We start from the raw sequence: 113,972 nt of genomic DNA, 5'->3' as shown, positions 1-113,972 counted from the left end.
GACGACGACGCCGGCAATGCCCTTGAGGCGCGCGGCGCCCCCGAGCAGATCGCCGATCATCGCCGCATCACGCCGCCCGCCTGCCGCGACCACGACGACATCGCCGGGGCCGGCCATCGCGATCGCATGATGCACCGGCCCGTAATCGGCGGGTTCGCACCAGGCCGTCACGGCCGAGCCAGTCAGCCGCGTGCCCGGCGCAAAAGGCCGGATCGGCCGGATGCGCGGATCGGCATGGCCGACACCGCCGAGCTGGTCGGCAATGACCGAGCTCGGGACCGCGCGCCAGGCGTCGATCAGGCCATCGGGAAGGCGGGAATTGCGCGGATTGTCGAGGCGGGTCGGCATGGTGATGGCCTTTTTTGGTAGCGGTTCAGAAACTCGGTTCACGCCCCGCCCTCCCGGGCGACCGGAGGAAGGTTTGGTGCTGGACCAGGCAGGAGGGGTTGAAGGCAGAGAACCCGGATCGTCGCTTTGCTCCGTCCGGGCGGGCATTCAATGAGCGCGAGCTCAGGCCGCCCGTCCCGAACGCCTGCCAAGATAGCGCTGAACAGCCCGCTCCAGCCGGCGCACGCCCTCGGCAAGAACCTCTGGCGAGGAGCGCGTGAAGTTGACACGCATCGCGCTGTTGAGCGCCCCATCGGGATCGAACACGCTGCTCGGCACGAAGGCGACCTTTTCCTCGAGCGCGCAACTGTAGAGTTCGTTGGTGTCGATCTCGTTGGACTTCGCCCGCATCCAAACGAACATGCCGCCGGGCGGGATATCCCACTCGAACCATTCGCCGAGATGGCGCGAAGCGGCGGCACAAAGAGCATCGCGCCGCTCGCGATAGGCTGCGACGATGCGCGGAATATGGGTGGCCTCAAAGCCGCTTTCGAGCAGTTCGAGCGCAACCGCCTGGGTGAACATGCTGCTGCTGATGTCGGTCGACTGCTTGGCGAGCGCCAATGTCGCGATCATCCCGGCTTCGGCCACGATCCAGCCGACGCGCAGGCCGGGCACGAGGCTTTTGGACAGCGTTCCCAGATAGATCACCGGGCCATCATAGGCCCCATCCGGATAGCGCGCGGCATGGGCGGCGAGAATGCTGGGCCCGGCCTCGCCATCGAGCTGCAGCGGCAGATAGGGATCGTCCTCGACCAGCCAGGTGCCGGCCTCGAGAACCTTGTCGAGCAAGGCCGCACGCTCGGCCTGGCTGACGAGCACCCCAGTCGGGTTGGAATAGTTCGGCACGGTATAGACGAACTTGGCCTGGCGCAGTGCCAGGTCGAAGCCGGGCCGTTGCAGGCTCCAGTCCAGCCCCTCATAGCGCGGGTGGCGCGGTCGCCAGGCATCGAGCGCGCCGAGATAGGTCGGGAATTGATTGACGATCAGGTCGCCCGGATCGATCAGCGCCTTGCCGATCAGGTCGAGCCCCTGCATCGCCCCTGTCGTCAGCAGCACATTCTCCGGTCCGAACCGCCTTCCCGTGCTGGCCGTGACGCGCTCGGCGATGGCCTGGCGCAACGCCGGCAACCCCTCGACCGAGCCGTATTCGAGCGCGACGGCGCCCCAGCGTTTCAGCGCCCGCTCGCTTGCGGCAGCGATCGCATCCACGGGGTAGAGCTCGGCCGCTGGCAGTCCGCCGGCAAGGCTGATGATATCGGCCCGCCCGCCGATCGCCATGAACTGCTGGGTGATGCTATTGCCGGATTTGAACCACTGCGAGAGCGCAGGACGTGCTGCCGGCAGCTGGGCATTCGATATCGCCATGACGCTTGAACCACCTTCGTTTCAGCCGGGCACGATGTCCTTTGAGCGACTATAACAGTCGCGAAGTGAGAGAATCCGTGCGATGTTCCGGCCTGCTGCGTTTCCTTTGCGGATAATCGCCATTAACCCGCAATTCCGGAGTGAAAATCACTCATGATCGAATTGGACCGGATCGACCGAAGGATCCTGGCCGCACTTCAGGATAACGGTCGGATTTCAACTCTCGAACTCGCCGAGAGAGTCGGCCTTTCGCCGACGCCATGCAGCCGCCGGATCAAGCGGCTCGAAGACGCCGGCGTCATCGAGGGGTACTCGGCGCAGATCAGTCCGACTGCGCTCGGTTTCGGCATCTGCGTGATGGTGAGCGTGAAACTGGCCAAGCAAAGCCCGGATGCGGCAAGCCAGTTCATGACCGCGATCCAGGGCCAGCCCGAGATTACGGAATGCCTGCTGGTCACCGGCAATGTCGACTATCTCTTGCGCGTCTGGGTCAGGGATATCGAGGCGCTCCGCACCTTCATCAGCGCTGCATTGCAGGCGATTCCCTGCGTCGCGGAGACCTCGACCATGGTGATCCTCGACACGCAGAAATCCAACCAGCTCCTGGAGGTAGCCAGCCACGCACCAGGCAGGAAACCACGGTTCAGCCAGCCCAGGCATGCGCCCGGCAGCGTGTAGCGCCGACTCATCCGAAGGTCGGAGACGACTTGCGCGGCCCTCTGGCGTTATCTTCGCCGCAGTGCAACATTGAGATTGCATTGGGTCCAGGGTGGAACGGCAAGGGAGCGGCGATGAACGCGATCGGCCCAATCGGCGACAAGCCGGCGCAGCGTGAGAAACCCTGGATTTTCCGCACCTATGCGGGCCATTCGGACGCGGCCGAGTCGAACAAGCTCTATCGCACCAATCTCGCCAAGGGACAGACCGGCCTGTCCGTCGCTTTCGATCTGCCGACCCAGACCGGCTACGATCCCGACCATGTGCTGTCGCGCGGCGAGGTCGGCAAGGTCGGTGTGCCGATCAGCCATCTCGGCGACATGCGGGCTCTGTTCGACCAGATCCCGCTGGCGCAGATGAACACCTCGATGACGATCAACGCGACCGCCGCCTGGCTGCTCTCGCTTTACGTCGCGGTTGCCGATGAGCAGGGCGCGCCGCGCGCGACGCTGCAAGGCACGACCCAGAACGATCTCGTCAAGGAATACCTGTCGCGCGGCACCTATGTGTTCCCCCCGCGCCCCTCGATGCAGCTGACCACCGATATCGTCGTGTTCACGGCGCGTGAGCTGCCGAAATGGAACCCGACGAACGTCTGCTCCTATCATTTGCAGGAAGCGGGCGCCTCGCCGGTGCAGGAACTCTCCTATGCGCTCGCGACCGCGATCGCGCTGCTCGACTCGATTCGGGCCCAGCCGGAGGTCAGCGAAGCGGAATTTCCGGGAATCGTCGGGCGCATTTCGTTCTTCGTCAACGCCGGCATGCGCTTCATCACCGAACTCTGCAAGATGCGGGCTTTCGTCGATCTCTGGGACGAGATCACGCTGAAGCGCTATGGCGTGCAGGAGGAGGCGATGCGCCGCTTCCGCTACGGCGTGCAGGTCAATTCTCTTGGCCTGACCGAGCCGCAGGCCGAGAACAATGTCTACCGCATCCTGATCGAGATGCTGGCAGTGACGCTCTCGAAGAAGGCACGCGCGCGGGCCGTTCAGCTTCCGGCCTGGAACGAGGCCCTGGGGCTGCCCCGCCCCTTCGACCAGCAATGGTCCCTGCGCATGCAACAGGTCCTGGCCTACGAGACCGACCTGCTCGAATTCGGCGACATCTTCGACGGTTCGGCGGCAATCGACGCCAAGGTCGAGGAGTTGAAGGCCGCAGCCCTCGACGAACTCGCGAAGATCGATGCCATGGGCGGCGCGCTGGCCGCAGTCGAGTCCGGCTACATGAAACAGGCGCTGGTCGAGAACGGCGCACGCCGCATCGAGGCGATCGAGCGCGGTGAGCAGATCGTCGTCGGCGTCAACAAGTTCACCACCAGCGAGCCCTCACCGCTCTCGGCCGGAGAGGGCAATGTCGTCACCGTGCCGGATTCCGTCGAGATGGAAGCCATCGGCCGGCTCAAGGCCTGGCGTTCGGCCCGCGACGACAAGGCAGCACAGGCTGCGCTCGCGGAGCTCTCGGCAGCCGCCAAGGAAGTCCGAAACGTCATGCCGGCCTCGATCGCCTGCGCCAAGGCCGGCGTCACTACCGGCGAATGGGCCCAGGCCCTGCGCGAGATCTTTGGCGAGTATCGCGCCCCGACCGGCGTCGACACCGGCAAGCGGGGCGACGATCCCGGCCTTGCGACCGTCAAGGCCGCGGTCGCGCGCGCGACCGAAAAACTCGGACGCCCACCGCGCTTCCTCGTCGGCAAGCCTGGCCTCGACGGTCACTCCAACGGCGCCGAGCAGATCGCCGTCCGCGCCCGCGATGCCGGCATGGCGGTGAACTATGGCGGCATTCGCCAGACCCCTGAGGAGATCGTCACGCAGGCGCAGGAGACCAAGGCCGACATCATCGGCCTCTCGATCCTTTCCGGTTCGCATCTGCCATTGGTGCGCGATGTCACGGCCCGGCTGCGCGTCGCCGGCATGACGATCCCGGTCGTGGTCGGCGGCATCATCCCGCCCGATGACGAGAATGCCCTGCGCAACATGGGCGTGGCCGCGGTCTATACGCCGAAGGATTTCGCCTTGGACGGGATCATCGCGGATGTCGCCGGGCTCGCGGCGAAAACGCAGAAATAGGGCACTCGGCGCGCCATCGGCAAACCCGCCGGGGGTAGATGGGCGAGCCGGCGCACCGGCAGCGCAGCAGGTTACGTCACATGATCATCCCGGAGGGCCCGATAGGTCGTCTCAGACCAGCCCCGTGGTCTTCAGCTGCTGATACGCCTTGAGGATCTCCTGCAGCGTGCCTTCGCGCGAGCGGTCGCCGCCATTGGCGTCGGGGTGGAAGCGCTTCACCAGTTCCTTGTAGCGCGCCTTGATCGCGACGGAATCGGCCGTGTCGTCCAGCCCAAGCGCATCGAGCGCCTTGCGCGCCACGGCGCCGACGCGGGGCTCCGGCTTTGCAGCCTGCTGCTCCCTGCGCGTGCCAAAGATGTTGAAACCGTCCTGCACCTCGGGCCCGGCATCGCCGGCAGCCGCCGCGCGTCCGCGCTGCGACATGCGTGCCGCCTTGGAATTGACGCCGAGTTTCCAGGTTGGCCGGTGGCCGATCTCTTCCTGCTTCTGATAGGCGGCGAGCGCCTCGTCATTCATGCCGGAGAAGTAGTTATAGGTCGCGTTATAGGCCTTCACATGTTCGAGGCAGAACTGGAAGAACTGGCCTTCCCGCCCCCTGCCCTTCGGCGCGCGGAACTCACCGGCGCGCTGGCACCCGGAATGGTCGCAGCGCACAGCCACAGTCTCGACCACCTCTTCCGCCTCGGAAGGGCCGATCCTGATCCGGTCGAAAAGGCGAGAATTGAAATTCATGGTCTCTCGGTTATGCGGGCGGAAAGCCAAACGGACAAGCTCTGCACGACAGGCGCTGTCAGGCGCCTGCGGCGGACACATTCGAAACGCTGCAGAGATCGGCCCCGATCGCGTCAGAATCCCAGCAATCCGGGTGGCCGTCAATGCGTCCTAGATAATGACGCGCTGCGCCAGTCTCAACGGCTGCATGCGGGATCACCGCCCGAAGCCAATATCGGCCTGGCCCCACGCGGCACGCGGTAGATCGGAGCCTCGCCCGAATCCGCCGCGACCTCGACCAAGCCGACGCCGACATGAGAGCCCGGAGAATCCGGCTCGAATGAGGCGGCGATGACATTCGCCCCCGATTGCGTCATCGGCACGAAGACTGCGGTCGCCGGAACGTCCAGCCGGCGCGGCCTGAGCTCGACCTTCACCGCCTGGTCCGGATTGATGTTCTCGCGATCGGCCTTCTTCACCGTCCCCTTCTGCTCGACGACGAAGGCCTCGACATCGAGCGAAGCCGGCCCGCCCAATGCGCAGACGGCGATGCCCTTCAGCTTCAGGGCTTCAACCGCAGGCTGGCCCGAGGCCAGCACGATATAGCCTTCCGGCCGCACCCGGCGCCCGGTGATCGTCACCTGGCGCGAGTCGCGGAAATCGACTTCCGTCGGCATGTCGGAAGCGGTGTCGGGATTGACCAGCGGGATCGCCATCTTGACGGTGGCAATGCGGTGGCCGACGACCAGCTCGCCTTCGTTCTTCGCCAGTTCGCCGCGCGCAGCCGCGACCGCCTGCAGCACCGCCTTGTCATTGGCGGCGACCGTATCGAGAACCGACCGGGAAATGACGTAATGCGTCGCGATGCGCCGCTCCAGGTTCTCGAGTTTGAGGCCGACGCCGCGCGTCTCGATCAGAAAGGAGACCGCGCCCGAAAGTCCGAACAGGTTGCGCGCGATGCCGGGCGCATTGCCGCCCATCGAGACGACCTTGTCGTCCTTGTTGTAGCCCGTCGTGAAATACCAGAAGGAGGAGAGCCCCTTCTCGGCCATTGCCTTGTCCATCGCAGGCTTGACCAGCTCGGACGCGAGCTTCGTCGTCTGCTGTGGCACGGCCGGATTGGTCGCGTAGAGGATCATAGCATCGGCGGCATTGAGCCCGCCGAACTTCTCGAGCCAGCGATTGGCGACTGAGAACTCATGCACGTCGACGATGACGTCGGGCGGCAGCTCGGCGAGCTTGGCATGCAGCGCCTTCGTCTCCGGCAAGGTCAGCAGCAGGTGATCACGGTTGAGATCAAAGCCGTTGGCACCGGTGCGCTTGTCGGCCGCTGCCCCGTCAGGGTTGGTGCGCGGCACGATCACCACTACCAGCTTGTCGAGCACGGCCTTGAGGTCGGTCGTGGCCAGATCATTGGCGAGTGCGAGCATCGCTTCACCACCGGCCGGCTCGTTGCCGTGCTGCTGGCCGACGAACCAGACGATAGGCCGCCCCAACGCCCTGAGCGCCGCCGCATCCTTGGCGCCTTCCTTGGAGAAGATCAGATAGGGCAGATCACGTCCCTGCTGCGACGTGCCAAGCGAGCCGAGCACGACCTGGGCCGGCGCCTTGGCGGCGAGATCGGCAACGAAGGCGTCGAGCTCGGCCTGCGTGGTCAGCCCGGGCGTGCCGCGTGTCAGCGACGGCGTCGCCAGCGGGATCGGCACGGATTTGTAGCGGGCAAGCACGGCCTCGCTCTGCTTGTAGTCGGCGACCTTGCCCTCCTCCTGCGCCAGAGCGGGAGCGGCTCCGAGCAGCGTCAACAGCCCAAGAGCGAACGCCGTTCTCGTCTTCATCCCAACCTCCAGCGAAATGCCGCATTCACCTGACACCAGGCGGCGACTATGAAACGGCGACGGAGACCGGACAAGCAATCCGCGATTGCTGACGGCCCAGCGGAACGAGGCGACAGATGACCAGCATGGCGGAACGCATCACCAGCAAGCTCGATTCGGCACTGGCGCCGGAGCATCTGCGTGTCATCGATGAATCGCATCAGCACCAGGGCCATGGTGGCTGGCGCGAGGGCGGCGAGACGCATTTTCGCGTCGAGCTCGTTTCCTCCGCCTTTGCCGGCAAGAGCCGGCTGGAGCGTCATCGCCTCGTCAACGCGGCGTTGGCCCAGGAACTGGCCGACCGGGTGCATGCGCTGGCGATTGTCGCCAAGGCACCGGGAGAGGCCTGAGCCGATCAGCTCTTGGCCGATCAGCTCTTGCCCGGCCGCTCCGGCATGAAGGCGTAGATCGCGCTCGGGACGAGCAGCAGCGCCGCAAAGCCCCAATGGAGATGGGCAAAGGTGGTCGCGGCGTCGAGTCCGGCCTGGCGCTGCTCGGCGATGAACCAGCCCGAGCCGGACTGGATCGCCGCTGCGCCTGCAATGAACAGGAAATTGATGCAGGTCATGCCACGCCCGATCAGGTGCTCGGGAAAGAACAGCCGTGCATGCGCCATCAACACCGCATAGGTGAACCCCGTCGCGCCGATGAGCGCGAACAGGCCGATGGCCAGCGCCGAATGCGCATCCCCCCAGAGTGCCAGGGCGATGAAACAGAACGCGGTCAGCACCGTCCCCCACAGGACCAGCGGCTTGCTGCGGCCGAGCCGCTGTTCGAGCCCACCATAGAGGAAGGCGCCCGCGATCATGGTCATCGCCATCGCCGTTGCGACATGGCCGCTGGCGATCGCATCGAAACCGTGCACGCCGCTCATGAAGGGCGCAATCCAGAGACCGCGGATCGTCGCGATGATCGCGTAGCCGGTGAGGGTGATCGGCGCGAGCAGCCAGAGCGGACGGAGCGCGAGAATGCTCCGCAGCCCCTTGAGCAGGCCTTCGTCACCGCCTGAGGCCGCCTTGGCCCTGGGCGGATCACGAACCAGCGCGGCGGCGACCACGGTCGCGGCCAGGAAGCAGGCGGCCACGACCAGCATCGACGGCCGCCAGCCGAAGCGGGCAGCCGCGACCGCCAGCGGGCCCGCGCCGACGAGATTGCCGATCGAGCCGAGGCCGATAAAGGCCGAGGTCAGGAAACCGAAGCGCTTGGGATCTTGCGTGCGTGCGAACAGGAACAGCGCAGACATGAAGATCGGCGAGCAGCCAAGCCCGAGCATCGCCATGCCGAGCGTGCCGGTGACAGCGTGGGTCGCCGTCGCGAAGAGGAAGGCGCCGGCCGAGCCGATTGCCATCGTCACGGCGACGGTCCGGCGCGGCCCCAGCCGGTCGAGCGCCCAGCCGACCGGGAACTGCGCCAGGGCGAAGGTTATGAACCAGGCCGCGCCCAGAAATCCCAGCTCGCGCGGCCCGATCCCCAGATCCGTCATCACCGGGCTGGCGATGACGCTCAGGAAGGATCGGTAGAAGATCGAGAGGATATAGGCCGGCAGCAGCGCCAGGAAGATCGTCACGTCAGACGGTCACTTGATCCGCTCGAGCACCGAGACATAGTTGGCCACCGCAGCCCCACCCATGTTGAAGATACCGCCCAGGCGTGCGTCCTGGACCTGCATGCCTTCGGGCGCCTCGCCAGTGAGCTGCATAGCGCTGAGCACATGCATCGAGACGCCGGTCGCGCCGATCGGATGGCCCTTGGCCTTCAGGCCGCCGGAGACATTGACCGGCAGCTTGCCGCCCTTCTGCGTCCAGCCTTCCTTGATGGCGCGGGCGCCCTCGCCTTCTTTCGTCAGGCCCATCGCCTCGTATTCGATCAGCTCGGCGACGGTGAAGCAGTCATGCGTCTCGACGAAGGAGAGATCATCCAGCGTGACGCCGGCATCGGCGAGCGCCTTCTTCCAGGCTTCGGCACAGCCGTCGAATTTGAGGATGTCGCGCTTCGACATCGGCAGGAAGTCCTGGACATGGGCCATGCCACGGAAGCCGACGGCCCGGCGCATTTCCATCGCCGTCGCCTGATCGGCCAGTACCAGCGCGGCAGCGCCGTCCGAGACCAGCGAACAATCGGTGCGCTTCAGCGGCCCGGCGACATAGGGGTTCTTCTCGCTCTCCTCGCGGCAGAAGGCGAAGCCGAGATCCTTGCGCATCTGCGCATAGGGGTTCTCGACGCCATTCTTGTGGTTCTTGGCCGCGATCATGGCGAGTGCATCCGACTGATCGCCATGGCGCTGGAAATAGGCGGCGGCAATCTTGCCGAACACACCGGCGAAGCCACCGGGGGTCTCGCCATCTTCCGGCAGATAGGAGGCCTTGAGCAGGAATTTGCCGATATCGGCCGAAGGTGTCTTGGTCATCTGCTCGACGCCGACGACGAGCACGATCTTGGCATCGCCGGCCTTGATGGCGCGCACGCCCTGGTGCACGGCGGCCGAGCCGGTCGCACAGGCATTTTCGACCCGCGTCGTCGGCTTGAAGCGCAGCGCCGGGTCCGCCTGCAGCACGAGCGAGGCCGTGAAATCCTGGGCGGAGAAGCCTGCATTGTAGTGGCCGAGAACGATCTCATCGACCTGTTCGGCGGTAATGCCGGCATCGACCAACGCGTCCGTCGCCACGCGGACGATCAGGCTCTCGATGGTTTCGGCATCCTGCTTGCCGAACGGCGTGTGGGCCCAGCCGACGATTGCAGCGCTCATGACGACCTCTCAGAGTAATGTGCAGTTACACTTATCTGCGCCCGACCACGGTATCGTTCAAGCCGGAAACAGCGCAATCCGGCCGTGCGCAGAAAGGGGGACTGCCCGCGAAGCCCCGCTCGTAACGATATAGCGCGTTGCCGCCCATGAGGGGAGAGGATGAGCCTGTTCGCGCATTCTGCGCCGGCTCTCTGCATGACGCTGGAGACTGTGCTGGGCTTGCCTGGTCGAGCTTTCCGCGTCCACCTGTGCCCGCGGCACGTCCAACTGACGGCCTACATTTTCTCGCCGGGCAGCTGACTGGCTTGTTTCACCCAAGCGGCGAACTGCGCCTCGTCGAGTTCGCCCTCATGGATATCGAGATAGCGCACGTCCTTCTGCTTGGACGCACCGAGCGGAACAGGGCTCAGCGATGCGCCGCGGAAGAACGCAACTTTCACGTATGTCGTGAGGCAATGAAAGCCGAGGAACCAGCCTTGGTCCTGACCCTCCACTCCGTAGAAGGGCGAATTCCATTTGACCGCCTTGCGCGCCCCGGGAACGGTGCGCTCGATGATGGCATCGAGGCGGCGTCCGACGTCGCTTTTCCAGCCCGGCATGGCCGCGATATAGGCCTGCACGGGGGCGTCACCATAGCCCTTGGCAATCTGGGGATTGCCACCCGAAAGCAGGACGACTTCGCCCGGCTGCGCCTTCAGCGCCGATCTGCGCGGTCTGGCCCGCTTCTCGAGAACCGGCTCGGCGGCCTCGTTCTCCGTGGCCTGCTCCGGCTTTCTGGACATCCCAGTCATCATCTTCACTGCTGTCTGGCGGTGCGTCGGCCGCCGCCCGATTTGGCGGCATAGGGCAGCGCGAACATGTAGAGACCGGTGGGCAGAAGCACGAAGAGCGGGAACAGCGGCAGGAAATACACCCACTCGGCAGGCTGCTTCCCAAGGCCCAAGGCGATGAAGATCGCGATGACGACCACCGTAAAGATAATCGACATCCAGCGGTGGATCTGCCGAATCCAGTCGTTCCAGTTCATTGGGACCTCCTCTGAGGGCAAGGTGCAGCGGATCGGGCGACGCAGACGTCAATCCGTCCGCGCCATGACCTCTTCCAGATTTCCAAAGAACCGCGGCCAGCCAGCCATTGCTCCCCGGTAATAGGGCTGCTGGTCCGGCCTGAACCCCGTCTGCTCCATGCGCAGAAAGGTCCCGGTGCTCGTAGGGATGAGCGTCCAGGTGACGACGCTCTCGAGATCCTTGGTGTTCCACGTGTAGGTCAGCGTCTTGTGCGGCTCGATCGCCTGAATTTGACACTCGACGACGCCCCAGTCCGCGCTGAGATTGAACCGGTGGCCCAGATCTGGCTTGAAGTTGTTCTTCATCAGCCACTCCTCGATGAGATGCGGTTGCGTGAGAGCGCGCCAGAGCTTTTCCGACGGATGGGCTATCTCACGCTCGACAACGACCGAGAGCGTTTCGGTCGACGTTTCGTTCATTGGTCCATCCTCTTCAGCAGGTCTTCGAGGTCGTCGAATTTACTGTGCCAGAACCCGGCCATTTGGTTCGTCCAGTCGATCAGCGGGCCCAGGGCGCCGATTTGCGCGCTATAATGCGTCTGACGCCCTTCATGGCGATCCCGCACCAGCCCGGCCTGCTTCAGAATGCCGAGATGCTTTGAAACGGCCGGCTGCGAGATCCCGGCTTGGGCTGTGAGTGCCCCGACCGTCTGCTCACCTTCGCGACACAGCCGTTCGAAAATGCCCCGCCGCGTCGGATCGGCGAGCGTCCTGAAGAGCGCGTCGTGAGCGTTCAGCATCGGAACCCATAACTCATTGGCTATTGATTTGACTCATAACCGCCGAGATATGCGTAGGTCAAGCGCGGTGCTATCGCAGCACCATGATCGGTCACAGGAACCACCGGACATGTCGTACGGAGAGGCAGCCTCGCCACCCGTTGCGGCGCGGCTGTTCATCGGTCAGCCGGCACATATCGGCGCTGGGTCGAACCTGTCAGGCACCCAAGATCGGCCGTGTCCGCAAGATAGTCGCCCAAGCGGTTCCGTGGAGCGGCGGCCGGCTAAATCGCCAGCATCAGGAGCAGGCCGACACCGAAGACGATCATTGCCATGCCCAGCAGTTCGCGCCGCGTCGTACCTTCCGAGAACATCTTGCGCGAGGCGATCTGCGCCAGTGGCACTTCGATCAAAGCCAGGGTCCGGACATTGGCCGCCGTCGTCAGCGAGAAGCCGATGAACCAGAACTGCGAAGCCGCCGCGCCAAGGAAACCCGCCGTCAGCGAACGGCGCCAGTTCTTCAGGCTCAGGACCAGCGCCTTGCGGTTGGCGATCAGCATGTAGAGCGTCAGGATCAGTGTCTGCAGGCCCAGCCCCAGAGCAAGGGTCGTCGTCGCCCGGATCAGGAAGTCGCCATCCGGCAGAGACTGGATCGCGCCGCGATAGCCGATGGCCGACAGCGCGAAGCAGGCGCCTGAGCCGATGCCGAGCAGCGCGGGACGCAGGCCCGCCCGGCTCAGCTTTTCGCCCGGCTTCCAGGAAACCAGGACGACACCGGCCGTTGCGATCACGATCGCTGCGAATTTCGCCGGGCTCAGCGCATCCCCGAGCAGCAGCGCTCCGAAGACCGCCACCTGGACTGGCTCCGTCTTGGTATAGGCGGTGGTCACGGCGAAGGAGCGCTCTCTCATCGCCGCCAGCATCAGGGCCGTCGCCGCGATCTGGGTCAGCGCGCCCCAGCTCGTGATGCCGAGCGTCGCAAGGCTGATCTGCGGCGGCAGGCGCCCCAGGCCAAGGCAGACGAGGAGCAGGAACAGCAGCGCGAAGGGCAGACCGAACAGGAAGCGCACCTGCGTCGCGCCGACGACGCCGATCACCTCCGTCAGCGAGCGCTGGGTGAGGTTGCGCGCCGTCTGCAGCAGCGAGGCGACGATCGTTGCCGGGATCCAGAAGAGGGTAAAGCTCACGCGGGCATCCGGGGCTGGAACTGTGACCAAGGCTTTACGGCCGCCCGACATGACTAGGCAAATCGCTCCGCTGGGGGTAGGTATGCGTCCATGGGCGGGCCGATCGGTCGCGCCGTCTCGAAAATGCCGCACGCGTCGCGTTGAACCCTGCGCCTTCAACCCTCGTCCAGACAGGCTCAAGACCCGCCCGATGAACGCTCCCCGTCTCGCTGTCCTCGCCCTTGCCCTGTCCGTCAGCGCTCCGGCCCTCGCCGGCACGAGTCTGGTGGTCGATGCGTCCAGTGGCGCCGTTCTCTCCAGCGAGAATGCCAGCCAGGCCTGGCACCCGGCCTCGACCACGAAGATGATGACGGCCTATCTGGCGCTCAAGGCAGTGCGGGCCGGCAAGCTCGGGCTTGAAACGGCGATCCCCGCCTCGAAGCGGGCCGCGAGCCAGCCGCGCGTCAAGGTCTATATCCGCGCCGGGCAGGAGATCACGCTCGACAACGCCCTGCGCATCATGATGGTGAAATCGGCCAACGACATCGCCTATGTCATCGCCGAGGGCGTCGGCGGCGATGTCGAGACCTTCGTCGGGATGATGAATGCCGAAGCCCAGCGCCTCGGCATGAATGACACGGTCTTCACCAATCCGAATGGCTGGCATGATCCGAACCAGCAGGTCAGCGCCCGCGACCTCGCGGTTCTCGCCATGGCGCTGATGCGCGAATTCCCGGACTATTCCGATTACTGGAACACCGGCTCGGTTCAGCTCGGCAAGCAGGTTCTCCAGAACACGAACGGCCTCGTCGGACGCTATTCCGGCATCTCCGGCATGAAGACCGGTTTCGTCTGTGCCTCGGGTTTCAACGTCGTGGCGACGGCGACGCGTGGCGGCCGCACGCTCGTCGCGGTCGTGCTGGGTGCGCTGTCCGCCTCCGAACGCACCGTCAAGGCGGCGCAGTTGCTCGATGACGGCTTCTCGAAATGGGGAGGCTCCGGCTACACCCTCGCCAGCCTGCCCTCCGGCAATGGTGGACGCGCCAACAATATCTGCGACGAGGTTCGCCGCAGAGGCGGCGGCGTGGCTTTGGCCGACGATTCCGACGTGTCCGGCCCCATCGCCGCCAATGCCGCATCCGGCAGCGGCAATGACAACGCCATGAGCGAGCGCTTCGGCGGACCGCAGCCGCAGGCTCGCGCCACAGGCGCCCTGCTGATGCGCACGCCCTCCGGCCGGATCACGCTCGGGCCGCGCGCGCCCATGACACCGGTACAGGTCTCCTTCGGCCGCTCACCGAGCTCTGCTTCGGCCCCGCTCGCCGCCAATGTCACAGCGCGGCCCGACACGCAGTTCGCCCGCGATCGCGCGCCGGTCATTACGCCAGGAGCCCCGGTGTCCGCCGGAGTAGCATCCGGCCCATCGACACGCACCGCCTCGAGCAATGGCGCCATTCCGCGCGGGACGACGGCCTTCGCTCCGAGCAGCGAGGATGTCCAGCCTCCGTCGAATGCCTTCCAGAGCGGCCCCATGAAGCTGCAGGGCGCGATCCGGCCCGGCGCGGCGGCGGCGTCCAGCCTGCGCCCTGGCTCGGCCGCAGGCATCAAACAGGCCGCCCGCCCGCCAGTAAGGCCGGCCCCCGCCAAGCCCGACGCGGCGGCGAAGGCCAAGCCGGAAGCGGCGGCAAAGGCCAAGACCAAGCCGGGGCAGAGCGAACCCAAGCCTCAGCCGGCCCGCACAGGCGCCGTGAAGCCCCCCGTCAAGCCGAAAGCCAAGGTGAACGACGACGCCTGAGTCCTGGAGGGTGCGCGCCGAGACAGCCCGCACCGCCAGTCGACACGGCATCGCCCTGGCGTTTGCCTCGGCTGCCGCCTATGGCAGCAACATCGTCTCGGCCCAGCTCGCGGGCCAGGCCGGCCTGAGCGGGCCGCTGCTGGTTTTCTACCGGGTTTTCATCATGCTCGCGCTGGTGGCCGGAGCCGCCTGGCTTCTGCGGGCAAACTTCAGGGTTCCGCGGCACCAATACCGGGCGCTGCTGGCCTTCGGCCTGACCAGCGCTCTCGTCGGCTCGGCTTACCTGTCCTCGGTCGCCTTCCTGCCCGTGACCGTCGCCGCCGTCATTTTCTACACCTACCCGGTTATCATCGTCCTGGCCGAGCCGCTGCTGACGCCTGCGCGCTTCAGCCTCGACCGACTTGCGGTGGCGCTGACCGCCTTTCTCGGTGTCGGCATGGTCGTCGGGCCCGATCTGCATGGGCTCGATCCGCGCGGGCTTGCGCTCGCGCTCGCAGCCAGCCTCGCGGCCGCGGCACAGTTTTTCGCGGGCTCCGCCTGCGCCGCGACGCCGCTCGCGCCAAAACTGTTCTGGTCGCATCTGCTCATCCTGCCGGTGACAGCGGGCATTCTCGCTTTCGTTGGCGGCTTTGCCCTTCCGAGCGCGCTGGCCTTGGCACCGATGGCCGTCGCGATCACCATTGGCGGCTATCTCGTCGGCTTCCTGTTCCAGGTGATGGCATTGGCCCGTGTCGCGCCAGGCCCCGCTGCCCTCACCTTTTGTGCCGAGCCGGTCTTTGCCGTCGGGATAGCCGCCGTGATGCTCGGCGAGCGGGTCGGCGCGCTGCAATATGCGGGCGGCGCCCTTGTCGTCGTCGCGATCATGGCTAATGTAATATTGGAACAAAATCGGGCGCGACGCGTGCCTGCCCTTAGCCTTGATCGATGATGCCCGACATGACCGGTAGCGACCAGAGACCCATCCCGATCCCGTTGACCTTGCTCACGGGCTTCCTTGGAGCCGGCAAGACGACCCTGCTCAACCGGCTGCTCAAGGACCCCGCGCTTGCCGATACCCTCGTGATCGTCAACGAGTTCGGCGAGATCGGGCTCGACCATCTGATGATCGAGGGTGTCGAGGAGAACATGGTTCTGCTCGCCTCCGGCTGCCTCTGCTGCACCATCCGCGATGACCTCATCGTCACGCTGGAAGACCTCTTGCGCCGCCGCGACAACCATCGCATCGCGCCATTCAAACGCGTGGTGATCGAGACCACCGGCCTTGCCGACCCGGCACCGATCCTCAATGTGCTGATCAACCACCCCTATCTCGCCATGCGCTTCAGGCTCGACGGCGTCGTCACGCTGGTCGATGCCGTCAACGGCATGGCGACGCTCGACGCCCATGAGGAGGCGCGCAAGCAGGTGGTCGCGGCCGACAGGATCGTGCTGACCAAGGCGGACCTGGTCGCGGATGGTCAGGCGGTCGAGGTGCTACGCCAGCGACTCCTGGCGCTCAATCCCGGGATCAACCTTCTCGCGCCGGATGCTCCGGCTGCGGACTTGATCAGCGCCGGCCTCTACGACCTTGCCGACAGGCCCCAGGCCCTGCGGAACTGGCTTGCCGTCGAGGCTCTGGCGACCGGCTCGGGCGGCCATCACCATCACAATCACGATCACGATCATCACGCCGATGGACACGGGCACGGGCATGACAATCATCATCATGATGTGAACAGGCATGACGAGAGCATCCGCGCCTTCTCGCTCTCGGCTGATGCTCCGATCAATCTGGCGACCTTCGAGCTGTTCTGGACCTTGCTGCGCTCGACCCACGGGGCGAAGCTCCTGCGGCTGAAGGGGCTCGTCGCCATAGCCGAACACGCCGGCCAGCCGCTGCTGGTCCATGCGGTCCAGCAGATCCTGCATCCCCCGATCCTGCTCGACAGCTGGCCTGATGCAGACCAACGCTCGCGCCTGGTCCTCATCGTCAAGGACCTCGACGAGGCGATGGTGCAGCGCCTCTGGGCCGCCTTCCTTGGTCAGGCTTCGGCGGCGCTCACGCCTCCGCGCGCAACAGCCGCCGGATGATCTTGCCCGTCGTCGTCAGCGGCAGTTCCTCGCGAAAGGCGATCTCGCGCGGATATTCGTGCGCCGAGAGCCGCTCGCGCACGAAGCGTTGAAGTTCACCGGCCAGATCCTGCGAAGGCGCGAAGCCGGCATTCGGCACGACGAAGGCCTTGACGATCTCGGTCCGGAGTTCGTCCGGCTTGCCGACGACCGCCGCCAGCGAAACCGCCGGATGCTTCAGCAGGCAGTCCTCGATCTCCCCCGGCCCGATCCGATACCCCGATGAGGTGATGACATCGTCGTCGCGGCCGACGAAGTGGACATAGCCATCGGCATCCCGCACGGCCTGATCGCCAGTGGTCATCCAGTCGCCGATGAATTTGTCGACCGTCGCCTCCGGCCGGAGCCAATAGCCGAGGAACATCACCGGGTTCGGCCGCCGGATGGCAATCTGCCCTTCCTCGTCCGGCGCGCATTCCGAGCCATCGGGCCGGATGATCGCGACCTCATGGCCGGGAGTCGGCTTGCCGATGAAGCCGGGCCGGCTGACGCCGATCATCGCGCAGGACGACAGCACGAGATTGCACTCGGTCTGGCCATAAGCCTCGTTGATCGTCAGCCCCAGCGCCTCGCGGCCCCAGCTCAGCGTCTCGGCTCCAAGCGCTTCGCCGGCTGCCGCGACCGTGCGCAGTTTCAGGTCAAAGCGGTCGCGCGGCTTGCCCACACTGCGCAGCATCCGGAGCGCTGTCGGCGGGATGAAGGCATTGCGGATGCCGAGATCGGCCATCAGCCGAAAGGCGTCTTCGGGGTCGAAACGGGTATGGGCGCGCGCCACGACCGGAACGCCGAAATGCAGCGCCGGCAGCAGCATATTGAGCAGACCGCCGGCCCAGGCCCAGTCGGCCGGCGTCCAGGCGAGGTCGCCGGGCATCGGCAGGAACTCGTGCACCATCTGCACACCGGGCAGATGCCCCGGCAGAACCCTGTGGCCATGCAGCGCGCCCTTCGGGTTGCCCGTGGTGCCGGAGGTATAGATCATCAGAGCCGGATCGTCGGGCCCGGTGTCCGCAACTGAGAAATCCTCGCTCGCATCCGCCAGCAACTGCCCCCAGTCCTCAGCACCCGCCCCGGCGCCATCCGTGGACACCATCAGGTCGAGATCGGGCAGCGGCTCGGCAATCTGCCGAACCTTCATCAAGCCCGCTGCATTGGAGATGAGCGCGCTCGCGCCGGAATCGCGCAGGCGATAGGCCAGCGCATCGACCCCGAAGAGCGCGGCCAGCGGCACCGCGATGGCGCCCAACTTATAGGCGGCGAGATGTGCGGTGAGCACGGCCTCTCCCTGCGGCAGCAGGATCGCGACCCGATCTCCGACGCCGACGCCGCGCATCGACAGCGCCGTCGCCAGTCGGTTCGATTGCGCTCGCAACCGGCCGAAGCTGACCGGCGTTACCGTCCAGTCAGGGGCGACGTCGAGAATGGCCGGCCGGTCGGGCTCCAGCGCGGCCCAGCGATCGCAGACATCGACAGCAATGTTGTAGCGCTCTGGAATCCGCCACTGGAAGGTCTCGCGCAGGCGGCCGTAATCGCGCAAATCGGGAAGCATGAAAGATTGAGGGTCCGGCGTTGATGGCGCGGCACGATAGGCAGCCCTCGCCGCGCTGTCACCTTGGCGCTAGGTCAGATCCGCTCTGCACCTTGCTCAGCCATTCGCCATCTGCGAACGCCGGGCCCAGCCCGTCATGCGGCTCTCGACAAGGTCGACGATGGCGACGAGAAGCACGCCGAGGACCGCAAGCACGATCAGCGCCGCAAAGATCAGCGGCACGTTGAAATCAGCCGAAGCGCGGGTGATCAGGTTGCCGATGCCGAGATTGGAGGCATTCTGCTCGCCGATCACCGAGCCGACATAGGCGAGCGTGATCGAAACCTTCAGCGCCCCGAAGAAATAGGGCAGCGCGCGCGGAATCCCGACCTTGGTCATGATGTCGTAGCGGCTGGCACCCAGTGCCTTCAGCACATCCTCGGTCTCGGGCTCGATCGTGGCCAGCCCGGTCGCGACATTGACGACGATCGGGAAGAACGAAATCACGAACGCGGTCAGCACCGGCGGCTGCCAGCCGACCCCGAACCAGATCACCAGGATCGGCACGACAGCGACCTTGGGAATCGAGTTGAAGCCGACAAGCAGCGGGTTCAGGCCCGCATAGATCAACCGGGACGAGCCGACGAGCAGGCCGAGCGCCAGACCGAACACGATCGAGAGCACAAAGCCGGCCGTGGTCATCCAGAGCGTGTGAAAGGCGTTCGTGTAGAGCGGCTTTTGATACTGCACCAACGCAGCCCAGATCGCGGAGGGCGGCGGCAGGATGAAGGAGGAGATCGCGAAGGCGCGGCAGGCGATCTCCCAGATCGCGAAGAAGCTAAGCGTGAACAGATAGGGCGCGAGCCTCAGCCAGAGCGAGCGCTTCATGCCGCCTCCCGCGCCGTACGGATATGGCCGCGCAACTCATGCACGACCGACGCGAATTCAGGCGTATAGGTGATGTCGAGATCACGCGGGCGCGGAAAATCGATCTCGCGCTCGGCGATGATCCGCCCCGGCCGCGCCGACATGCAGAACACCCGGTCGGCCAAGAAAACGGCCTCGCGCAGATCATGGGTCACCAGGATCACGGTGATGCCGCGCTCGGCATGAAGATCGCGGATCACGCACCAGAGTTCTTCGCGCGTAAAGGCATCGAGCGCACCGAAGGGCTCATCCAGCATCAGGAGCTTCGGCTCATGGATCAGCGAGCGGCACAGCGAGGCGCGTTGCTGCATGCCGCCGGACAGCTGCCAGGGGAATTTCTGGCCCATGCCCTCGAGTCCGACCTTGGCGAGCAGAGCCTCGGCCCGCGCGACATAATCCGACTTGTTGGCACGCAAGCGCGAACGATGCGGCTCGACGATCTCCAGCGGCAGCAACAGGTTCCGCAATGTCGTGCGCCAGGGCAGCATCACCGGATTCTGGAAGGCCATGCCGGTGATCTTGATCGGCTGCGTCACCCCCTGCCCGGCGACGATCACCGTGCCGCGCCGGGGCCGCTGCAGGCCGGTCGCGAGCTTCATCATCGTGGACTTGCCGCAGCCGGAGGGGCCGACGATCGCCGCGAACTCGCCCTCCCGGATCTTCAGCGAAAGCCCGTCCACGGCGGGGGTGCTTTCGCCTCCGCCGTAGACATGGGTAACTTCGTGGAGTTCGACGAAGGCGCTCAAGCGCGAGCCCGCAAGGTCGAGCGCATCAGAACTTCCGCTCGGCCACAGGCGGCAGGTAGCTGTCGTCGAAAGCCGCCCCGGCCTTCGCCTTGTCCTTGAACGTGAAGGTCAGCCCAATCTGGTCCAGCGCCCGTTCCCAGCGCGCCTTGTCGATACCGCCAAAGCCATCGGCCTTGACTGCTGGCGTCATGACGTTCTGGGCGATCGTCATCTTGAGGCGCTCGACCTCGACCTCGAGCTTGGCGACATCGTTGCGCTGGATCACGAGCTTGCCGCCGAGTTCCGGGTCGGCCACCGTGTCGCGAACGCCTTTGGTGATCGCCCGAAGCAGGCCACGCACGGCCTCGGGCTTTTCGGCCGCGAATTTCGGCGAGACCATCACGACATTGCCGTAGAGCTCGACGCCGTAATCCGACATCAGCAGAGTGACGATGTCGTCGACGGGAACGCCGCGTGATTTCAGGTTGATATAGGAGGAGTTCGCGAAGCCGAACACCGCGTCGACCTCGCCTGAGGCCAACATCGGCTCACGCACGGGGAAGCCGACATTCTCCATCCGCATCTTGCTGTCGTCGAGCTTGTTGACGGTCTTGAAGATCGGCCATTGCGCAAAGGCCGCGTCAGCCGCCGGCGCGCCGAACTTCTTGCCCTCGAGGCTCTTCACGTCTGCGCTGATGCCCCGGCTCTTGCGGCCGACGATCGAGAAGGGCGGCCGGTCATAGACCATCATCACCGCCTTCAGATCGACGCTGGGATTCTCGTCGCGGAACCGGATCAGCGAATTCACGTCGCCGAAGCCGGCATCGTAGGTGCCGGACGCCACCCGCGGGATCGCCTCGCGCGAGCCGTTGCCCGTGTCGATCGTGACGTCGAGGCCCTCGGCTTTGAAATAACCCTTCTCCTGCGCCATCAGGAACAGCGCAGCCGGGCCCTCGAAGCGCCAGTCGAGCGTGAAGCGAACGGCGGTCTGAGCGAAGGAGGGACCCGCGCCGGTCAGGCAGGCTGCGGCGAGCCCCAGGGCGCCCAGCGCACGGCTCATCCCACGCCGGGAGAGCATCGTGGGGCGGAACGGGTTCGTCGACATCGGCAGCTCCGGATCATCACATGCAGGCGGGTCGGCAGGACCCGTTCGAACGGAACGCGACCAGCAAATCCCATGCCGTGGCGTCCTATGCTCAAACTGGCCGAATACAAAACAAGGTCAAGCGCATAGCGCCGAAAATGCATGCACTGCGCCTAAAATATAACGCGACGTCACCAGGCCCGATCGCGATCGGCTAAAGCGGCAGCGCTCCGTCGGTCTTGACCTCCTCCATCACGGCATAGGTCCGCGTCTCACGCACCGCCGGCAGCGCCAGCAGCACTTCGCCGAGGAAACGACGATAGGCGTTCATATCGGCCACCCGCGTCTTCACGAGATAGTCGAAACCGCCGGCCACCATGTGGCATTCCAGCACTTCGGGCGCCCGTTTCACCGCGGTTGCGAAACGCTCGAAGGCGTCGGGCGTCGTCTTGTCGAGATAGACCTCGACGAAGACCAGCAGATGCAGCCCCAGCTTCAGCGGATCGAGCGTCGCGCGATAGCCCGTGATGTAGCCGTCTCGCGAGAGCCGCTTCAGTCGCTCACCGGTCGCGGTTGGCGACAGGCCAACCTTTTCAGCCAGTTCGACGCCGGCGATGCGCCCGTCGGATTGCAGCATGGCGAGGATACGCCGGTCGGTTCGATCGAGCACGGGATTATTCTCTAAAAGCTCCGGAATATTCGAAGATAGATAAAGGCTATCACGGAAAATGGCCATTGATATCCGGCCACGCAAGCGCGATCCTTGAAATCATCCCGTCATTCATTCGGAATCGCACCATGGCCGCTCCTGCCCCCCGTCCGGTCGCCCCGTCCGCTCGCCACGCCTTCCGCGCGCCCTATGCCGAAGACGATACGACGATTGCGGCACGGCTGCTTGCCGGCGCCAGGCGCGAACCCGCAGCCAAGGCGAGGATCGACCAGCGCGCGACCGGGCTGATCGAGGCCATCCGGACCCGCAAGGTCGGCCTGGGTGGCATCGAGGAACTCCTGCGCGAGTACTCGCTCTCGACCAAGGAGGGACTTGCGCTGATGGTTCTGGCCGAAGCGCTGCTGCGCGTGCCGGATTCCACGACCGCCGACCAGTTGATCGAGGACAAGCTCGGCCAGGGCGATTTCGCCCATCACGAATCCAAATCGGATGCCTTCCTGATCTCGGCTTCGTCCTGGGCGCTTGGCATCACCGCCCGCATCATCCAGCCGGGCGAGACGCCGACCAGCATCATCGGCAATCTGTCGAAGCGCCTTGGCCTGCCGGCCGTCCGCACCGCCACCCGCCAGGCGATGCGTGTCATGGGCAATCATTTCGTGCTCGGCCAGACCATCGAGGAGGCTCTGAAGCGCGCTCGCTCGGGCACCGGCAAGCTCTATCGCTATTCCTTCGACATGCTCGGCGAAGGCGCACGCACCCAGGCCGATGCCGACCGCTATTTCGCCTCTTACGCCGCGGCCATCGACGCAATCGGCCGCTCGGCCGGCAATGACCCTCTGCCGAACAGGCCGGGCATCTCGGTCAAGCTGTCGGCCCTGCATCCGCGCTATGAGGCCACCAGCCACGAGCGCGTGCTGAGCGAACTCGTGCCCAAGGTCATCACGCTGGCCCAGCAGGCCAAGGGCTACGACCTGAACTTCACGATCGACGCCGAGGAAGCCGACAGGCTGGAACTCTCGCTCGACGTCATCGATGCGGTGACGGCAGATCCGACGCTCGCCGGCTGGGACGGCTTCGGCCTCGCGATCCAGGCCTACCAGAAGCGCGCCTCGGCGGTGATCGACCATATCGCGGCCCTGGCCGAGCGCCACAACCGCCGCATGATGGTGCGCCTGGTCAAGGGCGCCTACTGGGATACCGAGCTGAAGCGCGCCCAGGAGCGCGGCCTCTCCGACTACCCCGTGTTCAGCCGCAAGGCGATGACCGACCTCAACTACGAGGCCTGCGCCGCGCAGCTGCTGGCCTTGCGTCCACGCATCATTCCGCAATTCGCCACCCACAACGCATTGACGGTCGCAGCGGTCGCCGAGATGGCGGGCGGCTCCCAGGGCTTCGAGTTCCAGCGCCTGCACGGCATGGGCGAGGCGCTCTATGAGAGGTTGCTCCAGGAGGATTCCGGCTTCGCCTGCCGCACCTACGCCCCGGTTGGCGGCCATCAGGATCTGCTTGCCTATCTCGTGCGCCGTCTGCTCGAGAACGGCGCGAACTCCTCCTTCGTCAGCGTGTCCGGCGACCCTGACGTACCGGTCGCACAGCTGCTCGTACCCCCTGCCGACATCATCGGCACCTCGGCAGCGGCTCGCCATCGCCGAATTCCGCTTCCCGCCGACATGTTTGGCGCCTCGCGCAAGAACTCGGCCGGCGTCGAGCTTGGGCATGAGGCCAGCCTCGTCGCGCTTCAGTCGGAGATCGGCCAGGCAGCAGCCAAGCCGTTCCCCGAGGCGACGGTGATCATCGACGGCAAGCCGGCCGGTGGCGTCTCCCGCCCCGTCCTGTCCCCGATCGATGCCCGGCAGGTCGGGACCGTCCTGGAAGCCGATGATGCCCTGGCCGATCGCGCCATCCAGGCGGCCCAGGCCGGCTTCACCAGCTGGAACCGCACCCCCGCCCGGACGCGCGCTGCCGCCCTGCGCAAGGCTGCGGACCTGATGGAGGACCGACGCGGCCTGCTGCTCGCACTGCTCCAGGCCGAAGCCGGCAAGACGCTTGACGATGCCATTTCGGAGGTGCGCGAGGCCGTCGATTTCTGCCGTTACTATGCGGCCGAAGCCGAAGCGCATTTCGCCACGCCGCAGGTACTTCCCGGCCCGACCGGCGAGGAGAACCGCCTGATCTTGCGTGGGCGCGGGCCGTTCGTCTGCATCGCGCCCTGGAATTTCCCGCTGGCGATCTTCTCGGGCCAGGTCGTTGCCGCGCTCGTCGCCGGCAATAGCGTCGTCGCCAAGCCAGCCCCGCAGACGCCGCTGATCGCCGCCGCTACGGTCCGCCTGCTCCACGATGCCGGCATTCCAGCTTCCGCCCTCCATCTCGTGCCGGGAGACGGCAAGGTCGGCGCCCGGCTCGTCGCTCATCCAGCCGTGGCCGGCGTCGCCTTCACCGGCTCGACCGCAACGGCGCGCGCCATCAACCGGACGCTCGCGGCCAAGGATGGGCCGATCGTTCCGCTGATCGCAGAGACAGGCGGCCTCAACGCCATGATCGTCGATGCGACCGCCCTGCCTGAGCAGGTCGCCGACGACGTCGTGATGTCGGCCTTCCGCTCGGCCGGGCAGCGCTGCTCGGCGCTGCGCCTCCTGGTGGTGCAGGAGGATGTCGCCGACAAGATCCTCGAGATGATCGTCGGTGCCGGGAAGGAGTTGAAGCTCGGCGATCCGCGCGCCATCGACGTTCATGTCGGTCCGGTGATCGATGCCGCCGCCAAGAGCCGGCTCGACAATCATGTCGCGGCGATGCGCGCCGAGGGCCGGGTCGAATGGGCCGGCAGCACGCCGGCGCTCGGCGGCACCTTCGTCGCACCGCATATCGTCAAGCTCGACGACATCTCCGACCTCACCCAGGAGCATTTCGGCCCCATCCTGCATGTCGTGCGCTGGAAGGCCGGGGAACTCGACAAGGTCATCAACCAGATCGAGGCCACCGGGTATGGGCTGACGCTCGGTGTGCATTCGCGCATCGAGACGACGGTCGAGCGGGTTGCCGAGCGGCTCTCCACCGGCAATGTCTACGTCAACCGCAACATCATCGGTGCCGTCGTCGGTGTGCAGCCCTTTGGCGGTCACGGCCTGTCCGGCACTGGCCCCAAGGCTGGCGGACCGCACTATCTCGCCCGTTTCGCGACGGAGCAGACGGTCACGGTCAACACGGCGGCAGCCGGCGGCAATGCCAGCCTGATCGCGATGGGCGAATGAGCAAGGCAGGGCGAGTGAACAAGCCCTATCGGCCCAATGTCGGCATTGCGCTCTTCAATGCCCGGGGGCTCGTCTTTGCCGGACGCTCATGGAGCGACGGCCCGGAGATCGTCCACCCCGGACATGACTGGCAGATGCCGCAGGGCGGCATCGCTCCGGCCGAGGAGATCGTCGCAGCAGCGCGACGCGAGCTGGCCGAGGAAACCGGCATCAGCGAGGCCGCGCTCTTGGGCGTCACCGCGGAGTGGTGGCGCTACGACTTCCCGCCCTATGACGGGCCGCCGCACCGGCTCGATCGTTTCGCGGGGCAGGAACAGCGCTGGGTCGCATTCCACTTCACGGGCAGCGAGGCGGCGATCGACATCGGCCGCCCGAACGGGGACGCCCCACCGGAGTTCACCGAATGGGCCTGGCTGCCGCTGGCCGAAATGCCGGCCCGTGTGACGCCGTTCAAGCGCGAGACCTATGAGCGCGTGGCCGAGGCCTTCGGGCATTTCGCCAGACCGGCCTGATCTCGGGACGCAACGTGCAACAAAAAAGGGCCGCTCGCGCGGCCCTTATGTCATCTCGATGCCGGAAGGCAGGTACGCGATCTCACGCAGCCTTGCGCTGCTGGAAGACGCCCTTGAACTCATGAAGCTGGATCAGCAGCTCCTGCAGGCGACGCTGTTCGTCTTCGGTCGGCGCAGCCGCCAGGCGGGTTTCGACCCGGAGGATTTCGGCGTCGAGCACGTCATTGTCGACGTCCTCGATGAAGCCGGCCTTCTCGGTCAGGATCGTCAGGGCCGTGGGATTGGCTTCGACGATACCGCCGCCAACCACGAATTCCTTGCCGTTGCCCGGCCCCGTCTGGGCGAGCACGATACCCGGCTTCAGCGCGGCGACGATCGGCACGTGGCCGGCGAGAATGGTCATCTCGCCTTCGACCGACGGCACGATGACGCTGACGACTTCGCCCGAGAACAGGATGCTCTCCGGCGAGACGAGTTCGAACTTGAAGGTGGCCATCAAGGGCTCTCCCGCTGCTTCAGTCATCCCGGCTGGAGCGCAGCGTGGAGCCGGGATCCAGGCCAAGGCCTGTGTCGTCGATGCTGGGGCGCGGCTCCCGGGCTGGCTTGCGCCATCCCAGATAGCCGTTGCCCCAGCGGATTACGCCGCTTCGGCAGCCAGGCGCTGGGCCTTCTCGACTGCTTCGTCGATCGAGCCGACCATGTAGAAGGCCGCCTCCGGGAGGTGGTCGTACTTGCCCTCGACCAGTCCCTTGAAGCCCTTGATGGTGTCCTCGAGCGCAACGAGCTTGCCGGGCGAGCCGGTGAAGACTTCGGCGACGAAGAAGGGCTGCGACAGGAAGCGCTCGATCTTGCGGGCGCGGGCGACCGAGATCTTGTCCTCTTCCGAGAGCTCGTCCATGCCCAGGATCGCGATGATGTCCTGCAGCGCCTTGTAGCGCTGGAGGATCTGCTGGACCTGGCGGGCGATGTTGTAGTGCTCTTCACCGACGATCGCCGCGGACAGCATGCGCGAAGTCGAGTCGAGCGGGTCCACCGCCGGGTAGATGCCCTTTTCCGCGATCGAGCGCGAGAGCACGGTCGTGGCGTCCAAGTGGGCGAAGGAGGTGGCCGGCGCCGGGTCGGTCAGATCGTCCGCCGGCACGTAGATCGCCTGCACCGAGGTGATCGAGCCCTTGTTGGTGGTGGTGATGCGCTCCTGCAGGTTGCCCATGTCGGTCGCCAGCGTCGGCTGATAGCCCACCGCCGACGGAATACGGCCGAGCAGCGCGGACACTTCCGAGCCGGCCTGCGTGAAGCGGAAGATGTTGTCGACGAAGAACAGCACGTCCTGGCCGCGGTCGCGGAAATCCTCGGCGACGGTCAGGCCCGAGAGAGCGACGCGCATGCGGGCGCCCGGGGGCTCGTTCATCTGGCCATAGACGAGGGCGCATTTCGAGCCTTCGCCGCCGCCCTTCTTGTTCACGCCCGACTCGATCATCTCGTGATAGAGGTCGTTACCCTCGCGGGTGCGCTCACCGACGCCGGCGAACACCGAGTAGCCGCCATGGGCCTTGGCGACGTTGTTGATCAGCTCCATGATCAGAACGGTCTTGCCGACGCCGGCGCCGCCGAACAGGCCGATCTTGCCGCCCTTCGCGTAGGGAGCCAGCAGGTCGACGACCTTGATGCCGGTGACCAGGATCTGCGCTTCCGTGGCCTGCTCGGCATAGCTCGGCGCAGGCTGGTGGATGCCGCGAGTGGTGGAGGTCTTGATCGGGCCAGCCTCGTCGACCGGCTCGCCGATGACGTTCATGATGCGGCCGAGGCACTCGTCGCCAACCGGAACCGCGATCGGCGCGCCGGTGTCGCTCACTTCCTGGCCACGGACCAGACCTTCGCTCGAATCCATCGCGATGCAGCGCACGGTGTTCTCGCCGAGGTGCTGCGCAACCTCGAGAACCAGGCGGTTGCCCAGGTTCGTGGTCTCGAGCGCGTTCAGGATCGCCGGCAGCTCGCCATCGAACTGCACGTCGACGACGGCGCCGATGACCTGAGCGACGCGGCCCGTACCGGTATTGGCGGACTTCTCGGTCTTGGTCTTGGTGGTCTTGGTTGCGGCTTTGGCCATGGTCGAACCTCGATGAGCGTTCAGCTTTACGGACAAGCCTGCGGGCTTAAGCGCCGCGCAGGCCCTTCAGGCGTTAGAGCGCTTCCGCTCCGGAGATGATTTCGATGAGTTCCTTGGTGATCATTGCCTGACGCGAGCGGTTGTAGAGCTGCGTCTGCTTCTTGATCATCTCACCGGCGTTACGCGTGGCGGAATCCATCGCCGACATGCGCGCGCCCTGCTCGGAAGCGGCATTCTCGAGAAGCGCCCGCAGCACCTGGACAGTCAGGTTGCGTGGCAGCAGAACGTCGAGAATTTCGCCCTCGTCGGGCTCGTACTCATAGACGGCGTCGGTCGTCTTGGTCCCCGCCGGGATTTCGGCCGGAATGATGCGCTGGGCCGTCGGGATCTGCGAGATCACCGACCTGAACTTCGAGAAGAACAGCGTCGCGACATCGAACTCGCCGGCGTCGAAGCGTGCCAGGACGTTCTGCGCGATTGTCTCGGCATTGACGAAGCCGACTTGCTTGAAGCCGCGCAGGTCGACCAACTCGATGATGTCCTGCTCGAACTGCCGGCGCAGGATGTCATAGCCCTTCTTGCCGACGCAGATGATCTTGACCGTCTTGCCCTCGGCCTTCAGCGCCTGCGCCTTGTCACGCGCCAGACGCGCGATCGAAGAGTTGAAGGCGCCGCACAGGCCGCGCTCGGCCGTGCAGACGACGAGCAGATGGACCTTGTCCGAGCCCGTGCCGCCAATCAGCCTTGGAGCGCCGTCACCGGCGACACCAGCAGCCAGACTGGCAAGCACCGTCTCCATGCGCTCGGCATAGGGACGCGCCGCTTCCGCCGCGCTCTGGGCGCGGCGCAGCTTGGCAGCCGCGACCATCTGCATGGCCTTGGTGATCTTCTGCGTCGCCTTCACTGAGGCGATACGATTTCGCAGATCCTTCAATGAAGGCATCGACGATCCTCATATTGCCGGGGTGATGAAACCCCGGTCGACCTCAAGCGAACGACTTGGCGTAATCAGCGACGATCTCTTTCAGCTTCGCGGCATTCGCGTCCGAAAGATCCTTGGTGTCGCGGATTTCGTTGAGTAGGGCGATATGCTTGCCGCGCACCAGCGCGAGCAGGCCGTCCTCGAAAGCGCGAACCTTGTTGACCGGCAGCGGGTCGAGATAGCCGTTCACGCCGGCATAGATCACGACCGTCTGCTCTTCCATCTTCAGCGGCGAGAACTGCCCCTGCTTCAGGAGCTCGGTCAGGCGGGCGCCGCGGTTGAGCAGGCGCTGCGTGACCGCGTCGAGATCCGAACCGAACTGCGCGAAGGCAGCCATCTCGCGATACTGCGCGAGCTCGCCCTTGATCTTGCCGGCAACCTTCTTGGTCGCCTTGGTCTGCGCGGCCGAACCGACGCGCGACACCGAGAGGCCGACGTTCACGGCCGGGCGGATGCCCTGGTAGAACAGGTCGGTCTCGAGGAAGATCTGGCCGTCGGTGATCGAGATCACGTTGGTCGGGATGTAGGCCGACACGTCGTTGGCCTGGGTTTCGATGACCGGCAGCGCCGTCAGCGAGCCCTTGCCGGCCTCGTCGCCCATCTTGGCGGCGCGCTCGAGCAGGCGGGAGTGGAGATAGAACACGTCGCCCGGATAGGCTTCGCGGCCCGGCGGGCGGCGCAGCAGGAGCGACATCTGGCGGTAGGCGACGGCCTGCTTCGACAGGTCGTCATAGATGATGACGGCGTGCATGCCGTTGTCGCGGAAATACTCGCCCATGGCGCAGCCGGCGAACGGAGCCAGGAACTGCATCGGGGCCGGATCGGAGGCCGTGGCCGCCACGACGATCGAGTATTCGAGCGCACCGCGCTCCTCGAGCACCTTCACGAACTGCGCGACGGTGGAACGCTTCTGACCGATGGCGACATAGACGCAGTAGAGCTTCTGGCTCTCGTCCGTGCCTTCGTTCAGGGCCTTCTGGTTGAGGATCGTGTCGAGCGCCACGGCGGTCTTGCCGGTCTGGCGGTCGCCGATGATCAGCTCGCGCTGGCCACGGCCGATCGGGATCAGGGCGTCGATCGCCTTGAGGCCAGTCGCCATCGGCTCATGCACGGACTTGCGCGGAATGATGCCGGGCGCCTTCACGTCGACGCGCGAACGGATCTTTGCCTTGATCGGGCCCTTGCCGTCGATCGGGTTGCCGAGCGCGTCGACGACGCGGCCGAGCAGCTCCTTGCCGACCGGCACGTCAACGATCGCGCCGGTGCGCTTGACGGTCTGGCCTTCCTTGATCTCTCGGTCGGAGCCGAAGATGACGACGCCGACATTGTCGCTCTCGAGGTTGAGCGCCATGCCGCGCACGCCACTCTCGAACTCGACCATCTCACCGGCCTGGACCTTGTCGAGGCCGTAGACGCGGGCGATGCCGTCGCCGACGGAGAGAACCTGACCGACTTCGGTGACGGAGGCTTCCGACCCGAAATTGCTGATCTGAGCCTTCAGGATCGCGGAGATTTCAGCGGGGCGGATTTCCATCAGCCGACCTCTTTCATGGCAAGACGAATTGAATTGAGTTTGGTTTTCAGCGAGGCGTCGACCATCCGCGAACCCATCTTGACGACGAGACCGCCAATGATGGCCGGATCGACCTTGATAGCGACGGCAACATCCTTGCCCGCCACATCCTTGAGCGTCGCGCGGATCTCGTCGAGGCGCTTGGCCGACGGCTCCTCGGCGACCGTGACTTCGGCACTGACGATGCCCTTGGCTTCGGCGACGAGCGCACGATAACCGCGGATCATGCCCGACAGCGCGAACAGGCGGCGCTTGCTGGCGACGAAACCGATGAAATTGCCGGCGATACCGCCGATGCCCGCCTTGGCCAGCAGGGCGGTGATTGCAGAGACCTGCTCCTCGGCCGTGAAGACCGGGCTGCTGATCAGCCGCTTCAGATCGTCGCTCTCGGCGATCATCGCGCTGAATGCGTCGAGATCGGCCGAAACGGCGTCGATCGCACTGGCCTCCGAAGCCAGTTCGAATAGCGCCGTGGCATAGCGCCCGGCTACGCCCGACACCAATGTCTGATCCTGCGATCCGCCTTCAGCCACGCTCACATCTCTCGTTCAATGGACTGCACCGGCGACCTTCTTGATGAAGGTGGAGTGCATCGTCCTGGCGCTGCGATGTTTCAGACAGACGAAAGCCGCGCGAGTGCGCACCTTGCGTCCGAAATGTGGCGGTGCACTAACATGAGGCTTTGGGGGGCGCAATCCGTAGATCGCGATCAACAGGGCCGTTTTCCGCAGCCGGGCCCTGCACTCACAGGAAGCTTTGCGGGTCGACATCGACCTGAACCCGGACGGAACCCTTCGCTCGCGGAGCGCTCTTCAGCCAGGCACGCAGGTAATCCTGCAGATTGACCTCACGTGCCGTTTTCACGATCAAACGCATGCGATGCCGCCCCCGTAGCACGGCAAGAGGGGCTTCTGCGGGCCCCAGAACGACGACTCCGTCCGGCGGTGCCGCGCAGCGCGCCAGTGCACGGGCATGATTTTCGGCCTCCGCCTGGCTGTTGGCGGAGACGATCAGTCCGGCCAGACGCCCAAAGGGCGGCAGGCCGGCAGCCTCACGAGACGCCGCCTCTGCGGCATAAAACCGCTCCGGGTCGCCCGAGACCAGCGCCTTGAGCACGGGATGGCTGGGATCATGGGTCTGGAGCAGAGCTCGGCCCGGCTTCTCGCCCCGGCCTGCCCTCCCCGTCACCTGACGCAGGACCTGGAAGGTTCGCTCGGCCGCGCGGGGATCGCCCGAGGTCAGGCCGAGATCGGCATCGACGACGCCGACCAGTGTCATCCCCGGAAAATTATGCCCCTTGGCGACGAGCTGGGTACCGATGACGATATCGAACTCCCCCTCCGCCACTGCCATCAGTTCCTGCTTCAGCCGTTCGGTACCACCGGGGAAATCGCTGGAGAGCACGATCGAACGCGCATCGGGGAACAGCGTCGCGACCTCTTCCGCAAGCCGTTCGACACCGGGTCCACAGGCCGCGAGGCTTTCCGGCGCATGACAGGCCGGGCACTCGTGCGGCCGGCGTTCGACATGGCCGCAATGATGGCAGACCAGCGCCCGCCGAAAGCGATGATCGACCAGCCAGGTCGAACAGTTCGGGCACTGGAACCGGTGACCGCAATCACGGCAGAGCGTCAGCGGTGCGTAGCCGCGGCGGTTGAGGAACAGCAGCGACTGCTCCTTCGCCTCCAGATTGGTCGTGATGGCCTTGACGAGCGCGCCCGAAATCCAGCGCCCGCGTTCAGGCTTGTCGCGCTTGAGATCCACGAGATCGAGCGTCGGCAGTTCCCGCCCGCCAAAACGTTCCGGCAGTTTCAGATAGGCATAGCGCCCGCGCTCGGCATTGACGCGCGTTTCCAGCGATGGCGTCGCAGAGGTGAGGATGACCGGCGCCTTCTCGATCATGCCGCGCACCACCGCCATGTCGCGGGCGTGATAGCTGACGCCGTCCTCCTGCTTGTAGGCGGCCTCGTGCTCTTCATCGACCACGATCAGCCCGAGATCACGGTAGGGCAAGAACAGGGCCGAGCGCGCGCCCGCCACCACTCTCGCCTCGCCGCTTGCGATCGCCGCCTGCAGCCGCTCCCGCCGCCGCCCCGAGACTGCCGAGTGCCAAAGCCCGGGCCGCACGCCAAACCGGGCCTCGAAGCGGTCGATAAACTGCGCCGTCAGCGCGATTTCCGGCATCAGGATCAGGCTCTGGCGACCGAGCCGGATCGCCTCCGCCACAGCTTCGAAATAGACCTCCGTCTTGCCCGACCCCGTGACGCCCTCGAGCAGGGTCACGCCGGAGGCCGCCGCCTTGACGGACGCAACCAGTGCCGTCGCCGCCGCGGCCTGTCCCGCCGACAGGGCCGGTCGCGCGTGATCCGGGTCGGGAATGTCGACGACCTCACCGCGCGGCAGCGCCTCGATGGCAAAAGTCCCCGCATCGACGAGCGAATCGATCACCGCCCCACTCACCGAGGCCGTCTCGGCCAGCGCCGATTTCGCGATCAGCAGGCCGCCCTCCGCCGCCGCGATGGCTCGCGCCCGGGCCGGCGTCATGCGCTGGGGCGGCGGCCCGACGAGTCGGACGCCCATCTTCGGTCGTTCCGGCGTATCATCGGGCGGGCGCCGCAGCGCAAGCGCCAGCACCGAACCCTTGGCCGCAAGCGTGTACCAAGCGACCCAGTCGACCAGCTTCATCAGGGCCGGATCGAGCGGCGGCATGTCCATTTTGGCGCTGACGCGCTTCAGGTTGCCACCACGCCCCGAGCCCAGGCTCCAGACGACGCCCACAGTCTCGCGCGGGCCCAGCGGCACCTGCACGATATCGCCGGGTTTGAGCGCGAGCCCGTCTGGAACCGCATAACTATACGCCTGATCGAGCGCGAGCGGGATCAGCACGTCGACCGTGCCGCCTGTTTCGATGCCTGTCTCAACCTCGCTCATGCGCCCGTGTCTAGCATCGATTCGGTCCCTGTTAAGGCAGGGGCGTCATGCTCGGCTCAGACCACAGGGGACGCCGATGACCGATTTCGAGACCCTGCGCCAAAACTGGCTCGTCCATCTCGCCAGCGAGCGCCGTCTTTCACCCAAGACGCTCGAGGCCTATGGCCGCGACCTTGCGCAGTTCTCCACCTTTCTCGACGGCCATTTCGGCGGCAAGCCGACCCTCGAGAATCTGGCAGCGCTGAAGCCGCTCGACTTGCGAGCCTTTCTCGGCCAGCGTCGGCGTGACGGCGTCGGCAACCGCACACTGATGCGCCAGCTTGCCTCGCTGCGCTCCTTTGCCCGCTTCGGAGAACGCACCGGCAAGCTCACGGCCTCGGCCTTTGCCGCGACGCGCGGGCCGCGCATTGGAAAATCGCTGCCGCGCCCGCTTGATGCCAAGGCCGCAAAGGCCGTGATGCAGGCCGATATCCGCGCCGGCGAGGACCGCGAAACCTGGATCCTGGCACGAGACGCAGCCGTGCTCGCCCTGCTCTATGGCTGCGGCCTGCGCATCTCCGAGGCGCTTGGGTTGTCGCGCGCGCAGGCACCAAGGAGCGCATCGGATACGCTGACCGTGATCGGCAAGGGCCAGAAGACCCGCATGGTGCCTGTTCTGCCGGTCGTGGTCACCGCGATCGAGGAGTATCTCTCGCTCTGCCCCTGGCGATTGCCGCCGGAGGGCCCGCTCTTCCTCGGCGCCAAGGGTGGACCGCTCTCGCCCCGCATCATCCAGCTCGCGGTCGAGGGCCTGCGCGGCGCGCTCGGCCTGCCCTCGTCTGCGACCCCGCATAGCCTGCGCCATTCCTTCGCGACCCATCTGCTCGGGCGTGGCGGCGATTTAAGGGCCATCCAGGAGCTACTCGGGCACGCGTCCCTCTCGACGACGCAAATCTATACCCGCATCGATTCGGCCCGTTTGATGGCGGCTTATGATGCGGCCCATCCCCGCGCCCAACGATGAGAGCCCAAGGCGAGCGAGCCCCCTTGATTCCGCCGCGGAACCCGGCCATTGCCCGCCGTCTCCGGGGGGAACCAGAATCGCATGTCTTCGCCAGCAGCCGACGTCACCGAAACCGCCACCAGCGGCAGCAACAAGCGCATCGCCCTGCTCATCGCGATGCTCGCCCTGATGCTGGCCTTCTCAGAAATCGGCGGCAAGAACGCCGAGCAGGAATCGATCGCCAAGAACATCGAGGCTTCGAATCTCTGGTCATTCTTCCAGGCCAAGACGATCCGCGGCACCACACTGCGCACGGCCGCGGAGGCGATGGAGATCGATCTCGCAGCCGCGACGGACCCCGCCACCCGCGAGCGCATGCAGAAGCGCATCGACGGCTGGAAGCAGACGATTGCGCGCTATGATTCGGAGCCCGAGACCAATGAAGGCCGCAAGGAACTGGTCGCGCGCGCCAAGACGGCCGAGGCCGTGCGTGACATCGCAGCGGCCCGCGACGACAAATACGACATCGTCTCAGGCCTGCTTCAGATCGCGATCGTGATTTCCTCGGCCGCGATCATCACCGGCGTGACGATGCTGGCCCTCACCGGCGCCGGCCTTGGCGTGATCAGTTTCGCCCTGATGCTGGTGGCGCAGTTCGCGCCGACCGCGCTGTTCTGAACCCTCACACGGTCTGTGGCGGCGCAGGCCATGGCACCTCGCTGCCGCGTAGAATTTCCCAGGCCCGCGCCATTCTCAACACGCCGAGATCGTCGAACCGCCGCCCGGTGATCTGCAAGCCGATCGGCAACCCCTCGGGAGTAAGCCCGGCATGGACCGAGACCGCCGGCTGATCCGACATGTTCGCTGAGACCGTGAACGCGATGTGCTCGAAGGGCCGCTCAGGGTCGTGGATGGGCGAGGCCAGCTCAGCCGCATAGGCCGGCACAGGGGAAACCGGCGACAGCACGAAATCGAACGGTGCACAGGCTTTCAGCGCCGCATCGCGCATCGCCAGCATCTGGCTCATCCCGCGATAGACTCTTTCGCCACTCAGATTCCGGCCGCCCTCGGCCCAGGCGTAGATATAGGGCAGAACCCGTCCCTGCCTGGCATCCGACAGGCCGCCAATGTCGACCCAGGCGCGCTGCCGCCAGAAATCATCAAGCCCGTCCAGCATTTCGCGGGTCAGGAAGGGCGCAACCGGCTCGACAATCGCGCCAGCCGCCACAAAGGCCCTGGCCGCCGCCTCGATCGCAGCCCGGGTATGCGGCTCGACGGCAAGCCCGACTCCGGCATCGACCTGGAGCCCCAGCCGCAAGCCCTTGACGTCAAACTCCAGCGCCAGCCAGTCGATCTCCTGTGGCGGCAGGCTCATGCCATCGCGCCTGTCCGGCCGGGACAGTTCCCGCATCATCAGCGCCGCATCCGCGACCGAGCGGGTCATCGGCCCGGCGACGCGGCCGTAATAGGTCGGGTCGATCGGCACGCGGCCAAAGCTCGGCTTGAGGCCGACCAAGCCGCACCAGCCGGCCGGCAGGCGGATCGAGCCACCGATATCGGTGCCGACATGAAGCGGCCCATAGCCCGCAGCTCCCGCCGCACCCGCCCCAGCCGAGGAGCCGCCAGGATTCTTGGTCAGGTCCCAGGGGTTGCAGGCGAGTTCGTGAAAGCTCGACAAACCCGAGGAGAGCATGCCGTAATCCGGCATCGTCGTCTTGGCGAGGATGACGCAGCCGGCCTCCCTCAACCGCGCCGCCGGCGGTGCGTCCGCCGATGCCGGCTCGAGATCGCGCGCGGCCGTGCCGAGCGGCACCGGCACGCCCTTGGTCGCGATGTTCTCCTTGATCGTGCCGGGCACCCCGTCGAGAGCCAGCGCCTCCCCCTTCAGCCAGCGCATCTCGGAGGCCTTCGCCATCGCTCGCGCCGCGGCGGGATCATAGGCATAGAGCGCCTTGAGCTGCGGCTCCCATGCGGTAATCCGTGCGATCACCGCCTCGGTCGCCTCGACCGGCGAGAATGTCCGTGCGGCATAGCCGGCGAGAAGCTCCGTCGCGCTCAGATCGGCAAGATCGGTCATCGTCTCATCCTCATCGTCACTCAGCGGCTTCGGCGCAGGCGCGGGTCGATGGCATCGCGCAGGCCGTCGCCGAGCAGATTGAAGCCGAGCACCGCGATGGCAATCGCCGCGCCGGGAAAGATAGCGAGCCATGGCTGCACCGCCATGAAGGTCTGCGCCTCGTTCAGCATGCGTCCCCAGGACGGATTCGGCGGCTGCGTGCCGAGCCCGAGATAGGACAGCCCCGCCTCCGCCAGGATCGCCAGTGCGAACTGGATCGTCGCCTGTACGACGATGACGCCAGCAACATTCGGCAGGACATGGCGGACGCTGATCTGCACATTGTCGAGCCCGGCCGCCCGCGCCGCCTGGATATAATCCCGCGTCCAGACCTGAATCGCCACCCCGCGCGCCAGGCGCGCGAAATAAGGCAGGTTCAGGATGCCGATCGCGACGATGGCGTTGAGCATGCCCGGCCCGGCGATCGCCGTGATCATGATCGCCGTCAGCACCGCCGGGAAGGCATGGGTGAAGTCGGCCGTGCGCATGATCAGGTTGTCGAGGAAGCCGTCGCGCCGGATCGCCGCCAGCAGACCGAGCGTTGTGCCGAGCACCAGACCGAACCCGACCGCGCCGAGCCCGACCGCCAGCGAGTTGCGGGCGCCCACCATGATCATCGAGAAGACGTCGCGACCGAATTGGTCGGTCCCGAACCAGTTCGTCGCCGAAGGGGGCTTCAGGCGATTCAGGATCATCATCTGCGTCGGCGGATAGGGCGTCCAGACATAGGACAGCAGCGCCCCCGCAACGATGATCCCGGTCAGCGCGAAACCGATCAGGAAGGAGGGGCCCGTCCACCAGCGTTTCGCCGAGACCGGGGCCGACGCACCGGCCGGTGTCACGACGCCTCCCTCAGGCGCGGGTCGATGAGCCCATAGACGAGCTCGACCGCAAAATTCACCAGGATGGCGAGGCCGGCAAACAGCATCACCAGATCCTTCACGACGATCAGGTCATGCTGGGTGATCGATTGGAAGACGAGGCGCCCGAGCCCCGGCAGCGCAAAGACATTCTCGATGATGATCGCGCCGGCGATCAGCACCGAGAATTGCAGCCCCATGATGGTAACGACCGGAATCAAGGCGTTGCGCAGTGCATGCCTGACCACCGTGACCGGTTCTGCCAGTCCCTTGGCGCGAGCGGTACGGACGAAATCCTCCTGCAGCGTGTCGAGCATCGAGGAGCGCGTCACCCTGGCCAGGATCGCCGCCTGCGGCAGGGCGAGCGCGAGGGCCGGCAGCAGCAGCGCCTTCACGGCAGCAGCCGGCCCGGCCTGCCAGCCCGGGAAACCGCCGGCCGGAAACCAGCCGAGCCCGATCGCGAAAAGCAGCACGAGCAAGAGGCCGAACCAGAAATTCGGAACAGCCAGCCCGAGCTGCGCGAAGACCATCACGGCCGCATCGGTCGGCCGATTATGATTGGCTGCGGCGAGCAAGCCAAGTGGAACGCCAATCGATGTAGCCAGCATGATCGCCCCCAGCGCCAATGGCAGGGTGACAGCCATCCGCTCGCCGATCAGCTGGGCCACCGGCACACGATAGGTGTAGCTCAGGCCGAGATCGCCGGTCAGGAGGCCCGAAATCCAGGCGAGAAAACGGACCAGTGCCGGCTTGTCGAGCCCCATCTCCAGGCGCAGGGCCGCCAGCGCCTCGGGAGCCGCATTGAGCCCAAGCGTCACGGCAGCCGGATCGCCCGGCAGCACCTCGAGCGCGATGAAGATCACCAGCGCCGCACCAAGCAGAGTGGCGACAAGCGCCACGCACCGGCGCGCCAGGAACGACAGCACGACCTAGCGCCAGCGCACCTCGGCGAGCGGCGTGATCGGGAGCGGCCAATCCGTCCACATCCCGTCCAGCCCGGCCGCCGTCACCGTGATCTTCGGCAGGATGAAGAGGAAGCCGTTGACCGCATCGCGCGCCAGGATGCGCTGGGCTTGCCTGTACATCTCATTGCGTTGGCCCTCGTCGAGGGTGACGTCGATCTTCGCCATCAGTGCCTTGAACTCGGGGTTCTTGTACTGGAAGTAGTAGTCGTCGCGGGCATAGATATTGATGTCGAGCGGTTCGGTATGGGCGATCACGCTCAGGTCGAAATCCTTGCCGCGGAAGACGCGCTCCAGCCATTGCGGGAATTCGAGCGGCTCGATCGAGGCGTTGATGCCGATCTGCGCAAGCAGCGCCGCAATGATCTCGCCCGAACGCCGGGCATAGGTCGGCGGCGGCAGTTTCAGCGTGCAGGAGAAGCCGTTCGGGAAGCCGGCCGCGGCCAGCAGCGCCTTGGCCTTGGGGATATCGACCGGATAGGTGCCGGTCAGGTCTATATAGGCCGGATGCAATGGTGAGAAATGACTGCCGATCAGGTCGACATCGAAGCCGTAGACCCCGAGCGCGATCGTCTTGCGGTCGAGCACATGAGCGATCGCCTGACGCACGCGCAGATCGTTGAACGGCGCCTTGGCATTGTTGATGGCGAGGATGACCTCGCCCTCCGTCTTGCCGAAACTGACCTTGAGCTTGGGATCAGCCTTGAGCTGCGGCACGGCTTCAGGGGCCGCCAGATTGGTTTGCGCGTGGACATCCCCGGCCCGCAACGCGGCGACCTGCGCCTGCGGATCGGCGATAAAGCGGAAGGTCGCCTTGGCGAGTGTCGGCTTCTCCCCCCAATAGCCGTCGAAGCGTTCGAGCTCGAGCCTGTCGCCACGATTCCAGCGCACGAACTTGAACGGGCCGGTGCCAACCGGATTGGTCTTGTTGTTGGCGGCGCTCGCTGGCGCCACGATCACCGCATCGCCCCAGGCGAGACCGTAGAGGAAATTCGCCGTCGGCTGTTTCAGCCTGATGACCACGGACGCCGGATCAGGCGTCGCGATCTCCGCGATCGGCGTGAACAGCTGGCGCTGGGCGTTGGTCGATTCCGGAGCCACGGCCCGCTCGAACGAGAACCTGACCTGTTCGGAGCTGAACGGGGTGCCGTCATGGAACGTCGCGCCCCGCCGCAGCTTGAAGCTGTAGGTGATATTGTCGGGTGCGATCTCCCAGCTTTCGGCGAGGCAGGGCACGATCTTGCCGGTCCGGTCCATCTTGACCAGGCCTTCGAAGATGTTCTGCAAGGTAACTTCGCGGATCGCCTGCGCCGCGCCCGAGGTCGGGTCGAGCGTCGGCGGTTCCAGCGTCATCGCAATGATGACGCTGTCCTTGGCCTGCGCCAGAGCAACGAAAGGCAACTGGGCCGCCAGCGCGGCTGCGCCTGCTCCGGCAAGAAGGTCACGCCGCGTCGTCATCAGCCACTCCCATGCATGTCGCGGCGCAAGATGGCGCGGGAGATGGGCCCGGCGCAAGACGGCTCTTCCGTTTCGTCCACGCGACAGACCGATCGCGTCAGACGAAGTAATCTGGATGCTTTGCCTGAAGATGCACGAGATCGGGCAGGAGCGTGCCGAGATGGGTGCGCATCGCCGCAACCGCCTCGGTGGCGCGGCCCTTGCGGATGGCATCGACGATCGACAGGTGCTCGCGGATCACCATCGCCATGCGCCCGGGCACCGGCAGGGTCATGCGTCGGCAGCGGTCGATCTGGCTTTTCGCCGCCTGTGCGATTTTCCAGATACCGGGATACCCGGCGGCATCGGCCAGCGTCTCGTGAAAGGCTTCGTCCGCGAGATGGAAATTCTCCTGATCGCCGATATCGAAGGCTTCGTGCAGGCGCGCGACCGTGGCATCAAGTCGGGCGATGGCCTCCGGCGTCGCGATGCGGGCAAGCAATTCCACGGTCGCGCATTCCAGCGCCTGCCGGATGAAGACCGCTTCGGGAATAGCCCCGGTCGGGATGCGCGCAACGAAAGTCCCCGCCTGCGGAAAGATCTCGACCAGCCCCTCTTCCTTGAGACGGATCAGCGCTTCGCGGACCGGGGTACGGCTGACGCCGAAGCGCGCCGTCAGCTCCTTCTCGGAGAGCGGCACGCCGGGCCTCAGCTCCATGGCGAGGATGGCGCGTCGGAGATCGTCCTGAACCAGTGAAGCGGCCGTCGAGCGCCCGGCGGGAGCCACGGCCCGCCCCAGGGGGCGGCGCTCGCGTCGATTATCCGCCGCATGGCCGCGGCCGCCTGCGAGCTCGTTCATCGTCCCGTCCCAGCCACCCATGTCTCCCGAACGCTCCGGCCTAAGCCCTGTGAGCGCCACCCTCCTTAGGCGCTACCACAATCACTTTTGACATACTAGTATATTAGTATATTGATCCGATACGCTTCTCGCCCGTACAGTCGCGGGCCTATCGGGACAGATTGCTGATGTTGCTGCACGATGATCGCCTGTTTCCTGCCGATCCGGTGACGCGAGGCATCGCGCGCCGTCTCTATGCCGGGATTCGCGATCTCCCGATCATCTCGCCACACGGCCATACCGACCCGCGCTGGTTCGCCGAGGACAAGCCGTTCCCGGATCCGGCGACGCTGCTGGTCAAGCCCGACCATTACATCTTCCGGATGCTCTACTCGCAGGGCGTCAGGCTCGAGCAGCTCGGCATCGCCCGCAAGGATGGCGGCCCGGTCGAGACCGATACCCGCGCGATCTGGCGGCTCTTCGCCAGCCATTGGCGGCTGTTCCGCGGCACGCCGACCCGGCTCTGGTTCGAGCATGCCCTGTCCGGGGTCTTCGGCATCAACGAGCGCCTGAGCCCGGAGAATGCGGACCGCATCTACGACCGCATCGCCGAAAAGCTAGAGCAGCCGGAGTTTCGTCCCCGCGCCCTGTTCGAGCGCTTCAACATCGAGGCGATCGCGACCACCGAGGGCGCGCTCGACGACCTGAAATGGCACGACATGATCCGGGAATCCGGCTGGGGCGGCAAGGTCGTCACGGCCTATCGGCCGGACAGCGTCGTCGACCCCGAATTCGAGGGCTTCAAGGACAATCTCGCACAGTTCGGCGAGCTGACCGGCGAAGATGTCACGAACTGGACCGGCTATCTCGCGGCCCACCGCGCTCGCCGGGCCTATTTCAAACAGCGCGGCGCGACCTCCTCGGACCATGGCCACGCCACCGCGCGCACGGCAAATCTCTCGCAGGCCGAAAGCGAGAAGCTCTTCGCCAAGATCCTGAAGGGCAAGTTCTCGGCCGAGGATGCCGACCTGTTCCGCGGTCAGATGCTCACCGAGATGGCGAAGATGAGCCTCGATGACGGCTTCGTCCTGCAGATCCACCCCGGCTCCGTCCGCAACCATAACCCGATGCTGTTCGAAACCTTCGGCCGCGATATGGGCTGCGATATCCCGCGCGGCGTGGATTACGTTTCGGCACTGAAGCCGCTGCTCGATGCGGTGGGCAACGAACCCAACCTGACGGTCATCGCCTTCACGCTCGACGAGACCGTCTATTCCCGCGAACTCGCGCCGCTCGCCGGACATTATCCCGCTTTGAAGCTCGGACCCGGCTGGTGGTTCCTCGACGCGCCGGAAGCCATGCTGCGCTTCCGCGAGCTCACGACGGAGACCGCAGGCTTCTACAATACCGTCGGCTTCAACGACGACACGCGCGCCTATCTCTCGATTCCGGCCCGTCACGACGTCGCTCGCCGCTGCGACTGCACCTATCTCGCCAAGCTCGTCGCCGAGCATCGCCTCGGCGAGGACGAGGCGGCGGAGGTGGCCTACGACCTCGCCTATCGCCTGGCCAAGGAGGCCTACCGCCTGTGACCAGCGCAGCGAGCTCGATCGACGAACGCCAGGCCGCGCATCCACGCGATGTGAAGCGCTACGACACCGAGGCACTGCGTCAGGACTTCCTGGTCGAGCGCATCTTCGTGCCGGGTGAGCTGACGCGGACCTACAGCCATTACGACCGCATGATCGTCGGCGGCGCCACCCCGGTGAGCAAGCCGCTGACGCTCGATCCCTTCGCTCCGACCGGCACGCCCTTCTACCTGGCGCGCCGCGAACTCGGGGTAATCAATATCGGCGGCGCCGGCACGGTCACCGTCGACGGCAAGCAGTTCGCACTGCCGAACCTCGACGCGCTCTATGTCGGACTGGGCGCGAAGGAGGTCAGCTTCTCCAGCGCCGATCCGGCCAACCCCGCCAAGTTCTACCTGACCAGCGCCCCCGCCCATCGCGAGGCGCCGCATCAGCTCATCCGCCAGTCGGATGCCAATACGCTGCATCTCGGCTCGGCCGAGACCTCGAACAAGCGCACCATCCGGCAATACATCATGCCGAACACGACCGGCACCAACCAGCTCGTCATGGGCATGACGGCACTCGAGCCCGGCTCGGTCTGGAACTCCATGCCCTGCCACACCCATACGCGGCGGATGGAAGCCTATCTCTATTTCAACCTCGACCCGGCCCATCGCGTCTTCCATTTCATGGGCGAACCGACCGAAACCCGGCATCTGCTCGTCGCCAACGAGCAGGCCGTGATTTCGCCGAACTGGTCGATCCATTGCGGCTGCGGCACCTCGAACTACGCCTTCGTCTGGGCCATGGCCGGCGACAATGTCGAGTTCACCGACATGGACGCCGCGCCCGTCGAGATGCTGCGCTGATGGTTGCGCGTGCGCCCTTCGATCTCGTCGGGCGCACGGCGCTCGTCACAGGCGCCAATACCGGCATCGGCCAGGGCATTGCGCTGTCGCTGGCTGAGGCCGGAGCCACGGTCGTCGCCGCCGGCCGCTCGTCCATGACCGAGACGGTGGCAATGATCACCAGTGCCGGCGGACGCTGCCTGCCGCTCGCCGTCGATCTGCAGCAACCCGGGATCGCAGCCGAGGCCGTCACCAGAGCCAGCGAAGCCGCCGGTCCGCTCGATATTCTCGTCAACAATGCCGGTATCATCCGCCGCGCCGACGCTCTCGATTTCAGCGAGAGCGACTGGGACGAGGTCATGAACGTGAACCTCAAGGCGAGTTTCTTCCTGTCCCAGGCCTTTGCGAAGGCAGCGCTCGCGGCCGGCCGCAGCGGGCGCATCGTCAACATCGCCTCGCTGCTCTCCTTCCAGGGCGGTATCCGCGTCGCCTCCTATACCGCGAGCAAGAGCGGGCTTGCCGGCCTGACCCGGCTGTTGGCCTGCGAATGGGCGGGCAAGGGCATCAATGTGAACGCGATCGCCCCCGGCTATGTCGAGAGCAACAACACGCAGGCCCTGCGCGAGGATGCCGACCGTAACGCCGCCATCCTTGCCCGCATCCCGGCTGGTCGTTGGGGCAAGCCTTCGGATATCGGCGGGGCTGCCGTCTTCCTTGCAAGCGACGCGGCGGCCTACGTGCATGGTGCGATCATCCCCGTCGATGGAGGCTGGCTGGCACGATGAGCGAGCGTCTCAACTCCTTCTTCCAGCATGAGCGCGACTTCGCCTGGCAGGCGACCGAGCCCGGCGTGAAGCGCAAGATCATGGCCTATGGGCCCGACCTGATGATCGTCCGCGTCGTCTTCGAGGCCGGAGCCATCGGCAAGGCGCACCAGCACCCGCATCGTCAGGCGTCCTATGTCGAGAGCGGCGTCTTCGACGTCACGATTGACGGCAGGACCAGCAGGCTAGCGGCCGGCGACAGCTTCTTCGTGCCCGAAAACCTCGTCCATGGCGTCGTCGCCATCGAGGCCGGGCAGTTGATCGATTCCTTCACGCCGATGCGGAGGGAATTTCTCTAAGGCCGAAGCCGGCATGGGGCGGCACGGCTCCCGAACACGGGGCAAGAACGACCGGGAAAATCCGGCGATCTATTCAAACGGGAGGAACAGGAACATGCTTACAAGACGGACAGTCTCCGCGCTCGTCGGCGCGGCTTTCATCGCAGCGACCGTCGGCGCGGCTCAGGCGCAGAACGTCACCCTGCGCTCCACCGACATCCACCCTGACGGCTATCCGACCATCGAAGCGGTCAAATACATGGGCCAGCTGCTGGATCAGCGGACCAATGGACGCATCAAGATCAACGTCTTCCACTCCGCCCAGCTCGGCCAGGAGAAGGATACGATCGATCAGACGCGCTTTGGCGTCATCGACATGAACCGCATCAACATGGCGCCGTTCAACAACCTGATCCCGGCGACCAACATACCCTCGCTGCCCTTCATCTTCCGCTCGGTCGATCATATGCGGAAAGTCATGGACGGCCCGATCGGCGACAACCTGCTCAAGGATTTTGAGAAGCACGACCTGATCGGCCTCGCCTTCTACGATTCCGGCTCGCGCTCCTTCTATAACGGCAAGCGCCCGATCGGCTCGCCAGCCGACATGAAGGGCATGAAGATTCGCGTCCAGCAGTCCGACATGTTCGTGGCTCTGGTCTCGGCGCTCGGCGCCAATGCCACCCCGATGCCGTTCGGCGAAGTCTATTCGGCGCTGCAGACCGGCGTCATCGACGGCGCCGAGAACAACTGGCCGTCCTACGAGTCGACCCGCCATTTCGAGGTCTCGAAGTTCTATTCGACCACCGAGCACTCGCTCTCGCCGGAGGTGCTCGTGATGTCGAAGCGCAGCTTCGACAAGTTCAACGCGGCGGACCAGGCGCTGATCAAGACCGCAGCCAAGGAATCCGTCGCCAAGATGCGCGAGCTCTGGGATGCGCGCGAGAAGGAGTCGGAAGCCAAGGTCAAAGCTGGCGGCGCACAGATCAACACGGTCGAGAAGCAGCCCTTCATCGATGCGATGAAGCCCGTCTACGACAAGTTCGTCACCGATCCGAAGCTCAAGGAGATGGTGGCTGCCATCCAGGCGGTGAAGTGAAGGCCGGCGCGGCCCTTCCGGCCGCGCCCAGTCACTTGCGTCTCCTTTTCGGCCTTCCCCGGGTGGAGCGGTTCTGACGATCCCGCTTCGCAGGCGGTTTTCACCGCCGGCGAAACTGGAACAAGCCAGCATCACCCGGGAAAAAGCGCCTCACGCGGCGCCGGAGCGTCTTGATGCTTCTCCTTGCACAAATCCTGACCCGGCTGGGCGCCAAGCTCTGCCTCATTGCACTGGTCATCGCCGGGGCAGGTCTTGTCGCCATGACCGTGATCGTCGCATGGGGCGTCTTCGGGCGTTATGTGCTGAACGACACGCCGATCTGGGTCGAGGCCAGCGCCCTCTTCCTGATGTCCTGGTTCATCCTGCTCGGCGCCGCAGTCGGCGTGCGCGAGAGCGATCATCTCGGCTTCGAGGTCGGCCTCGCCATGTCGCCGCCGCCGCTGCGCAACGGGCTGATCATCCTGACCGAGCTTCTGGTGATTGCCTTCGGCCTCGCCATGCTGGTCTATGGCGCGCAGCTCGCCATCGGGACCTGGAGCGACCGCCTGCCGATCATCGGCATCTCGCGCGGCTGGGACTATGTCCCCATCGCGGTCGGCGGCGCCTTGATCGCCCTCTTCTCCTTCGAAAAGCTCATGCTCTTTCTCACCAAGGCGAAATCCGCCCCGCTCGGCTTCACGCATTTCGGCAGCGCACAGGAAGTCTGAGCGATGGAACTCTGGATCCTCTTTGGTACCTTCGCGCTGCTTCTCCTCATCGGCGTGCCCGTGGCTTTCTGCCTGGGCATGTCGTCGATCGCCACCGTCGTCTATATGGGCCTGCCGCCGGTCGTCGTCTTCCAGCAGATGAATTCCGGCATGAACGCCTTCGCCATGATGGCGATTCCGTTTTTCATCTATGCCGGCGACCTGATGATCCGCGGCGGCATCGCCGAGCGCCTGATCCAGATGGCCTCGAGTCTCGTCGGCCATCTGCGCGGCGGCCTGGGGCAGGTCAATGTCGTCACCTGCACGCTGTTCGGCGGCATTTCCGGCTCGGCCGTCGCGGATGCATCCGCCGTCGGCGGCCTGATGATCCCGCAAATGGTCAAACGCGGCTACGACGCGGACTATGCGGTCAATGTCACGGCCAATGCGGCGATCATCGCGCTGCTGATCCCGCCCTCGCACAACATGATCATCTATTCGCTCTCGGCGGGCGGAAACATCTCGATCGCCGATCTGTTTACCGCCGGCATCATCCCCGGGCTGATGCTTTGTGCTGCGCTGATGGTTGCGGCCTGGGCCGTCGCGGTCCGGCGCGGCTATCCGCGCGAGGCGTTTCCGGGATTTGCTGCGGTGGGCCGCTACATGGTGCTGGCGCTGCCCGGCATCCTGCTGATCTTCATCATCTTCGGCGGGGTCCGGTCCGGCGTTTTCACCGCAACGGAATCCTCCTGCGTGGCTGTCGTCTACGCCGTCCTCGTCACCATCTTCGTCTATCGCCAGCTCACCTGGACGGCCTTTGTCGAAGCGACCCTTGGCGCGGTTCGCACCACGGCTATGGTACTGCTGGTGATCGGGACGGCCGGCGCCTTCGGCTGGCTGATGGCCTTCCTGCAGGTGCCGCAAGCGACGATCGGCGCGATGAAGGCGGTCTCGGACAACCCGCTCGTCATCCTGCTGATGATCAATCTCATCCTGCTCGTGCTCGGCACGTTCATGGACATGGCGCCGATGATCATCATCTGCACGCCGATCTTTCTGCCGGTTGTGAAGGCCTTTGGCGTCGACCCCGTGCATTTCGGCGTGATCCTGATCCTGAACGCCGGCATCGGCCTGAACACGCCGCCGGTCGGATCGGTACAGTTCGTCGCCTGTGCCATCGGGCGCGTCTCGATCGGGGAATCGATGCGGACGATCTGGCCCTTCTACGGCGCCAGCGTTGCCGTACTCCTGCTGGTGACCTATGTCCCTGCAATCTCCCTCTGGCTGCCAAGAGTGTTCCATTGACCAGACTGTCGCCGCAAACCCTTGGCAGCCTGCCCAAGACTGTCCGCCGTCCATCCTATGAGCGCGCAGGGCTGAAGCCCGGCATCGTGCATCTCGGGCTCGGCGCCTTCGCCCGCGCCCATCTCTGCGAATATACGGATGATGCGCTCGAGCACGCTTTCGGCGCCTGGGGTATCAACGGCGCCAGCCTGCAGCGCCCCGACCAGCGCGACAGGCTGAAGCCACAAGGCGGTCTCTACAGCTTCCTGAAGCGGGCTCCAGACGGCCCGCAGATGCGCATCATCGGTTCCGTGCTCGATGTGCTCGTCGCGCCCGAGAATCCCGCCGCTCTCGTCACACGTCTCGCCGCCGCCGAAACGCGCATCGTCTCGCTGACCGTGACCGAGAAGGGCTATTGCCACGACCCGGCCACCGGCCGACTGCGGCAGGATCATCCCGACATTGTTCACGATCTGGAACATCCCGATGCCCCGCGCTCGGCCATTGGCCTGATCGTCGCCGCCCTGAAGCTGCGAAAGGCCGAAGGCCTCGCTCCCTTTACCGCGCTGAGCTGCGACAACCTTCCGCATAACGGCAAGGTCCTGCGCGGCCTGGTGCGCGACTTCGCAGCTCTGCAGGACGATACGCTTGCAGCCTGGATCGAAGCGAATGGAGCCTTCCCGGCGACGATGGTCGACCGCATCGTGCCCGCCACCACCGACGCCGACATCGCGGAGGCCGCCGGCCTGCTCGGTGTCGAAGACGCCGCACCGGTGATCGGAGAACCCTTCCGGCAATGGGCGGTCGAGGATCGTTTTGCCAGTGGCAGGCCCGCATGGGACGAAGTCGGCGCCCAGATGGTCTCCGAGGTCGCGCCCTTCGAGTTCATGAAGCTGCGCATGCTCAATGGTGCCCATTCCAGCCTCGCCTATCTCGGCTATCTCTCCGGCCACGAGACCGTGGCCGAGGCGAGCGGCGATCCGGTGCTCGCCCGCTTCCTGCAGGGGCTCTGGGCCGAGATCATCCCGACCGTGCCCGCTCCGCAAGGCGTCGATCTCACCGACTATGCCGGCGCGCTGCTCACCCGCTTCCACAACCCCGCCATTCGCCACCGTACCTGGCAGATCGCCATGGACGGCTCGCAGAAGCTGCCGCAGCGTCTGCTCGGCACGATCCGCGAACGCCTCAAGGCCGGTGCGCCGATCGATCACCTTGCGCTCGGCGTCGCGGCCTGGATGCGTTACGTCACCGGCACGGACGAGACGGGCACCGTCATCGATGTCCGCGACCCGCTGGCGGGCGAATTCGCCCGCATCGCGACGCAGGCGGGCCGGAATGCGCAGGCGCTGAGCAGCGGCCTTCTCGGCATCGAAGCGATCTTCGGTAGCGATCTGCCGCGCGAGACGGCCTTCACCAAGGCTGTCGCCCGGCAGCTCGATAGCCTGTTCTCGCAGGGCGCGAAGGCAACGGCGGCGGCGCTGGCGGCCTGAGGCCGAAGCCAGGAAAGCAACAGCGCATGTGGAACCCTCTCCTGCAGGGACAGGGTTCCACATGCGAATAGCGAAACCTCTTGATCAGGCTCGCCCCCTGTCGCCAGATGCGGCCATGAAGCGGCTCGCCCTCCTTGCCCCCACATTCTGCCTTGGCCTCCTGATAGCCGGCACAGCTGCGGCGCAATCTCCCGCGACCGTCCCCAATTTCTGGGACGGCAAGATCAGGCTCGATCGGCCGGAGCCCGGGCCCCCACGCGTGGTTCGTTTCCTGACCGACGACGACTATCCGCCGCTACATTTTGCTGCGCCGGACGGCGCGCTGACCGGTTTCTCGGTCGAGCTCGCCCGTGCGGTCTGCGAGAGGATGCTGTGGACCTGCACGGTTCAGGCCCGCCGCTTCGACACGCTGCTCGATTCCCTGGCCGAAGGGCGCGGCGACGTCCTGGCGGCGGCGATGGCGGTGACGCCGCAGATCCGCGCCCGTTTCAGCGCCAGCCATCTCTATTTCCGTTCCCCTGCCCGTTTCGTCACGACCCGCGGCAGTGCTCAGCCGGAACTCGACAGCCGCGAGTTGCAGGGCAAGCGGATCGCCGTCATCAGCGGCTCCGCGCATCAGGCCTTCCTCGAACGTCTGATGCCCTTCGCCCAGCGCCGTGAAGCCCCCAGCCTGACGGCAGCGATTGCCGCATTGCGCAGCGGCGAGGTTGAATATGTCTTCGGGGACGGCGTCGCGCTTGCACTCACGCTCGCCGGCCGCAACGGCGGCGAGCTCGCCTTCAGCGGCGGCCCCTTCCTGGAAAGCCGCTATTTCGGCGAGGGGGTCAGCTTCCTCACGCGCAAGGATGACCCGACCCTCATACGCGCAATCGACTATGCGCTCCAATCGCTCTGGGACGACGGCACCTATGCCAGGCTCTATCTGCGGTTCTTTCCGGTGAGCCCGTTCTGAAGGGAAGCCAACCCAGGCTCCTCGCCGATCTCGTGTCCGGAGCGCTCGCAATCGGCGCCCGGCCTACCCGGTTCCCCGAAGGCTCGCTGCCGCCCCAATCTCGTCAGGTTCGGTTGCCCCACGCAGAATCAGGAGGGAGGTGAGCCCGTGGACCCGCCTCCCTCCCGTTTCATCGCGCGGGGCGTGTATTGGAGAGCTCGCCCTCGAGCGCCAGGCGGGCCGCGCTTGCCATCCAGCCAGCCGTGGCGGGCAGGATATCGTCATTGAAGTTGTAGCGCTCGTTGTGGAGCTCGCCACCGTCGGTCACCGGGCCATTGCCGATCCAGACATAGGCGCCCGGCCTGTCCGCCATGAAATGGCAGAAATCCTCGCTCGCGGTGCTCGGCGGCACGTCGCGCCGAACAGTCAGACCAGCCTGCTTCGCTGCCGCGACCGAGATCTCTTCCTCCAGTTCGGTATTCGCCGTGGCGCGACCGCCAGTGATGATCTCGATCTCGGCCCGCATCTCGAAGGCCTCGGCCGTGCTGTTGGCAATGCGCTTGAGGCTCCCGATCACGCGATCGCGCACCGCCGGCCGATAGGTCCGGAAAGTGCCGTCGATGGTGACGCTGGACGGGATCTGGTTCGGCGCCTGGCCGCCATGCACCATGCCGACCGAGACGACCGCGCTGTCGAGCGGATCGACATTGCGGGCGACGATCGTCTGCAGAGCCACGATCAGATGGCTCATCGCAACGATCGGATCGCGCGTCAGGTCGGGCTTGGCGGCATGGCCGGCCGTGCCGTGCAGGGTGATCCGGAATCGGCCGGGTTCGGCCATAACCGGTCCGTGATGAACCGCCACCGTGCCGGCTTCCAGGCCGGGCCAGTTATGGAATCCGAAGACGCGCTCCATCGGGAAGCGTTCGAACAGACCGTCGGCGATCATCGCCCGGGCGCCGGCACCATTCTCCTCCGAAGGCTGGAACAGCAGATGGACCGTCCCGCTCCAGCTTTCGTCGCGCGCCAGCAGGGCGGCGGCTCCGAGCAGGGAGGTCGTGTGGCCATCATGGCCGCAAGCGTGCATCACGCCCTTGTTCGTGGAGACATAGGGCAGGTCATTCGCCTCGAGAATCGGCAAGGCGTCCATATCGGCCCGCAATCCGACGCTGCGGTCCGAGTTGCCGCGCTTCAGCGTCGCGACGACGCCGTGACCACCAATGCCGGCGGTAAAGGGAATGCCGAGTTCGGTCAGCTTCTCCTGAACGAAGGCAGCCGTCGCGCTCTCCTTCAGCGAGAGTTCGGGATGCGCGTGGAGATGTCGTCGCCACGTCTTGAGCGTTTCGAGGAGAGCGTGATCCATGAGGTATCCGATACAGAGCCAATCGCGGAGCGGAGCCTATACGCATGCGCCGCAAGAGCAATTCGACCGAACGCGACCCGGGCAGGCAATGAATGCGGTGCAGGGCAGGCAACGCCCCAGGACAGCCGGCACCGATTGACGCCGCCCGTTCTCATCTGTCAAAGCCGGAGCTTCCGAAAACCTTGAGACAGACGAGGACCCGCCGCAAATGTCCGCTTTCGATCCCACGCTCGTGGATGCCGCCCAGCGTTCGGCCGCCTGGCCGTTCGAGGAAGCACGCAAGCTCGTGGCCCGGATCGAGAAATCGGGCAAGAAAGAGGTGCTCTTCGAGACCGGATACGGCCCCTCGGGCCTGCCGCATATCGGCACCTTTGGCGAGGTCGCGCGCACCTCGATGGTGCGCCACGCCTTCCGCGTGCTCACCGACGACACGGTGCCGACGCGGCTGATCGCCTTCTCCGACGATCTCGACGGCCTGCGCAAGGTGCCGGACAACGTCCCGAACAAGGAATTGCTGGCGAAGCATCTCGGACGGCCGCTGACCGAGGTCCCCGATCCTTTCGGCACGCATGACTCGTTCGGCCGGCATAACAACGCCCGCCTGCGTGCCTTCCTCGACCAGTTCGGCTTCGATTACGAGTTCAAGTCCTCGACCGACAGCTATCGGGCGGGCGAGTTCGACGCGACCCTGCTGAAGCTGCTGGCGCGCTACGACGCGGTGATGAAGATCATGCTGCCAACGCTCCGCGAGGAGCGCGCCGCGACCTATTCGCCCTTCCTGCCGATCCATCCCAGGACCCGCATTGTCATGCAGGTGCCGATCGAGGCGCGCGATGTCGAGAAGGGGACCATCACCTGGACCGACCCGGAGAGCGGCGAGCGTTTCGAGACCCCTATCACCGGCGGCCATGCCAAGCTGCAATGGAAGCCGGATTGGGCGATGCGCTGGGTCGCGCTCGGCATCGACTACGAGATGGCCGGCAAGGACCTGATCGATTCCGTCAAGGTCTCGTCGGCCATCGCGCGCGCCCTCGATGCGACGCCGCCGGACGGCTTCAACTACGAGCTCTTCCTCGATGAGCAGGGCCAGAAGATCTCGAAGTCGAAGGGCAACGGCCTGACCATCGAGCAATGGCTCTCCTATGGCTCGCAGGAGAGCCTGGCGCTCTTCATGTACTCGCGTCCGCGCGAGGCCAAGAAGCTGCATTTCGACGTCATTCCGCGTGCGGCTGACGAATATCTGCAGTTCCTCGGCGGCTACGAGCGGCAGGATTGGAAGAACCGGCTCGGCAATCCCGTCTGGCATATCCATAACGGCAACCCGCCGGCGCCGGAGGTGATCGCCTCGGGCGAAGGCGATAACGCCGCCAAGACGCAGGTCACCTTCGGGCTGCTGATGAACCTCGTCGCCGTCGCCAATGCTGAGGACAAGGATGTGCTCTGGGGCTTCCTGCGCCGCTATGCGCCGGGTGCCTCGCCTGCGACCCATCCGCGTCTCGACGCGCTGGTCGGCTACGCGATCCGCTATTTCCAGGATTTCGTGAAGCCAGCCAAACAATACCGTCCGGCGACGCTGGAGGAGCGGCAGGCCCTGCAGGATCTCTCAGCCAGGCTCGGCGAACTCTCGGCTGCAGGCGTCACCGATGCCGGCACGATCCAGGACGCGGTCTACGATATCGGCCGACGCGATCCTTACAAGACCGTGCAGAAGGACGGCTCGGCCGGCGTCTCGCTCGCCTGGTTCAACACGCTCTACGAGATCCTGCTCGGTGAGCCCAAAGGCCCGCGCTTCGGCTCCTTCGCCGCGATCTACGGCATCGAGAACACCCGCGCGCTGATCGCCAAGGCGCTCGCCGGCGACCTGCTCGCCGAGCACCACGCCTTCCTGAAGGCGCGTGAGGCGGCACGGGGATGAACAAACGCACCGCGCTTGCACCGGATATGGTCGAACAGGCCATCCGCAGTCGCCGCGCGGTGCGTGCCTTTCTGCCGGATCCGGTCGATCCTGCGCTGGTGCGGCTCCTGCTCGAACTCGCCGCCCAAGCGCCGAGCGGGACCAATATGCAGCCCTGGAAGGCGCGTGTGCTCGGCCCCAAGAGCCGGGCACGGCTGGAAGCCGGGTTGCTCGCTGCGCTCGACGATCCCGACTTCAAACCGGCGGAGGAGTACCGCTACTACCCGCAGACCTTCACCGAGCCCTATCAGTCGCGCCGCCGCAAGGTCGGCTGGGACCTCTATGGCCTGCTCGGCGTCACCAGGGGTGACCATGAGGGTATGAAGCGGCAGACGGCTTATAACCTGCGCTTTTTCGGCGCGCCGGTCGCGCTGATGGTGACGATCGACCGCGACCTCGAAATCGGCTCCTGGCTCGATCTCGGCATGTTCATCCAGAATCTGCTGATCGCTGCCCAGGCGCATGGCCTCGATACCTGCCCGCAGGCGATTTTTGCCCGCTTTCATCCGGTCGTGCGCGATGCGTTGGCGATCCCCGAGAGCGAGGTCGTCGTCTGCGGCATCGCGATCGGCCATGCCGACCCTGACGCAGCTGCGAACCGGCTCGTGCCGGAGCGCGAGCCGGTCGAGACCTTCACCGCCTGGCTCGACTGAAGGCAGGAGCTACACCAGCTTCGGCTTGCTCTTGCCGAACAGCTTCAGCACTGGCGCAACGGCGAAGTGAACGCCGATCATCGTTGCCACGCCCGCGGCCAGCCCGACGACCGCCGACAGCGCCGCCGTCACCAGCCATTCGACAACCGCGCCCAGGCCGGGGACGGGGCGGCCCGATGCCACGGCGGCATCGTGAATGAGGTGCCCCACCGCACTGAAGCCATAGCCCTCGAAACCGTGGATCAGGATGCCGCCGCCGACCCAGAGCATGGCGACGGTCCCGACAGCGCTGAGGATCGAGAGCAGCACGGGCATGCTCACCACGAGCCCCCGCCCGAATCCCTTGGACAGGGGCCGCAGCAGGCGGTCGACGGTGCTGGGCTCGGCTTCGGCGGGGCGTTTGCCACGCCCAAGGTGAAGCAGGTTTGAGATGGGGTGATCGTTCTGCGCCAGAGCAACGCCGGCATCATCGGCCTTCACGATCAGCGCGACGAGACCGTAGACGAAGGCGGTCATCCCGATGCCGACGATGGCCAGGACCAGCGCCTGCGTCCAGAACGAGGACTGAGACACGCTTGCGAGCGTGATCGCCATGATCTCCGCCGAGAGGATGAAGTCGGTCCTCACTGCACCGCTGATCCTCTGGTTCTCGAACTGGGTGGCGTCGATCCCCGCCGAGGCGCCCTCGCCTTCGACATCAGCGCCATGAGGCCGGACCAGTTCCAGGACCTTCTCGGCTCCCTCGAAGCAGAGATAGAGGCTGCCCAGCATCAGCAGCGGCGTGATTGCCCAGGGTGCGAACAGCGCCAGCAGGAGCGCCGCCGGCAGCAGGAATACCAGCTTGTTCCGCAATGAGCCCAGCGCGATCCGCCCGATGATCGGAAGTTCCCGATCCGCGCTGAACCCGACGGCATAGCGCGGCGTCACGGCCGTATCGTCGATGACGATGCCGGCAGCCTTGGCACTCGCCTTCGCCGCCTGGCTCGCGGCATCGTCGAGGGACGCCGCAGCGACCTTCGCAAGCGCCGCGATATCGTCGAGCAGGGCGACAAGGCCGGAACTCACGATCGCACCTCCGGGGACACGCACTGGGCCAAACCAGTCAACGACGCGGCCCCGAAGATGACAAGGGGCGCCTCCGTCCGGCAAGTCGCCTCAGGAGGCAGCGACCAGCCCGCCAGCCTGCCCGACCCGCCGCAGATGATGGGGGGTATCGCCGAACAGGCTCTCGATCATGGTCAGGCGCTTGAAATAATGCGCGCCGAGATATTCCATCGTCATGCCGATGCCGCCATGGAGCTGCACCGCCTCCTGCCCCACCAGCCGGCAGGAGCGATTGATCTGGACCTTCACAGCCGACAACGCGGCGGTCCGCTCGCCCGCATCGGGATGGCCGACCATCATCGCGGCATAGAGCGCCATCGAGCGGGCTTGTTCGAGCGCCATCAGCATGTCGACGGCGCGATGCTGCAGCACCTGGAACTGGCCGATCGCGACGCCGAACTGCTGGCGCGTCTTGAGATAGTCGACGGTCAGGCCGTGCAGCGCATCCATGATGCCGACAGCTTCGGCGGCGAGCGCAGCAATGGCGTGGTCAGCGACACGCTCGAGGATCGGCAGCCCTGCGCCGAGCGATCCCAGCAGAGCCTCCTGGCCGAGCACGACGCCGGAGAAGGCGATCTCCGCAGCGCGTCCGCCATCCTGTGTCGGGTAGCCTCGGGTTCTCACGCCGGGCGCCGCCGCATCGACGAGGAAGAGGCTGATACCGGTCCGGTCGCGCCGGCCGCCATCTGTCCTGGCGCTCACCACGATCCGGTGCGCGCTGTCGCCATTGATCACGACGCTCTTGGCGCCATCGAGCACGAACCCTGTCTCCGTGCGCTGCGCGCTCGTCGCCACGTCGAAGAGATCGTAGCGTGACTGCTTCTCGGTGAAGCCCAGCGCCAGGCGCAGGGTGCCGTCAACGATGCCCGGAATGATCCGCGCCTTCTGTTCAGCCGAACCGCCGAACCGGACGGCGCCGCCACCCAGCACAATGCTCGCAAGATAGGGCTCAAGCGCCAGTCCCTTGCCCAGCGCCTCCATCACCACCATGGTCTCGACAGGACCGCCGCCGAAACCGCCCTCCTCCTCAGAAAACGGGATGCCGGTGAGGCCCAGCTCCGCAAGCTGCGCCCAACCCTTCTCGGAGAAGCCGAGCGGCTCCTTCGCCAAGGCCTGCCGCGCGTCGAGCGTGCCATAGGCCGCGCCGATCAGCCGCTCGACACTGTCCTTGAGCTGGGCCTGTTCGGAGGAGAGGTCGAAATCCATCGGGTTTCATCCAGCCTGGCGGGGCGCTAGCCACCGCGTCATGCTCGCCCTTGTGGCGAGCTCTTGCGTCCTGCGACGCGCGTGAAGGGAAGACGGGGGTGGCCGGGACAAGCCCGGCCAGGACGCGGCAGGGCGCCAAGCCTCATCGTCAAAGCCCCAGCACCGCCTTGGCGATGATGTTCTTCTGGATTTCGTTCGAGCCGCCATAGATCGAGACCTTGCGGTTGTTGAAATAGCTCGCTGCAGCCGCATCGGCCCAGTCATGCTCGAAGGGCCAGTCATTGGTGAGGTCGCCCGTCCGCAGCGGCGCGGCAAGCGCGAATGGCCCGGCCACCTCCAGCAGCAGTTCCGTCGTCGCCTGCTGCAATTGGGAGCCCTTGATCTTGAGGATTGAGGAGGCAGGATCGGGTTTGTTGGGATCGCGCCTGCCCTGTGCTGCGACCACCCGCATCTGGGTGATTTCCAGCGCCTTCAGTTCGATCTCGACCAGCGCAAACCGTTCGCGGAAATCGGCGTCATCCCACAGCACACCGTCGCCGGCCGGCATCTCCTTCGCCAGCCGTTTGATCCGGGCAAGACGTTCCTTGGAGAGGCCGATCCGGGCGATGCCGACACGCTCGTTGGCAAGGAGGAACTTGGCATAGTCCCAGCCTCTGTTCTCCTCGCCGACGAGGTTTTCGACGGGCACGCGGACATCGTCGAAGAAAACCTCGTTGACCTCGTGCCGGCCCTCGAGCGTGATGATCGGGCGCAGGGTGATGCCGGGCGTCTTCATGTCGATCAGGATGAAAGAGATCCCGGCCTGCTTCTTCGCCGCGGGGTCGGTGCGCACGAGGCAGAAGATCCAGTCTGCGTGCTGCCCGAGCGTGGTCCAGGTCTTCTGGCCGTTGACGACGTAATGATTGCCATCGCGGACGGCCCGCGTCTTCAGCGAGGCGAGGTCCGAACCCGCGCCGGGCTCGGAAAAGCCCTGGCACCACCATTCGTCGAGATTGGCGATACGCGCGAGGTGCTTCTCCTTCTGGCTCTGGGAGCCGAAGGCCGCGATCACCGGCCCGACCATGTAGCAATTGAACTGCTGCGGCAGCGGCACGGCGGCGAGCAGCATCTCCTCAGTGAAGATATAGCGCTGGATCGGGCTCCAATCCTGCCCGCCCCATTCGCTCGGCCAATGCGGTACGGCCCAGCCGCGCGCGTTCATGACCCGCTGCGAGGTGACATAATCCTCCCGCGCCAGCCCGAGGCCTTCGGAGACCTTCCTGCGGATAGAAGCCGGGATCTCGGTGCGGAAGAACTGCCTCACCTCATCGCGGAAGGCGATTTCCTCGGGCGTGAAGCGCAGGTCCATGATGGCTAGCCCTGATTGATCTCGAACAGCCCCGCGCAGCCCATGCCGCCGGCGACGCACATGGTGACGACGGCATAGCGCGCCTTGCGGCGGCGCCCCTCCAGCAATGCATGGCCAACCAGCCGCGCCCCGCTCATCCCGAAGGGATGGCCGACCGAGATCGCGCCGCCATTGACGTTGACCTTCTCGGGATCGATGCCGAGCGTGTCGCGGCAATAGATCGACTGGGAGGCGAAGGCCTCGTTGAGTTCCCAGAGATCGATATCCGAAACCTTCAGGCCATTGCGCTCGAGCAGGCGCGGCACGGCGAAGACCGGGCCGATGCCCATCTCGTCCGGCTCGCAGCCGGCCGAGGCGAAGCCACGGAAGATGCCGAGCGGCGACAGGCCCCGCCGCGCAGCCTCCTTCGCCGACATCACGACGCTCGCAGCCGCACCGTCCGAGAGCTGGCTGGCATTGCCGGCGGTGATGAACTTGTCCTCGCCGCGCACCGGCTTCAGCTTCGCAAGTCCCTCCAGCGTAGTGTCCGGCCGGTTGCCCTCGTCCTTGGCGAGCGTGACCTGCTCGTTCCGCGTTTCGCCGCTCGCCTTGTCGGTGACGGACATCACTGCGCTCATCGGCACGATCTCGTCGTCGAACAGCAGGCGCTGCTGGGCCGCGGCGGTGCGGCGCTGGCTTTCCAGCGAGAACAGATCCTGCACCTCGCGCGAGATGCCGTAGCGCTCGGCGACGTTGTCGGCGGTCTCGATCATCGTCGTGTAGATCTCGGGCTTGTGCTTCATCAGCCAGTCGTTCTGGGTGAGTTCGCGCCGCACCACCGGCTGCACCAGGCTGATCGACTCGACGCCTCCGCCGATCGCGACCGGCACGCCGTCCATGACAATGCGCCGCGCCGCATGCGCGATCGCCTCGAGGCCCGAAGCGCAGAAGCGGCTGACGGTGACACCGGCAGACGCGACCGGGATGCCGGCGACCAGCGCGGCATGACGGGCGACATTGCCGCCGGTCGCAGCCTCCGGATAGCCGCAGCCGAGCACGATCTCCTCGATCGCCGCCGGCTCGATCCCGGCCTTCTCATAGGCTGCCTTGATCGCGTGCGCCGCAAGATCGGCACCGCGGGTCTGGTTGAAGGCACCGCGATAGGCCTTGCCGATCGGCGTGCGGGCGGTGGAGACGATGACGGCTTCGGTCATGGATTTTCTCAGGTCCTATGCAGCGGATTCGGGCGAAGCGGGCTTGGCCCGCTTCTCTTGTTCTTCGGCGATCAACACCTTCGCCAGCAGCTTCCCGGCAGCGCTGCGCGGCAGGCTCTCGCGAAATTCCAGCGCGCGCGGCGTCTCGTGCCGGCCGAGGCGATCCTTGAGGAAGTGCAGCAATTCGTCGAGCGTAAAGGCAGGCATGCCGGCCTTGAGCACGACGAAGGCCTTCGCCGCCTGGCCGCGATAATCGTCGTCGATGCCGATCACCAGCACTTCCTGCACCGCCGGATGCTCGTAGATCGCATTCTCGATCGCCACCGGATAGACGTTGAAGCCGCTCGAGATGATCATGTTCTTGCGCCGGTCGACGATCTGGAACAGCCCGTCGGCGTCCATCCGGCCGAGATCCCCGGTCAGGAACCAGCCCTCGTGGAAGGCATCGCGCGTCGCCTCCGCCTCGTTCCAATAACCCTTGAAGACATTGGGGCCGCGAATGGCGATCTCACCGATTTCGTCGGGCGGGCAATCGGCACGCCCGACGTCGAGCGAGACGATCTTCATCTCGAGGCCTGGCAGCGGTACGCCGATCACGCCCGGCCGAGGTTTCGCCTGCTTCGGCAGGCGCGAGCCGGCGGGCGCGGTCTCGGTCATGCCCCAGCCATTGTTCAGCCTGACGCCCAATATGCCTTCGAGTCGGGTCTGGACCTCGAAGGGCAGGGGCGCGCCGCCCGAGACGCAGGAGCGCAACGACGAAAAATCGACCGTCTCGACGCCCTTGCGGTTGAGCAGGGCAAACCACATCGTCGGCACACCGGAGAACATCGTCGCGCGACGGATCGCGATATCCTCGATCAGGGTTTCGACATCGAAGCGCTGGCGCAGCAGGATGCGGTTGCCGTCCCGCAAATGGCGCAGCAGGATCGTGGTCAGCGCGTAGATATGGAACAGCGGCAGCACCGCGATCGCGGTCTGCGCTCCGGCTTCCAACGGTTCGCCATCAGTCCAGAGACGGTAGATGTTCACCGCCGAGACAAGATTGCCATGCGTCAGCATCGCTGCCTTCGGCGCCCCTGTCGTGCCGCCGGTGAACTGCAGCAGCATCACATCGTCGGGTGAAAGCACCGGCCAGTTCGCCGGGTCAGGCGCCGTCATCAGGTCGTCGAGCCAGGCGAAGCCGCCACCAGGCGGCAGATCCTGCGGCTCGGCCTCCCCCGGTCCCCAGCGCGCATCCTCGCCGACCAATACGCGATCGACGAAGCCCGCCGCACGCAACGCCTGCACCTGCGGCAGGAAGCCTGGAAGGTTCGTGGTGATCAGGCGGACCGGCTGCGTCGCCACGAGCTTGTGCTCAAGCTCCCGCAAGGCATCGAGCGCGCTGAGATGCACGACGGTCGCGCCGCAGCGCGCGACCGCGAAGAACGCGACGGGATGCCAGAGCGTATTGGGAAGGAACAGCGCCACCCGGTCGCCCTGCCTGACGCCATCGGCGATCAACCCCGCCGCGAGCCGGGTGGCCAGCCTGTCGAGTTCGCCATAGCTCAGCTCGCTCTCGCGGAACGCGATGGCCACCGCGTCCGGCCGCGCCGCGACGGCCGGCACGAGCAGATCCGGCACCGTACCGGTTTCCACTGCCGCGTCCCAGTCGCAGGCCTGCGGAAAGCGCTCCTGCCAGATCGGGCGCGCTGCCTGGATCACGCCGCCCTGGCCTTCAGGTCCGCGAAGCCCTTGCCCTCGGCCGCGAGCTCGCGCAGCAGCGGCGCCGGTTCGAGCGCGGCATCACCGCTTTCCGCTGCGAGCCTTTCCAGACGCTTGACGATCACGTCGAGCCCGACAGAGTCAGCCCAGTGCATCGGCCCACCGCGCCAGGCCGGCCAGTTATAGCCGTTGATCCAGATCGTATCGATATCGCCCGGCCGCGCAGCAATCCCCTCCGCGAGGATCTTCGCACCCTCATTGACCATCGGATCGAGCAGGCGCGCCAGGATTTCGTCCGGCTTCATCGCCCGGCGCTCAACGCCCTGCTCCTTGGAAACCTGCGCAATCAGCGCCTCGACCTCCGGGTCGCGTTGCCCGGCGCGCGCGCCCTCCGGATAGAGATAGTAGCCACGCCCGGTCTTCTGACCAAACCAGCCGCGCTCGCAGATCGCGTCCGCGACCGCTGCGGTTTTGCCGCGCGACTTGCGCGTGCGCCAGCCGATATCGTTGCCCGCGAGATCCGACATCGCGAATGGCCCCATCTTGAAGCCGAAACCGGTCAGCGCCGCGTCGACCTCATGCGGCAGCGCACCGGCGATCAGCAGCCGCTCGGCGGCCCGCGTGCGCTGTTCCAGCATGCGGTTGCCAACGAAGCCGAAGCAGTTCCCGACCACGACCGGCACCTTGCCGAGCCTGCGTCCGAGCGAAATCGCAGTGCCCACCGCATCATCCGCAACGCCGGCTGGCCGCACGATTTCAAGCAGCTTCATGACATTGGCCGGGCTGAAGAAATGCATCCCGATCACATCCTGCGGCCGCTTCGTTGCCATGGCGATCGTCGCGAGGTCGAGATAGGAGGTGTTCGAGGCCAGGATTGCGCCTTGCTTCGCAATCCCATCGAGCGCGCCGAAGATCTCCTGCTTGACGCCCATCTCCTCGAAGGCGGCTTCGATCACGATATCCGCCTCCGCTGCCGCCTCGAGCCCGAGCTTCGGCGTGATCAGCGCCATGCGCTGGTCACGCGCGGCCTCCGTCAGCGAACCGCGCTTGACCGAGAAGCCGTAGGTGTCGCGGATGCGGGCATAGCCCTTGTCGAGCTGCTCCCGCGTCGTCTCGATCACGGTCACTGGGATGCCGGCATTGGCGAAACACATCGCGATCCCGCCACCCATCGTGCCGGCGCCAATGACGGCCGCCTGCCGGATCTGACGCGTCCCCTTGCCCTCGTCGATGCCCGGGACCTTGGCCGCCTCGCGCTCGGCAAAGAAGGCGTAGCGCAGGGCCTTGGAACGGTCATCGACGACCAGCTTGAGGAACAGCGCGCGCTCGGCAGCAAGCCCCTCGCCAAATGGCAGGGTGAAGACGCCGCGCACCGCCTCGATCAGCGCCAGCGCATTCGGCATGTCGCCCGACCTGGCTGCCGCATCCTTGGCCAAAGCCTCGAACGCCTCGCGGTCGGATGATGTCAGCATGTCCGCGCGCTCGCCGGTCTTCACGGGCGCCCCCTTGGCCGCAAGCTCCTGCGCCAGCGCAATGGCCGCAGCGACGAGGTCGCCCTCGACGACCCGGTCGACGAGGCCGAGTGCGACCGCCTTCTCCGCAGAGATCGCCTCTCCGCTCAGCATCAGGGGAAAGGCCTTCGCCGCACCGATCACGCGCGGCAGGCGTTGGGTTCCGCCGGCACCCGGAATGATGCCGAGCTTGATCTCGGGCAGGCCGAGCTTTGCCGCTGGTGCCGCCACACGGCCATGGCAGGCGAGCGCCAGTTCCAGCCCCCCGCCCAGCGCGACGCCCTGAATGGCAGCCACCACCGGCTTCGCGGAGCCTTCGATGATCGCGAGCACGCCAGGCAAGGTCGGTTCGACCGGCGGCCTGCCGAACTCGCTGATATCGGCACCGGCGATGAAGGCCCGCCCGGCGGCCGCGATCACGATAGACTCGACCGCCGGATCGGCAACCGCGCGCGAAAGCGCATCGACGAGAGCGGCCCGCAGGCTCGCACTCAGGGCATTCACAGGAGGATTATCGATGGTCGCGATCGCCACCGGGCCGCGCTGCGAGAGCCGGACGGTCTCCATGGGCATGTTMCTCACGCTTTCAGTCTGCACTGCAGAATTGAATGCTGCATTTCTCGGACTAGAGAGGCGACTGGCCACGGCTTGTCAAGAATGGGCAGGACGGCTCCGGCGGCGCCACAAGCGGGAACTGCATTGCAGAATGAACGCCCACAACTTGACCGCTCCGGAAGCTGCATGTCATGCCTTGCACGGATCGACGCTAGGACGGATCGTTCCTGCGAATCCAGTATCACGGCGCATCCTTCCGACAGGCAGAACAGCGCTGCTGGGATTGCGTGAAGATCGACAGGGGATAGGCAAGGGATGACCGCGACCGTTCTGACTCAAAGCCCCTTTCCCGGCGTCCTCCAGATCACCATCAATCGCCCCGACCGGCGCAACGCGCTCGACCGCGCAACCTATGGCGGATTGATCGCGGCCATCACCGCAGGCGAAGCTGATGAGGCTGTCCGCGCGCTGGTGCTCACCGGCGCGGCCGGGTGCTTCACCAGCGGTAACGACATCAAGGATTTCGCCGCGGCCTCGGGCGACGGTGCGCGCATCGCCATCGATTTCCTGACGACGATCTCGACGGCGAAGAAGCCGATCGTCGCCGCGGTCGAAGGCTTTGCCGTCGGCATCGGCACCACCATGCTGTTGCATTGCGACCTTGCCTTCGCCGGGCGTAGCGCCAGCTTCCGCCTGCCCTTCGTTACGCTCGGGCTCTGCCCCGAAGGCGGATCGAGCCATCTGCTGCCGATGATTGCCGGCACCAAGCGCGCCGCGGAACTGCTGCTGCTGGGCGAGGCGTTCCCTCCCGAGACGGCAGCCGAAGCGGGCCTCGTCAATGCCGTGGTGGCGGAAGGCGAAGCGCTCTCGATCGCGCTCGACAAGGCGCGGGCGCTCGCTGCCCTGCCGCCGCAATCGGTCGCCCTGACGAAGATGCTGCTGAAGCGCGGCAATGCCGCCGCCGTGGCCGAAACGATCGCGCTCGAAGCCAGGCATTTCGGCGAGCGCCTGGTCTCGGCCGAGGCGCAGGCCGCCTTCGCCGCGTTCCTGATGAAACGCTGAGGCCATGGCGGCGCAGCTGTCGGACGCCCCCGAACGCGGCGAACGAGCCGGGCCGAAGGAAGACCGGCATTTCGTCACCGCCCTGGCGCGTGGGCTCGATGTGCTCGCCTGTTTCAAGCGCAACGAGGATGCGCTCGCCAACTCGGAAATCGCAGCACGCTGCGGACTTGCCCGTTCCACCGTTTCGCGGCTGACCTATACGCTGACCAAGCTGGGCTATCTCCATCATGTCCCGCATAGCGGAGCATACCGGCTTGGCACCGCGCTGATCGCACTCGGCGCCACCGCGCTTGCCGGGCTCGATGTGCGCCAGATCGCACGGCCCGGCATGCAGGAACTCGCCGACTTCGCCAAGGCCTCGGTCGGCCTCGGCGTCCGCGACCGGCTGAGCATGCGCTATATCGAGTGCTGCCGGGGCGAGGTCGCGATCGCCCTCAACATCGATACCGGCTCGCGCATCTCGATGGCACGCAGCGCCATGGGCCGGGCCTATCTCGCCGCCTGCGACCCGGCCGAGCGCCAGGCCATCATGGACGATTTCCGCTCCGTCGACGACGCTGCCTGGCCGAGTCTGCGCGAGGGCATTGAACAGGCGCTCGAGGAGTATCGCATGACAGGTTGCGTCCGCTCCTTCGGCGACTGGCAGCCGACGGTGAGCGCGATCGCAGTGGCCTTCCACCCCGGTGGAGGCCTGCCGCCGATGACGATCAATTGCGGCGCGCCGACCGTCATCCTCGATCCCGGTTTCCTGCTCGAGGACGTCCGGCCGCGCCTGATCGCGCTGGCAGCCAGTCTTGAAGGAGTGATGGGTTCGTGATCGCATCCGACCTTCCCCTCGCCGGCATTCGCGTTCTCGATCTCTCGCGCATCCTCGCCGGCCCCTGGTGCGGCCAGGTCCTGGCCGATCTCGGCGCCGATGTCATCAAGGTCGAGCATCCCCAGCGCGGCGACGATACGCGCGACTGGGGCATGCGGCTCGGAGAGCGCAACACCTGCTATTTCAACAGCGTCAACCGCAACAAGCGCTCGATCGGCATCGATCTCGGCCAGCCCGAGGGCCTCGCCATCATCCTTGAGCTCGCGCGCAAGAGCGACGTGCTGATCCAGAATTTCAAAACCGGCGGCGCCGACAAGCTCGGCCTTGGCTATGCCGCGCTCAGCGCCGGGAACCCCGGCCTGATCTACTGCTCCATTGCCGGCTACGGCTCCGATGGACCGGAGGCCGCACGACCCGGCTACGATCTCGTCATCCAGGGCGAATCCGGCCTCATGGCCATGAACGGCAATGACGACCAGCCCCCGCTGAAATTCGGTGTCGCGATTGCCGATCTCTTCACCGGCCAATATGCGGCGCAGGCCGTGCTCGCGGCTCTCGTCCAGCGCGGACGCACCGGCAAGGGCAGGCATGTCGAGATGGCGCTGTTCGATTGCGGCCTCTCGGTCACCTCCTATTACGGGCTGGAGGCCCTGGCGCTCGGCGGGGACCCGCCGCGCTACGGCAACGCCCATCCCTCGATCGTACCCTATGGCGTGTTCGATGCGGCGGACGGCGCGCTCGTCCTCACGGTCGGGAACAACGCTCAATATGATCGTTTCTGCCGTTCGGTGATCGACCGGGTCGACCTTGCTGAGAACCCGCGCTACGCCACAAATCTCCAGCGCACCACCCACCGCTCCGAACTGTTGCCGCTCATCGAGGCGGAGCTGCGCGCCCGCCCGCGCGCCGAACTGCTCACGAAACTGGCGGCGAACGGCATTCCCAGCGGCGAGGTGCTCGGCCTCAACCGCGCCTTGCGCTCGGAGCGGGCTGGGCGGGCCGGCATGCTGGTGGAGGACGGGGACAATGCCGGCGCACCCGCCGTACTCGCTCCGCCCTACCGCCTCGATGGCGAACGGCTGCCGGTGCGCCATATGCCGCCGGCGCTGGGCCATGACACCTGGGCAGTCCTCGCGGACGAACTCGGTCTGCCTGCCGAGCGTCTGGACGCATTGAAGGCGCGCGACGTAATAGCCTGACGCCGCGCGCCCGCCGCAACTACGCGGCGACCGCCCGTCTCGACCGCAGTTTCTCCAGGGACCACATGAAGACCGGCCAGAGCAGTGCCGCGATCGTCATCGAAGACAGCACCATCGAGACCGGGCGGCTGAAGAAGGGCAGGATGGAACCGTCCGACTTGATCAACGAGGTGACGAAGCTCTGCTCCACCATCGTGCCCATGACGATGCCGAGCACCATGGCAGCAACGGGATAGCCGTTCTTCTCCATCACAAAGCCGAGCAGGCCGAAGATCGCGACGCACCAGACCGCAAACAGGTTGTTGCCCGCCGTTGAGAAGGCCCCGACCGCACAAAAGATCATGATCACCGGCATGACCGCCGAGCGCGGAGCCCCGACGACACGGCTCGCCAGCCTGATCATGATGATGCCGAACGGGATCATGATGATGTTGCTGAGCAGGAAGATGATGTAGAGCGCATACATGCTCGACGCCTGCTCGGTGAACAGCGTCGGGCCCGGATTGAGCCCCTTCATGTAAAGCACGCCGATGGCGATCGCCGTGATCGTGTCGCCGGGAATGCCGAAGAGCAGCGCCGGAACCCAACCCGACGCGAGCGAGGCGTTATTGCTTGCGCCAGCCTCGATCAAACCTTCGGGATGGCCGGTCCCGAATTTCTCCGGGGTCTTTGAGAAGCGCTTGGACATCGCATAGCTGACCCAGGCAGCCATGTCGGCACCGGCACCGGGCAGGACGCCGATGATGATGCCGACGATGTTCCCGCGCGTCTGCTGCTTCGGATATTTCTTGGTCAGCTCGATCTGCCCCTTGAGGATGCTGCCGAGCCGGCGGTGCTCCAGCTTCGGCGGCTCGCGCTCGGTCAGGGCGCGCATCACCTCGGCAAGCGCAAAGACGCCGACCAGCGCCGGTATCGGCTCGATGCCGCCAAGAAGATCGGTCGAGCCGAAGGTGAAGCGCGGGACGCCGCCGGGATTGTCGATACCGATGCAGGTGATGAGCAGGCCAAGCAGCATCGCGGCGATAGCCTTGATCGGCGAGGAGCGGGCGACCAGCGTCGAGCACATCAGCCCCAGCATGGCGAGCCAGAAATTCTCGTAGGTCGAGAAGGACAGCGCAAACTCGGCCAGCAACGGTGCGATCAGCATCAGCGACAGCGTGCCGGCGATGCCGCCGAGCGCCGAGAACCACAGGCAGATGCCGAGTGCCGTCTCGGCTTGGCCCTTGCGGGTCATTGCATAGGCTTCGTCCGTGTAGGCCGCGGAAGCCGGCGTCCCGGGAATGCGCAGCAGGCAGCCCGGAATATCGCCCGAGAAGATCGCCATCGCCGATGCGGTGATGATGGTGGCGATGGCCGCGATCGGTGACAGATAGAAGGTGATCGGCACCAGGAGTGCCGTCGCCATCGTGGCCGAGAGCCCCGGCAACGCGCCGACCGTCAGGCCATAGAAGGCCGAGGCGACGATCGCGATCATCACATCGGTCTGGAAGACCAGTCCGAAGGCCTGGATGACGGTATTCATCGGCTCACCACGGGAAAGGCAGAAGGCCGCCGGGCAAGGGCACGCGCAGCAGCTTCAGGAAAATCAGGTTGATGACGAAAGGCGCGATCAGCGCCAACGGCACCGCGAGCTTCGGCCGCGCCCCGAAGGCGAAGCTCGCGATCACAACCATGATCCCTGCCGTCGGCAGAAAGCCCATTGCCTCGGACGCAAGCGCATAGAAGGCGAGCAGAGCCGGCGGCAGCAATGCAAGCCAGTTCCGCCAGGCCGGCAAGGGCTCGAGCAGTTCCGGCGCACTATGGCTCGCGACATCCGCCTCGGCCACTTCTTCGAAATGCCGCCCGATACCGAAGGCGATCAGCGTGCCGCAGAGGACGAGGGCAGCCCCGACGGCCATTGGAAAGGCGGAGGGGCCGACCTGCTGGCCAGGGACCGGCGGAAGTGTGGATCCATAGAGGAAGGCAGTGGCGCCGAGCGCCACCATCACGCCCCCGGTTATCTTGTCGGATAGAAGCATCGCGAAACGTCCGCTGATCCGTGCCGGGGCGGCGCCATGAGCGCGAGCGACCGCATCTCCCGCACTCATTTCAGGCACAGTCTGAAAGATCGAGAAGCGGCGGAAGGATGAAGCTGCCTCACCCTTCCGCCAACCGTTTGCCGCCTCAGGCCTTGGCCAGGCCCGCCGCCTTCATCGCGGACGCCATGGCCTTGTCACCTTCGGCCATGAATGAAGCAAAGCCTGCCGGGTCGGCGAACTTCATGCCGAAGCCCCGGGCGTTCATGAAGTCCTTGTATTCCTTGGAGTCGAAGGCCTTTTTCAGCGCGGCGGCGAGCTTGCCCTGGATATCGGCCGGCAGCCCCTTGGGCGCGCCGATGCCACGCCAGGCGCCGACCGAGTAGTTGACGCCGAGTGTCTCGTTCAGCGTCGGAACGTCTTTGAACTGCGGATTGCGCTCGGTCGCCATGATGGCGAGCGACTTCGCCTTGCCGGCATCGATCATGGCCCGGGCTTCGGGCACCGAGCAGGTGACGATGTCGATGCCGCCGGCTGCGAGGTCCTGCATGCCGGGTGCTGCGCCATTCGACGGCACCCAGGCGACATGATCGGGCTTCAGCCCCATCGCCACCAGCCAGCCGACCAGCGCGAGGTGCCAGATACCGCCCTGGCCTGTTCCCGAGGCCTTGAGCTTGCCGGGAGGCGCAGCCTTGATGGCTTCGGCAAGAGCCTTGATGTCCTTGTGCGGGCTCGAGGCGCTGACCTGCACGCCTGGCGGATCCTCGTTCATCAGCGCCAGCGCGGTATAGCTTGCCGGCGTGAGATCGGTGAGACCCTGATGATGCATCATCGAGATCTCGACCGTCAGCATGCCGATATTGTAGCCGTCGGGAGCCGCCGTCGCGATCGCCGAATGGCCGACGACGCCCGAGCCGCCGGTGCGGTTGACGACGTTGCAGGGCTGGCCGAGATCCTTCTCCAGGAGCGAAGCGACGATGCGCGCCGTCGCGTCCGTGCCGCCACCTGCGCCCCAGGGGCAGATCATCGTCAGGGGGCGGCTCGGCCATTGTGCCTGCGCGATTGCCGGCTTGACGATCAGACTTGCCGCGCCTGCCGCTGCCGCACCCTTCAAAAGCTTACGTCTGTTGATGCCGTCCGTCATTCCCGTGTTCCCTCCGCTTAATCGATTTAGGTCCGGGATGCTTCTCCGCGGATGCGGGGCTCCCTTGTCAGTCCGACGCTATCTGAGCCGATTGTCGTAACGGAAACAACTGCTCTTTGAAGACGGGTTCACAGTCCGCATGCGACGGGCAATGCAGCCTTTCCGACCTTCTCGACCACCGCCCCGGTGCTGATCTCCGGCCCCGACGTCGCGGCTTGAAGCGTTACGCCTGCCTTGCCCAGCAGCGCCTGCATGGCAGCCCCGGCGGCAATCGCGTAGGCGCGCTGCGGCGCGACCCCTGCAATCAGCACCCTGTCCGAGGGGTTGGACGTCACCAACCCGGCAAGACGACCCTGGCGATCGAAGACCGGGCTGCCCGCCTGGCCGGGTTGCAGCGGCGCGAACACCGCCTCGCCGGCGCCGAGGCGCACGGATTGTCCCGGCAGGGCCATCGCCGTGCGCTGCCCGCCGGAATCGCCGAAAGCCATCAGCACGACGCTCTCCTGCGCCACCAGCGCCCCACTCCGAAGGCCTAGGGGAGCTCCGGCCGCAGTGCCGTCGACATCCAGCAAGGCAAGGCCGCTCGCATCGTCCTTGATGCGCAGCCGCGCCGGCCGACCGGAAACCTTGAGCGATTTGCAGGGGTCGATCGCCGCCGTCGCCGTCAGGACGAGCTTGTCCGAGACAGCGAGGCCGACACCGAAGCGCTCCGTCGGCCTCGCCGCGACCACGACCGGAGGCGCCGCGCCTGGTGTCGGCACGCTCGCGACCGCAGGACCCGCCGTCGCAGGCGCAGGCCCGGTCGGAAAGGGTTCGAAGCTGCTGGCAATAGCGATGACGAGCTTGTCGATGCTCGGCGCGAGAGCCTTGTCGTAGCCGATCGAGAAGCCGCGCAGGCCGCCCGGCCCCGACGACAGGCGCCGGTAGAACCGCCCCGACGGCGTCTCGCCAGTGACTACGAAGAAATCCGGCCGGAGCAGCTTGTATGTGATTTTCCGCCCTGGAACGGCCGCGCTCGTGGCCTTCTCGAACAGCGCCTCGACAGTATCCCCTGCCGGTGCCGTGCTCGTGTCGAGCGTCACCCTGCCATCCTCGCTCTGCCAGCGGCCGCCGCCGGTCGCGGTCGCCTCGCGGCGCGGCAGCAGCTTGGTCGGAATGCCGATGCGGATACCGGTGCGTTCGTCGGTGATGACGCGGAAGCCCGCCGCCTCGCGCGCCGCCCCCGCCGCCTGCGCCAATGCCCGGCGCTCGACGGGCGTCAGGATGCCGTCCGGCATGCCGCGCGAGCCGGCCTTCAGCGCGTTGATGCCACGAAAGGTCAGCGGCCCGTAGGAGCCGCTGACCGCGCCGTTGAAATGTCCCGCCCAGATCAGGTCGTTCTGGATCGCCTTGCGTTCGAGCTCGGGCAAGGCGTCGAAGGCAGCCTGCGCCGCGGCAAGTTGCGGATTCGCCGCAGGTTGCGGCTGGGCTTGCGCGAGCGCCGGCAAGAACAGCAGCCCGGCAGCGACGAGCAGCCCCCTTGTCCCAAGCGAAGACCTCAACCCCGTCGCCATCACGCGCTCCCCTGCAATCGGCAGCATTGAAGCGTCATTGCCGGCGCATCCGCAACTGGTCTCGTCAGGCAAGCATTTCGTGGACCAGAGGCACGACCCTGCGTCCATAGAGCTCGATGCAGCCCATGAGCCTGTCATGGCTAAGAGGCCCGGCGCTGTATTTCATCTGGAAGCGCGCCGCATCGAGCGCCTTGACCGTCGCGGCGATCTTGCGCGCGACCGTCTCCGGCGACCCGACATAAAGCGAGCCGAAATCGATCTCCTGATCGAACTCGGCGCGATTCATAGGCGGCCAGCCGCGCTCACCGCCGATCCGGTCGCGCATCCGCTTGTAGTCCGTGAAGAACTCCTCGCGCGCCCGCTCGTCCGTTTCCGCCACATAGCCCGGCGAATGCACCCCGACCGGCGGCACCGGTTTCCCCAGTTGCGCAAAGGCGCGGTGATAGAGATCGACATAGGGCCGGAAGCGCGCCGGATCGCCGCCAATGATCGCGAGCATCAGCGGCAGGCCGTAGCGGGCGGCACGAACGACGGATTCGGGACTCCCGCCAACCCCGATCCAGGTCTTCAGCACCCCGGTTTCCAACGAGGGAAAGACGCGCTGGTTCTTGAGCGGCGGCCGCGTCGTGCCCGACCACGTCACCGCATCCTGGCTGATCAGTGCCGCGAAGATTTCGAGCTTCTCCTCGAACAGGGTTTCGTAATCGCGCAGCTCATAACCGAAGAGCGGGAAGGACTCGGTGAAGGAGCCACGGCCGAGAATGACCTCTGCCCGTCCGCCCGACGCCGCGTTGAGCGTCGAGAAACGCTGGAACACCCGGATCGGATCGTCGGAGCTCAGCACCGTAACGGCTGAGCCGAGGCGGATCCGCTCTGTGCGCCCGGCTATCGCCGCAAGCACGACCTCCGGCGAGGAAATGGCGAAATCCGCGCGATGATGCTCGCCGACACCGAAGAAATCGACCCCGACCTGATCGGCCAGCACGGCCTCGTCGATCAGGTTGCGGATGACCTCTGCGTGCGGCAACGGCTGGCCGTCCGCCCCGGAGGTGACATCGCCAAACGTGTCCAGGCCCAGTTCGAGAGGCTGTGTCATGCACATGTCCGTTCAGGCTGGCTACGGTCGAGGGAGATTGTGCCGAGATGAGCCCGGCGGAACGCATCCGCACCAATTGAGGCGCAGGACGCGTGCTTTCAAGGAGGCCCGCCATGCGTGCCGGTTCAGAGCCTCAGGCAGCGGATGCGCGGCTGGCTCCGCCTATGCTGCAGACACTCCGTCATCAGCTTTCACGTTGCACCGGCGAGCACGGATGCTAGCCTTTGGTGATACCGTGCCGCCCTTGCGACTGCGCAGCACTATCGATGACGACAGGCCGGACCGGCCGAAGGGACTGATCATGACCTTGCTCTCCCGGCTCGCGCTGATTCTCGGTCTTGCCCTCGCCGCCACCCCGGCACTCGCCCAGAAGGCCTATATCCGCAACGATCTCCAGGCTGATGGGCAAAGGCTCGAGGAACGCCTGAAGCGCGACGTCTCGGCCAGCACACGCCCCGCGGCGGTCGCGCTGCGTGACGGCGAAGCTGCGCTCTCCCGAGGCGATGCCCGTGCCGCCCTGCCCCAGGCCAATGCCGCCGTCGTCGCCGATCCCCAGAATTCCGCCGGCTGGCGCCTGATGGCACGCGCCGCCAATGCGATCGAGCCGCGTGACTATCGTGAGCGCTGGGAACTGCGCGAACGCGCGATCAGTGCAGCCTACCTCGCCTATCAGCGCGCAACCTCCCGCCCGGACGAAGCAGCCTCGCTCGCGGTGCTCGCCCGCACCTTCGAGCGCAACGAACTCTGGCGCCCGGCCCTGACCGCCTATCGTCTCAGCCTCGATCTCCAGGACAATGCGCAACTGCGCACCGCCTATGAAGGCCTGCGCGAGAAGCGCGGCTTCCGCTTGCTCTCCAACAAGGTCGATGCCGATGCGGCGAGCCCGCGCGCCTGCTTCGAATTCTCCGAGCCGCTCGCCCGCGGGCGCATCGATTTCGCGCCCTATGTCGCGATTTCCGGCGGCAAGGGCGATTTCGCCGTCAGCGCCGAGGAGCGCCAGATCTGCGTCGACGGCCTGCGCCACGGCGAACGCTACGCGTTCGTCATTCGCCAGGGTGTGCCTTCCGCACTCCCCGACGAGAAGCTGCTGAAATCCGCCGATTATGAGGTCTATGTCCGCGATCGCACACCGTCAGTGCGCTTCACCGGCAAGAACTATGTGCTGCCGCGCACCGGTCAGCAGGGCATCCCGGTCGTCTCCGTGAATGCCGACAAGCTCGACCTCGAAGTCATGCGCATCGGCGACCGCAACCTGATCAACTCCGTCCATTCCGACGATTTCCTCAGCCAGCTCGGCAGCTACAACGCGGGCCAGATCGCGTCCGACAAGGGCCAGCGCGTCTGGGCCGGCGCGATGGACGTCAAGTCCGAGCTCAACAAGGATGTGATCACCGCCTTCCCGGTGCTGGAAGCGGTCGGGCAGCTCAAGCCCGGGGTCTACGTGATGTTTGCCAAGCCGACGGGCGGACAGGCCGCGCAGCCCTCGGGCGACGGCGACTATGACGACGGCTCGACCCGCGCGACACAATGGTTTGTCGTCTCCGATCTCGGCCTGACCTCCTTCTCCGGTCCCGATGGCGTGCATGTGCTGGCGCGCTCGCTCGCCAACGCAGCGCCGATCCCGAATGCGGTGCTGCGCCTCATCGCCCGCAACAACGAGGTGCTCGCCACCGCCCGCACGGATGCGAAGGGCTATGCCCGCTTCGATGCCGGCCTTGCCAAGGGCCAGGGCGGCAATGCGCCGGGCCTCGTCACCGCCCTGCTCGACGAGGATTATGGCTTCCTTGACCTGAAGCAGACTGCCTTCGATCTCTCCGATCGTGGCGTGAAGGGCCGCGTCGCCCCGGCCGGCCTCGACGCCTATCTCTATACCGAGCGCGGCGTTTATCGCTCCGGCGAGACCGTCTATCTCACCAGCCTGCTGCGGGATTCCGCCGGCGCTGCCGTCACCGGCCTGCCGCTGACTCTGGTGGTGAAGCGACCGGACGGTGTCGAGTACCGCCGCCGTCAGGTCGAGGATCAGGGTGCCGGCGGGCGGGCTCATTCCATCCCGCTGATCTCCGGCGCGCAGACAGGCACCTGGCGCGTCCAGGCCTATGCCGACCCGAAGGGCGCAGCCATCGGCGAGGTTTCCTTCCTCGTCGAGGATTACGTGCCCGAGCGCCTCGAGCTGACGCTCGCGCCGAAATCACCCGTGCTCCAGGCCGGCGAACCGGCCGAGATCGATGTCAATGCACACTATCTCTACGGCGCGCCGGGCTCCGAGCTCGACGTCAACGGCTCGACCACGATCCGCGCCGCCGCGAAATCCGCCATCCCGGGCTTCGCCGAGTTTCAGGTCGGCCTCACCGACGAGGCCTTCGAGTCGATCCAGAGCGACCTCGAGGAGAGCGCCACCACCGACGCCGCAGGCAAGGCCACGATCTCGGCCGGCGTGCAGCAGCCCGAGACCAACCGCCCGCTCGAGGTCGAGATCACCTTGCGCGTCGGTGAGCCGGGCGGCCGCGCCATCGCCCGCTCCGTCACCTTGCCGATCGTGCCGAAGGGCGCCGCCATCGGCGTGAAGCCCCTGTTCAAAGATGGCGAGCTCGGCAATGGCCAAACGGCGAGTTTCGACGTCATCATGGCCAATGGCGACGGCCGCCGCCTTGCCAAGCCGGGCGTGAAATGGACGCTGTCCAAGGTCAATCGCAACTATCAGTGGTTCTTCCAGGATGGTCGCTGGAACTATGAGGGAGTGAAGACGACGCGCCGCGTCGCCGATGGCGAGGTCGCCGTCAGCGAGACGGCCGCGGCCCGCATCGCTGCCCCGGTTCAATGGGGCAATTACCGGCTCGACGTCGCCTCCGATGGCTCCGACGCGACCGAGACCAGCGTCTCCTTCACCGTCGGCTATGAGAGCGACAAGACCGCCGACACGCCCGATGTGCTGGAGGTCGCGCTCGACAAGCCGTCCTATGCGATTGGCGAGACCATGCAGGTCAGGCTCTCGCCGCGCTTCGCGGGCAAGGCAACGCTCGCCGTCGTCGGCGACAAGCTGAACGAGATCCAGACGATCGACATCGCTCCCGGCGGCAGCACGGCCTCGATCCCGGTCAAGGCGGAATGGGGTGCGAGCGCCTATCTCGTCGCGTTGGCCCACCGCCCGATGGATACCGCCGCCCAGCGCCTGCCCGGGCGCGCCATCGGCCTGTCCTGGTTCTCGATCGGCAAGGAACAGCGCACGCTCCAGGTCGACCTCGGAGCGCCCAATCTGGTGCGCCCGCTCTCGACGCTGTCCCTGCCGGTCAAGGTCAGCGGGGCACGCGCCGGCGAGGAGGCTTTCGTCACGGTTGCGGCGGTCGATGTCGGCATCCTCAATCTCACCCGCTTCGAAAGCCCGGACGCCAGCAAGTACTTCTTCGGCCAGCGCCAGATCGGCCATGAACTCCGTGATCTTTACGGCTATCTGATCGACGGCATGCAGGGCGTGCGCGGCACCATCCGCTCCGGCGGTGACGCAGCCCCTGCATTGCAGGGCGAGGCGCCTACGCAGGAGCCGCTCGCGCGCTATTCCGGGGTGGTCAAGCTCGGCCAGGACGGCACTGCGAAGATCGATTTCGAACTGCCCGCCTTCAACGGTTCGGTCCGCGTCATGGCTGTCGCCTGGTCGCAAGGCCGCACCGGCCAAACCAGCACCGACGTCATCGTGCGCGACCAGATCGTCGCCCAGGCGACGCTGCCGCGCTTCCTCGCGATCGGCGACCAGTCGCGCTTCCATCTCCAGATCGACAATGTCGAGGGACCCGCGGGCCCCTATCTCGTCGATCTCGACGTGAAGGGGCCCGTCCTCGTTGCCGCCGATGCAACACGGCGCACGCTGACGCTCGCGGCCGGCGCCAAGAGCCAGATGACGATCCCGGTCACGGCGGCGGGTCTCGGCCGCGCCGAGTTCGATGTCCGGATCAGCGGCCCGAACGGCGTCGGTACCGTGCAGAACCTCGCGGTGCGCGTGCAGCCCTCGGCCAACACGATCGCCCGCCGCATCGTCCGGCCGATCCCGGGCAATGGCGGCTCTATCACCGTGTCGTCGGACCTCCTGGCCGATCTCGTACCGCGCTCCGGCCAGGTCTCTGTCTCCGTCTCGCCGCTGGCCGCGCTCGACGTGCCGGCGATCCTGAAGGCGCTTGACCGCTACCCTTATGGCTGCACCGAGCAGACCGTCAGCCGCGCCTTGCCGCTGCTGCATGTCAACCGGCTGGCCAGTCTCGAGCAGCTCGCGCTCGATGCCAACGCCGACGAGCGCGTCAACGGCGCAATCGAGCGCGTGCTCACCCGCCAGGGCGGCAACGGCTCCTTCGGGCTCTGGGGTGTCGGCGGCGAAGACCTCTGGCTCGATGCCTTCGTTACGGACTTCCTGACCCGCGCCCGCGAGCGCCAGTTCAACGTTCCGCAGATCGCCTTCAATCTCGCGCTCGACCGGCTGCGCAATCAGGTCGTCAACACCAGCGAGATCAACAAGGAAGAAGCCGCCGGCATCGCCTATGCGCTCTATGTGCTCGCGCGCAACGGCCGGCCCGTGATGGGCGACCTGCGCTATCTCGCCGACAACAAGCTGGCCGAGTTCGCCTCGCCGCTGGCACGCGCGCAGATTGGAGCGGCACTCTCGCTGCTCGGCGATCGCGGTCGCGGTCGCGCCGCCTTCACCAGCGCGCTTGCTGGCCTCCAGGAGGCGCGTGACGACGGCCTGTCACGGCCCGACTACGGCTCGCGCCTGCGCGACGGCACGGCGGTCCTGACCCTGATCGCAGAAACCAATGGCGAGCGTGCCGACATCGCCCGCGCTTCCGCAATCGTCGAGAGCGCCCGCGGCTCCGCCCGCTACACCTCGACCCAGGAGAACATGTGGATGGTGCTGGCGGCTCAGGCCATGGCCAAGGAGGCCGAGGGCATGGCGCTGACCGTCGACGGCACCGAGCGCAAGGGCGCCTTCTACCGCACGCTTTCGGATGAGGCGCTGGAAGCAAAGCCGCTCGTCATCGCCAATCCCGGCGCCGCCTCCGCGCAGGCCGTGATCACCGTTGCCGGCATTCCGACCGCCGCCGAACCCGCCCTGAACCAGGGCTTTGCCCTGGAGCGGACCTATTACACCATGAAGGGCGAGAAGGCTGATCCGGCGCGTCTGCGCCAGAACGAGCGCTACGTCGTCGTGCTGGGGGTGACCGAGCCCTCGGTTCGCTACGGGCGACTGCTGCTGGTCGATCCACTGCCGGCCGGGCTCGAGATCGAGAATGCCAATCTCACGGAGGGGGCATCGACGCAGGGGTTGAGCTGGCTGAAGCAGGACGTCACGCCGGTCCACACGGAAGCGCGCGACGATCGCTATGTCGCAGCCTTCGAACGGCCTGGCTCGTCCAACCAGCCGCTCTCCTTCACGGTCGCCTATATCGCGCGCGCCGTCTCGCCCGGCCGCTATGTCGCGCCCGCAGCCGCCATTGAGGACATGTACCGTCCCGACCGCTTCGGCCGCACCGCCTTCGGCACGGTCGACATCGCCTCGGCCAGGTAAGGGCACGAAGGCTCGTGATCACGCAGGGCGAGCAAAGCGGCACCCCTCCTCCCTCCCCTTCGCAGGGTGGAAGGGGTCGACGTCGCTGGCTGAAACCCGTTGCGCTGGCATCAGCGCTCGGGCTTGCGCTCATGGGTTTGGCTGCCGGCTCCGTTGCCTTCTACGCCTCGACCCTCCCCCCACTCGATGTCTCGGCTGCGCATGACCGCTCGACCGTGGCGCTCGATCGCGAGGGCAAGCTGCTGCGCCCCTTCCTCACCGCTGACGGTCGCTGGAAGCTCCCGGTCGGCGTCGAGGATGTCGACCCGCGCTATCTCGCGATGCTGAAGGCCTTCGAGGACAGGCGCTTCGACAGCCATTCCGGGATCGACCCGGTCGCGATGCTACGTGCCGCCGGGCAGATGCTGATCAATGGCCGCATCGTCTCCGGCGGCTCGACGCTGACCATGCAGGTCGCGCGGCTGCTCGAACCGCGCGAGGAGCGCTCGCTTGCCGCCAAGCTGCGCCAGGCCGTGCGTGCGATTGAGCTGGAACGCCGCTTCAGCAAGGATCAGATTCTCGATCTCTACCTGGCGCTCGCGCCCTTCGGCGGCAATCTCGAAGGCCTGCGAGCAGCAAGCTTCGCCTATTTCGGCCGCGAGCCGAAACGTCTTTCCACGGCCGAAGCCGCCCTGCTCGTCGCGCTGCCACAAGCACCGGAGCAACGTCGTCCCGACCGCTTCGCCGAGACCGCCCGCAAGGCGCGCGACAGGGTGCTCGCCCGCATCGAGGCAGCAGGCCTCGTGACGCAGTCCGAAGTCGCGGCCGCGCGTGATGAGCCGGTTCCGACCGCACGAAGGGCCTTTCCCAATCTGGCGCCGCATGTCGCCGAGCAGGTCGTGGCCGAGGCACCGACCGTTCGCCGCCACCACCTGACCATCGATGCAAGGCTGCAGGCCAATCTCGAACAGCTTGCCCGCGAACGCAGCCTCGGCCTCGCCCCGCAGGTCTCGATTGCCGTTCTCGCCGTCGACAACGAGACCGGTGAGATCCGTGCCTCGGTCGGCGGCGTCGATTATTTTGCAGCCGAGCGCGCCGGCTCGCTCGATCTCACCCGTGCCCTGCGCTCGCCGGGTTCGGCCCTCAAGCCCTTCATCTATGCGCTCGCCTTCGATAACGGCCTCGCCCATCCCGAGACCATGCTGGAGGATCGGCCGGCGCGTTACGGGCTCTATGTGCCGGAGAATTTCGATCTCGGCTTCCAGGGCATGGTCAGCGCGCGCAAGGCCTTGCAGCTTTCGCTGAACGTCCCGACCGTGGAATTGCTTTCGTCACTCGGCCCGCAACGTTTCCTGTCGCGGCTGCGCGATTCCGGCGTCGCGATCGCCATGCCGAAAGAGGGCGGTGCGCCAGGGCTCGCGGTGGGCCTTGGTGGTCTCGGCATCACCCTGTCCGACCTGACGCGGCTCTATGTCGGCCTCGCCCGCGGCGGCGAGATGCTGCCGCTCAAGGTCAAGGCCGGCGATCAGCCGGCCGGAGAGGCGCCTCGCCTCGTCGATCCCGTCGCAGCCTGGTATGTCGCCGACACGCTCCTAGGCGCTCCGCCGCCGCTCAATGCCGCACCAGGGCGTATCGCCTACAAGACCGGCACATCCTATGGCTATCGCGATGCCTGGGCCGTCGGCTTCGACCGCAAGCACACGATCGGCGTCTGGGTCGGCCGCGCCGATAACGGAGCCGTGCCGGGGCTCGTCGGGCGCGTCGTCGCGGCACCGATCCTGTTCGATGCCTTCGCACGTCTCGGCCATGATCCGCGGCCATTCCTGCAGCCGCCGAACGCCATCATATCCTCGACATCGAACCTGCCGCCACCGCTGCGCCATCTCCGGCAGGACGTGCCCAAGACGCTGACCGCACTGGCCCGCCCTGGCCTCACGCTGGCCTTCCCGCCGGAAGGCGCGCGCATCGATCTCGCGGCGTCGGCCGTCGACGGGCACGCGCTGCTCAACCTCAAGGTCGCCGGGGGCGCCCCGCCCTATACCTGGCTGGTCGACGGGGCGCCAGTGACCGCACCGACCCGCCGCCGTGAAACCGCCTGGCAGCCCGGCGGCAAGGGCTTTGTCCGGATTTCGGTGATCGACGGCGCAGGCGCGAGCGAGAGCGTCTCGGTCAGGCTGCAGTAGCGCAAGGCATCAGCGCGGACTCAGCGATCCAGGCGCCGGCGATGCGGCCTGGATCGCCTTTCCGCACAGTTCATTCCGCGGGCTGGACCTGTGTCTGGCCATGCGCCGCGTCCTCGCCATGCACGGGCCGATGCGCCCGCGCCAGATAGCTATAGGCGACCGGCACCACATAGAGCGTCAGCAGGGTGCCGAAGGTCATGCCGCCGACGATGACCCAGCCGATCTGAGAGCGGCTTTCGGCACCGGCGCCATGGGCGAGCGCCAGCGGCACCGCACCAAGCACCATCGCGCCCGTCGTCATCAGGATCGGCCGCAGGCGCAGTTCCGCGGCCTCGACCAGCGCATCGACGAGGTCCTTGCCCTCCTCGCGCAACTGGTTGGTGAACTCGAGGATCAGGATGCCGTGCTTGGTGATGAGGCCGACGAGCGTGATCAGGCCGATCTGGCTGTAGACGTTGAGCGTGCCACCGCTGAAATACAAAGCCGCCAGCGCGCCCGTGATCGAGAGCGGCACCGAGACCATGATCACCACCGGGTCGATGAAGCTCTCGAACTGCGCCGCCAGCACCAGATAGATGAAGCCGAGCGCCAGGAGGAACACGATCGCGATCGAGGAGCCAGCCTGCTTGAACTCGCGGCTCTGGCCGGAATAGTCGATCTGCACCGATTTCGGCAGCACCTTGGCGGCCGCCTGCTCCAGGACGGCCAGTCCATCGCCGAGCGAATAGCCCGGCGCCGGCACCGCCGTGATCGTCGCGGAGCGCAGCTGGTTGAAGCGGATCAGCTCCTTGGGCGCGACGTTCTCCTCGATGCTGACAAGGCTGGAGAGCTGTACCACCGTGCCGTTGCGACCACGCAGATAGATCGACTGCAGCGCCTGAGGCGTGTTGCGATCCTCCCCGGCGACCTGCAGCATCACGTCATACTGCTCGCCGTTCATGTTGAAGCGCGTCACCTGCCGCCCACCGAGCAAGGTCTCCATCGTCCGGCCGATGATGTCGACGCCGACGCCAAGATCGCTGGCGCGCTGCCGATCGATCGAAACCTTGATCTGCGGCTTGTCCAGGATGAGGTTGGATTCGAGGTTGGTCAGCACCGGCGAGGAGGACGCCTCCGCGATGACCGCATCGACATAGTTCTTGATCTCGGCATAGGAATCCGAGGAGCGCAGCACGAACTCGATCGGCTTGCTGTTGGCTCCGCCGCCGCCAAGCGAGGGCGGATTGACCGCGAAGAGGCGGATGCCCGGAATCTGCGACAGCCCGCGATTGATCTCGGCAACGAGATCCTGCTGTTTGCGGTGGCGCTCTTCCCACGGCTTCAGCCGCGCGAATGCGATGGCGCGCGTCACGTCGGGGAAGCCGGTGATGACGAGATAGCTCTCGACTTCGGGAAGATTCTTGAAATACTCCTCGACCTGCCGCGCATAGCTCGCCGTGAAGCTCAGCGTTGCGCCCTCAGGCGAGACGCCGATGGCGTTGATCGTGCCACGGTCTTCCACCGGAGCCAGCTCCGAGCGCAGGTTTGTGAAGAAGTAATAGCTGCCGCCAGCAACACTGAGCGCCAGCAGCACGATGACCGGGCGCATCGAAAGCGCCCCACGCAGCGAACGGCGATAACCGCGGGAAAGCGCATCGAAACCGCGCTCCAGCACGTTGTAGAGCCAGCCATGCGACTCGTGCGGCTTCAGGAGTTTGGCGCACATCATCGGCGTCAGCGTCAGCGCGACGAAGCCGGAGACGAGCACCGCACCTGCCAGTGTCAGGGCGAACTCGATGAAGAGCTTTCCGGTACGCCCGGTCGAGAACGCCATCGGTGCATAGACCGCTACCAGCGTCAGCGTCATCGCGACGACCGCAAAGGCGATCTCGTTGATGCCGCGGATCGCCGCCTTGCTTGGTTCCATGCCGTTCTCGACATGGCGGTGCACGTTCTCCAGCACGACGATGGCATCGTCGACGACGAGGCCGATGGCGAGCACCATCGAGAGCAGCGTCAGCGTGTTGACGGTGAAGCCGAGCGCATACATCAGCGCGAAGGAGCCGATCAGCGAGACCGGAATCGTGACCAGCGGGATCAGCGTCGCGCGCAGCGAGCGCAGGAAGACGAAGATGATCAGCACGACGAGGACGACCGCCTCGCCGATCGTGGTGTACACCGCCTGGATCGAGCGATCGATGAAGATCGAGGTGTCGTAGGAGGTCGCGATCGCCATGCCGTCGGGCAGATCATCGGTGATCTCCGGCAGCGCCGCACGAACACCGGAGGAGACATCGAGCGGATTGGCCGTCGCCTGCTTGACGATGCCGATCGTCACCGAAGGGCGGCCGGCGAACCAGGCGGCGTTACGCTCCTCGCGCGCGCCGAGCTCGACCTTCGCGACATCGCTCAGCTTCACCGGAAATGCGCTGACATCCTTGATCACGATCTGCTGGAATTGCTCGGGCGTGGTCAGGCCGGTCTGCGACAGCACCGTGAACTCACGGTCGTTGCTCTCGATGCGGCCGGACGGGATCTCGACATTCTGCGCCCGCAGCGCCGCCTCGATCTCCTGTACGGTGATATTGTAGGCGGCCATGCGGGCCCGATCGAGCCAGATGCGCATCGCATATTGCCGTTGGCCGAGAATGCGCACTTCGGCGACGCCGGTGATGTTCTGCACCCGGTCGGCAATGAAGCGGTCGGCGAAGTCGGTCAGCTCCAGCGGGCTGTGCCGCGTGCTGGTCAGCGACAGATACATCACCGGCTGGGCGTCGGCCTCGACCTTGGCGATGATCGGCTCGTCGATCTCGTCCGGCATGCGCCCACGCACGCGGCTGACGCGGTCGCGCACGTCGGAGGCCGCGACATCCGGATCCACGTCCGGACGGAAGCGCACAGAGATGCTGCTGCGCTCCTGACGGCTGTTCGAGGTGATGATCTCGATGCCCTCGATGCCCGCGATCGAGTTCTCCAGGATCTGCGTGACCTGGGATTCGATGATCTCGGCGCTGGCGCCGCGATAGGTCGTGTTCACCGAGACGATCGGCTCGTCGATGTTCGGGTATTCGCGCACCGTCAGCCGGCCATAGGAGACGATGCCGATGAGGATGACGAGCAGGCTGAGGACGGTCGAGAGAACCGGCCGGCGGACGAAGAGCGCAAACAGGCTCATCGTGCGTCGCTCGTCTGCACCGGAGCCGGAGCATTCTTGACGGCAACGGCCGAGCCGTCACGCAGGCGCATCTGGCCGGCCGTGACGATCTGCATGGTCGGGGTCAGCCCCTTCACGATCTCGACCTTGCCCGGAAGGCGCTTGCCGAGTTCGACCGGCATGCGCTTCGCCTTGCCGTTCTCGACCACGAAGATCATCTTGCCGGTGCCATCGGGGACTACGGCCGTCTCCGGCACGACGAGCGCGTTCTCGCGCTGGTCGACGATGATGTTGATCCGCGCGAACAGGCCGGGCTTCAGGACGCCGTCGCCGTTCGGGATGGTGGCGCGCAGCCGGATCGCACGGCCGTTCACATCGACGATCGGATCGATCGCGAAGATCGTGCCGGTGAAGCCGGTGTCGGGCAGCGCATCGACCTTGAGCTGGATGGTCTGCCCGACCTTGACCCGTGTCAGGTAAATCTCGGGAACCCGGAAATCGACCTTCATCGGATCGGTTGCGGTGAGCGTGATCAGCTCCTTGCCGACCGAGACATAGTCTCCGACGCTGACCGAACGCAGGCCGACAACCCCGGTGAAGGGCGCACTTATGGCGGTCAGAGCGCGGCGCGAGGTCGCGAGCTGCAGGCGGGCCTCGCTGGAGGCCAGTTGCGCCGTCGCCTGTTCGAGCGCGACCTGCGTGCCCGAGCCACGGTCGACCAGCGCCCGGTTGCGCTCATAGGTATCGCGCGCCAGCCGCAGATCCGCCTCGGCCAGTTTCACTTCGGCGTCGAGGATCGCCCGGTCGAGCTTGACCAGTTCCTGGCCCTTGGTGACGCGCTCACCTTCCTTGAATCCCAGTGCCACGACCCGGCCGGCGATCTCGGGAGCGATGACCACTGTTTCATTCGCGGTCAGCGTGCCCAGCGCCTGGACCTCTTCATTGACCGTTACGGCCTCCACCCGGCTGACCTCGACGGGCACGCCGGCAGCCTGCGGGTTCGCCACCGCGCGCGCTTGCGCAGGCTGCGCGCCAGCCTTGAAGCTGCGGTAGCCGTAATAGCCGCCGCCAGCGACGCCGGCGATCAGGAGGACAAGGACAAGCCGCTTCATAGGTCAGGGTGCTCCGGTATCGTCGCAAGCCCTATGGGACTGGACGATGCAGTTCAAATTACAAATCCGTAAGTGTGGTTTCATGACGGCCGCGACGGTTTAATGAACCAACCGGCTTTTTCGCATGCAAGACCGGAACCAAGACACGAAACAAGTCCGGAACGGGCTGCTGGCGGCAGATTTCGGGGGCCTGTGGCCGAATTAAGCCTTTAGTGGAAGTCGCGAGAGCGCGGCAGCACCCTGACATTGCGCGGGTGCGTATGTTGGCGCGGCGGCAGGCGGCTGTCGGATTGCGGGTGCTGCACCTCGTCGGCCCGCGCCAGGGTGCGGTGCAGCAGCCCGTCGGCGAGCCGCGCCAGTTCCTCCGAGCGATCCTCGATCCTGTCGACCACGAGATGGACGATGCCTTCCGGACTGCGTTGCAGCCGGCCGGCGAGCAGGACGAGCCGCGCGCCCATCGCCTGCCGGCGATAACGCTCGAAGGTCTTTGGCCAGAGCACCGCATTGGCGATGCCGGTCTCGTCCTCCAGCGTCATGAACATCACACCCTTGGCGCTGCCCGGCCGCTGGCGCACCGTGATGATGCCCGCCAGCCGGCAGCGCGTGCCGTCGGATGCTGTCAGGACCTGATCGCAGCTCAGGGCCCGCTCACGTGCGAAAAGCGGGCGCAGGAACTGCATCGGATGCCCCTTCAGCGACAGGCGAAGATGCTGGTAATCCGCGATGACCTGTTCGGAGTCCCGCATGCGCGGCAGCAGGGTCTCGGGCTCCTGGGCGAGTTCGGCGCTCTCGCTCGCCGCAAAAAGCGGCAGCGGCCTGTCATCCGGGAGCCTTCGCACCTCCCAGAGCGCCTCGCGCCGGCTGAGCCCGAGTGAGCCGAAAGCATCGGCATCGGCCAGCGCGACGAGGGCACGCGTGGGCAACCTCGCGCGCCGCGCCAAGGCCTCGACGCTGTCATAACCCTGCCCGCGCGCCGTCACGAGCGCCTCGCCAAAAGCCTTCGAGATCCCGTCGATCTGGCGCAAGCCGAGCCGCATCGCGAGGGCGCCGTCCTCGCGGCGCTCCAGCGTGTTGTCATGATCGCTCAGATTGATGTCGGCTGGCCGGATCTCGACCTTGTTGTCCTGCGCAGCGCGGATGATCTGCGCCGGAGCATAGAAACCCATGGGCTGCGAGTTCAGAAGCGCCGCGGTGAAGGCAGCGGCATGATGACACTTGAGCCAGGCCGAAGCGTAGACCAGCAGGGCGAAGGAGGCCGCGTGGCTCTCCGGAAAGCCGTATTCGCCAAAGCCCTTGATCTGGTTGAAACAAGCGGACGCGAAGGCGCGGTCATAGCCGCGCGCGACCATGCGCTCGACCATCATCGTCTCGAAATTCTGGATCGTGCCGACATGGCGGAAGGTCGCCATGGCACGCCGCAAACCATTGGCCTCATCCTCGCTGAACTTCGCCGCCTCGATGGCGATGCGCATCGCCTGCTCCTGGAACAGCGGCACGCCGAGCGTCTTTTTCAGAACCAACTCCAGCTCGTCGGGAAACCCATGTTCCGGCGCAGGCGAAGGGTAATGCACCTCCTCGGCTCCGTTCCGTCGCCGCAGATAGGGGTGGACCATATTGCCCTGGATCGGGCCCGGCCGGACGATCGCGACCTCGATGACGAGATCGTAGAATTCCTTCGGCCTCAGCCGCGGCAGCATGTTCATCTGCGCCCGGCTCTCGACCTGGAAGACGCCGATCGCATCGGCCCGGCAGAGCATGTCGTAGACCTCGCCATCTTTGGATGGGATCGTCGCCAGCTCCCGGCGTTCTCCCCCGTGCAGGGCGATCAGGTCGAGCGCCTTGCGGATGCAGGTCAGCATGCCGAGCGCGAGCACATCGACCTTCATCATCCGGAGCGCGTCGATATCGTCCTTGTCCCACTCGATGAAGCTGCGGTCCTTCATGCCGCCCCAGCCGATCGGCACGCATTCGTCGAGCCGCCCGCGCGTCAGCACGAAGCCGCCGACATGCTGCGAGAGATGGCGGGGAAAGCCGATCAACTCGGTCGCTAGCGCGGCCGCGCGCGCGATCATCTGATTGGCGGGGTCGAGCCCCGCCTGCCGGACATGGTTTTCCGGCAGGCCGTCGCCCCAGCTGCCCCAGACCGTGTTGGCGAGCGCGGCCGTGACATCCTCGCTCAGGCCGAGCACCTTGCCGACCTCGCGAATGGCGCTACGCGGCCGATAGCAGATCACCGTCGCGCAGATGCCGGCGCGCAGCCGGCCATAGCGCTCATAGATATACTGCATCACCTCCTCGCGCCGCTCATGCTCGAAGTCGACATCGATATCGGGCGGCTCCTTGCGCTGTTCGGAGAGAAAGCGGGCCAGGAGCGAATTGCCCTCCATCGGGTCGACCGCGGTGACCCAGAGGCAGTAGCAGACCGCCGAATTCGCCGCCGAGCCCCGGCCTTGGCACAGGATCGGCGGCTCCTGTGCACGGGCGAAGCGCACGATGTCGTGGACCGTCAGGAAGTAGCGCGCGTAATCGAGCTTCGCGATCAGTGCGAATTCCTTGTGCAGCAGGTCGCGTACCTTGCTCGGGATGCCCTCGGGATAGCGCCTGTTCGCTCCTTCCCAGGCGAGATGCTCCAGATGTTCCTGCGGGGTGCTGCCCGGCGGCACCGGCTCGTCCGGATACTCATATTGCAACTGGTCGAGCGAGAACCGGCAGCGTTCGAGGAAGCGCACCGTCTCCGCCACCATCTCCGGCGCGTGCCGGAACAGGTGGGCCATCTCGCGCGGCGATTTGAGATGGCGCTCGGCATGGGCCTCCAGCATGCGCCCGGCTCGCTCGATCGGGACATGCTCGCGGATGCAGCTGACGACATCCTGCAAGGGCCGCCGCTCGGGCGCATGATAGAGCACGTCGTTGACGGCAAGGCAGGGCACGCCCGCCCTGGTCGCGAGCTGCACCAATGCATCGGCGCGGCGCCGGTCGTCGCCGCGATGCGGCATGTCGATACCCAGCCAGAGTCGACCGCGCGCAAATTCGAAAACGCTCGCGAGTGCCGCCGCGATCTCGCTGTCCGGCCGCCGGTCCGGCATCAGGATCAGCAGCATGCCTTCCGCGAATTCGCGCAGGTCGGAGAGCGTGAGGATGCATTCGCCCTTCTTCTCGACCTTCATCTTGCCGTGGGTCAGCAGGCGGCAGAGCCTGCCATAGGCGTCGCGATCCTGGGGATAGGCGAGCAGGTCGGGCGTGCCATCGGACAGGACGAGGCGGACCCCGACCGCGAATGTCAGCTTCGTTGTGGCGATACCCCCCTCGCGCATCGCCGCATGGGCCCGCACCACGCCGGCCAGAGAATTGCGGTCGGCGAGCCCGATTCCGGCAAGGTCGAGTTCGGCCGCCCGGCCAACCAGTTCCTCCGGACTCGAGGCTCCGCGCAGGAAGGAGAAGTTGGAGGTAACCGCGAGTTCGGCATAGCGCGCGGCTGGTCCTCCCGGGGCAGCCTCGACCAGGCGATTGTCATTGAGCCCGCTCACGCGAAAAGCCCGTGCATGAACCAGGGTGGATGCGCGGCCTCGCGGCCATAGAGTCCGTCGCGATAAAGCCAGAAGCGCCTCCCGCCCGGCTCTTCGACGCGAAAATAGTCGCGGGTCGGCGCGATCCTGCCCGTCGTCGCCCACCATTCGGCGGCGATCCGCTCCGGCCCCTCCGCCTTGGCGACCTCATGCAGCACGCGCCGCCAGCGGAAACGCGTCGGCGGTCCGTCCGGAATTTCGGCCAGGACCTCGATCGGCTCAGGCCGCGACAGCAGCCGCAGGGGCCGTTCCGGGGCAGCGCTCGGTGCCGGCCAGTCTGGGGAAAGGCCGAGCCGTACAAGCTCGCCATGCCGCAGGGCGGGCACCGCCAGCGCCGCACGCTCGGGATCATGGCTGTCCTGCGCCAGGAAACGCCGCACGCGATCCGGGCCGATCCGGGCCGCGATCGCATCGGCGACCTCCGTCAATGCCCGCTCGGCGGCGGCTTCGTCGGGCTCCTCCTTCCCCCCGGCGGCGAGCGTTCCCTGATCGACGGCGAAAGGCTCGGTCGCACCGGCCGAGAGCCGGATCAGGTCGAAGCCGAAGCCGGGATCGAGCGGGTCCGCCAAGGCATCCAGCTTCAGGGCGAAGAGCCGGTCGAGCGCAGCCGGATCGCGCAACGGCATCCCGGTCTCGATGCCGAGACGGCGCACGGCCCCGTCACTGCGGAAAAAGCTCGCCTCGAACAGTCTTGCGCCTTCGCCCCGCGCTTCCAGCATGCCGGCGAGACTTTCCTCCAGGCCGGCCAGGGCGGCCCGGATACCGGCCTCATGCGCCAGCGGCTCGGCAAAACGCCGCTCCGCCATACAGTCCGGCAGCGGTCGTCGCGGGGACAGCGCCTGCGGCAGGCGGCCAAGCGCCTGGTCGAGCCTGTCGAGCAGGTCGCGGCCGAAACGGGCGGCCAGCGGCGCGCGCGGCCGCGTCTCCAGATCGGCGATATGGGTGAGGCCCATGCGCGCGAGCCCGTGCTGCCGTGCCGCCTCCAGTCCAAGCGCCGCGGTCGGCAAGGGCCACAGGGCCTCGCTCTCCCCGTCCGGCGGCACGATGCCGCCGCGCCCATAGCGCGCGACACCCCAGGCGGCGCGCGCCGTCCCGGCAATGGCGGCGCGCAGCGTAAAGCCCTGTCGTTTCAGCCGAAGCAGGCAGTCGCGGCCAAGCGCGGCCTCGCCGCCAAAGAGATGGGTGCAGCCCGAGATATCGAGCAGCAATCCATCCTCGCCATCGAGCGCGACCAGCGGTGTATAGCGGTCGCACCAGTCGGCAACGGCGTAGAGCAGGGCCGCATCGGCCGCCCTGTCCTCCTCGACCACGACCAGCCGCGGGATCATCGCCCGCGCATCGGCCAGCGCCATGGTCGCATGAAGGCCGAGACGTTCGGCTTCGGCATCGAGGCTCGTCAGCCGGAAGGCGCCCTTCGCCTTGCCCACCACAACAAGAGGACCAGGATCATCCGCTGGCCCGCCGGGCTGCGGGCCAGGCCTCTGCGATATTGCCCGAACGGATGCGCCCTGGCTGCGTCTGATCCGGTCGATGGGCAGGCGCGGGAACCAGAGCGACAGGAAGCGGCTCGCGGAAGCTATACGCATGACTGTCCCACTCCATCACCCACTGCCCTGTCGCCCCATGCCGGTTGCGCAGCACCGTGACCGCAAAACTCGGCCGGCCCGGCCCATGCGCTCTCATCCGCCCCTCCGAAGGCGCCGCCGAAACCGACCAGCGGATCGTCGCCGCGCTTGGAGCAGGACTGCTTCCCAGCCGCAGGAGAAAAGCCGTCGCGCCGGCATCCCGCGCCGCCAGGACGAGACGCCGGCTGGCCGTGAGATCGAGGCAGGCCGGCGCACCTTCGAGCTCGATCACCACCGCGCCGATACCCGAGCGCGGGTCATTGCCGCGCGGAAAGGCGTCGCCCGCCGCCTTCAGCACGGCAAGCGGATCGCGCCCCCGCACCGCAAGCACCCGGTCGGGATCGAGCCCGAACGCTGCAAGCCCCGGCGCATAGAGTTCGCCCCCTTCCGCGCCGGCGGAATCCTGCCGCAGCCAGACGACCGGCCGCCGCTCCAGCCGCGCGATCAGCCCGGCGACGAAGCCCGTCGCCGCCGGAGCCTGATGCGCCGCAGCCACGATCTCGTGCAGGGCATGGCGGCGCAGCGGCCCCAGCGCCGCATCGGCCGCCGCGTGGCCAAGGCTGAAGCTCGCCTCCCCGCCCAGCGAGACGGAGACGCTTTCCAAACCGGCAATGCTTCGCCGCAGCGCGGCGACGGCATGATCGCTCACGTCTTGGCACTCCAAATGTTCCTATTTTGTTCTTTATGACTCCGCCGCCTCAGACGAGTCAACAGCCTCCGTGACGCCCCGCCCCATAGCCCCCGATCCTGCTGTCACGGCCCTGTCATCTGTCGCCGATACCGGTTTGCGCACTGCAAGAGAGCATGAGCTCCGGACTGCGCCTCGCCCATGTCCGGATGTCGCCATGCTCGCTCCTCGATGGGAAGACCGTTCATGCTGCGTATCGAAGGCCTGACCAAGCGCTTCAGCGGCAAAGCCGCCGTGGACAATGTCTCGCTGTCGATCCCGAAGGGCGAAATGGTCGGCGTCATCGGCCGCTCCGGCGCCGGCAAGTCGACCCTGCTGCGCATGATCAACCGCTTGGCGGAGCCGAGTTCCGGCCGCCTGATCAGCGACGAGCGCGATGTCACCGCATTGAAGGGCGCCGAACTGCGCGCCTGGCGTCGCGACACCGCGATGATCTTCCAGCAGTTCAATCTCGTCGGACGCCTCGACGTGCTGACCAATGTCCTGCTCGGCCGGCTCAATCACCGCTCCGCCTTCCTGACGCTGGTGAAGAGCTTCTCGCCGGACGACAAGATCCGCGCCATCGCCGCACTCGAGCGTCTCGACATGGGCCATCTTCTGGCCCAGCGCGCCGAGACCCTCTCGGGCGGCCAGCAGCAGCGCGTCGCGATCGCCCGCGCCCTGGTCCAGGAGCCGAAGGTCATTCTCGCCGACGAGCCGATCGCTTCGCTCGATCCGCGCAACACCCAGGTCGTGATGGATGCGCTCTTCCGCATTAATCGCGAGGACGGCATCACCGTGATCTGCAATCTGCATGATCTCGATATCGCGGCGAAATATTGCGACCGACTGATCGGCATGGCCGCAGGCAAGGTCGTGTTCGACGACGTGCCGCAGGCGCTGACCCGCGAGATCGCGGCCGAACTTTACGGCATCGAGGCCAAGGATGCCGGCGCCGAGGCGCTCGACGCGCTCGATGCCATCGCCATCGCCGAAGCCAAGCGCGCCAAGCAGACCGCGGCCTGAGCCGGGTTCAAGCCCGGCCAGGACCGCTCACACCTGAAAAGACCGCCAACAGCCTTCAACAGGAGCAAACCATGCTGACCCGTCGTCATACCCTCACGCTCGCCGCCGCCGGCCTGGCCGCGACGCTCGCCGCTCCCGCCTTCGCGCAGGACTGGAAAGCCAAGTATCCGGAGCTGATCTTCGCCATCATCCCGTCCGAGAACGCGTCTGGCGTCGTCGAGCGCTACACCCCCTTCGTCAACTACCTCGCGAAGGAACTCGGCACCAAGGTGACGCTGCGCATCGCCAACGACTATGCCGCGATCATCGAAGGCCAGCGCGCCGGCAACATCCATATCGGCATGTACGGCCCCGCCTCCTTCGCCCGCGCCCGCATGACCGGCGCCAAGGTCGATGCCTTCGCGATCGAGACCAATCTCGACGGCACCAAGGGCTACCACTCCGTCTTCTACGTGAAGAAGGACTCGCCCTATCAGAAGGTCGAGGACCTGAAGGGCAAGAATCTCGGCCTCGTCGATCCCAATTCCACCTCTGGCAACAATGTGCCGCGCTTCGTGCTCGACGGCATGAAGATCGAGCCCGAGACCTTCTTCGGCAAGGTCGTCTATACCGGCAGCCACGAGAACGCGGTCATCGCGCTCGGCCAGGGCACCGTCGACATCGCCGCCAACTGGTGGAACGACGAGCAGGAATCCAACCTGCAGCGCATGGCCCGCAAGAACATGGTCAAGGCCGACGATTTCCGGATCATCTACAAGTCCGAGCAGATCGTGAACTCGCCGATGGCCTATCTTTCCGACCTGCCGGAGCCGCTCAAGGCCTCGATCCGCGACGCCGTCCTCAACCTCGCCACCAAGGACAAGGTCGCCTTCGACAAGATCTATGAAGGCAAGCAGGGCCCGCTCGTCGCGGTCGACAACAAGGCCTACGACCCGATCATCGAACTGAACAAGTTCGTCGACGCGCTCCGCAAGAAGAAGTCTTCGTAAGCGCTTACCCGCCGACCGTCATGGCCAGGTTTGTCCCGGCCATGACGGAGTGGCGTCCCGCCGCGACTGGCGAACCCCGCGACGGAACCAACATGCCCCTGACGATCGATCGCAACGACCCCACCATTCGCGGCCATGCCGATCTCTATCGGCGCGAGATGGGCGCAAAGCGCCGCCAGGCCCTGCTCGGCGCCGCCATCTTCATCGCCTGCGTCACCCTCTCCGCGATCGGCTCGGAGGTCGATCTCGCGAAATTCGCCGCAAACGCCTGGCGTTTCCCGAAATACATCCTCGAGACCCTGCCGACCCTGCACCTCGCCACGCTCGGTGCCGATCTCAAGGAATGGTACTGGGGCCTGAACGGCTGGCTGAAACTGCTCTGGCAAACCCTGTTGATTGCCTATGTCGGCACCGTGCTGGGCGCCGTCGGCGGCTTCCTGCTCTGCTTTTCCGCCGCCGCCAATCTCGGCCGTGCCGGCTGGCTGCGCTGGGCCACCCGCCGATTCCTCGAATTCTGCCGCACCGTGCCGGAGATCGTCTTCGCGCTGATCTTCGTCATCGCCTTCGGCCTCGGCCCGCTGCCGGGCGTGCTCGCCATCGCGATCCACACCATGGGCGCAATGGGCAAGCTCTTCTCCGAGGTGGTCGAGAACATCGACATGAAGCCGGTCGACGGCCTCACCGCGACGGGCGCGGGCTGGTGGCAGACGATCCGCTTCGCCGTCGTCCCGCAGGTGCTCTCCAATTTCGCCAGCTACGCGCTGCTGCGTTTCGAGATCAATGTCCGCGGCGCCTCGATCATGGGCTTCGTCGGGGCCGGTGGCATTGGCCAGGATCTGATCGAGGCCATCCGCAAATTCTACTTCACCGATGTCAGCGCCATCCTGCTGCTGATCATCGTCACCGTCATGCTGATCGACTACGGCACCGAGCGTCTGCGCCACGCCCTGCTCAGCCTGGAGCACCGCTCATGAGCCTCGCCCTCAACGCCACCGAGCGCGCCGATCTCGTCCGTCGCCATCAAGGCGCCATCGACGGCTCGCTGAAGACACGCCTGACCACCATCGCGGTCGTTGCCGCCCTGCTCGGCCTCTTCCTCTATGGCCTGACCACACTGGAAGTCTCGTTCTGGAAGATCATCACCGGCATCGGCAATCTCGGCACATTCGTCGTGCTGATGCTGCCGCCGGATCCCGGCTCTGCGGCCCGCGCCGTGATCTTCGTGAAAGCGCTGTTCGAGACCATCGCCATCGCCTTTCTCGGCACCATCCTCGCCGCGATCCTCGCCTTCCCGCTCGGCTTCCTCGCAGCCAAGAACGTCGTCGCCAACCGCGTCATCCATTTCCTGGCGCGCCGCTCGCTCGACACCGTGCGCGGCGTCGATGCCCTGATCTGGGCCCTGATCTGGGTCAATGTCGTAGGCCTCGGCCCCTTCGCCGGCATGCTCGCAATCATGACCAGCGATCTCGGCGCCTTCGGCAAGCTCTATTCGGAAGCGATCGAATCCGCCGACCGCAAGCCCGTCGAGGGCGTGACCTCCTCCGGCGGCGGCAAGCTCCACGAGATCCGCTTCGGCCTGATCCCGCAGGTGTTGCCGGTCATCGCCAGCCAGGTGCTCTACTATATCGAGTCGAACACCCGCTCCTCGACCATCATCGGCATTGTCGGCGCCGGCGGCATCGGCCTCTATCTCGCCGAGACCATCCGCACCCTGGAATGGCAACAGGTCTCGTTCCTGATCCTGCTCGTGCTTGCCGCCGTGACCGCGATCGACTTCCTGTCCAGCAAGCTGCGCTTCGCTATCATCGGCAAAAGGGCCATCTGACGGACTGGCTCGTCATATGGCCCGGGCCTGCCCCGACCATTCGCACCTCGCCGGGAGCACGAGCGGCTGCCCTCACTCCGTGAACGGCTCGACCACCATTTCCATCCGCTCGCCGGCAAAGATGCCGTCGACCAGATGGATCGGGGTCAGGTCAGGCAGCGCGTCGACAGCCGCGGAGAGCATGACCGCGGCGCCGGGCTCGATCCTGAGCAGCAACGCCTCGCGCTCGCTGGCGAGCCGCGCCGAAAGCCGTGTCGAGAGTCGCACATAATCCGGGATGCCGCAGGCGGCGAAGGCTGCCGAGATCGACGAGCCGGCCCGGCTCAGCATCTTGTCGAAATCCGGGAAGCGCTCGGCCGAAAGGAGATGCACGCCGGTGCTCACCGGCACGCCACCGGCAAGGCTCAGCGTCTCGATCCGCCAGAGCGGCGCCCCGTCCTCCAATCGCAGCGCCGCGCAGGCCTCCGCCTCGCCCTTGACGATCTCGGCGCCCAGGATCGAGCCTGCCACGGTGATGCCGGCCGCACCAAAATTGGTCCGCATGCTGACGCGCCGGCCGATGCGATAGGGGAAGCGCGGCGCCGTGACCTGCGTCCCGCGGCCGCGAGAGACGCTGACCAGCCCACGATCGGCGAGATGCCGAAAGGCCTGGCGAACCGTATGCCGGTGCACGCCATAGCGCTCAGCCAGCGCGAGCGAAGAGGGCAATGTGGCGCCCGTCTCATATTCGCCGCGCCCGATCGCCGCTTCGATCTCGTCCGCGATACGCCGCCATGCCGTGGCGGCTTCGCCGGCCTGGCTGGCTGCATGGGCATCCGTCATCAAAGCTTCATCCAAAATGTATAGACCTTTCCCCGTGACGACCTTATCGTAGTCTAGACATTAGGCCCTGACCAGAGAGCGACCTGAGATGAGCGGGACCACTCCACGACAGCAATGGCTGGCAATCCTCGCCCGAGCCTCACGCGCCGAGATCGAGAGTCTCGCCGGCGGGCTCGGCGCCCTGCCCGACCATGACGTGCTGAAGGCGCCCGAAACCGGGACCGTCATGGTCGAGGGCCGCGCCGGCGGCGCGGGACGCCGCTTCAACCTCGGCGAAGCCACCGTGACGCGCTGCGTCGTACGCCTCGGCGACGGCACCATGGGCTTTTCCTACGCTCTCGGTCGCGATGGCCGCAAGGCGCGGCTCGCAGCCGTGATCGACGGGCTGTTGCAGGGCGAAGGCGAGGCTGGGCCGCTCCGCAGCGGCGTCGCCGAACTCGCAGATCGCCAGCAGGCGGCGCGCACCCTCGCCTCCCGCAAGGCTGCAGCCACCAAGGTCGATTTCTTCACTCTGGTCCGGGGCGCGTGATGCAGAACGACACACTCATTGGCGCCGGCCTTTCCGACCCGGTCTTCCAGTCCCAGGCCGCCTTCCGCGCCCTGCTCGCCGCCTTGTCGGAGCCAGGTCTCGTCCAGGACGTCGCAACCGGCTTTGCTGCGCCGGCAGGACTGGAACCGGCAACCGCCATCGCCCTGCTGACCCTTGCCGATTACGAGACGCCGATCTGGCTGCCGGCCGATCTGCGGGCCGGCCCCGCCGGCGCCTGGCTGCGCTTCCATTGCGGCGCGACATTGGTCGAAAGCCCTGATGAAGCCGCCTTCGCCGTGCTGAACGGCACCGATATCGCTCCGGCGCTGTCCGCCTTCAGCCCCGGCACCGACCAGTTTCCGGATCGCTCGACCAGCGTGATCGTACAATGCGCCAGCCTCGCAGGTGGCGACGCCGTGACGCTGGCCGGCCCGGGCATTGCTGACAGCCACGAGATTGCACCGAAGGGACTGCGCCCCGGCTTCTGGACCGAGGTCACGGCCAATGCCGCGCGCTACCCCCTCGGCATCGACCTTATCCTCAGCCATGGCGAGGCGATCATCGGCCTGCCGCGCTCGACGCAGATCCTGGAGGCCCGCTGATGTATGTCGCCGTCAAGGGGGGCGAGGCCGCCATCCTCGCCACACATGATCTCATCGCGGAAGCCCGCCGCGGCAACGAGGCCGTGCCCGAATTGGCCGTCGCGCAGATCCGCGAGCAGATGGGGCTCGCCTGCGCCCGCGTCATGAACGAAGGCTCGCTCTACGATCCCGATCTCGCGGCGCTGGCGCTGAAGCAGGCGCAGGGCGACGCGATCGAGGCCGCCTTCCTGATGCGGGCCTATCGCACGACCTTGCCGCGCTTCGGCTCGTCGGAGCCGGTCGACACGGCGCAGATGGCGATCCGCCGCCGCGTATCCGCCACCTACAAGGATCTGCCGGGTGGCCAGGTGCTTGGCCCGACCTATGACTACACCCACCGCCTGTTCGATTTCGCGCTGATGGATGGCGCCTCGCCTGTCGCAGTACCAGCGGCGGCGGCCGACCCGCTCGACGCCACCATGCCGCGCGTGCCCGACATTCTCGGTGCCGAAGGCCTGATGGAAGCCGAAGAGCCGCCCGAGGGCGATCCGCGTCCCTTCGACCTCACCCGCGAGCCGGTCTCCTTCCCCGCCGACCGTGATGTCCGGCTCCAGGCCATGGCGCGCGGCGATGAGGGCTTCATGCTCGGCCTCGGCTATTCCGTGCAGCGCGGATACGGCAATTCGCACCCCTTCGTCGGCGAGGTCCGGGTGGGCGAAGTCAGCGTCGAATTCGTGCCCGAGGAACTCGGCTTCGCCGTCGATCTCGGCGAGATCACGCTGACCGAATGCCAGATGGTCAACCAGTTCAACGGCACCAAGGACGTGCCGCCGCAGTTCACACGCGGCTATGGCCTCGCCTTCGGCCATGCCGAGCGCAAGGCGATGTCGATGTCGCTGGTCGACCGTGCGCTCAAGGCACGCGAGTTCGGCGAGGCGGCAGAGTATCCCGCGCAGCAGGACGAATTCGTGCTCTACCACTCCGACAATGTCGAGGCGGCCGGCTTCGTCGAGCATCTCAAGCTGCCGCATTATGTCGACTTCCAGGGTGAGCTCGAACTGATCCGCCGCATCCGCCGCGAGCGCGAGCAGCGCCTGGCGGGCGAGACCCAAGAGACCCAGGTCCAAGAGACGCAAGACACCCTGCCGGAGGCCGCGGAATGACCCTGCATCAGATCGTCCCCGGCGAAGATACAAAGCCGGCTTATAATTATGCCTATCTCGACGAGCAGACCAAGCGGATGATCCGCCGCGCCCTGCTCAAGGCGGTCGCGGTGCCCGGCTATCAGGTGCCGTTCGGCTCGCGCGAAATGCCGTTGGCGCGCGGCTGGGGCACCGGCGGCATCCAGATCACCGCCGCGATCATTGGCCCCGACGATGTGCTGAAGGTCATCGACCAGGGCGCGGACGACACCACCAACGCCGTCTCGATCCGCCGCTTCTTCGAGCGTACGGCGGATGCGAACACGACCGAGGCGACGGACGAGGCCACCATCATCCAGACCCGCCACCGCATCCCGGAAGCGCCGCTGAAGGCCGGGCAGATCATGGTCTACCAGGTGCCGCAGCCCGAACCCCTGCGGAAGCTCGAGCCGCGCGAGGCCGAGACCCGGAAGATGCACGCCTGGGCCGAATACGGGCTGATGCAGGTCAAGCTCTACGAGAATATCGCCCGCTTCGGCGAGGTGACGACGACCTATGACTATCCGGTCGACGTCAATGGCCGCTATGTGATGGCGCCCTCGCCGATCCCGAAATTCGACAATCCGAAGATGCATATGTCGCCCTCGCTCCAGCTCTTCGGAGCCGGCCGCGAGAAGCGCATCTATGCGGTGCCGCCCTATACCAGCGTGCGCAGCCTCGACTTCGAGGACCATCCCTTCCGCATCCAGAGCTGGAACGAGCCCTGCGGGCTCTGCGGCGCGACCGATTCCTATCTCGACGAAGTCATCACGGACGACCGCGGCGGCCGCATGTTCGTCTGCTCCGACAGCCACCATTGCGAGACGCGGCGCGCCGACGGTCATCGCGGCGCGATGCTGGCCGACGCATCGGCGCTCCATCTCGTCGACGACAAGCAGGCCAAGGACGAGGTGTCGAAGTCATGACCCAGCATGTCTCCCCGCAGGATCTCGGCATCGATCCCGATCCGCTGCTCTCGGTCTCCGGCGTCAGCCGCTTCTACGGCGAGCGCATCGGCTGCGCCGATGTCTCCTTCGATCTCTGGCCGGGCGAGGTGCTCGGCATCGTAGGCGAATCCGGCTCGGGTAAATCGACCCTGCTGCGCTGCCTTGCCGGCATCGACGCACCGGACGAGGGCGAAGTGCTGTTCCGAGGCTCCGGTCAGCCGCTCGACATCTATTCGGTCGCCGAGCAGGATCGCCGCCGCCTGATGCGCACGGCCTGGGGCATCGTGCACCAGAACCCGCGCGACGGCCTGCGCATGGACGTCTCGGCCGGCGGCAATGTCGGAGAGCGCCTGATGGACCGCGGCGACCGGCATTACGGCAAGATCCGCGAGCGCGCGCTCGACTGGCTCACCCGTGTCGAGATCGCCGAGAACCGCATCGACGATCGTCCGCGCCAGTTCTCGGGCGGCATGCAGCAGCGCCTGCAGATCGCCCGCGTATTGGTCTCGGAGCCGAAACTCGTCTTCATGGACGAGCCGACCGGCGGCCTCGACGTCTCCGTGCAGGCGCGGCTGCTCGATCTGCTGCGCGTGCTGGTCCGTGATCTCGGTCTGGCCGCCATCATCGTCACGCATGACCTCGCCGTCGCGCGCCTGCTCACCGACCGGCTGATGGTGATGAAGGACGGCCGCGTCGTCGAGCAGGGACTGACCGATCAGGTCCTGGACGACCCCCATCACGCCTACACGCAGTTGCTCACCTCGGCGGTGCTGAGCGTATGAGCGTCACAATCGCGTCACCGGAACCGCGCAAGGCATCCCGACCATGACCACGATGATTCACGTCGAGAACGTCGCCAAGACCTTTACCCTGCACAATCAGGGCGGGGTCCGGCTGCCTGTCTTCGACAATATCAATTTCAGCGTCGACGCCGGCGAGGCGCTCGTCCTGGCCGGAGCCTCCGGCGCCGGCAAGTCGAGCCTGCTGCGCATTCTCTACGGCAACTACCGGCCGAGCTCCGGCCATATCCACATCACCCATGCCGGCCGGGCCATCGACATCGTCGCGGCCGTGCCGCGTACCGTGCTCGATATCCGCCGCCGCACGCTCGGTTTCGTCTCGCAGTTCCTGCGCGTGATCCCGCGCGTTTCGGCGCTCGACATCGTCCGCGATCCGCTGCTGGCACGCGGCGTCTCCCCTGATGAGGCCAGCGCGCGCGCCAAGGCGATTCTCGCTCGGCTGAACCTGCCGGAACGCCTCTGGCACCTCGCGCCCGCCACCTTCTCCGGCGGCGAGCAGCAGCGCGTCAACATCGCCCGCTCCTTCGTCGATCCGGCGCCGATCCTGCTGATCGACGAACCGACCGCCTCGCTCGATGCCGCCAATCGCGACGTCGTGGTTGACCTGATCGGTGAGGCGCGCGCAAACGGGTCCGCCATCGTCGGGATCTTCCATGACGAGGCGGTGCGCGAGCGCGTCGCCACCCGGTATCTCGACATCACCGCATTCCGGAAGGCCGCCTGATGCAGACCGTTCTCACCAATGCCAAGCTGATCCTGGAGAACGAGGTCGTCACCGGCACGATCGCCTTCGACGCAACCGGGATCACCGATGTCGACCAGGGCCGCTCACAATTGCCGGGCGCGATCGACATCGGCGGCGACTATGTCGCGCCCGGCCTCGTCGAGATGCATACCGACAACATGGAAAAGCACTTCATGCCCCGGCCCAAGGTGTTCTGGCCGAACGGGCTTGCAGCCGCGCTGGTCCATGACGCCCAGATGGCGGCCTCCGGGGTCACCACCGTCTATGACGCGGTCTGCGCCGGCACGCCCTTCTCGGCCAAGGATTACCGCAAGGACATCTTCGCCGACGTGATGAAGGCGCTGCGCGAAGGCAAGGCCGCAGGCGTCTTCCGCATCGACCACCGCATCCACATGCGCTGCGAACTGACCAGCCCGGACCTGATGCGCGACATCGAGCCCTATCGCGAGGACGATCTCGTCCAGCTCGTCTCGCTGATGGACCACACGCCCGGCCAGCGCCAGTGGCGCGACATTCAGCACCTGCGCACCTATGCGCTCGGCAACGGCAAGACCGAGGCCGAGTTCGAGGAGGACGTCGCCGTCCGCCAGTCCGAAGGCACGGCCAATGTGCCGAGCAACTGGAGCGCCGTGGTCGAGATGTTCCGGACGCGCGGCATCCCGATCGCAACCCATGACGACACCACGGTCGACCATGTCGAGGCCGGTGTCGCATCGGGCGCCGTGATCTCGGAATTCCCGACCACGATCGAGGCGGCGGCTGCCGCGAAACAGCGTGGACTTGCCACCATCGCCGGCGCACCGAACGTCGTGCGCGGCGGCTCGCATTCCGGCGGCGTCTCGGTCTCCGAACTGGCCGAGAAGGGCCTGCTCGACGGCCTCTCCTCGGATTATGTGCCGGCAAGCCTGCTGCAGGCGGTGCTGAAGCTGCATGCCAGCCATGGCATCGCGCTGCCCGACGCCATGGGCATGGTGACCTGGAAGGTCGCCGACATCCTCGGCCTGAAGGATCGCGGCCATCTCAAGACCGGCCTGCGCGCCGACCTGGTGCGCTTCAAGGCACTCGGTGCGACGCCGGTGATCGCCGCCGTCTGGTCGAAGGGCGAGCGCGCATTTTGAGCACGCCGCGCTACGCTCTCTATTACGCCCCCGCCGCCGACAGCGCCCTCTGGCGCTTCGGCAGCGCCGTGCTGGGCTATGACGCCGTCACCGGCGCGGATGTCCCCGCCCTCGTGCCGCCCGGCTGCGATCACAGCCAGTGGCCGACGCTGACTGAGGAGCCGCGCCGCTACGGTTTCCACGCCACGCTGAAGGCGCCCTTCGAACTGGCTGCCGGTCGCAGCGAAGGCCAGTTGCGCGCCTTCGCCCATAATTATGCGGCAGGCCTCGAGAGCGTCCGTCTCGACGGCCTGTGTCTCACTGCGCTCGGTTCCTTCATCGCGCTGACTCCTTCGGCCGAAAGCCCGGCGCTGCAGCACTTCGCCTTCGCCCTCGTCCAGGCCTTCGAGCCGTTCCGCGCTCCGCTGGCCGAGGCCGACATGGCGCGGCGGCTGAAGCACCCGCTGACCCCGGCCCAGCGCGCCTATCTCGAAGCCTATGGCTATCCCTATGTCGGCGACGCCTTCCGTTTCCACATGACGCTGACCGGCTCGCTGCCGATGGATCAGGGGGCTGCGGTGCAACTCGCCCTCAGCGACGCCTATGCACGGGCCGTTCCGCCGAAGCCCGCCGTGATCGACCGCATCGCGCTGTTCAAGCAGGACACGCGGGCAGGCCGCTTCCGCCTGCTCGACAGTTTCCCGCTGGCCTGATCAGCGATGCGGGCTGAGCGCGGTCAACACGGCGACGAACTCGCCAGCCGCCTCGGCCACGGTCCGGTCGTTCTGGATCGAAACCAGTTGCGCGCGCTCGGTCGTCAGCGGCACCTCACGGGCAAGCCGGGCACGGATATCGGCCTCGCTTTCGCGTCCACGCGCTGCCAGCCGCCTGGCAAGAACCTCGTTCGGGGCGGTGATGTTGACCACCGTCACCTGGCCGGCAAGACGCTCGGCCGCGGGAACGGCCCGGCGCGAGCCATTGGCGATGACCACCTGCCCGCTCGCGATGCCAGCCAGCGCCGCGGCCGGAATGCCGTAGCAAAGGCCATGGGCGCGCCAGCTGAGCGCGAGGGCGCCGCGCGCCTCCGTCGCGTCGAATTCAGCCTCGCTGCAGCTGTCATGGTCCTCCGCGCCGGCCATGGCCTGGCGGGTGATCAGACGGCGGACGAAGGCGAAGCGGCCATCACCTGCCAGCGCGGCACGGGCGGCCTCCATCAACGTGTCCTTGCCCGCTCCGGACGGGCCAACCACCAGCACCAGGACTCCCGATCCTGCGGCCGTCATGGCTGCAGAGGGTTCCAGCAGATCTTGAGAGGATGATGACATGGCGGGCAAGAAACTCGGACTTGAACCTGTGATCGACCCGACCGCTCATGTGCGGCAGGCGACGCTCGGGCGCTACACCGAAATCGGCGCGCGCACCTCCTTCGTCGAGTCGACGATGGGGGACTACTCCTATGTCGTGAACGACTCGAATGTCATTTACACGACAATCGGCAAATTCTGTTCGATTGCGGCCATGACCCGCATCAACCCCGGCAACCACCCGATGCAGCGGGCGAGCCAGTCGCATTTCAGCTACCGCGCCAGCGCCTATTTCGACGATGCCGAGGACGATGCGCCCTTCTTCGCCTGGCGCCGCTCGACGCCGGTGACGATAGGTCACGATGTCTGGATCGGCCATGGCGCGATCGTGCTGGCCGGCCGCTCGATCGGCACGGGCGCGGTCGTCGCCGGCGGCGCCGTCGTCACCAAGGACGTGCCGGCCTACACCATCGTCGCCGGCAACCCGGCCAGGCCGATCCGCAGGCGCTTTCCCGAAGACATCGCCGAGCGGCTGATCGCGCTGTCCTGGTGGGACTGGGATCATGCCGCCTTACGCTCCGCACTCGACGATTTCCGGACGCTGCCCGTCGAAGCCTTTCTCGAGCGCTATGAAGGCCTGCGGTGAACCGCTGGCGACTGACAATCCTGCGGCATAGGACCACAGACGCTCCGTCCTGCAGGCAAGAGCCGCAATCTTCTTCGGATATTAACCAGCCATCGCCGAGTTTCGGCCGGCGTGCCGAGGGGGCTCGGCGCATCAGGCTTGAGTAAACGGCTATGGCACCATCCGACGATCTCGCCCGGCGGCGCGACTTCATGAAGCTCGGTCCGGACGCGTTGCGGCGCATCCACGATGTCGAGGACACGCTGCTGGAGGCMCTGCCGGATGCGCTCGGCGCCTTCTATGCACAGGTCCGCGCCTTCCCCGAAACCCGCGTTTTCTTCGGCAGCGACGCCCATATCGAGCACGCGAAGAGCAAGCAGCTCGGCTACTGGGATCGTATCGCCCGGGGCCAGCTCGACGAGGATTATGTCGCCGCCGTCACCACGGTCGGCAAGGTCCACGCCAGGATCGGGCTGGAGCCGCGCTGGTATATCGGCGGCTATGCCCTGCTGCTGGAGCAGCTGATCGGCAAGGTGCTCGAGGCGCGTTGGCCGAAGGGCCGCTTCGGCGGCAAGATCGAAGGCGCCGAGGACCGTGCCGCCGAGATCACCGCCATCGTCAAGGCGACTCTGCTCGACATGGACTATGCCATCTCGGTCTATCTCGAGGCTTCCGAGGCGGCCCGTCTCAAGGTCGAGGCAGAGGCCCGCGCCGTCGAACAGGCCAAGGCGGACGAGCGCGACAGGGTCGTCAGCCTGGTCAGCGAAGGCATGGCCGCGCTCGCCAAGGGCGACCTGACCTTCCGCATGGATGCGGAGATGCCGCCCGAATACGCACTGCTGCGCAGCCATTTCAATCACGCCATGGAACAGCTCGGCGAGATGGTCACGACCATCCAGGCGACGTCGGGCTCGATCGCCACCTCCTCGCAGGAGATCGCGTCCGGTGCCGACGACCTGTCGCGACGCACCGAGGAACAGGCCGCCGCGCTCGAACAGACGGCGGCCACGACCGAAGAGCTCGCCGCGTCCGTCAAGACCTCAGCCCAGTCTTCGCGCGAGTCGGTTGCGCTGGCCGATGACGCCGCCGCCGTCGCCCGCACCGGCGGCACCATCGTCAGCGACGCGATCGATGCCATGACCCGTATCGAGCAGGCCTCGAAGAAGATCTCGGAGATCACCACAGTGATCGACGGCATCGCCTTCCAGACCAATCTTCTCGCGCTCAACGCCGCGGTCGAAGCGGCGCGCGCCGGCGATGCCGGGCGCGGCTTTGCCGTCGTCGCAGCCGAGGTCCGGGCGCTTGCCCAGCGCTCGGCCGAAGCCGCCAAGGACATCACCGGGCTGATCGGATCTTCCGATGCCGAGGTCGCCGAAGGCGTCCGGCTCGTCCGCCTCGCTGGCGGCACGCTGGAGAAGATCGTCGATGCCTCGATGCGCGTCTCCGGCACCGTCAACGAGATCGCGGTGGCGTCCGGCGAACAGGCCAATGGCATCGACGAGATGAGCCAGACCGTCAGCCATATGGATGAGATCACCCAGAGCAACGCGGCTCTCGCCGAACAGAGCGCAGCCTCGGCCCGGACCCTGCTCAGCCAGATCGAGCGGCTGAACCAGCTCGTCGCAGCTTTCCGCACGCAGGAGCAGCGCGCGGCGGCACGGCACCGGGCAGCCTAGGAACCCTGGCCTATCTCCGGACGAGGGCGACGAGATAGACGCTCTCGCCCGCGCCCGGGTTGAAGAAGGACGAATCCGCCGGCGGCCCGAGTTGCAGACAGTCACCCTGCTGCAGGGTGTGGGTGACGCCGCCTTCGCGGAATTCGAGCTCGCCCTGCAGAACCCAGATCTGCTGGCGCTGGAACAGGAAGGCGGCGGCCGGATACGGCACCCGCACACCGGGCGGCAGCGTGATCTGCAGCAGCTCGAGAATATCTCCGGAGGGCGGCGAGATCGTCCGGCGGACGTAGCCGGTTTCCGGATCCTGCCAGACCGGCTGATGGCCATGCCGGCTGATGCGGTCTTCCGAGCGCTCGGCCAGGGCCAACAGCACCGAGAGCGACAGGCCAAAAGCTCCCGACAGCCGCCCGAGCACGGTTGCCGTCGGGCTCGCATCGCCGCGCTCGATCTTGCTGATCATCGCCTTCGAGACGCTTGAACGCTCGGCAAGATCGGCCAGCGACCAGCCGCGCGTGTCCCGTTCGATCCGGATGCGGGCGGCGATGGCCTGATTGGGGTCGTCTTGGCTCTGGGAACGCATGGACTCTCGATGGTCAGCTTCTGAGGCGGGTCCTAAGTTCTTCCGGCGTCTCGCCCGCCCACTCAAGAGGCTCGACCCGAAAAATGATGCCTCATGCCTGAATCGTCTTCTATAGAAGCCAGACGTATACTATAGGAGACGACAGGGCGCCTTCGGACGGTTCCGCACGGGCGCAGAAGGCCGGTGAGCGATGCATCCTGGACTCCGAACTCCCGGCGGGACCACCACCCCCTATTCCGCGAAGGCGAGCTCGCTTGCGCTCCTCCTCCTCGCCGAAACCCTGGCAATGGCGGCCTGGTTCGCCTCGGCCGCGGCGATCGCGGCGATCCGGCGGGAGCAGCCGCTCGACCCGCTGAGCGAAGTGCTGCTCACCAGTTCCGTCCAGGCCGGCTTCGTCCTCGGCACGCTCGCGAGCAGCCTGCTCGGCCTGGCCGACCGCTTCGATCCGCGCCGCCTCTTTGCACTCTCCGGCGCGGCAGCGGCTGCGCTAACCGCTGCGCTCGCGTTGCTGCCGCCGGTCGGGCCGGTGACGATCGCCCTGCGGGTCCTGACCGGCCTGTGCATGGCAGGCATCTACCCGGTCGGCATGCGCATCGCCGCGACCTGGGCGAACAGGGACCTCGGCCTGCTGATCGGCCTCCTGGTCGGCGCCCTCGTCATCGGCTCGGCGAGCCCGCATCTGCTCGGTGCCTTCGAGGGCATAGGCTGGCGCGGCATCTATCTCGGCGCCGCGGCCTCGACGCTATGCGGCGCCGTCCTCATCCTGTTCGCCGGGCTCGGGCCCCATCTCGTCCGACGCGCCGGTCTCGCTCTCGGCCAGTTCGCCCAGGCCTGGCGCAACCCTGCGCTGCGTCTCGCCAATGCCGGCTATTGCGGCCACATGTGGGAGCTCTACGCCATGTGGGCCTGGCTCGGCGTGTTCCTGCAGCAGACCATCGCCGGCCGCGGTCCGCAGGCCGGACACGGCGCAGCCGCAGTGCTGACCTTCTTCGCCGTCGCCTCCGGCGCGCTCGGCGCCTGGCTCGGCGGCTGGCTGGCCGACAGGCTCGGCCGCACCGCTGTCACCATCGGCGCCATGGCGCTCAGCGGCGCCTGCGCGCTTGCGATCGGCTGGCTCGCCGCAGCCCCTGTCATGCTGGCTGTCGTCGCGATCCTCTGGGGCATCTCGGCCGTGGCCGACTCCGCCCAGTTCTCGGCCAGCGTCGCCGAGCTCGCCGAGCCCTCGCTGGTCGGGACCATGATCACGGCGCAGACCTGCGCCGGCTTCCTGGTGACGCTTGTCTCGATTCACCTCGTGCCGCATTTCGTCTCGGCCTTCGGGTGGACGGCGGCCTTCTCGGCGCTGGCGCTCGGCCCCGCCGCCGGCTGCTGGGCGATGTGGCGGCTACGCCGGCTTCCCGAGGCAAGCAGGCTCGCGGGCGGGAACCGCTAAGGCCCCCTAACCCTCCGCTGCCCGCGCCACCGCCTGGCCCAGCCGCGCGATCGCCTCGGCCGCGCCCGCCTTCAGCGTGACGTCCTGCGCCTCGGCATCCCTGGAGAGCTGCTCGCTCAGCGCCGCGAGGCTGACCTCGTTGCCGCTCGCTACGAGCTTCAGCACCGCGTTCGCGAGAACATTCGGCCAATAGGCGGCACCGCCCTTGGCCAGCCCCTTCGCCTTGCGGCCCTCGAACTCCTTGGTGAGTTGCTCCGGCGTCTTCCTGGCCATGTCCGTCTCCGGTTCCTCTGCTGGTTTGGCCCCATGGACGAGACGGAAGCGGCGCGGTCAAGCCCGGTGGCACAACGATGGACCCCGGCGCCTCTCTTCTGGCCGGAGAAGATGCGAAGCGCCGGCCCCTTCCCACCATGCTTGACCTCGTCTCGGGCGCAGCCGCATCCGACGCATGGGCCGCCAACCTCAAAACCGTGATCGTCAGGCCCAAAATCCCTCATGGACCGTTCATTTTACGAGGAATATCCTCTTTTCCGGAGATCTGACCGGGATGGGATGCGCTCGCCCGGCCCAGGTTCCGCCGACGGGCATGCCCCGTCAGGAGGCGATGACCATGACCAAGACCAGCACTGCGCTTGCCCTCGGCCTGTTTGCGCTCGCGGGCGGCGTCGTCCTGCCGGCCGCGACACCGGCCCAGGCCCTGACCATGAAGGAATGCAGCACGAAATATAACGCCGCCAAGACCGGCAATACGCTGGGTGGCCAATCCTGGAACGACTTCCGCAAGAGCCAGTGCAGCGATGCCGCAACGCCGGCCGCCGCAACGCCGGCTGCTGCCCCGACCGCCGCACCAGCCGCCGCCCAGCCGAAGCCGCAGATGGCAGCGCCGGCCGCCGCGCCGGCTCAGGCGAAGCCGCACGCCGCCATGCCAGCCGCCATGGGCAATGCTGTCTTTCCGGCCAAGGTCGACCCGAAATACGCTTCCGAGACCGCCGGCAAGCAGCGTTTCAAGACCTGCAACGACCAGTACAACATCAACAAGGCCAATGGCGGCAATGGCGACCTGAAATGGATCCAGAAGGGCGGCGGCTATTACAGCCAGTGCAACACCAAGCTGAAGGGCGTCTGAGACAGGCGCAAGGCGCCCCGCTTCCCCTCTCCCTGATCTCGGGCCTGCCCGAGATCAGCTCTCGGAAGTATCGAAATCGGGAACATCCGACTTCAATCCGGGAGAGGTGTCCTCGCACCGTCCCGGGAAGTAATTGCCCGGCAGTTTCTTCCCGCCTGCCGGGATTGCGCGTGCAGCAGCACCGAAGACAATCAATAAAGCATTGAGAAACAAAGACTTCTCCGGAAGCGTCGCTGGCCCGCCCCTTGCGTGACGCGTGCAACCAGCCCGGAGGTTGCCATGTCGATTTCAATCTCGTCGTCCCAGCCGGCCACGTCGCTTGCCGATGCCTTCAAGACCGTTGCCAAGGTCGCCGACAAGTCCGCCGCGCAGAAGACGGCGGAAACGGATTTCCTCAAGCACGCCCAGATGACGCCGGCCGAGCGCATGCACACCGCCATGCTCGCCAAGTTCGGTCTGACCAAGGAACAGTTCGACCAGCTCGATCCCAAGGCCAAGGGCGAGATCGCCGACAAGATCCGCGACGAGATCAAGAAGCAGCTGGAAGCAAGCGGCACCATGCGGACCGGCGTGATCACCGACAAGAAGATCTGAACGGGCGCGAGCGCGTCGCGCTTTACAGCGCCACCGCCACGGCATCATCCTGCCCCTCCCCGGTCGGGAGGATGACGCCATGTGTGGACGCTTCAGCCAGGCCTTTACCTGGGAGGAGATCGTCGCCTTCAGCCAGCCGCTGACGGTGCCGACCGAGCGGGCCAATCTCCAGCCGCATTACAATCTCGCGCCGACCGACACGGTGCGGATCATCGTCAGGACGCCGCTCGGCCGCGAACTCATCCCGGCGCGCTGGGGGCTGATTCCGCCCTGGCACAAGGGCAGGCCGAACGAGGTCGGCGCCACTTTCAATGCTCGCGTCGAATCGGTCGCGACGAAGCCGACCTTCCGCTCGGCCTTCAGGAGCCGGCGCTGCATCATCCCAGCCAGCGGCTTCTTCGAATGGACCGGCCCGAAGGGCGACAAGACCCCGCATTTCATCAGCGCCGCCGACGGCGCCCTGCTCGCCTTTGCCGGGCTCTGGGAACGCTGGAAGGACCCGGAGACCGGGCAGGAAATCATCAGCTGCACGATCATCGTGCGCGATCCCGTCGCCGGCATCGCGACACTGCATGACCGCATGCCCTGCATGCTCCACCCCAGGGATTTCGACGTCTGGCTCGATGGCTCCGCCGGCGAAAAGCTGCTGACCGATCCGCCGCCGGCGCTGCGCGACTGGATCGTCGACCGCCGCGTCAACAAGAGCAGCGTCGGCGATGACGATCCCGGGACGATCACGCCGTTGGGTTAGCCGGCTCACGCGAAACCCCGGCTCTTCTGCAATGCCCTGCCTGCAGACCAGGGCGTCGGTCAGCGTCGTTGCGCCGCACGGCCGGGCGGTGCAGGAGCGGCGCAAAAGGGCCGCATGGCCCGGCCGTTCAGGACAACCATCATGCCTCTCGCCTCCCGCGCGCTTGCCGCGGCTTTCGCCTGCCTCCTCCTCTCCTCCCCGGCGTCAGCCGCGATCACCGACCCGGAGATGACCTGCGCCGCCTATCTCAGGAATGGCGGCCACAAGCCGGCTGGCCATGCCGCCAGGGACAGGACACCGGCCGATGTCGCAGCCAGGATCAGGGCGTTTTGTGCCGCCAATCCGAAGATGAAGGCGATGGATGCAGAGATGACGATGACGGGGGATTGAGCCGGGCGAGGCTCGATCGTGGCTACACGTCCAGCAGGCTTTACTCTGTCATCGCGGCTGGGCGAKCCGGCCCGGCAGTCGCCTGCCAGCCCGGCTCTGACCGGGGGGCGGACGAAACCAAGCTCACCTCGGCTGGTCCCATCAGAGCGCCGACGTTCAAGAGATTCAACACCGGCTTTCGGCGCATTGCTCAACCCAAGGGATGAACCACGCCAGCACCATAACGATGAGTCAGCTGGTTGATGCCGCACAGTGGCTATCAAATACGTGACGTGACATTTCGAGGGTGCCATTCGGGGCGGGCTTCCTGCTCCCGGCAATCCCACCGCTAGTGACTTCCTGGCCGTGGCGCGGCAACCGCTATTCTGAAATCCAATCTGTCACCATTTGATCCTTCGTTCATTGCCATTTGATTGTTCGCGCTACAATAAGCTCGCCGCTTGACTCCCCCCGCCCTGATCCCCTACCCCCATCGACGGGACACGCCGCCCCAACGCGGCGCGCCCATCTGTAAGGATGGAGACATCGATGGCGAATACTGTTCCGGCCACGCGTCCGCGCGTGCCGCATTTCTCGTCCGGCCCCTGCGCCAAGCGCCCCGGCTGGTCCCTTAAAGCCCTGTCAGATGCGGCGCTCGGCCGCTCGCACCGTGCCAAGATCGGCAAGGACAAGCTCAAGCTTGCGATCGACCTGACCCGTGAGATCCTGCAGGTGCCGGCGGATTACCGCATCGGCATCGTGCCCGCCTCCGATACCGGCGCGGTCGAGATGGCGATGTGGTCGCTGCTCGGAGCCCGCGGCGTCGACATGCTCGCCTGGGAGAGCTTTGGCGAGGGATGGGTGACCGATGTCGCCAAGCAGCTCAAGCTCAGCGATGTCCGCATCTTCAATGCGCCCTATGGCGAGCTGCCGAACCTGAAAAAGGTCGACACGAAGGACCGCGACGTCGTCTTCACCTGGAACGGCACGACGTCCGGCGTCCGCGTCATCGACGCGAGCTGGATCGCCGATGACCGCGAGGGCCTGACGATCTGCGACGCAACCTCGGCCGCCTTTGCCCAGCGCCTCGACTGGGAGAAGCTCGATGTCACGACCTTCTCCTGGCAGAAGGTTCTGGGCGGCGAAGCGGCCCATGGCATGATCGTGCTCTCACCACGCGCCGTCGAACGCCTCCTGACCTACAAGCCGGCCTGGCCGCTGCCGAAGGTTTTCCGCATGACCTCCGGCGGCAAGCTCTCCGAGGGCATTTTTGTCGGCGAGACGATCAACACGCCCTCGATGCTCGCGGTCGAGGACTATCTCGATGCGCTGCACTGGGCGAAGAAGGTCGGCGGGCTGGACGGACTGGTGAAGCGCGCCGACGGCAATGCCCGCGTGCTCGCCAAGTTCGTGCGCGAGAATGACTGGATCGATTTCCTCGCGGTGAAGCCGAAGACGCGCTCGAACACCTCGGTCTGCCTGAAGTTCACCGACCCGGCGGTGACGGCACTGCCGGCCGACGCGCAGGCGGCCTTTGCCAAGCAGGTGGTGTCGATCATCGAGAAGGCCGGCGCTGGCTTCGATCTCGGGCATTATCGCGACGCCCCTCCCGGCCTGCGGATCTGGTGCGGCGCAACCGTGCAGAGCCGCGATCTGAAGGCGCTGCTGCCCTGGATCACCTATGCCTTCAACGAGGCCAAGGCCGGGTTGAAGAAGGCGGCGTAACGCTGTCGCGCCGAGCTGCACGTCATGGTCGGGCTTGTCCCGACCATCGCCGCTTGCGACGCCGATGACGGGCCGGACGATGACAGCAGGTCGGGCCAGTCCTTTTGCCCAGACGCGGGCCTGACCCGCGCGAAGACGTGGATGGTCGCCGCAAGCGGCGGCCATGACGACCTTCTCCATTTTAGCCCGCTCTCCGCGCGGGCAACCGAGGGATTCCCATGACCGCTCCCAAAGTCCTGATTTCGGACGCTCTTTCTCCCGCCGCCGTGCAGATCTTCAAGGATCGCGGCATCGACGTGACCTTCGATCCGAGCCTCGGCAAGGACAAGGACAAGCTCGCCGCGATCATCGGCGAGTATGACGGCCTCGCCATCCGCTCGGCGACCAAGGCCACCGCCAAGCTCCTGGAGCAGGCGAAGAATCTCAAGGTCATCGGCCGCGCCGGCATCGGCGTCGACAATGTCGAGATCCCGGCGGCGACCGCGCGCGGCATCATCGTGATGAACACGCCCTTCGGCAATTCGATCACCACTGCCGAGCATGCCATCGCCATGATGTTCGCGCTCGCCCGGCAGATCCCCTCCGCCGACCTCTCGACCCAGGCCGGCAAGTGGGAGAAGAACCGCTTCATGGGCGTCGAGATCACCGCCAAGACGCTCGGCCTGATCGGCTGCGGCAATATCGGCTCGATCGTCGCCGAGCGCGGCATCGGCCTGAAGATGCGCGTCATCGCCTTCGACCCCTATCTCTCGCCGGAACGCGCCGTGCAGCTCGGCGTCGAGAAGGTCGAGCTCGACGAGTTGCTGAAGCGTGCGGATTTCATCACCCTGCACGTGCCGATGACCGAGAAGACGAAGAACATCCTCTCGGCCGAGAATCTCGCCAAGACCAAGAAGGGCGTGCGCATCATCAACTGCGCGCGCGGCGGCCTGGTCGACGAGGCAGCACTCGCCGAGCTGATCAAGTCCGGCCATGTCGCGGGCGCCGCCTTCGACGTGTTCTCGGCTGAGCCGGCCGAGACGAACCCGCTCTTCGGGCTGGAGAACGTCGTCTGCACGCCGCATCTCGGCGCCTCGACCAATGAGGCGCAGGAGAATGTCGCGCTCCAGGTCGCCGAGCAGATGTCGGACTACCTGCTCAAGGGCGCGATCACCAATGCGGTCAACTTCCCGTCGATCTCGGCCGAGGAAGCGCCGCGGATCAAGCCCTTCGTCGCGCTGGCCGAAAAGCTCGGCTCGTTCCTCGGACAGCTGACCGAAGCCGCCGTGAAGGGCATCCGCATCGAGTATGAGGGCGCGGTCGCCCAGCTCAATCTGAAGGCGATCTCGGCCGCCGCGATCACCGGCGTGCTGCGGCCCTTCCTGCCCGAGATCAACATGGTCAACGCCGCGATGATCGCCAAGGAGAAGGGCATCGTCGTCGAGGAGATGACACGCGAGGTCGCCGGCAATCTCGAGAGCGTCATCCGCATCGTCGTCGATGCCGAGGACATGCCGCGCCATGCCTCCGGCACGGTGTTCCAGGACGGCAAGCCGCGCATCGTCGAGATCCGCGACATCCAGGTCGATGCCGAGTTCGCGCCGCACATGCTCTATGTCCGCAATGCCGACAAGCCGGGCTTCATCGGTCAGTTCGGCTCGCTGCTCGGCGCGGCCGGCGTCAATGTCGCGACCTTCAGCCTTGGCCGCGACAAGCCGGGCGGGGATGCGATCTGCTATGTCGCCGTCGACGAGGCGATCTCGGACGAGCTGCTCGCCAAGATCCACGAGATCCCGATGGTGAAGCGGGCGCGCCGGCTGAAGTTCTGAAGCCGCCGGCATCGCGTCCAAACGGCGCCGCAATCCAGATCCCCTGTGGCCCCGCCACAGGGGATTTTTCATGCCGCGATTCGCCGCTCTCGCCCTCGCCTGCCTCGTTGCCACGCCAGCTCTCGCCGACTGGGACAGGGCAAAGCTCGACAGCGGCATCAAGACCATCGAACAGGATGCCAGGGGCCGCCTCGGTGTCGCGCTGATCGATCTGAAGGACCGCAAGAGCTGGTCGCATCGCGGGCAGGAGCGCTTCCCGATGCAGAGCGTCTTCAAGCTGCCGCTCGCGATCGCGGTGCTGCAGGCGGTCGAGGCCGGCAAGCTCGGGCTCGACCAGGAGATCCGCGTGAAGCGCACCGAGCTCGCGCCCTACTGGAGCCCGATGAAGAAGGGCTTCAAGGGTGAGGAACAGGGCTACACGGTCACGGATCTTCTGACCCGCTCGACCGGGGCAAGCGACAACAGCGCCGCCGACGTGCTGATGAAGCGGACCGGYGGGCCGAAGGTCGTCACGACGATGCTGAACGAGGGCGGCATCGCCGGAATTTCGGTCGATCGCTATGAGCGCGAATTCCAGCCCGAGATCGCCGGCCTGCCGGCCTTCGCCTGGGATGAGGTCATCGACGACGAAGCCTTCGAGGCCGCGATCGCGGCCATGCCGAGGGAGAAGCGGCGCCCGGCGCTGGAGAGCTATATCAAGGGCGAAGCTCGGGATTCCGCCACGCCCGAGGCCTCGATCGCCTTTCTCGAAGGCCTCGCCAGGGGCAACTGGCTGCGCGAGCCGGCGCATGACCGGCTTCTGACCGAGATCCTCTTGAAATCACCGACCGGCGCCCAGCGGGTCAGGGCCGGCGTCCCCGCTGGCGCGAGTTTCGCGCATAAGACCGGCACCGGCGACACGCTCGACGGCATCAACAGCGCCACCAACGATATCGGGATCGTCGCTCTGCCCGACGGGCGGCGTTTCGCGATCGCGGTCTATCTTGCCGGCGCGCAGGCCGATGCCACAGCGCGCGAAGCGGCGCATGCAGCCGTGGCGAAGCTCGCGGTCGAGAGCCTGAACTAAAGCATCGGCCCGAAAAGTGGAGTGCGGTTTTCGGGAAAGCGATGCAAATACAGGAGGTTAGATCATCGGACTGGATATATATGATATCCGATCCGTTGATCTAAGGGATCACGCCCTGGAGGCGCGATGTTCGGCGATCCAGATGCCGCCGAGCACCAGCGTCAGCGCCAGCCCGTGATAGAGCGCGAGTCGCTCGCCCAGGATCAGCACGGCGAGCATCGGTGCGAAGACCGGCACCAGGTTGACGAAGACGCCGGCCCGGCCAGGTCCGATCAGCTCGACCGCGCGCAGGAAGAAGAGCTGGGAGAGCAGCGACGGCCCGAGCACGACAAAGGCCAGGATCGCCCAGCCTTCGTGGGTCGGCCAGATGACGCTGCCGTTCCAGATTTCGAGCCCGAGCAGCGGCAGTGAGACGATGCCGGCGACGATCGCCATCGCCGTGAAGAAGACCAGCCCCGGCACGGCCGGACGCGAGCGGATCCCGACCGTGTAGCCGGCATAGAAGACGCAGCCGATGATCATCCAAACATCGCCCGGCACGAAACTGAAATTCGCCAGCGTCGCGAAGTCTCCGCGGCTCGCCGTCACCACGACGCCAAGCATGGTGACTGCGACGCCGATCGCCTGCATCCAGCCGATCGGCGTGCGATAGGCGATGAAGGCCCCGATCAGCACATAGACCGGGATCGAGCCCTGCAGAATCCCGATATTGATCGCGGTCGTCGAATAGGCCGCGAGGTACATCAGCGCGTTGAAGGCGGTGAAGCCAAGGGCGCCGAGCATGATGATCCGCCAGCGATGCGCCAGCAGGACCGGGGCATAGTGCTTCAGCTCGCGCCGCAGCATCAACGGCAGGATCGCGCAGACGAATACCCAGCGCAGCGAGGTCAGCGCCATTGGCGAGATCTGCCCCACGGCAAGCCGGCTCGCCACGGCATTGCCGCCCCACATCAAGGTGGTGAGGATCAGGAGCAGGTAGGCGTTGCCCCAGACACGCTGCGGCAGGGAGGTGGCTGGGGACAAGGTTGCGGCCTGTGCGGGGGCGGAATGCGCTTCAATAGCCTTGTGTCCCCGTCGCATCCTATGAGATGAGGCGCAAGGCTGCCCGTCGCCCGACGCATCCCTCCCAAGAGGCGTTTGCCACCATGCTGCATGTTTCGAGACCGCTGCGCCTGCTCGTCGTCGATGGCAACACACGGGAGCAGCGCGAGAGCCATGCTGCCGGCTATGGCAGCCAACCGGGCGAAGCCTATGCCGATGTCGTGCGCTCGATCGCGCGCGAGAGCATCACCGATATCTGCCTGCCCGCCGATGCCGGCGCGAACCTGCCGGACGGTGCGGGGCTCTCGTCCTATGACGGCATCTTCCTCACCGGTTCAGCCCTGCACATCTACAACCTCGAACCGTCGGTCACGCGCCAGATCGAGCTGATGCGGGCGATCTATGCCAGCGGCACGCCCAGTTTCGGCTCCTGCTGGGGCATCCAGATGGGCGCGGTCGCCGCCGGCGGCACCGTCGTCGCCAACCCCAGGGGCCGCGAGATCGGCGTCGCCCGCAAGATCACCCTGACCGAGGCCGGGCGCTCGCATCCGCTGCTCGCCGGTCGCCCGCTCAGCTTCGATGCGCCCGCAATCCATCTCGACACCATCGCCCTGCCCCCGGCGGATACGACGGTCCTCGCCTCGAATGCCTACAGCGCCGTGCATGCAGCCGAGATCCGCCATGACGGCGGCACCTTCTGGGGCGTGCAATATCATCCCGAATTCCCGCTCGGTCAGGTCGCCTCGATCCTCGGGCGCATGGTGCCAGCCCTGATCGCGGAAGGTTTCCGCAAGGACGAAGCGGCGGCGCAGAGCTGGCTTGCCGATCTCTA

General features: G+C 66.3%; 98 protein-coding genes (2 of these 98 only partly in view). 49 read left to right on the top strand and 49 right to left on the bottom strand.

The window, feature by feature from the left end; genetic code table 11:
- Together AC1DGP_RS18370 and AC1DGP_RS18365 are read right to left on the bottom strand one after the other, a co-directional pair.
- Nucleotides 1-348 carry the 5' portion of an RraA family protein gene (locus tag AC1DGP_RS18370; protein WP_476767731.1) on the bottom strand. It extends 324 nt beyond the left edge of the window, so the window shows 348 of its 672 coding nt (coding positions 1-348); the start codon lies at nucleotides 346-348; its stop codon lies off the left edge, out of view.
- Between the two features lie 162 nt (nucleotides 349-510).
- Nucleotides 511-1,755 (bottom strand): aminotransferase-like domain-containing protein, encoded by a 1,245-nt coding sequence (locus tag AC1DGP_RS18365; protein ID WP_441504451.1) that lies wholly within the window; start codon nucleotides 1,753-1,755, stop codon nucleotides 511-513.
- Between the two features lie 153 nt (nucleotides 1,756-1,908).
- Here AC1DGP_RS18365 and AC1DGP_RS18360 point away from each other — a divergent pair, with 153 nt between their 5' ends.
- Together AC1DGP_RS18360 and AC1DGP_RS18355 are read left to right on the top strand one after the other, a co-directional pair.
- Entirely contained in the window at nucleotides 1,909-2,433 is a 525-nt protein-coding gene (locus AC1DGP_RS18360) for an Lrp/AsnC family transcriptional regulator (RefSeq protein ID WP_441504450.1), read from the top strand.
- 113 nt (nucleotides 2,434-2,546) lie between these two features.
- Entirely contained in the window at nucleotides 2,547-4,538 is a 1,992-nt protein-coding gene (locus tag AC1DGP_RS18355; protein ID WP_441504449.1) for a methylmalonyl-CoA mutase family protein, read from the top strand.
- Nucleotides 4,539-4,649: 111 nt separating this feature from the next.
- On the opposite strand, the gene AC1DGP_RS18350 is transcribed toward AC1DGP_RS18355, so the two are convergent.
- Nucleotides 4,650-5,270 (bottom strand): DnaJ domain-containing protein, encoded by a 621-nt coding sequence (locus AC1DGP_RS18350; RefSeq protein ID WP_113512968.1) that lies wholly within the window; start codon nucleotides 5,268-5,270, stop codon nucleotides 4,650-4,652.
- A gap of 176 nt (nucleotides 5,271-5,446) precedes the next feature.
- The gene (locus AC1DGP_RS18345; protein ID WP_441488060.1) at nucleotides 5,447-7,084 is read right to left on the bottom strand and encodes a M14 family metallopeptidase; all 1,638 of its coding nucleotides are present in this window, start codon (nucleotides 7,082-7,084) and stop codon (nucleotides 5,447-5,449) included.
- A gap of 116 nt (nucleotides 7,085-7,200) precedes the next feature.
- Here AC1DGP_RS18345 and AC1DGP_RS18340 point away from each other — a divergent pair, with 116 nt between their 5' ends.
- Nucleotides 7,201-7,473 carry a BolA family protein gene (locus tag AC1DGP_RS18340; RefSeq protein ID WP_441488059.1) on the top strand — a complete coding sequence of 91 codons (273 nt, stop codon included), beginning with the start codon at nucleotides 7,201-7,203 and terminating at the stop codon, nucleotides 7,471-7,473.
- Nucleotides 7,474-7,493: 20 nt separating this feature from the next.
- Here AC1DGP_RS18340 and AC1DGP_RS18335 read toward each other — a convergent pair whose 3' ends face one another.
- The 7 genes from AC1DGP_RS18335 to AC1DGP_RS18305 all read right to left on the bottom strand — a co-directional run bounded on the left by AC1DGP_RS18335 (nucleotide 7,494) and on the right by AC1DGP_RS18305 (nucleotide 12,841).
- Entirely contained in the window at nucleotides 7,494-8,690 is a 1,197-nt protein-coding gene (locus AC1DGP_RS18335; protein ID WP_441488058.1) for an MFS transporter, read from the bottom strand.
- A 9-nt stretch (nucleotides 8,691-8,699) separates the two neighbouring features.
- A complete protein-coding gene (locus AC1DGP_RS18330; protein ID WP_441488057.1) occupies nucleotides 8,700-9,869 on the bottom strand; it encodes an acetyl-CoA acetyltransferase in 1,170 nt (389 codons plus the stop codon).
- A 275-nt stretch (nucleotides 9,870-10,144) separates the two neighbouring features.
- Nucleotides 10,145-10,660 carry a DUF1801 domain-containing protein gene (locus AC1DGP_RS18325; protein ID WP_441504448.1) on the bottom strand — a complete coding sequence of 172 codons (516 nt, stop codon included), beginning with the start codon at nucleotides 10,658-10,660 and terminating at the stop codon, nucleotides 10,145-10,147.
- A gap of 5 nt (nucleotides 10,661-10,665) precedes the next feature.
- Complete coding sequence (locus AC1DGP_RS18320) at nucleotides 10,666-10,896, bottom strand: hypothetical protein (protein ID WP_441488055.1); 231 nt, start codon at nucleotides 10,894-10,896, stop codon at nucleotides 10,666-10,668.
- Nucleotides 10,897-10,944: 48 nt separating this feature from the next.
- Nucleotides 10,945-11,355: an SRPBCC family protein gene (locus tag AC1DGP_RS18315; protein ID WP_441504447.1), complete on the bottom strand. Its 411-nt coding sequence runs from the start codon at nucleotides 11,353-11,355 to the stop codon at nucleotides 10,945-10,947.
- On the bottom strand, nucleotides 11,352-11,675 hold the full coding sequence (locus tag AC1DGP_RS18310) for an ArsR/SmtB family transcription factor (RefSeq protein ID WP_441488053.1): 324 nt from the start codon (nucleotides 11,673-11,675) through the stop codon (nucleotides 11,352-11,354). The genes AC1DGP_RS18315 and AC1DGP_RS18310 overlap by 4 nt, the downstream gene beginning before the upstream one ends.
- Nucleotides 11,676-11,938: 263 nt before the next feature.
- Nucleotides 11,939-12,841 carry an EamA family transporter gene (locus tag AC1DGP_RS18305; RefSeq protein ID WP_441488052.1) on the bottom strand — a complete coding sequence of 301 codons (903 nt, stop codon included), beginning with the start codon at nucleotides 12,839-12,841 and terminating at the stop codon, nucleotides 11,939-11,941.
- A gap of 190 nt (nucleotides 12,842-13,031) precedes the next feature.
- Between AC1DGP_RS18305 and AC1DGP_RS18300 the strand changes: the two genes are divergently transcribed.
- From AC1DGP_RS18300 to AC1DGP_RS18290, 3 genes are read left to right on the top strand one after another with little or no spacing between them, the layout of a single operon-like run.
- Nucleotides 13,032-14,615 carry a D-alanyl-D-alanine carboxypeptidase family protein gene (locus AC1DGP_RS18300; RefSeq protein ID WP_441504446.1) on the top strand — a complete coding sequence of 528 codons (1,584 nt, stop codon included), beginning with the start codon at nucleotides 13,032-13,034 and terminating at the stop codon, nucleotides 14,613-14,615.
- A gap of 10 nt (nucleotides 14,616-14,625) precedes the next feature.
- Complete coding sequence (locus tag AC1DGP_RS18295) at nucleotides 14,626-15,543, top strand: DMT family transporter (protein ID WP_441504445.1); 918 nt, start codon at nucleotides 14,626-14,628, stop codon at nucleotides 15,541-15,543.
- Nucleotides 15,543-16,685: a CobW family GTP-binding protein gene (locus tag AC1DGP_RS18290; RefSeq protein ID WP_441504444.1), complete on the top strand. Its 1,143-nt coding sequence runs from the start codon at nucleotides 15,543-15,545 to the stop codon at nucleotides 16,683-16,685. Before AC1DGP_RS18295 ends, AC1DGP_RS18290 begins: the two co-directional genes overlap by 1 nt.
- On the opposite strand, the gene AC1DGP_RS18285 is transcribed toward AC1DGP_RS18290, so the two are convergent.
- The 5 genes from AC1DGP_RS18285 to AC1DGP_RS18265 all read right to left on the bottom strand — a co-directional run bounded on the left by AC1DGP_RS18285 (nucleotide 16,654) and on the right by AC1DGP_RS18265 (nucleotide 21,655).
- Nucleotides 16,654-18,270 carry an AMP-binding protein gene (locus AC1DGP_RS18285; RefSeq protein WP_441504443.1) on the bottom strand — a complete coding sequence of 539 codons (1,617 nt, stop codon included), beginning with the start codon at nucleotides 18,268-18,270 and terminating at the stop codon, nucleotides 16,654-16,656. The genes AC1DGP_RS18290 and AC1DGP_RS18285 overlap by 32 nt on opposite strands.
- Nucleotides 18,271-18,366: 96 nt before the next feature.
- Entirely contained in the window at nucleotides 18,367-19,137 is a 771-nt protein-coding gene (locus tag AC1DGP_RS18280; RefSeq protein ID WP_441504442.1) for an ABC transporter permease, read from the bottom strand.
- Entirely contained in the window at nucleotides 19,134-19,922 is a 789-nt protein-coding gene (locus tag AC1DGP_RS18275; RefSeq protein ID WP_441504441.1) for an ABC transporter ATP-binding protein, read from the bottom strand. Before AC1DGP_RS18275 ends, AC1DGP_RS18280 begins: the two co-directional genes overlap by 4 nt.
- A gap of 25 nt (nucleotides 19,923-19,947) precedes the next feature.
- Nucleotides 19,948-21,006, bottom strand: a complete 1,059-nt coding sequence (locus AC1DGP_RS18270) for an ABC transporter substrate-binding protein (protein ID WP_441504440.1) — start codon at nucleotides 21,004-21,006, stop codon at nucleotides 19,948-19,950.
- Nucleotides 21,007-21,199: 193 nt separating this feature from the next.
- Nucleotides 21,200-21,655 (bottom strand): Lrp/AsnC ligand binding domain-containing protein, encoded by a 456-nt coding sequence (locus tag AC1DGP_RS18265; protein ID WP_441488044.1) that lies wholly within the window; start codon nucleotides 21,653-21,655, stop codon nucleotides 21,200-21,202.
- A gap of 128 nt (nucleotides 21,656-21,783) precedes the next feature.
- On the opposite strand from AC1DGP_RS18265, the gene putA reads away from it, so the two are divergent.
- Nucleotides 21,784-24,903, top strand: a complete 3,120-nt coding sequence (gene putA, locus AC1DGP_RS18260) for a bifunctional proline dehydrogenase/L-glutamate gamma-semialdehyde dehydrogenase PutA (protein WP_441504439.1) — start codon at nucleotides 21,784-21,786, stop codon at nucleotides 24,901-24,903.
- Nucleotides 24,900-25,415: an RNA pyrophosphohydrolase gene (locus AC1DGP_RS18255; RefSeq protein ID WP_441504438.1), complete on the top strand. Its 516-nt coding sequence runs from the start codon at nucleotides 24,900-24,902 to the stop codon at nucleotides 25,413-25,415. The genes putA and AC1DGP_RS18255 overlap by 4 nt, the downstream gene beginning before the upstream one ends.
- An 82-nt stretch (nucleotides 25,416-25,497) precedes the next feature.
- Here the strand turns inward: AC1DGP_RS18255 and atpC are convergent, their stop codons facing one another.
- The 6 genes from atpC to AC1DGP_RS18225 all read right to left on the bottom strand — a co-directional run bounded on the left by atpC (nucleotide 25,498) and on the right by AC1DGP_RS18225 (nucleotide 33,008).
- The gene (gene atpC, locus AC1DGP_RS18250; RefSeq protein WP_441488041.1) at nucleotides 25,498-25,911 is read right to left on the bottom strand and encodes an ATP synthase F1 subunit epsilon; all 414 of its coding nucleotides are present in this window, start codon (nucleotides 25,909-25,911) and stop codon (nucleotides 25,498-25,500) included.
- 141 nt (nucleotides 25,912-26,052) lie between these two features.
- Entirely contained in the window at nucleotides 26,053-27,522 is a 1,470-nt protein-coding gene (gene atpD, locus AC1DGP_RS18245) for a F0F1 ATP synthase subunit beta (protein WP_113517308.1), read from the bottom strand.
- Nucleotides 27,523-27,595: 73 nt separating this feature from the next.
- A complete protein-coding gene (locus AC1DGP_RS18240) occupies nucleotides 27,596-28,465 on the bottom strand; it encodes a F0F1 ATP synthase subunit gamma (RefSeq protein ID WP_441504437.1) in 870 nt (289 codons plus the stop codon).
- Nucleotides 28,466-28,508: 43 nt separating this feature from the next.
- On the bottom strand, nucleotides 28,509-30,038 hold the full coding sequence (gene atpA, locus AC1DGP_RS18235) for a F0F1 ATP synthase subunit alpha (RefSeq protein WP_441488039.1): 1,530 nt from the start codon (nucleotides 30,036-30,038) through the stop codon (nucleotides 28,509-28,511).
- Nucleotides 30,038-30,610 (bottom strand): F0F1 ATP synthase subunit delta, encoded by a 573-nt coding sequence (locus AC1DGP_RS18230; protein ID WP_441488038.1) that lies wholly within the window; start codon nucleotides 30,608-30,610, stop codon nucleotides 30,038-30,040. The genes atpA and AC1DGP_RS18230 overlap by 1 nt, the downstream gene beginning before the upstream one ends.
- A gap of 211 nt (nucleotides 30,611-30,821) precedes the next feature.
- Complete coding sequence (locus AC1DGP_RS18225) at nucleotides 30,822-33,008, bottom strand: primosomal protein N' (protein WP_441504436.1); 2,187 nt, start codon at nucleotides 33,006-33,008, stop codon at nucleotides 30,822-30,824.
- A gap of 76 nt (nucleotides 33,009-33,084) precedes the next feature.
- Here AC1DGP_RS18225 and AC1DGP_RS18220 point away from each other — a divergent pair, with 76 nt between their 5' ends.
- Together AC1DGP_RS18220 and AC1DGP_RS18215 are read left to right on the top strand one after the other, a co-directional pair.
- Nucleotides 33,085-34,011 (top strand): tyrosine recombinase XerC, encoded by a 927-nt coding sequence (locus AC1DGP_RS18220; protein WP_441504435.1) that lies wholly within the window; start codon nucleotides 33,085-33,087, stop codon nucleotides 34,009-34,011.
- 81 nt (nucleotides 34,012-34,092) lie between these two features.
- Nucleotides 34,093-34,668 (top strand): DUF4337 domain-containing protein, encoded by a 576-nt coding sequence (locus AC1DGP_RS18215; protein ID WP_441504434.1) that lies wholly within the window; start codon nucleotides 34,093-34,095, stop codon nucleotides 34,666-34,668.
- 4 nt (nucleotides 34,669-34,672) lie between these two features.
- On the opposite strand, the gene AC1DGP_RS18210 is transcribed toward AC1DGP_RS18215, so the two are convergent.
- The 5 genes from AC1DGP_RS18210 to AC1DGP_RS18190 form a co-directional block, all read right to left on the bottom strand.
- Nucleotides 34,673-36,067, bottom strand: a complete 1,395-nt coding sequence (locus tag AC1DGP_RS18210; RefSeq protein WP_441488034.1) for an amidase — start codon at nucleotides 36,065-36,067, stop codon at nucleotides 34,673-34,675.
- Nucleotides 36,068-36,087: 20 nt separating this feature from the next.
- Nucleotides 36,088-36,948 carry an ABC transporter permease gene (locus AC1DGP_RS18205; protein WP_441488033.1) on the bottom strand — a complete coding sequence of 287 codons (861 nt, stop codon included), beginning with the start codon at nucleotides 36,946-36,948 and terminating at the stop codon, nucleotides 36,088-36,090.
- Complete coding sequence (locus AC1DGP_RS18200) at nucleotides 36,945-37,892, bottom strand: ABC transporter permease (RefSeq protein WP_441504433.1); 948 nt, start codon at nucleotides 37,890-37,892, stop codon at nucleotides 36,945-36,947. The genes AC1DGP_RS18205 and AC1DGP_RS18200 overlap by 4 nt, the downstream gene beginning before the upstream one ends.
- 3 nt (nucleotides 37,893-37,895) lie before the next feature.
- On the bottom strand, nucleotides 37,896-39,386 hold the full coding sequence (locus AC1DGP_RS18195; RefSeq protein WP_441504432.1) for an ABC transporter substrate-binding protein: 1,491 nt from the start codon (nucleotides 39,384-39,386) through the stop codon (nucleotides 37,896-37,898).
- Nucleotides 39,387-39,483: 97 nt separating this feature from the next.
- Nucleotides 39,484-40,224, bottom strand: a complete 741-nt coding sequence (locus tag AC1DGP_RS18190) for a GntR family transcriptional regulator (protein WP_441504431.1) — start codon at nucleotides 40,222-40,224, stop codon at nucleotides 39,484-39,486.
- 167 nt (nucleotides 40,225-40,391) lie between these two features.
- Here AC1DGP_RS18190 and uxaC point away from each other — a divergent pair, with 167 nt between their 5' ends.
- From uxaC to AC1DGP_RS18145, 9 genes are all read left to right on the top strand, one after another.
- On the top strand, nucleotides 40,392-41,795 hold the full coding sequence (uxaC, locus tag AC1DGP_RS18185) for a glucuronate isomerase (RefSeq protein WP_441504430.1): 1,404 nt from the start codon (nucleotides 40,392-40,394) through the stop codon (nucleotides 41,793-41,795).
- Nucleotides 41,792-42,643 carry a 5-dehydro-4-deoxy-D-glucuronate isomerase gene (kduI, locus tag AC1DGP_RS18180; protein ID WP_441504429.1) on the top strand — a complete coding sequence of 284 codons (852 nt, stop codon included), beginning with the start codon at nucleotides 41,792-41,794 and terminating at the stop codon, nucleotides 42,641-42,643. The genes uxaC and kduI overlap by 4 nt, the downstream gene beginning before the upstream one ends.
- Nucleotides 42,643-43,407, top strand: coding sequence for a 2-dehydro-3-deoxy-D-gluconate 5-dehydrogenase KduD (kduD, locus tag AC1DGP_RS18175; RefSeq protein WP_441504428.1), 765 nt, complete (start codon nucleotides 42,643-42,645; stop codon nucleotides 43,405-43,407). The genes kduI and kduD overlap by 1 nt, the downstream gene beginning before the upstream one ends.
- Nucleotides 43,404-43,745 carry a cupin domain-containing protein gene (locus tag AC1DGP_RS18170; protein WP_441504427.1) on the top strand — a complete coding sequence of 114 codons (342 nt, stop codon included), beginning with the start codon at nucleotides 43,404-43,406 and terminating at the stop codon, nucleotides 43,743-43,745. The genes kduD and AC1DGP_RS18170 overlap by 4 nt, the downstream gene beginning before the upstream one ends.
- A gap of 94 nt (nucleotides 43,746-43,839) precedes the next feature.
- Nucleotides 43,840-44,823 (top strand): TRAP transporter substrate-binding protein, encoded by a 984-nt coding sequence (locus AC1DGP_RS18165; RefSeq protein WP_441488025.1) that lies wholly within the window; start codon nucleotides 43,840-43,842, stop codon nucleotides 44,821-44,823.
- A 173-nt stretch (nucleotides 44,824-44,996) separates the two neighbouring features.
- Nucleotides 44,997-45,530 carry a TRAP transporter small permease gene (locus AC1DGP_RS18160; RefSeq protein WP_441488024.1) on the top strand — a complete coding sequence of 178 codons (534 nt, stop codon included), beginning with the start codon at nucleotides 44,997-44,999 and terminating at the stop codon, nucleotides 45,528-45,530.
- Between the two features lie 3 nt (nucleotides 45,531-45,533).
- Nucleotides 45,534-46,814: a TRAP transporter large permease gene (locus tag AC1DGP_RS18155; protein ID WP_441488023.1), complete on the top strand. Its 1,281-nt coding sequence runs from the start codon at nucleotides 45,534-45,536 to the stop codon at nucleotides 46,812-46,814.
- Nucleotides 46,811-48,283 carry a mannitol dehydrogenase family protein gene (locus AC1DGP_RS18150; RefSeq protein ID WP_476832375.1) on the top strand — a complete coding sequence of 491 codons (1,473 nt, stop codon included), beginning with the start codon at nucleotides 46,811-46,813 and terminating at the stop codon, nucleotides 48,281-48,283. Before AC1DGP_RS18155 ends, AC1DGP_RS18150 begins: the two co-directional genes overlap by 4 nt.
- A 115-nt stretch (nucleotides 48,284-48,398) precedes the next feature.
- Nucleotides 48,399-49,235, top strand: coding sequence for a transporter substrate-binding domain-containing protein (locus AC1DGP_RS18145; protein ID WP_441504425.1), 837 nt, complete (start codon nucleotides 48,399-48,401; stop codon nucleotides 49,233-49,235).
- A 169-nt stretch (nucleotides 49,236-49,404) separates the two neighbouring features.
- Here the strand turns inward: AC1DGP_RS18145 and AC1DGP_RS18140 are convergent, their stop codons facing one another.
- The gene (locus AC1DGP_RS18140) at nucleotides 49,405-50,577 is read right to left on the bottom strand and encodes an amidohydrolase (protein ID WP_476775585.1); all 1,173 of its coding nucleotides are present in this window, start codon (nucleotides 50,575-50,577) and stop codon (nucleotides 49,405-49,407) included.
- Between the two features lie 208 nt (nucleotides 50,578-50,785).
- Between AC1DGP_RS18140 and AC1DGP_RS18135 the strand changes: the two genes are divergently transcribed.
- Nucleotides 50,786-52,492, top strand: coding sequence for a lysine--tRNA ligase (locus AC1DGP_RS18135; RefSeq protein WP_441504423.1), 1,707 nt, complete (start codon nucleotides 50,786-50,788; stop codon nucleotides 52,490-52,492).
- Complete coding sequence (locus tag AC1DGP_RS18130; protein ID WP_441504422.1) at nucleotides 52,489-53,184, top strand: nitroreductase; 696 nt, start codon at nucleotides 52,489-52,491, stop codon at nucleotides 53,182-53,184. The genes AC1DGP_RS18135 and AC1DGP_RS18130 overlap by 4 nt, the downstream gene beginning before the upstream one ends.
- A 9-nt stretch (nucleotides 53,185-53,193) precedes the next feature.
- On the opposite strand, the gene AC1DGP_RS18125 is transcribed toward AC1DGP_RS18130, so the two are convergent.
- From AC1DGP_RS18125 to AC1DGP_RS18100, 6 genes are all read right to left on the bottom strand, one after another.
- The gene (locus tag AC1DGP_RS18125; RefSeq protein ID WP_441504421.1) at nucleotides 53,194-54,249 is read right to left on the bottom strand and encodes a DUF808 domain-containing protein; all 1,056 of its coding nucleotides are present in this window, start codon (nucleotides 54,247-54,249) and stop codon (nucleotides 53,194-53,196) included.
- A 90-nt stretch (nucleotides 54,250-54,339) separates the two neighbouring features.
- Entirely contained in the window at nucleotides 54,340-55,494 is a 1,155-nt protein-coding gene (locus AC1DGP_RS18120; RefSeq protein WP_441504420.1) for an acyl-CoA dehydrogenase family protein, read from the bottom strand.
- A gap of 148 nt (nucleotides 55,495-55,642) precedes the next feature.
- Nucleotides 55,643-56,842: an acyl-CoA dehydrogenase family protein gene (locus tag AC1DGP_RS18115; RefSeq protein ID WP_441504419.1), complete on the bottom strand. Its 1,200-nt coding sequence runs from the start codon at nucleotides 56,840-56,842 to the stop codon at nucleotides 55,643-55,645.
- A gap of 5 nt (nucleotides 56,843-56,847) precedes the next feature.
- On the bottom strand, nucleotides 56,848-58,035 hold the full coding sequence (locus AC1DGP_RS18110; protein ID WP_441504418.1) for an acetyl-CoA C-acyltransferase: 1,188 nt from the start codon (nucleotides 58,033-58,035) through the stop codon (nucleotides 56,848-56,850).
- A 15-nt stretch (nucleotides 58,036-58,050) separates the two neighbouring features.
- Nucleotides 58,051-59,736 carry an AMP-binding protein gene (locus tag AC1DGP_RS18105; RefSeq protein ID WP_441504417.1) on the bottom strand — a complete coding sequence of 562 codons (1,686 nt, stop codon included), beginning with the start codon at nucleotides 59,734-59,736 and terminating at the stop codon, nucleotides 58,051-58,053.
- The gene (locus AC1DGP_RS18100; protein ID WP_476832374.1) at nucleotides 59,733-61,820 is read right to left on the bottom strand and encodes a 3-hydroxyacyl-CoA dehydrogenase NAD-binding domain-containing protein; all 2,088 of its coding nucleotides are present in this window, start codon (nucleotides 61,818-61,820) and stop codon (nucleotides 59,733-59,735) included. The genes AC1DGP_RS18105 and AC1DGP_RS18100 overlap by 4 nt, the downstream gene beginning before the upstream one ends.
- Nucleotides 61,821-62,117: 297 nt before the next feature.
- Between AC1DGP_RS18100 and AC1DGP_RS18095 the strand changes: the two genes are divergently transcribed.
- The 3 genes from AC1DGP_RS18095 to AC1DGP_RS18085 are packed head-to-tail and all read left to right on the top strand — an operon-like array spanning nucleotide 62,118 to nucleotide 64,880.
- On the top strand, nucleotides 62,118-62,864 hold the full coding sequence (locus tag AC1DGP_RS18095) for an enoyl-CoA hydratase-related protein (RefSeq protein ID WP_476832373.1): 747 nt from the start codon (nucleotides 62,118-62,120) through the stop codon (nucleotides 62,862-62,864).
- A gap of 4 nt (nucleotides 62,865-62,868) precedes the next feature.
- Entirely contained in the window at nucleotides 62,869-63,681 is an 813-nt protein-coding gene (locus AC1DGP_RS18090; RefSeq protein WP_441504414.1) for an IclR family transcriptional regulator, read from the top strand.
- A complete protein-coding gene (locus AC1DGP_RS18085) occupies nucleotides 63,678-64,880 on the top strand; it encodes a CaiB/BaiF CoA transferase family protein (RefSeq protein ID WP_441504413.1) in 1,203 nt (400 codons plus the stop codon). Before AC1DGP_RS18090 ends, AC1DGP_RS18085 begins: the two co-directional genes overlap by 4 nt.
- A 19-nt stretch (nucleotides 64,881-64,899) precedes the next feature.
- Here the strand turns inward: AC1DGP_RS18085 and AC1DGP_RS18080 are convergent, their stop codons facing one another.
- From AC1DGP_RS18080 to AC1DGP_RS18060, 5 genes are all read right to left on the bottom strand, one after another.
- Nucleotides 64,900-66,402, bottom strand: coding sequence for a tripartite tricarboxylate transporter permease (locus tag AC1DGP_RS18080; RefSeq protein ID WP_441504412.1), 1,503 nt, complete (start codon nucleotides 66,400-66,402; stop codon nucleotides 64,900-64,902).
- Between the two features lie 4 nt (nucleotides 66,403-66,406).
- Nucleotides 66,407-66,898: a tripartite tricarboxylate transporter TctB family protein gene (locus tag AC1DGP_RS18075; protein WP_441504411.1), complete on the bottom strand. Its 492-nt coding sequence runs from the start codon at nucleotides 66,896-66,898 to the stop codon at nucleotides 66,407-66,409.
- Nucleotides 66,899-67,043: 145 nt separating this feature from the next.
- Nucleotides 67,044-68,039, bottom strand: a complete 996-nt coding sequence (locus tag AC1DGP_RS18070) for a tripartite tricarboxylate transporter substrate binding protein (RefSeq protein ID WP_441504410.1) — start codon at nucleotides 68,037-68,039, stop codon at nucleotides 67,044-67,046.
- 128 nt (nucleotides 68,040-68,167) lie between these two features.
- On the bottom strand, nucleotides 68,168-69,619 hold the full coding sequence (locus AC1DGP_RS18065) for a trypsin-like peptidase domain-containing protein (protein WP_476832372.1): 1,452 nt from the start codon (nucleotides 69,617-69,619) through the stop codon (nucleotides 68,168-68,170).
- Nucleotides 69,620-69,656: 37 nt separating this feature from the next.
- Nucleotides 69,657-70,688, bottom strand: a complete 1,032-nt coding sequence (locus tag AC1DGP_RS18060) for an LLM class flavin-dependent oxidoreductase (RefSeq protein ID WP_441504408.1) — start codon at nucleotides 70,686-70,688, stop codon at nucleotides 69,657-69,659.
- Between the two features lie 301 nt (nucleotides 70,689-70,989).
- On the opposite strand from AC1DGP_RS18060, the gene AC1DGP_RS18055 reads away from it, so the two are divergent.
- Nucleotides 70,990-76,236, top strand: coding sequence for an alpha-2-macroglobulin (locus tag AC1DGP_RS18055; protein ID WP_441504511.1), 5,247 nt, complete (start codon nucleotides 70,990-70,992; stop codon nucleotides 76,234-76,236).
- A 131-nt stretch (nucleotides 76,237-76,367) separates the two neighbouring features.
- Nucleotides 76,368-78,398 carry a penicillin-binding protein 1C gene (gene pbpC, locus AC1DGP_RS18050; protein ID WP_441504407.1) on the top strand — a complete coding sequence of 677 codons (2,031 nt, stop codon included), beginning with the start codon at nucleotides 76,368-76,370 and terminating at the stop codon, nucleotides 78,396-78,398.
- Between the two features lie 70 nt (nucleotides 78,399-78,468).
- Here the strand turns inward: pbpC and AC1DGP_RS18045 are convergent, their stop codons facing one another.
- From AC1DGP_RS18045 to AC1DGP_RS18025, 5 genes are all read right to left on the bottom strand, one after another.
- On the bottom strand, nucleotides 78,469-81,552 hold the full coding sequence (locus AC1DGP_RS18045; RefSeq protein ID WP_476775575.1) for an efflux RND transporter permease subunit: 3,084 nt from the start codon (nucleotides 81,550-81,552) through the stop codon (nucleotides 78,469-78,471).
- Nucleotides 81,549-82,643 carry an efflux RND transporter periplasmic adaptor subunit gene (locus tag AC1DGP_RS18040; protein ID WP_441488001.1) on the bottom strand — a complete coding sequence of 365 codons (1,095 nt, stop codon included), beginning with the start codon at nucleotides 82,641-82,643 and terminating at the stop codon, nucleotides 81,549-81,551. The genes AC1DGP_RS18045 and AC1DGP_RS18040 overlap by 4 nt, the downstream gene beginning before the upstream one ends.
- A gap of 209 nt (nucleotides 82,644-82,852) precedes the next feature.
- Nucleotides 82,853-86,170, bottom strand: coding sequence for an error-prone DNA polymerase (locus AC1DGP_RS18035; protein WP_441504405.1), 3,318 nt, complete (start codon nucleotides 86,168-86,170; stop codon nucleotides 82,853-82,855).
- Complete coding sequence (locus tag AC1DGP_RS18030) at nucleotides 86,167-87,636, bottom strand: Y-family DNA polymerase (protein WP_441504404.1); 1,470 nt, start codon at nucleotides 87,634-87,636, stop codon at nucleotides 86,167-86,169. Before AC1DGP_RS18030 ends, AC1DGP_RS18035 begins: the two co-directional genes overlap by 4 nt.
- A gap of 19 nt (nucleotides 87,637-87,655) precedes the next feature.
- Nucleotides 87,656-88,483, bottom strand: a complete 828-nt coding sequence (locus tag AC1DGP_RS18025; protein WP_441504403.1) for an ImuA family protein — start codon at nucleotides 88,481-88,483, stop codon at nucleotides 87,656-87,658.
- A 225-nt stretch (nucleotides 88,484-88,708) separates the two neighbouring features.
- On the opposite strand from AC1DGP_RS18025, the gene phnC reads away from it, so the two are divergent.
- From phnC to phnE (AC1DGP_RS18005), 4 genes are all read left to right on the top strand, one after another.
- Nucleotides 88,709-89,527, top strand: a complete 819-nt coding sequence (gene phnC, locus AC1DGP_RS18020) for a phosphonate ABC transporter ATP-binding protein (RefSeq protein ID WP_441487998.1) — start codon at nucleotides 88,709-88,711, stop codon at nucleotides 89,525-89,527.
- 71 nt (nucleotides 89,528-89,598) lie between these two features.
- Nucleotides 89,599-90,516, top strand: coding sequence for a phosphonate ABC transporter substrate-binding protein (phnD, locus tag AC1DGP_RS18015; RefSeq protein WP_441487997.1), 918 nt, complete (start codon nucleotides 89,599-89,601; stop codon nucleotides 90,514-90,516).
- 92 nt (nucleotides 90,517-90,608) lie between these two features.
- Complete coding sequence (phnE, locus tag AC1DGP_RS18010) at nucleotides 90,609-91,490, top strand: phosphonate ABC transporter, permease protein PhnE (RefSeq protein ID WP_476832371.1); 882 nt, start codon at nucleotides 90,609-90,611, stop codon at nucleotides 91,488-91,490.
- Nucleotides 91,487-92,341 carry a phosphonate ABC transporter, permease protein PhnE gene (phnE, locus tag AC1DGP_RS18005; protein WP_441504401.1) on the top strand — a complete coding sequence of 285 codons (855 nt, stop codon included), beginning with the start codon at nucleotides 91,487-91,489 and terminating at the stop codon, nucleotides 92,339-92,341. The genes phnE (AC1DGP_RS18010) and phnE (AC1DGP_RS18005) overlap by 4 nt, the downstream gene beginning before the upstream one ends.
- 72 nt (nucleotides 92,342-92,413) lie before the next feature.
- On the opposite strand, the gene phnF is transcribed toward phnE (AC1DGP_RS18005), so the two are convergent.
- Nucleotides 92,414-93,163, bottom strand: a complete 750-nt coding sequence (gene phnF, locus AC1DGP_RS18000; protein WP_441504400.1) for a phosphonate metabolism transcriptional regulator PhnF — start codon at nucleotides 93,161-93,163, stop codon at nucleotides 92,414-92,416.
- A gap of 88 nt (nucleotides 93,164-93,251) precedes the next feature.
- Here phnF and phnG point away from each other — a divergent pair, with 88 nt between their 5' ends.
- Genes phnG through AC1DGP_RS17960 form a run of 8 tightly spaced genes read left to right on the top strand, consistent with a single transcriptional unit; the run spans nucleotide 93,252 to nucleotide 99,756 of the window.
- Nucleotides 93,252-93,692: a phosphonate C-P lyase system protein PhnG gene (gene phnG, locus AC1DGP_RS17995; protein WP_441487993.1), complete on the top strand. Its 441-nt coding sequence runs from the start codon at nucleotides 93,252-93,254 to the stop codon at nucleotides 93,690-93,692.
- The gene (gene phnH / locus AC1DGP_RS17990; RefSeq protein WP_441487992.1) at nucleotides 93,692-94,294 is read left to right on the top strand and encodes a phosphonate C-P lyase system protein PhnH; all 603 of its coding nucleotides are present in this window, start codon (nucleotides 93,692-93,694) and stop codon (nucleotides 94,292-94,294) included. Before phnG ends, phnH begins: the two co-directional genes overlap by 1 nt.
- Nucleotides 94,294-95,436: a carbon-phosphorus lyase complex subunit gene (locus AC1DGP_RS17985; protein WP_441504399.1), complete on the top strand. Its 1,143-nt coding sequence runs from the start codon at nucleotides 94,294-94,296 to the stop codon at nucleotides 95,434-95,436. Before phnH ends, AC1DGP_RS17985 begins: the two co-directional genes overlap by 1 nt.
- The gene (locus AC1DGP_RS17980) at nucleotides 95,433-96,380 is read left to right on the top strand and encodes an alpha-D-ribose 1-methylphosphonate 5-phosphate C-P-lyase PhnJ (RefSeq protein WP_441504398.1); all 948 of its coding nucleotides are present in this window, start codon (nucleotides 95,433-95,435) and stop codon (nucleotides 96,378-96,380) included. The genes AC1DGP_RS17985 and AC1DGP_RS17980 overlap by 4 nt, the downstream gene beginning before the upstream one ends.
- Nucleotides 96,381-96,409: 29 nt before the next feature.
- Nucleotides 96,410-97,183: a phosphonate C-P lyase system protein PhnK gene (gene phnK, locus AC1DGP_RS17975; RefSeq protein ID WP_201788699.1), complete on the top strand. Its 774-nt coding sequence runs from the start codon at nucleotides 96,410-96,412 to the stop codon at nucleotides 97,181-97,183.
- 43 nt (nucleotides 97,184-97,226) lie between these two features.
- On the top strand, nucleotides 97,227-97,925 hold the full coding sequence (phnL, locus tag AC1DGP_RS17970; RefSeq protein WP_441504397.1) for a phosphonate C-P lyase system protein PhnL: 699 nt from the start codon (nucleotides 97,227-97,229) through the stop codon (nucleotides 97,923-97,925).
- Nucleotides 97,925-99,064: an alpha-D-ribose 1-methylphosphonate 5-triphosphate diphosphatase gene (locus tag AC1DGP_RS17965; RefSeq protein WP_441504396.1), complete on the top strand. Its 1,140-nt coding sequence runs from the start codon at nucleotides 97,925-97,927 to the stop codon at nucleotides 99,062-99,064. Before phnL ends, AC1DGP_RS17965 begins: the two co-directional genes overlap by 1 nt.
- Nucleotides 99,061-99,756, top strand: a complete 696-nt coding sequence (locus tag AC1DGP_RS17960; protein ID WP_441487987.1) for a DUF1045 domain-containing protein — start codon at nucleotides 99,061-99,063, stop codon at nucleotides 99,754-99,756. Before AC1DGP_RS17965 ends, AC1DGP_RS17960 begins: the two co-directional genes overlap by 4 nt.
- Here the strand turns inward: AC1DGP_RS17960 and phnN are convergent, their stop codons facing one another.
- Entirely contained in the window at nucleotides 99,757-100,326 is a 570-nt protein-coding gene (gene phnN / locus AC1DGP_RS17955) for a phosphonate metabolism protein/1,5-bisphosphokinase (PRPP-forming) PhnN (RefSeq protein WP_441487986.1), read from the bottom strand.
- Between the two features lie 40 nt (nucleotides 100,327-100,366).
- Here phnN and AC1DGP_RS17950 point away from each other — a divergent pair, with 40 nt between their 5' ends.
- The gene (locus AC1DGP_RS17950; protein WP_476832370.1) at nucleotides 100,367-100,993 is read left to right on the top strand and encodes an LbetaH domain-containing protein; all 627 of its coding nucleotides are present in this window, start codon (nucleotides 100,367-100,369) and stop codon (nucleotides 100,991-100,993) included.
- A gap of 152 nt (nucleotides 100,994-101,145) precedes the next feature.
- Nucleotides 101,146-102,648, top strand: coding sequence for a methyl-accepting chemotaxis protein (locus AC1DGP_RS17945; RefSeq protein WP_441504394.1), 1,503 nt, complete (start codon nucleotides 101,146-101,148; stop codon nucleotides 102,646-102,648).
- A 10-nt stretch (nucleotides 102,649-102,658) separates the two neighbouring features.
- Here the strand turns inward: AC1DGP_RS17945 and AC1DGP_RS17940 are convergent, their stop codons facing one another.
- Nucleotides 102,659-103,228, bottom strand: a complete 570-nt coding sequence (locus AC1DGP_RS17940) for a helix-turn-helix domain-containing protein (protein ID WP_441504393.1) — start codon at nucleotides 103,226-103,228, stop codon at nucleotides 102,659-102,661.
- A gap of 190 nt (nucleotides 103,229-103,418) precedes the next feature.
- On the opposite strand from AC1DGP_RS17940, the gene AC1DGP_RS17935 reads away from it, so the two are divergent.
- Nucleotides 103,419-104,660 (top strand): MFS transporter, encoded by a 1,242-nt coding sequence (locus AC1DGP_RS17935; protein ID WP_441504392.1) that lies wholly within the window; start codon nucleotides 103,419-103,421, stop codon nucleotides 104,658-104,660.
- 6 nt (nucleotides 104,661-104,666) lie between these two features.
- On the opposite strand, the gene AC1DGP_RS17930 is transcribed toward AC1DGP_RS17935, so the two are convergent.
- A complete protein-coding gene (locus AC1DGP_RS17930) occupies nucleotides 104,667-104,933 on the bottom strand; it encodes a hypothetical protein (protein ID WP_441504391.1) in 267 nt (88 codons plus the stop codon).
- 337 nt (nucleotides 104,934-105,270) lie between these two features.
- Here AC1DGP_RS17930 and AC1DGP_RS17925 point away from each other — a divergent pair, with 337 nt between their 5' ends.
- The 7 genes from AC1DGP_RS17925 to bla all read left to right on the top strand — a co-directional run bounded on the left by AC1DGP_RS17925 (nucleotide 105,271) and on the right by bla (nucleotide 112,099).
- The gene (locus tag AC1DGP_RS17925) at nucleotides 105,271-105,786 is read left to right on the top strand and encodes a hypothetical protein (protein ID WP_441504390.1); all 516 of its coding nucleotides are present in this window, start codon (nucleotides 105,271-105,273) and stop codon (nucleotides 105,784-105,786) included.
- A gap of 279 nt (nucleotides 105,787-106,065) precedes the next feature.
- Nucleotides 106,066-106,380 carry a hypothetical protein gene (locus AC1DGP_RS17920; protein WP_069879203.1) on the top strand — a complete coding sequence of 105 codons (315 nt, stop codon included), beginning with the start codon at nucleotides 106,066-106,068 and terminating at the stop codon, nucleotides 106,378-106,380.
- A 79-nt stretch (nucleotides 106,381-106,459) separates the two neighbouring features.
- Nucleotides 106,460-107,131: an SOS response-associated peptidase gene (locus tag AC1DGP_RS17915; RefSeq protein WP_441504389.1), complete on the top strand. Its 672-nt coding sequence runs from the start codon at nucleotides 106,460-106,462 to the stop codon at nucleotides 107,129-107,131.
- 141 nt (nucleotides 107,132-107,272) lie between these two features.
- Entirely contained in the window at nucleotides 107,273-107,521 is a 249-nt protein-coding gene (locus AC1DGP_RS17910; RefSeq protein WP_441487978.1) for a hypothetical protein, read from the top strand.
- A 528-nt stretch (nucleotides 107,522-108,049) separates the two neighbouring features.
- Nucleotides 108,050-109,225, top strand: a complete 1,176-nt coding sequence (locus AC1DGP_RS17905; protein WP_441504388.1) for a phosphoserine transaminase — start codon at nucleotides 108,050-108,052, stop codon at nucleotides 109,223-109,225.
- A gap of 218 nt (nucleotides 109,226-109,443) precedes the next feature.
- Entirely contained in the window at nucleotides 109,444-111,033 is a 1,590-nt protein-coding gene (gene serA, locus AC1DGP_RS17900) for a phosphoglycerate dehydrogenase (protein ID WP_441504387.1), read from the top strand.
- Between the two features lie 70 nt (nucleotides 111,034-111,103).
- Nucleotides 111,104-112,099, top strand: coding sequence for a class A beta-lactamase (gene bla, locus AC1DGP_RS17895; protein ID WP_441504386.1), 996 nt, complete (start codon nucleotides 111,104-111,106; stop codon nucleotides 112,097-112,099).
- 108 nt (nucleotides 112,100-112,207) lie between these two features.
- Here bla and AC1DGP_RS17890 read toward each other — a convergent pair whose 3' ends face one another.
- Nucleotides 112,208-113,122, bottom strand: a complete 915-nt coding sequence (locus AC1DGP_RS17890) for a DMT family transporter (RefSeq protein WP_441504385.1) — start codon at nucleotides 113,120-113,122, stop codon at nucleotides 112,208-112,210.
- 122 nt (nucleotides 113,123-113,244) lie between these two features.
- Between AC1DGP_RS17890 and AC1DGP_RS17885 the strand changes: the two genes are divergently transcribed.
- Nucleotides 113,245-113,972, top strand: partial view of a type 1 glutamine amidotransferase gene (locus AC1DGP_RS17885; RefSeq protein WP_476832369.1) — the 5' portion only. Its footprint extends 151 nt past the window's final position; only the first 728 of its 879 coding nucleotides appear in the window; the start codon lies at nucleotides 113,245-113,247; its stop codon lies off the right edge, out of view.

It is taken from the genome of Allobosea sp. 05T433 (assembly GCF_056396065.1).
Note: the sequence above shows the minus strand (reverse complement) of the source record. Positions and strands in the feature narration are given on the sequence as shown.

What these genes read in the sequence shown, in the direction of transcription:
- AC1DGP_RS18090 (WP_441504414.1), top strand. Translation starts at nt 62,869, where the DNA reads ATGGCGGCGCAGCTGTCGGACGCCCCCGAACGCGGCGAACGAGCCGGG.
- AC1DGP_RS18220 (WP_441504435.1), top strand. Translation starts at nt 33,085, where the DNA reads ATGACCGATTTCGAGACCCTGCGCCAAAACTGGCTCGTCCATCTCGCC.
- AC1DGP_RS18210 (WP_441488034.1), bottom strand. Translation starts at nt 36,067, where the DNA reads ATGACCGATCTTGCCGATCTGAGCGCGACGGAGCTTCTCGCCGGCTAT.
- AC1DGP_RS18140 (WP_476775585.1), bottom strand. Translation starts at nt 50,577, where the DNA reads ATGGATCACGCTCTCCTCGAAACGCTCAAGACGTGGCGACGACATCTC.
- AC1DGP_RS17965 (WP_441504396.1), top strand. Translation starts at nt 97,925, where the DNA reads ATGCAGACCGTTCTCACCAATGCCAAGCTGATCCTGGAGAACGAGGTC.
- AC1DGP_RS18345 (WP_441488060.1), bottom strand. Translation starts at nt 7,084, where the DNA reads ATGAAGACGAGAACGGCGTTCGCTCTTGGGCTGTTGACGCTGCTCGGA.
- AC1DGP_RS18065 (WP_476832372.1), bottom strand. Translation starts at nt 69,619, where the DNA reads ATGCTGCCGATTGCAGGGGAGCGCGTGATGGCGACGGGGTTGAGGTCT.
- AC1DGP_RS17930 (WP_441504391.1), bottom strand. Translation starts at nt 104,933, where the DNA reads ATGGCCAGGAAGACGCCGGAGCAACTCACCAAGGAGTTCGAGGGCCGC.
- phnC (WP_441487998.1), top strand. Translation starts at nt 88,709, where the DNA reads ATGCTGCGTATCGAAGGCCTGACCAAGCGCTTCAGCGGCAAAGCCGCC.
- serA (WP_441504387.1), top strand. Translation starts at nt 109,444, where the DNA reads ATGACCGCTCCCAAAGTCCTGATTTCGGACGCTCTTTCTCCCGCCGCC.
- uxaC (WP_441504430.1), top strand. Translation starts at nt 40,392, where the DNA reads ATGTTGCTGCACGATGATCGCCTGTTTCCTGCCGATCCGGTGACGCGA.
- AC1DGP_RS17935 (WP_441504392.1), top strand. Translation starts at nt 103,419, where the DNA reads ATGCATCCTGGACTCCGAACTCCCGGCGGGACCACCACCCCCTATTCC.
- AC1DGP_RS18315 (WP_441504447.1), bottom strand. Translation starts at nt 11,355, where the DNA reads ATGAACGAAACGTCGACCGAAACGCTCTCGGTCGTTGTCGAGCGTGAG.
- AC1DGP_RS17920 (WP_069879203.1), top strand. Translation starts at nt 106,066, where the DNA reads ATGTCGATTTCAATCTCGTCGTCCCAGCCGGCCACGTCGCTTGCCGAT.
- atpD (WP_113517308.1), bottom strand. Translation starts at nt 27,522, where the DNA reads ATGGCCAAAGCCGCAACCAAGACCACCAAGACCAAGACCGAGAAGTCC.
- AC1DGP_RS18350 (WP_113512968.1), bottom strand. Translation starts at nt 5,270, where the DNA reads ATGAATTTCAATTCTCGCCTTTTCGACCGGATCAGGATCGGCCCTTCC.
- AC1DGP_RS18060 (WP_441504408.1), bottom strand. Translation starts at nt 70,688, where the DNA reads ATGACACAGCCTCTCGAACTGGGCCTGGACACGTTTGGCGATGTCACC.
- AC1DGP_RS18365 (WP_441504451.1), bottom strand. Translation starts at nt 1,755, where the DNA reads ATGGCGATATCGAATGCCCAGCTGCCGGCAGCACGTCCTGCGCTCTCG.
- AC1DGP_RS18195 (WP_441504432.1), bottom strand. Translation starts at nt 39,386, where the DNA reads ATGACGACGCGGCGTGACCTTCTTGCCGGAGCAGGCGCAGCCGCGCTG.
- pbpC (WP_441504407.1), top strand. Translation starts at nt 76,368, where the DNA reads ATGGGTTTGGCTGCCGGCTCCGTTGCCTTCTACGCCTCGACCCTCCCC.
- AC1DGP_RS18190 (WP_441504431.1), bottom strand. Translation starts at nt 40,224, where the DNA reads ATGAACGAGCTCGCAGGCGGCCGCGGCCATGCGGCGGATAATCGACGC.
- AC1DGP_RS18285 (WP_441504443.1), bottom strand. Translation starts at nt 18,270, where the DNA reads ATGCTTCCCGATTTGCGCGATTACGGCCGCCTGCGCGAGACCTTCCAG.
- AC1DGP_RS18110 (WP_441504418.1), bottom strand. Translation starts at nt 58,035, where the DNA reads ATGACCGAAGCCGTCATCGTCTCCACCGCCCGCACGCCGATCGGCAAG.
- phnN (WP_441487986.1), bottom strand. Translation starts at nt 100,326, where the DNA reads ATGACGGCCGCAGGATCGGGAGTCCTGGTGCTGGTGGTTGGCCCGTCC.
- AC1DGP_RS18115 (WP_441504419.1), bottom strand. Translation starts at nt 56,842, where the DNA reads ATGGACCTGCGCTTCACGCCCGAGGAAATCGCCTTCCGCGATGAGGTG.
- AC1DGP_RS17915 (WP_441504389.1), top strand. Translation starts at nt 106,460, where the DNA reads ATGTGTGGACGCTTCAGCCAGGCCTTTACCTGGGAGGAGATCGTCGCC.
- AC1DGP_RS17985 (WP_441504399.1), top strand. Translation starts at nt 94,294, where the DNA reads ATGTATGTCGCCGTCAAGGGGGGCGAGGCCGCCATCCTCGCCACACAT.
- AC1DGP_RS18170 (WP_441504427.1), top strand. Translation starts at nt 43,404, where the DNA reads ATGAGCGAGCGTCTCAACTCCTTCTTCCAGCATGAGCGCGACTTCGCC.
- AC1DGP_RS18075 (WP_441504411.1), bottom strand. Translation starts at nt 66,898, where the DNA reads ATGCTTCTATCCGACAAGATAACCGGGGGCGTGATGGTGGCGCTCGGC.
- AC1DGP_RS18155 (WP_441488023.1), top strand. Translation starts at nt 45,534, where the DNA reads ATGGAACTCTGGATCCTCTTTGGTACCTTCGCGCTGCTTCTCCTCATC.
- AC1DGP_RS18240 (WP_441504437.1), bottom strand. Translation starts at nt 28,465, where the DNA reads ATGCCTTCATTGAAGGATCTGCGAAATCGTATCGCCTCAGTGAAGGCG.
- AC1DGP_RS17940 (WP_441504393.1), bottom strand. Translation starts at nt 103,228, where the DNA reads ATGCGTTCCCAGAGCCAAGACGACCCCAATCAGGCCATCGCCGCCCGC.
- AC1DGP_RS18135 (WP_441504423.1), top strand. Translation starts at nt 50,786, where the DNA reads ATGTCCGCTTTCGATCCCACGCTCGTGGATGCCGCCCAGCGTTCGGCC.
- kduD (WP_441504428.1), top strand. Translation starts at nt 42,643, where the DNA reads ATGGTTGCGCGTGCGCCCTTCGATCTCGTCGGGCGCACGGCGCTCGTC.
- AC1DGP_RS18360 (WP_441504450.1), top strand. Translation starts at nt 1,909, where the DNA reads ATGATCGAATTGGACCGGATCGACCGAAGGATCCTGGCCGCACTTCAG.
- AC1DGP_RS18225 (WP_441504436.1), bottom strand. Translation starts at nt 33,008, where the DNA reads ATGAGCGAGGTTGAGACAGGCATCGAAACAGGCGGCACGGTCGACGTG.
- AC1DGP_RS17925 (WP_441504390.1), top strand. Translation starts at nt 105,271, where the DNA reads ATGACCAAGACCAGCACTGCGCTTGCCCTCGGCCTGTTTGCGCTCGCG.
- AC1DGP_RS18100 (WP_476832374.1), bottom strand. Translation starts at nt 61,820, where the DNA reads ATGCCCATGGAGACCGTCCGGCTCTCGCAGCGCGGCCCGGTGGCGATC.
- AC1DGP_RS17910 (WP_441487978.1), top strand. Translation starts at nt 107,273, where the DNA reads ATGCCTCTCGCCTCCCGCGCGCTTGCCGCGGCTTTCGCCTGCCTCCTC.
- AC1DGP_RS18080 (WP_441504412.1), bottom strand. Translation starts at nt 66,402, where the DNA reads ATGAATACCGTCATCCAGGCCTTCGGACTGGTCTTCCAGACCGATGTG.
- phnF (WP_441504400.1), bottom strand. Translation starts at nt 93,163, where the DNA reads ATGACGGATGCCCATGCAGCCAGCCAGGCCGGCGAAGCCGCCACGGCA.
- phnE (WP_476832371.1), top strand. Translation starts at nt 90,609, where the DNA reads ATGCCCCTGACGATCGATCGCAACGACCCCACCATTCGCGGCCATGCC.
- AC1DGP_RS18165 (WP_441488025.1), top strand. Translation starts at nt 43,840, where the DNA reads ATGCTTACAAGACGGACAGTCTCCGCGCTCGTCGGCGCGGCTTTCATC.
- AC1DGP_RS18130 (WP_441504422.1), top strand. Translation starts at nt 52,489, where the DNA reads ATGAACAAACGCACCGCGCTTGCACCGGATATGGTCGAACAGGCCATC.
- phnD (WP_441487997.1), top strand. Translation starts at nt 89,599, where the DNA reads ATGCTGACCCGTCGTCATACCCTCACGCTCGCCGCCGCCGGCCTGGCC.
- AC1DGP_RS18290 (WP_441504444.1), top strand. Translation starts at nt 15,543, where the DNA reads ATGCCCGACATGACCGGTAGCGACCAGAGACCCATCCCGATCCCGTTG.
- AC1DGP_RS18215 (WP_441504434.1), top strand. Translation starts at nt 34,093, where the DNA reads ATGTCTTCGCCAGCAGCCGACGTCACCGAAACCGCCACCAGCGGCAGC.
- phnE (WP_441504401.1), top strand. Translation starts at nt 91,487, where the DNA reads ATGAGCCTCGCCCTCAACGCCACCGAGCGCGCCGATCTCGTCCGTCGC.
- AC1DGP_RS17905 (WP_441504388.1), top strand. Translation starts at nt 108,050, where the DNA reads ATGGCGAATACTGTTCCGGCCACGCGTCCGCGCGTGCCGCATTTCTCG.
- AC1DGP_RS17950 (WP_476832370.1), top strand. Translation starts at nt 100,367, where the DNA reads ATGGCGGGCAAGAAACTCGGACTTGAACCTGTGATCGACCCGACCGCT.
- AC1DGP_RS18270 (WP_441504440.1), bottom strand. Translation starts at nt 21,006, where the DNA reads ATGTCGACGAACCCGTTCCGCCCCACGATGCTCTCCCGGCGTGGGATG.
- AC1DGP_RS18145 (WP_441504425.1), top strand. Translation starts at nt 48,399, where the DNA reads ATGAAGCGGCTCGCCCTCCTTGCCCCCACATTCTGCCTTGGCCTCCTG.
- AC1DGP_RS18355 (WP_441504449.1), top strand. Translation starts at nt 2,547, where the DNA reads ATGAACGCGATCGGCCCAATCGGCGACAAGCCGGCGCAGCGTGAGAAA.
- AC1DGP_RS18120 (WP_441504420.1), bottom strand. Translation starts at nt 55,494, where the DNA reads ATGGATTTCGACCTCTCCTCCGAACAGGCCCAGCTCAAGGACAGTGTC.
- AC1DGP_RS18255 (WP_441504438.1), top strand. Translation starts at nt 24,900, where the DNA reads ATGAGCAAGGCAGGGCGAGTGAACAAGCCCTATCGGCCCAATGTCGGC.
- AC1DGP_RS18330 (WP_441488057.1), bottom strand. Translation starts at nt 9,869, where the DNA reads ATGAGCGCTGCAATCGTCGGCTGGGCCCACACGCCGTTCGGCAAGCAG.
- AC1DGP_RS18045 (WP_476775575.1), bottom strand. Translation starts at nt 81,552, where the DNA reads ATGAGCCTGTTTGCGCTCTTCGTCCGCCGGCCGGTTCTCTCGACCGTC.
- AC1DGP_RS18340 (WP_441488059.1), top strand. Translation starts at nt 7,201, where the DNA reads ATGACCAGCATGGCGGAACGCATCACCAGCAAGCTCGATTCGGCACTG.
- phnG (WP_441487993.1), top strand. Translation starts at nt 93,252, where the DNA reads ATGAGCGGGACCACTCCACGACAGCAATGGCTGGCAATCCTCGCCCGA.
- AC1DGP_RS18095 (WP_476832373.1), top strand. Translation starts at nt 62,118, where the DNA reads ATGACCGCGACCGTTCTGACTCAAAGCCCCTTTCCCGGCGTCCTCCAG.
- phnH (WP_441487992.1), top strand. Translation starts at nt 93,692, where the DNA reads ATGCAGAACGACACACTCATTGGCGCCGGCCTTTCCGACCCGGTCTTC.
- atpA (WP_441488039.1), bottom strand. Translation starts at nt 30,038, where the DNA reads ATGGAAATCCGCCCCGCTGAAATCTCCGCGATCCTGAAGGCTCAGATC.
- AC1DGP_RS18160 (WP_441488024.1), top strand. Translation starts at nt 44,997, where the DNA reads ATGCTTCTCCTTGCACAAATCCTGACCCGGCTGGGCGCCAAGCTCTGC.
- AC1DGP_RS18300 (WP_441504446.1), top strand. Translation starts at nt 13,032, where the DNA reads ATGAACGCTCCCCGTCTCGCTGTCCTCGCCCTTGCCCTGTCCGTCAGC.
- AC1DGP_RS17980 (WP_441504398.1), top strand. Translation starts at nt 95,433, where the DNA reads ATGACCCTGCATCAGATCGTCCCCGGCGAAGATACAAAGCCGGCTTAT.
- phnL (WP_441504397.1), top strand. Translation starts at nt 97,227, where the DNA reads ATGACCACGATGATTCACGTCGAGAACGTCGCCAAGACCTTTACCCTG.
- putA (WP_441504439.1), top strand. Translation starts at nt 21,784, where the DNA reads ATGGCCGCTCCTGCCCCCCGTCCGGTCGCCCCGTCCGCTCGCCACGCC.
- AC1DGP_RS18040 (WP_441488001.1), bottom strand. Translation starts at nt 82,643, where the DNA reads ATGAAGCGGCTTGTCCTTGTCCTCCTGATCGCCGGCGTCGCTGGCGGC.
- AC1DGP_RS18055 (WP_441504511.1), top strand. Translation starts at nt 70,990, where the DNA reads ATGACCTTGCTCTCCCGGCTCGCGCTGATTCTCGGTCTTGCCCTCGCC.
- AC1DGP_RS18280 (WP_441504442.1), bottom strand. Translation starts at nt 19,137, where the DNA reads ATGAAGCGCTCGCTCTGGCTGAGGCTCGCGCCCTATCTGTTCACGCTT.
- AC1DGP_RS18325 (WP_441504448.1), bottom strand. Translation starts at nt 10,660, where the DNA reads ATGACTGGGATGTCCAGAAAGCCGGAGCAGGCCACGGAGAACGAGGCC.
- AC1DGP_RS18310 (WP_441488053.1), bottom strand. Translation starts at nt 11,675, where the DNA reads ATGCTGAACGCTCACGACGCGCTCTTCAGGACGCTCGCCGATCCGACG.
- AC1DGP_RS18070 (WP_441504410.1), bottom strand. Translation starts at nt 68,039, where the DNA reads ATGACGGACGGCATCAACAGACGTAAGCTTTTGAAGGGTGCGGCAGCG.
- AC1DGP_RS18320 (WP_441488055.1), bottom strand. Translation starts at nt 10,896, where the DNA reads ATGAACTGGAACGACTGGATTCGGCAGATCCACCGCTGGATGTCGATT.
- atpC (WP_441488041.1), bottom strand. Translation starts at nt 25,911, where the DNA reads ATGGCCACCTTCAAGTTCGAACTCGTCTCGCCGGAGAGCATCCTGTTC.